Below are 113,017 nucleotides of genomic sequence, written 5' to 3'. Positions count from 1 at the left end.
CCGCCGTTCCGCAGACCCCGGTCAGGAGGCCGGCGCAGAGGACGGAGGTGGCGATACGCCGTACGGGCAGACGCATGAGCGATCCCTTCGGTGGGTCCGGACGATCTCGTGCCCACCGTGGGAGCGGCCCCGGTGCCCCGCAACCGTGCGGGCCCCGCCCGCACCCGGCCGGCTCCGTGCCCCGTGCCTGGTCGCGTCGCGCGTCGCGTCCGACACGCCGGGCCGCCCACCGCGCCCGCCATTCGGGGCAGCAGCCCGGCGCACACGCGAACCGGCCGCCCGTTCGCGGAGGAACCGCGGTACGGACGGCCGGCGCACGGCGTCGAGCGACGTCAGTCGTTCACGCACACGTTGCCGAACGCCGGGTTCAGCAGGCCGATGACGTCGATGGTGTTGCCGCAGACGTTGACCGGGACGTGGACCGGAACCTGCAGCACGTTGCCCGACAGGACGCCCGGGGAGTGGGCGGCGGCGGCCTGCGCGCCGCTGTCGGCAGCGGCGACACCGGCGGTGCCCGCCACCGCGGCGGCGGCGACGGAGGTCAGGGCCAGGCCCTTCGCGATACGCGACATGGAGAGGTGCTCCTTGGGGTTGACACAAACATCCGGGCGGGTGCCCGGCACGGTGTCAACGCGCCGCGGCGCCCGGAGTTCTGCCGCCAAAGGAGTGATCTGCCGGAACCCGGCGTTCACCAATCCAACACACTTGCCTGCTTTCAACCGTTTCATACGGATACCGGATAGAGTCCCTCAGCAGTCGACGGGGCACCGCACCCTTGTGGGCCACCGGCCGAGGGCGCTGTCGCACCCGCGAACCCACCGTCCCCGCGCGCCCGGCCGCGCCCCGCCGCCTCGCCTCCCCCCTCGCTTCTCCTCACCCCCCGCACGCTCAGCAGCTCCGAAGGTCACGGACGCTCCGCACGTTCCGAAAGGGCATCCGTATGCGCCTGTCACCGCCCGCCTGCCGTGCGAGAGTCCTCCACGTCACCCAGCCGGTGGACGGCGGGGTCGCCCGGGTCGTGGCGGACCTGGCGCGTGATCAGGTCGCCCGCGGGATGCGGGTCGAGGTCGCCTGTCCGGAGAGCCGCCTGGCCGCCGAACTCCGGTCGCTGGGCGCCCGGGTGCACCCCTGGCCGGCGACCCGCTCGCCCGGCCCCGCCCTGGCCGGGGAGGTGCGCCGGCTCGCCCGGATCGTCGCGGAGGCCCGGCCCGACCTGGTGCACGCGCACAGCGCCAAGGCCGGACTCGCCGGGCGGCTCGCGGTGCGCGGGCGCGTGCCGACCGTGTTCCAGCCGCACGCCTGGTCGTTCGAGGCCGTCGACGGCCGGACGGCGACCCTGGCACGGGACTGGGAGCGGTGGGCGGCGCGCTGGACGGCGCGGACGGTGTGCGTGAGCGAGGCGGAGCGGCGGCGCGGAGAGCGGGCCGGTGTCCGCGGCCCCTGGTCCGTGGTGCCGAACGGCGTCGACACCGACCGCTTCCGTCCCGTCCCCGCGACCGGCGCCGACGCCGACGCCGAGACCCCGGCCGGCCCCTCCCCCGCCCGCCCCGCGCCGGGCGGCCCGCTGGTGGTCTGCGTGGGGCGGCTGTGCCGGCAGAAGGGCCAGGACGTGCTGCTGGCCGCCTGGCGGCGGGTGAGCGCCCGGCTGCCCGGGGCCCGGCTGGCGCTGGTCGGCGACGGACCGGACCGCGCCCGGCTCGCCGGGGCCGCCCCGGCCTCCGTGCTCTTCGCCGGGAACGCCCCCGACCCCCTGCCCTGGTACCGGGCCGCCGACCTGGTCGTCCTGCCCTCGCGGTGGGAGGGGATGGCGCTGGCCCCACTGGAGGCGCTGGCCTGCGCCCGGCCCGTGGTCGTCACCGACGTGGACGGCGCCCGCGAGTCGCTGCCCGCCGCCCTCGCCCCGTACGGCCTGGTGCCCGCCGGCGACCCCTTCGCGCTGGCCCGCGCGATGACCACGCTGCTCGCCAACGCCCCGCTGCTCGCCGCGCTGGGCCGCGAGGGACGGGAGCACGTCCTGTCCACCCACGACGTACGGCACACCGCGCGGTCCGTCGCCGCGGTGTACCGCGAGGTCCTGGACGGCCCGGCCCCCCGGGGGCGTGTCCCGTCCGGCGGGACCGCGCACGGGCCGTCCGTGTCCACCGACTCCAGGGAGGCCGTCTCCTCGTGACCGCGGAAAGCACCGTCCCCACGCCCGCGGGGCAACCGCGCGACACCGGCTCCGTCGCGGTGCTGGCGCCGCGCGCCGCCACCGGTGTCCCGTCGCCCGCCCGCCGGCCGGCGCCGCGCCCCGCCTCCCGGATGCCGCTGCTCGTCGTGGACGGCGCGGCGGCGCTGACGGGCACCCTGGTGCTCGGCGGCGTCCCGCACCGCCCGCTGCTCACCGGGCTGCTGGCCGCCGCCGCGCTGCTGCCCGGCCGCCGGCCGCACCGCCGGCTGCCCGGGGTGCTGGACGAACTGCCCGCGCTGGGCGGCCGGATCGCGGTGCTGTGGCTGACGCTGGCGGCGCTGGTGGCGGCGTGCGCCCCGCCGCACGCGCTGTCCGCCGGGACGCTGCTCGGCGGGTTCCTGCTGCACACGGCGGCGGTCTGCGCCGGGCGCGGTGCCGTGCACCGGCGGCGGCGCGCGGCGGCGCTGAACCGGCCGCGGGCCGCCCTGGTGGCGGGGCCGGCCGCGACGGCGCAGCGGGTGGCCGCCGCCGTGCTGCGCCATCCGGCGTGCGGGGTACGGCCGGTGGGGGTGGTCGCCGAGGAGGCGGACGGCACCGCCGGGCTGCCGGTGCTGACCACGGGCGAGGAGGTGCGGCGGGCGGTCGTGCAGAACGGCGTGCGCGACGTGCTGGCCGTGCGCCCGCCCGCCGGGGCCGCGGCCGGCCCGCTGCTGCGGGTGCTCGCCGAGTCGGGGTGCGCGGTGTGGGAACTGGACGTGGACGGGCCCGTGCCCGCGCCGGGCGGCGACCGGCTCGCCGGCTTCCCCTGCCGCGCCCCCGCTCCGGAGCCCCGGCAGCCGGGCGGCGCCGGCAAGCGGGCGCTGGACGTGGGCGTGTCCGGGGCCCTGTTGCTGCTGCTGAGCCCGCTGCTGCTGGTCTGCGCGGCGGTGCTGCGGGGCACCGGCGGGCCGGGCGTGGTCTTCCGCCAGGAGCGCGTCGGCCAGTACGGAAAACCGTTCACTCTGCTGAAGTTCCGCACCCACCGCCCCGTCGACGAACACGAGGCGGCGACCCGGTGGAGCGTGGCGGACGAGCGGCGGATGCCGTGGTTCTGCCGTTTCCTGCGCCGCACCTCCCTGGACGAGCTGCCGCAACTGTGGAACGTGCTGCGCGGCGACATGAGCCTGGTCGGCCCGCGCCCCGAACGCCCCTACTTCGTGGCCCAGTTCAGCAGCACGCACCCCGGCTACGCGGCCCGGCACCGGATGCCGGGCGGCATCACCGGACTCGCCCAGGTGCAGGGACTGCGCGGCGACACCTCGATCGAGGACCGGGCCCGCTTCGACAACGCGTACATCGACGACTGGTCGCTGTGGCAGGACGTGTGCATCCTGCTGCGCACGGCCGTCGCGCTGCTGCGCCCGACGGGGAGCTGACCCGGTGAGCCAGGCCCTCGCCGCGTGGCCGGCCGCGCGGGTGCGGCGGCTGCCCCCCGTGCTGGCCGCGGTCGCGGTCGTCGTCCTGCTCGCGCTGCCCGTCCCCCCGGACGGGCGGGGCGGCCCGCACCCGGCCGACGCGGCGTCGGCGGTGCTGGTGGCCGGCTGCGTCGTCGCCCTGCTGCGCGGGCGGCGGCGTCCCCTGCCGCGCACGGCGGCCGTGGTGCTCGGGCTGCCGGTGGCGGGCCTGGCCGTCGCCGCGCTCGGCGCGTCCTCGCCGGGAGCCGGGCTCCTCGGCCTCGGCCGCTACCTCCAGGTCTTCGTGCTGGTCCCGGCGGCTGTGCTGCTGCTGGTGCGGGGCCGTTCCGACGTACGGCTGCTGGCCTGGTCGGCGGTGGGGCTCGCGCTGTGGCAGGGCGCGGTCGGGGTGTACCAGTACGCCACCGGGACGGGCGCCTCCTACCAGGGCGAACAGGTGCGCGCGGTGGGCACCTTCGGGCCGCAGGACGTGATGGGCATGGCGACCGTCGTCTCCCTGGGGCTGGTCTGCGCGGTCGGCCTGGCGCTGGGCCCGGGGCCCGTGCGGCGGCGGGCGGTGGCCGCGGGGTGCGCGCTGGCGCTGCTGCTGCCGCTCGCGCTGTCCTTCAGCCGCGGGGCGTGGATCGCCACGGCGCTGACCTGCGCGGCGCAGTTGCTGCTGTCCGGGGCGCGCCGGGCGGCGGCGGTGGGTGCGGCGGCCGTCGCGGCGGGCGTGGTGCTGGTCGGCGGGTTCGGGGTGGGGACGGCCATGCTCCAGGAGCGGGTCGACAGCATCACCCGGATCACCGACGCCCCCGACCGCTCGGTGACCGACCGGTACACGATGTGGGCGGCGGCGGCCGGCATGTGGCGGGAGGCGCCACTGACCGGCGTCGGCCTGAAGGGCTTCCCGGAGCACCGGGACGGCCACGCCTCGCTCGCCCTGTCCTCCGGCAGCGAGACCGAGGGCGCCGGTTCCGGCTACTACCGGCAGCCGCTGCTCTCCCCGCACAACATGTACCTGCTCATCCTGGCGGAGCAGGGGCTGATCGGGCTGGTCGCGCTGGCGGGCGGTTGGCTGGCGCTGCTCGTCCTCGGCCTGCGCCGCCTCCTCGCGCACCGGCGCCGTCCCGGGGGCGGGGCGGGCACGGACTGCGGGCTGATCGCCTGCGGGCTGCTGGTGTGGCAGCTCACCGACTTCGCCTACGCCGACATCGGCGGGCCCTCGACGGTGCTGACCGCCCTCTGCCTCGGGCTCGCCGCCTGGTGGGCGTGGGGCGCGCGGGAGGCCCCGGCCCCATGACGGTGACCCCTCCCCCGGCCGCCCCGGCCACGGCACCGGCACCCGCCCCGGCGCCCGCGCCCGCCCCGGTCCGGAAGGCGGCCGGTGCGGTCCGTCCCCCGCGGGGCTTCCTCGCGCGGGCCGCGCTGGTCACGGCCGCCCTGTCGGTCGCCGGGTCGGTGCTCGGGCTGGCCCGGGACCAGGCGCTGGCGCGGCTCTTCGGGGCGGGCGGCGCGACCGACGCCTTCCTGGTGGCGTGGACCGTGCCGGAGTTCGCGGCGACGCTGCTCATCGAGGACGGGCTGGCCTTCGCGCTGGTCCCGATGTTCAGCCTGGCCCTGGCCCGCCGTGCCCGGGGCGTGCCCGGGGACCCGGTCCGGGCGCTGGTCGCCGCGACCCTGCCCCGGCTGGCGCTCGCCTTCGCGGCGGCCGGCGCCGTGGTCGCCGCCGGTGCCCCGCTGCTGGTCCGCGCGCTGGCGCCGGGCCTCGCCGACCACGCCCTGGCGGTGGACTGCACCCGGCTCACCGCGACCTGCCTGCTCAGCTTCGGGCTGGCCGGCTACTGCAGCGCCGCGCTGCGGGCGCACGGCCGCTTCCTGGCACCGGCGGCGATCTACGTCGCGTACAACACCGGCATCATCGCGACGATGGTCGCGCTGGGCGGGCGCCTCGGGGTGCGCTCGGCGGCGGCGGGGGTCGCGGTGGGCGGGGTGCTGATGGTGGCGGCCCAGGCGCCGTCGCTGCTGGGGCGGCTGCGGGCCGGGGACACCGCCCGGAGCGCGGCGGGCCCGGCCGGCTCCGCCACCGGCACCACGACCGGCCGTACGGACCTCCCCCCGCCCGGCCCCGGGCACGTACCCGCCACCGGCCGTGCGGACGGCCCCCCGGCCGGGCGCGCGGACAGCGCCGCCACCACGGCCACCGGCCCCGCCGCCGCCACCGGCCCCGAGCCCACGGCCGACGCCGCGCGGCCGCTCGCGCTCGCCCTCTTCGCCACCGTCCTGCTCTTCGCGCTGTGCCGCCAGTCCCAGGTGCTCATCGAGCGCTTCCTCGCCTCGGGCCTCCCCGCCGGGGCGATCTCGCACCTCAACTACGCGCAGAAGGTCGCGCAGATCCCGATGACGCTGTCGCTGATGCTGTGCACGGTCACCTTCCCGGTGGTGGCGCGGGCGCTGGCGGACGGCGACACGGTCCGGGCCCGCGACCGCGTCGAGCGGGACGTGGCGCTCGCCGCGTGCCTGGTGCTGCTGGGCACGGCGGTGATCGTCGCCTGCGCGCCCCGGATCGTCACCGTCCTCTTCGAGCGCGGCGCCTTCGGCGCGGCCGACACGGCGGCGACCGCCGGGGTGATGCGCGTGTACGCGCTCGGGCTGCTCGGCCAGACCGTGGTGGGCGCGCTGGCCCGCTCCTACTTCTCGGCGGGCCGCGGCAGTTGGTACCCGTTCGGCGCGATGGCGGCCGGTGTCGCCGCGACCGCGGCCGTCGGCGCCCTCGCGGTGGGTCCCTGGGGCGTGGCGGGCATCGCCGCCGGCAACGCCGCCGGGATCACCCTGACCGCCGCCCTGCTGCTGGCCGGCATGGGCCCGCGCAGCGTCCCGGTCCGCCCCGGCCGGACGCTGGGCGAACTGGCCCGGCTGGTCCCGGCGGCGGCGGTGGCGACGGCGGCGGGCGCGGCCGTCGCGGACCGCGCCGCCTCCCCGGCGGCCGGGGTCGCCGCCGGCGCCGGGACCGTCCTCGCCGTCTTCGCCCTGCTCGGCCTCGCCCTGGGCGTCCAGGGCGCCTCCACCGCCGTCCGCTGCGCGCGCGGTGCCCCGCCCCTGCTCCGCCCGGTCCTCCGCACCGTCCTCCGTCCCGTCACACGAAGGCTTCCGCATGGCCGTTTCCGCAGATTCCGTTGAGCTCCGCCCCCGGGCCCGCACCGTGCCGTGGGTGGCGATGTACCACTCGGTCGGCGACGTGAGCGACGACCCGTACCGCATCACCGTCACCCCCGAGCGGCTGGACGCGCAGCTCGGCTGGCTGCGCCGGCGCGGGCTGCGCGGGGTGTCCGTGGCCACGCTGCTGGCCGCCCGCGCCCGCGGCGAGGAGCGCGGCCTGGTCGGGCTGACCTTCGACGACGGGTACGCCGACTTCGTCGAGCACGCGCTGCCCCGGCTGCGCCGCTGGGGCTGCGGGGCGACCCTGTTCGTCCTGCCGGGACGGCTCGGCGGCGACAACGCCTGGGACCCGCTCGGCCCGCGCAAACGCCTGCTGACCAGCGAGGGCATCCGGCGGGCCGCCGCCGAGGGCGTCGAGATCGGCTCGCACGGGCTCGTCCACGCCGACCTCACCACGGCCGGGGCGACCACGCTGGCCTCCGAGACCGCCGGCAGCCGCGTGCTGCTGACCGAGCTGACCGGCACCGCGCCCGCCGGTTTCTGCTACCCGTACGGAGCCGTCGACCGACGGGCCGCCGACGCCGTGCGCGAGGCCGGGTACGCCTACGCCTGCGCCATCGACCCCGGCCCGCTGACCGGCCCGTACGCACTGCCCCGGGTGCACGTCGGCCAGCGGGACACGGCCGTGCGGCTGCTGCTGAAGACCCGGCTGCACCGGCTGCGCCGCCGTCCCGCGCAGGGGGTGTGAGATGCGCCCGGAGCCCGGCCCCGCCAGGGTCCTGCACATCATCACCGGCCTCGGCGTGGGCGGCGCCGAGCAGCAACTGCGGCTGCTGCTGCGCCACCTGCCGGTCGACAGCGAGGTCGTCACGCTCACCCACCCGGGCCCGGTCGCCGACGGCCTCGCCGCCGACGGGGTGCGCGTCACGCACCTCGGCATGGGCGGCAACCGGGACCTGGCGGCGCTGCCCCGGCTGGCCCGGACGATCCGCGCCGGCCGCTACGACCTCGTCCACACCCACCTGTACCGCGCCTGCCTCTACGGCCGGATCGCGGCCCGGCTGGCCGGGGTGCGGGCTGTCGTCGCCACCGAACACTCCCTGGGCGACACGCAGATGGAGGGCCGGCCGCTCACCGCGGGGGTACGCGCCCTGTACCTGGCCGGGGAGCGGCTGGGCCGTGCCACCGTCGCCGTCTCCCCCACCGTCGCCGGCCGGCTGCGCCGCTGGGGGGTGCCCGCGCCCCGCATCGCGGTCGTCCCCAACGGCATCGACCTGGACCGCCTGCGCTTCGATCCGGCGTCCCGGCTCCGCGCCCGGCGCCTGCTGGGCCTGCCCGAGGACGCGTACGTCGTCGGCGGCCTGGGCCGGCTCGTCCCGGGCAAGCGGTTCGACGTCCTGGTCGGGGCCCTGGCCCGGCTGCCCGGCGACGTCCGGCTGCTGCTGGTCGGCGGCGGCCCCGAGGAGCCCGCGCTGCGCGAGGCCGCCCGGCGGGCCGGGGTCGCGGACCGGGTCGTGCTGGCCGGGGAGCGGCCGGGGGTGCCCGGCGGCTCGCCCGGACCGGACCTGCCCGCCCTGCTCGGCGCGATGGACGTCCTGGCCTCGCCGTCCCCGGAGGAGGCGTTCGGGCTGGCCGCGGTGGAGGCGCTGGCCTCGGGGCTGCCGGTGCTCTACGCCTCCTGCCCGGCGATCGAGGACCTCCCCCCGTCGGCCGCGCCCGCCGCCCGGCGCGTCACCGGCGGGCCGGCCGCGTTCGCCCGCGCCCTCGCCGAGGCCCGCGCCGCCCCGCCCGGTGAGCGCGCCGCGCCCGAGGCCGCCCGCCACTACTGCGTCACCCGCAGCGCCGCCCGGCTGATGGACGTGTACGCCACCGCCCTCACCCGCCCCTCGTCCCCGGCCCTCCAGGGAGTTGGTTCCGCATGACCGAGTCCACCGTCCAGTCCGCGCCCGCCGACGCCGACGCGCCGCCCGCCGAACCGGCCCCGGAGCCCGCGCGGGGGCGCCGCCCGCGCCTCGGCCGGCGCGCGGACGCCCCGCGCCGGCCGCGCCGGGCCCTGCCCGCCTGGTCGCTGCTCGCGGCCGGTGTGCTCGCCGGCGGGCTGCTCGGCGGCGGCTACGGCCTGCTGCGCACCCCGCAGTACACGGCCACGAGCTATGTCGTCGCCGTCCCCACCGAGAAGTCCGACCCGGCCGCCGCCCTCGGTTTCGCCCAGGCCTACGGGCGGGTCGCCACGCAGCTCGCGGTGCTCGGGGACGCCCAGAAGACGGCGGGCGTGCCGGTGGCCACCCTGCGGTCGAGCGTGCGGGCGCAGACCTCGCCGGACGCGCCGATGGTCTCCATCACGGCCACCTCCTCCCGCCCGGCCGAGGCCGCGGGCATGGCCGACGCCGTCTCCCGGGCCCTCACCCGGCACGCCGAGGCCGCCGGGGACGACACCCACGTGGTGCTGCGGTCCTTCGCGCGGGCCACCCGGCCGACCGAGGCGTCCTCGGCCTCCGCCCCGCTGACCGGGCTGGTCGGCGCGAGCGCGGGCGGACTGCTGGGCGGGCTGGCGCTGCTGGTCCGGCCGCGCCGCGACCCGGCGCCGACCCCGGTCCCGGGCCCCGGCTCCCCCGCCGACGACGCGCGCGGGCTGCTGTGAGGTACACGAGCGAACTCGTCACCGACGAGCGCCGGTTCGCCGAGCTGGGCCCGCGGTGGACGCGGCTGTACCGGCGGTGCGCCGCCGCGACCCCGTTCCAGAGCCACGCCTGGCTGCACTCCTGGTGGCGTTCCTACGGGCGTCCGGGCCGGCTGCGGCTGCTGCTCGTGCGCGACGGCGCCGAACTGGTGGGCGCCGCCCCGCTGATGCGGGTGGCCCGCCCGGTGCCGTCACTGGTGCCGCTGGGCGGGGCGCTGCGCGACTACGGGGACGTGCTGCTGGACGACGGGCACGGCACCGCGGCGGCGGACGCCCTCGCGGGGGCCCTGGCGCGGGCGGCCCGCACCGCCCTCGTCGACCTGCGCGAGGTCCGGCCGGGTGCCGCCGCCGAGGCCGTCTACGACCGCTGGCGCGGGCCCCGGCACCGGCTCGCGGACTCCCTCTGCCTGGAACTGCCCGCCGCCCCGGTGGACGACCTGGTGGCCCGGCTGCCCTCGGCCAAGGCGCGGCAGCGGATCCGTGCCCAGCTGCGCAGGCTGGACGCGCTCGGCGTCAAGGCGCGCGCCGTCCTGCCCGAGGAGACGGAGGCCGCGCTGGGGCGGCTGCTGGAGCTGCACCGGCTCCAGTGGCAGGGGCGGAAGGTGACCGGCGAGCACCTGCGGCCCCGGTTCCGCGAGCACCTGGTGCGGGCCGCGGAGCCGATGGTCCGGTCCGGGGACGCGGTGGTCACCGAGTTCCGGCTGGACGAGGAGGTGGTGGCGGTGGACCTGACGCTGCTGTCGCCCCGGCTGGCCGGCGGCTACCTGTACGGCGCCCACCCGAGGCTGCGCGAGCTGAAGGCCGACGTGGCGGTGATGCTGCTGGAGGCGTGCGCGGGGCGCGCGCGTGACGGCGGGCACGGCACGCTGAGCCTGCTGCGCGGCAACGAGCCGTACAAGCACCACTGGCGCCCCCTGCCGGTGGTCAACGGGCGGCTGCTGCTCGCCCGCCGGCACACGGCGCCGCTGCTGGCGGCGGCCGTCGCGGACGCCGCCGTCCGCCGGCGCGGCAGGGAGGCGCTGCGCGCCCGCGCGGAGCGGAGGGAGCGCGGTGGCGGCCGGACCTGAGCGGCCCGGCCGCCGGGGCGTCCGGCTACCGGTCGCGCGACCACCAGTCCAGGCGCAGGCAGAGCCGTCCGCCGAGCCAGTGCTCGACCCAGTCGCCCAGTTCCAGCGGGGAGCAGCCGGCCGGCGGCCGGGCCGGTTCGGGCGCGGTGGGCGTGGCGGCCGGTTCGGGCGCGGTGGCCGGCTCCTCGGCGCGGCCGGAGAGGACGGACCGGTAGACGGCGGTGGACTCGGGGTTCTGCCCGCACTGCCACACGCCGTGCGGGCAGTAGTCGGTGACGGTGTTGTACAGCGGCCGGTGCTCGTCCATCCAGGCGAGCATCCGCCGCATGTACTCCGGGTTGTCGCCGTTGCGGAAGAGCCCCCACTCCGGGTACGAGACGGGCTTGCCGTGGGCCTTCGCGAAGTCGACGTGCGCCTGGAGGCCGTAGGGCTCGCTCACCTGCTCGTCGAAGGGCATGCCGCGCGGCTGGTCGTAGGAGTCCATGCCGATGACGTCGACGGTGTCGTCGCCCGGGTAGCACTCGGTCCACGGCACGGCGTCCCGGCCGCGGCTCGGCGCGAAGTCGAAGCGGAACTCCTGGCCGGGCACCGACCGCATGGTGGTGACGATCCGGTTCCAGTACGTCTTCCACGCCTCGGGGTCGGGGCCGCAGCGGTGGGTGTAGGTGGTGCCGTTCATCTCCCAGCCGAGGACCAGCACCGTGTCGGGCACGCGGAGGGCGACCAGCCGCTCGGCGAGGGCCCGGTAGTGGTGGTCGAAGCGGCCGGCGGCGCCCTGGCGCAGCAGGGTGCGGACCTCCGCGTCGCCGACGCCGTCCTCGTTGCGCTCCATCATGGGCACGTTGAGGACGAGCATCCGGTCGGGGCGGGCGGTGCGCCACCGCGCCCAGGAGGTGAGGAAGCCGGGGGCGCCCTCGATGTTGCTCCAGCGGTCGCCGGGCAGGTAGGTGTGGCCGACGCGCAGGTCGGCGCCGCCGAGCCACTCGCCGAGTTCGGCCATGCGGGTGACGCCGTCGGGCCCGTAGTCCAGGTACGCGCCGAAGGCGGGCGTGTGCCCTGTCGCGGGCGCGGCGGGGCCCGGGGCCGGGACGGCGGACGGGGCGGCGGACGGGACGGCGGACGGGGCGGCGGACGGGGCGGCGGGGGCCGGCACGGGCCCCGCCGGGTCCTCGGCGGCGGCCTGGGGGCCGGCCGCCAGGACGGCCGTCGCCGCCACCGCCGCCACGACCGCCACCGCCGCACGGGCGGGCCCGCGGCTCCGGCGCGGCGGCTGTTGCGAGGTCATACCGGCTCCTCTCTCGGCTCTGCGTCCTGCGCTGTGCTGCCCTGCTGCACGTATCGCTCCCTGCTCCGTCGCGCGTCCCCCCGCGTGACCGGCCGGGGACACATAGTGACACCCAGTCACATGACGCGCCCTCACGCCACCGCCACTACGGCTTTCGGGTGTCCCGATCGCCCGCTGTGGTGATCCGGACCGACTGAGAAGGAACCCCTCCGTGCCGCTGTTCGACACCCGTGTCCCCGCCGTAGTGCTGCGGACCGACCGGAATCCCTTCCACCACGGCACCCTCGGCGCCGTGCGCTCGCTCGGCCGGGCCGGGGTGGACGTGCACCTGGTCGCCGACTGCGCGGGCGGCCCCGTCGGCTCCTCCCGCTTCGTCACCGCCCGGCACACGCCCCCGCCGCCCGGCGCCCCGGCGGCCGAGGTCGCGGCGGTGCTGCGCCGGATCGCCGCCCGGATCGCCCGGCCGGCGGTGCTGATCCCGATGGACGACGCCTGCGCGGTCGCGGTGGGCCGGGCGCGGGCCGAGCTGGCGCCCGCCTTCCTCCTGCCCGACCTGCCCGGGGACCTGCCGGCGCGGGTCGCCGACAAGGCGGAGCTGGCCGGGCTGTGCGCGGCGCTCGGCGTGCCGCATCCGGAGACGCTGGTGCCGGAGGACCCCGGGGAGGCGGCCCGCGCCGCGTGGCGGCTGGGGCTGCCGGTGGTGGCGAAGTGGAGCCGGCCGTGGCTGGTGCCGGCCGGCAGCGGGCTGCGCAGCACGGTGCTGCTGCGCTCGGCGCGGGAGGCCCGGGAGCTGTTCCTGCGGGCCGGGGAGGCGGGCAGCAGGCTGCTGCTCCAGGCGTACCTGGAGCCGGGGGCGGGCCGGGACTGGTTCGTCCACGGGTACGCCGACCACACGGGCGCGGTGCGGGCGGGCGGGCCGGGGCGCAAGACGCGGGCCCGGCCGCGCGGCGCGGGCCTGACCGCGGTGGGCCGCTGGGAGCCGAACCCGTCGGTGGCGGCGGTCGCCGGGCGGGTGGTGGGCGAGCTGGGCTACCGGGGCGTGTTCGACCTCGACTTCCGGCGCTGCGGCACGACCGGCGCGTACCACCTGCTGGACTTCAACCCGCGGCCCGGCGCCCAGTTCCGGCTCTTCGAGGATTCGGCGGGGCTGGACGTGGTGCGGGCCCTGCACCTGGACCTGACCCACCGTCCGCTGCCCGAGGGGGAGCCGCGGCCGGGGCGGACGTTCGTGGTGGAGAACTACGCGCCGCTCAGCGCCCTGCGCCGGGCGGCCGGGGGACGCGAGCTGGCCTGGCACGCGCGGGACGACCGGGCGCCGGGGCGGGCGCTGTGGACGCGGTGGGGCCGGCACGCGGCGGTCCGGCTGCTGCGGCGCCGGGTGTCCGGTACGGGCGGCACGCCGCCGGCCGGGCCGGCTCCGGCGCGGGTGGTGCGGCAGGCGGGCGCTCCCGGGTCCGGGCGTCCGGGGCGCGCCGACGAGGAGCGGGCGGCGCGGCGCTGACCCGGGGCCGCGGGGGCCGTGGCGTCCCGGGCACGACAACGCCCCCGGCGGACGCTGCGGTGTCCGGCGGGGGCGGCGCGGTGGGGGGAGTGAGGAACCCTTGTTCAGCGCTGGGCCGCGGTGCGGCCCCTGCGGTAGAGGATGGCACCGCCCGCGAGGAGCGCGGCAGCGGCGGCGGCCGATCCCACGGTGCCCGCGGCGCCGGTCTCGGCCAGCGGCGGAGGCGTCCCCGGCGTGGTGGGGGGCGTCGTCGGCGGCGTGGTGGGAGGCGTCGTCGGCGGCGTCGTGGGGGGCGTCGTCGGCGGCGTGGTGGGAGGCGTCGTCGGCGGCGTCGTCGGCGGCGTGGTGGGGGGAGTCGTCGGCGGCGTGGTGGGCGGCGGCTCCTCCTCGCCGTAGCCGTAGCCGCCGTTCTCGCAGTGGTTGCCGAAGACCGGGTTGAGGACGGAGAGCACGTCGACGGTGTTCCCGCAGAGGTTGACCGGCACCTCGACCGGGACCTGGGCGTGGTTGCCGGAGCCGACGCCGGGCGAGCCCTCGGTGCCGCCGCCCGCGTAGGCGCCGGAGGAGTGGTCGTCGCCGTACCCGCCGCCGTGGCCGTATCCGCCGCCGTCGGAGCCGTGGCCGGACCCGCCGTCGCCGTAGCCGGACCCTTCGTCGCCGTAGCCGGACTCCTCCGAGCCCTGGCCGCGGTCGTCGGAGCCGTGGCCCGGACCGTTCTGGTGGGCGCCGGAGTGCTGCTCCCCGCCGCGGTTCTCGCAGTGGTTGCCGAACGCCGGGTTCAGCAGACCGACGAGGTCGACGCTGTTGCCGCAGATGTTCACCGGTACGTCGACCGGCACCTGGACGGTGTTGCCGGACAGGACGCCCGGCGAGTTGACGGCTGCCCCGTCGGCCTGCGCGTCGGCGAAGGCGGGGCTGCCACACAGGGACAGGACGCTCGTCGCGGCGGCCGCCGCGACCATTCCCCTGCTCAGGGTCTGTCGCACTCTAGTTGTCTTCCTGCCTGGAGCGGTGGGCTCGTAAAAGGGGCGAAGCCGGCCCTGAACCAAGCGAGTTGGACAAGGCCGGCCGTAACGCAGCCGGTCGGCTGGTGCCGAACGACGTCAGTCGTTCACGCACGTGTTGCCGAACGCCGGGTTCAGCAGACCGATCACGTTGATGCTGTTGCCGCACACGTTGACGGGAACGTGCACGGGGACCTGGACGACGTTGCCGGACAGGACGCCCGGCGAACCGAAGGCGGCACCTTCGGCACCGGCGTCGGCGAAGGCCGGGGCGGCGATGCCCATGGCCATGATGGCGCCCGCGACGACAGCAGCGCTCTTCTTCATGAACTTTCCCTTCTCTGCGGTCATGCCTGATTGACGGCCGAAACCGCGCGAGCACAGCTTGGATGGCTCGCACCATGACCAGCAGCCTGCGAACGAGGAATTGACGGCCGGAGAAAAATCGGAACGTGGAACCCCGGGAAATTCACCCGAAAGCCTTACCGCATCGTGCGGCCGTACCGCCGGAGGGGTGAAATTCCCTTGCCCGGCGGCATCCCCGTCCGTGTGCCGACCGGGTGGCCCGCACGTCTGTCGGCGGGCCACTCCGGTCTAGCGCGATACGGCTCAGCGCTGGACGTTCGCCGACAGGACCGACAGGTCCTCCAGGATGTGCGACAGGGCACCGTCGCGCTTGGCCTGGGTGGAGTTGTCGGAGCACTGCTGGTTCAGGTCGTCCGACAGCAGCGCCACGTCCTGGACCGGGACCAGGTTGACGACGGCGGCGTTGACGTCCTCGACACCGAGGCACGGCTTGTTCAGCGAACCCTCGACCAGCGAGAGCTGCGGGCTCATGTCGCCCTTGGTGGACGAGTTGCCGAAGGACGACACGGCACCGTTGCCGTTGGCCACGGCCGGCCCGTTGTCGTCTCCGATGGCAAGCGCCTGGGGAGCCGCAGCCGCCGTCATACCGATCACAGAAGCGGCGGCCGCCGCGGCGACCATTGCCTTCTTGAGCACTTCGCGTTCCTTTCCTCGTAGCGACGCACTGTCCTACGGCCTCATCAACAGGAGGCGGGATGATTGGTTGCGGGCGTTCACCCGGTTGGCCCCGTGCGGAACGGCGAAATGGACGCAAACCCGCTGGAATACGGGGCGCCCGCGGTATCCGCACACACTTCCCGTTGTCGGCCGACGGAGTGAACCGGAGAAACCCGTTTGCAGTCGCGGAGTTGACCAGGGCGCTCCGGTGGACGGGGTTTCCTCAGAAAGGACCGAGTCAGTGATCAAGAAGGTTGTTGCCTACGCGGCGATCGCCGCCTCCGTCATGGGTGCCTCCGCTGCCGCGGCCCCGCAGGCCATGGCGCTCGGCGACGACAGCGGACCGCTCGTCGCCAACGGGAACGGTGCCTCGCAGTACTTCGGCAACTCCGCGACGTACGGCAACATGAGCCCGCAGATGGCGCTCATCCAGGGCTCCTTCAACAAGCCCTGCATCGCGGTCAGCGACATCCCGGTGAGCGTGGTGGGCCTGGTGCCGATCCAGGACATCCCGCTGCTCTCGGACGACCTGAACCAGCAGTGCACCGAGAACTCGACGCAGACCAAGCGCGACGGCGCGCTGGCGCACCTCCTGGAGGACGTGTCGATCCTGTCCGCCAGCGGCCAGGGCTGATCGGAGGGAGGGGCGGGCGGCCGGTCTCACCGGCGGCCCGCCCCTCTCGCGTGTCCGACGTCATACGCGGGGGGTCAGGAGACGATGTCCTTGCGGGCGAAGCCCCGGAAGGCGAGGGCGGTCAGCACCAGGGCGCAGGTCAGGGAGAGCGAGGCCCCCTGGAGCATGCGGGCCGTCTCCAGACGGGGCGCGAGGGCGTCGAGCCACGCGTACTGCCAGTGGGCGGGGAGCAGTTCGCGCCAGTCGCCGAGGGCGGTGACCTCGTCGAGGACGTTGCCGATGATGGTCAGCCCGACGGCGCCGCCGACCGCCTCGGGCCGTTCGGCGAGCCGGTCGAGGAGCCAGTCGAGGAGCCGGGAGACGTCGGCGACCTCGCCGTCGGGGGCATTCAGCCCGATCCGGCCGGTGGACTCGCCGAAGCCGCGCGCCGACCAGGTGAGCACCGCGTACCCGTCGCGGGCCGGCCGCTCGGCCTGTGCGCGCACGTCGGCCTTGCTGCCGCCGAAGCCGTGCGCGAGCAGGACGGCCGGACGGCGGCCGGTCCCCCCGGCGGTGAAGTACGAGGTGTCCAGGCGGACTCCGCCACCCGTGGCGACCACCTGGTCGGCGCGGCGCACCGGGACCGGCTCGTCTCCGGCCAGGGCCGTCCAGGTCCCGGCGCCGGCCAGCACCGCGAGGGCCGCCGCCGCGGCGGCCACGCGCCGGGCCGGCCCCCGAACAGCCGCCGCGGGGCGGGCAGTCGGAGATCCATGCGCCCACCGTACGGGGTGCGCGCCGCGCCGGCGGCGGCGCGGGCGCCCCCGTCCCGGGCGGGACGGGGGCGCGGGCCTGCGGGGCCGAGGGGGCGTCAGTGGTTGCGGGGGAAGCCCAGGTCGACGCCGGTCGGGGCCTCGGAGGGGTCGGGCCAGCGGGTGGTGACGACCTTGCCGCGGGTGTAGAAGTGCGTGCCGTCGTTGCCGTAGATGTGGTGGTCGCCGAAGAGCGAGTCCTTCCAGCCGCCGAAGGAGTGGTAGCCGACCGGGACCGGGATCGGCACGTTCACGCCGACCATGCCGGCCTCGACCTCCAGTTGGTAGCGGCGGGCGGCGCCGCCGTCCCGGGTGAAGATCGCGGTGCCGTTGCCGAACGGCGAGGCGTTGACGAGCGCCACGCCCTCCTCGTAGGTCTCCACGCGCAGCACGCACAGCACCGGGCCGAAGATCTCGTCCTGGTACGCCTTGGCCGTGGTCGGCACGCGGTCCAGCAGGGAGATGCCGATCCAGTGGCCGTCCTCGTGGCCGGCGACGGTGTGGCCGGTGCCGTCCAGGACGACCTCGGCGCCCTCGGCGGCGGCGCCGGAGACGTAGGAGGCGACCTTGTCGCGGTGGGCCTTGGTGATCAGCGGGCCCATCTCGGAGGCCGGGTCGTCGCCGGGGCCGATGACGATCTTCTCGGCGCGCTCGCGGATCTTCTCCACCAGGGCGTCGCCGACGGCGCCGACCGCGACGACCGCGGAGATCGCCATGCAGCGCTCGCCGGCCGAGCCGTAGGCCGCGGAGACGGCCGCGTCGGCCGCCGCGTCCAGGTCGGCGTCGGGCAGTACCAGCATGTGGTTCTTGGCGCCGCCGAGCGCCTGGACGCGCTTGCCGTGGGCGGAGGCGGTGGTGTGGATGTGGCGGGCGATCGGGGTGGAGCCGACGAAGGAGACCGCCTTGACGTCCGGGTGCTCCAGGAGCCGGTCGACGGCGGTCTTGTCGCCGTGGACGACGTTGAAGACGCCGTCGGGCAGTCCGGCCTCGGCGAGCAGTTCGGCGAGCCGGTTGGCGGCGGAGGGGTCCTTCTCGCTCGGCTTGAGCACGAAGGTGTTGCCGCAGGCGATGGCCAGCGGGAACATCCACATCGGCACCATCGCGGGGAAGTTGAACGGCGTGATGCCGGCGACGACGCCGAGCGGCTGCCGGAGAGAGGCCACGTCGACGCGGGTGGCGACCTGCGTCGACAGCTCGCCCTTGAGCTGTACGGCGATGCCGCAGGCCAGGTCGACGACCTCCAGGCCGCGGGCGACCTCGCCGAGGGCGTCGGAGTGCACCTTGCCGTGCTCGGCGGTGATCAGGGCGGCGATCTCGTCGCGGTGCTCGTCCAGCAGGGCGCGGAAGCGGAAGAGGATCGAGGTGCGCTGCGCCAGCGAGGACTGGCCCCAGGCCGTGAACGCCTCCTGGGCAGCGGCGACCGCGGCGTCCACCTCCTCCACGGAGGCGAAGGCGACCCGGGTGGTGACCTCGCCGGTGGCCGGGTTCGTCACCGGACCGTGGTTGCCCGAGGCGCCTTCGACGGGCTTGCCGCCGATCCAGTGGTTGACGATCTTCGTCATGACCGAGAACTCCTTCGCAGAATGGCGGCGACGGGTCGAGACGTGCCGTGGGTCCAGCTCACGAACCGTGTTCCGCGGCGTCGGGCCGCGGCCCAGGCCGTGGGTCCATCCCAGCAGCCGCGTCGTCCCGCGCGCGCCCGACACAGTGTCGGGGGTTCGGGCTCGCGCGTAGACAGATGTGGGGGTCCGGGCGTGGCGTGCCCCGGCGGGCGGCGGGTCGGACCGGGGACCACCGGGGACCTCCGGCGCGGGCGGCCGGGCGGGCGGGGAGTCGGCGCTCGCGCTTCGCTCCTGCCAGGGCGAAGCGGCCTCCCGCGCCGGAGGCGTTCGGTGGCCGGGCGTCCCGCGCGCCGGGCTCCGGCGGGGCCGCCGTCGTCCGTCGCGGGAGCCCGGGACGGGGATCGGCGGGGACACGGCCGACGGCGGCACCGCGCCGCGCCTCGGCGGCGGCCCGGTCGTGCGCCATCGCGTCCCCTTCGAGCCCGTCCTTGGGTCCTGATCGGGTTTCTAGCCGTGCGGATGAGGTCTGTCAATCCTTTGTCCGGACATACGGACGAAATGACTCCGGCCGGCCGCTCCCCGACATCCGCGGGCCCCCGCCGGTCCCGCTGTCAACACACCACGCCCCGGACCCGGTCCGCCGCTTTGCGGCACTCCCGTCACAAACGTCCCCTTCCTGTCACACATGTCTCGTGTACGCGGGATTTCCGTCACACCCGGGAACGGCGGCCGACCGGCCCGGACAGGGCCTCGCCGGCCCGGCGAGGCTAGGTGATCGCCAGCGCTGCGCCCGGCTCCCCCCGGCGGCCGTCCCCGGCCGCCGCCGCGGCGCGCGCGGGGAGGTGCGCATCGTGACCGACCGAAGGCTCTGGTCCTACAAGGACATCGCGGCTCACATCCGGGTGCAGCCGGACACCGTGCGGTCGTACCGCAAGCACGGGCTGCTGCCGCCGCCCGACCACGTGGAGGGCGGCAAGCCCTACTGGTACGCGGACACGGTCCGCGCCTGGGTGGCCTCCCGCCCCGGCAACCGCGCCCGCCGGGACTGACCCGGGCCGGCTCCCCGGCCGCCACCCCCGGCCGGGGCCCGCGCGCCGGCGTGACCGGCCGGCGCGCGGCCGCCGGGGCGCGTCGGCGGCGGGGCGCGGCCGGTCCCGGCCCTACGGCGTGATGACGGTGACGCCCGGCCCCGGGGCGGAGTCCAGCGCGGCGAGGGCGGCCGGGGCCTCCTCCAGGGTGATGGCGGACGTCACCAGCAGGTCGGGGCGGAGCAGGCCGGATACGACCAGGTCCAGCATCGGCGGGTAGGCGTGGGCGGCCATGCCGTGGCTGCCGAGCAGGTCCAGTTCCAGGGCCACGGCGCGGGCCACCGGGACCGGCGTGGTGCCGTCCGCCGAGGGCAGCAGGCCCACCTGGACGTGGCGGCCCCGGCGGCGCAGGCCGTTCACGGAGGCCGCGCAGGTGGCGGGCGAGCCGAGCGCGTCCAGGGAGAGGTGCGCGCCGCCGCCGGTGAGGTCCCGTACCGCCGCCGCCGTGTCCGCCGCCACCCTCGCGTCCACGCACTCGGCCGCGCCGAGGGACCGGGCCATCTCCAGCGCCCGGGGCGAGACGTCGACGGCGACGACCCGCGCGCCCGAGGCCGCCGCGATCATCACCGCCGACAGGCCGACGCCGCCGCAGCCGTGCACCGCGACCCACTCCCCCGCCCGGACCGCGCCCCGCTGCACCACCGCGCGGAACGCGGTGGCGAACCGGCAGCCGAGGGAGGCGGCGGTCGCGTACGACATGCCGTCGGGGAGGGCGACCAGGTTGACGTCGGCGTGGTCGAGGGCGACGTACTCGGCGAAGGAGCCCCAGTGGGTGAAGCCGGGCTGCGTCTGGCGCTCGCACACCTGCCCGTCGCCCGCCGCGCACGCCGGGCAGCTCCCGCAGGCGCACACGAAGGGGACGGTGACCCGGTCCCCGGGCCGCCACCCGGTCACCCGGTCGCCCACCGCCTCGACGGTTCCGGCGAGTTCGTGGCCGGGCACGTGCGGCAGGACGATGTCCGGATCGTGCCCCTGCCAGCCGTGCCAGTCACTGCGGCACAGGCCCGTCGCCCCGACCCGGACGACCACGCCGTGCGGCGCCGGCGCCGGGTCGGGCACCTCCCGCACCCCGGCCGGCTCCCCGAACCTCTCGAACACCACCGCGCGCATCCCGCGCCCCCTCTCCGTCCCGGCACACCCCGCCCCCGCATTCTGCGCCGACGCCCGGCGGGGCGGGGGGCCGGGTCACGCGCCCACATACCCCCTAGGGGTACAGTGGGAGACGTGGTCCCCCACCGGATCACGGGTACTCGACCCTGCACACCTCTCGACCAGGAGTAACGACATGACCTCTCCGACCGACACCCAGGGCTCCGTCACCACCGTCACCACCCTCTACAAGGTGAGCGGGATGAGCTGCGGCCACTGCGAGGGCGCCGTCTCCGGCGAGATCTCCGAGATCCCCGGCGTCGTCTCGGTGAAGGCCGTCGCCCCCGCCGGCGAGGTCACCGTCGTCTCCGCCGCCCCGCTCGACGAGGCCGCCGTCCGCGCCGCGGTCGACGAGGCCGGCTTCGAGCTGACCGGCACCGTCTGACCCACCCGCCCAGCCCCGCCCGCAGCCTTCCGGCCGGGCCGGGGCGACCGGCTCGCGACAACCGGCCGCCCCCGGTCCGGCGGACCTCCTGGAGTCACCGGACCAATGACCAGCACCACCGAGGCAACGCCCACCGCCACCGCACCGGACCTCGCCGAGGTCGAACTGCTCATCGGCGGGATGACCTGCGCCTCCTGCGCGGCCCGCGTCGAGAAGAAGCTCAACCGCATGGACGGCGTCACCGCCACGGTGAACTACGCGACGGAGAAGGCGCGGATCACCCACCCCGTGTCCACCGACGTCGCCGACCTCATCGCCACGGTCGTCAGGACCGGCTACACGGCCGAGCGGCCGGCACCCCCGAAGCCGCCCGCCGACGAGAACCCCGCCCCGCCGGAGGGCGCGGGGGACGACCCCGAACTCGCCGGCCTGTGGCAGCGGCTCGTCGTCTCGCTGCTCCTGGCCGGCCCCGTGGTGCTGCTCGCGATGGTGCCGGCGCTCCAGTTCGACAACTGGCAGTGGCTCTCCCTCACCCTGGCCGCGCCCGTCGTGGTCTGGGGCGGGCTGCCCTTCCACCGCGCCGCCTGGTCCAACGCCCGGCACGGCGCCGCCACCATGGACACGCTGGTCTCGCTGGGCACGCTGGCGGCGTTCGGCTGGTCCCTGTGGGCGCTGTTCTTCGGCGACGCGGGCATGCCGGGCATGCGGCACGGCTTCGACCTGACCGTCTCCCGCGCCGACGGCGCCTCCGCGATCTACCTGGAGGCCGCCGCCGGCGTCACCGCCTTCCTGCTCCTCGGCCGCTGGCTGGAGGCCCGCTCCAAGCGCCGCGCCGGGGCCGCGCTGCGGGCCCTGATGGAGCTGGGCGCCAAGGAGGTGGCCGTGCTCCGCGACGGGCGCGAGGTACGGGTGCCCGTGGCGCGGCTCGCCGTCGGCGACCGCTTCGTGGTCCGGCCCGGGGAGAAGATCGCCACCGACGGCACCGTCGTCGAGGGCGCCTCCGCCGTGGACGCCTCGCTGCTGACCGGGGAGTCGGTACCGGTCGACGTGGCCGTCGGCGACCCCGTCACGGGCGCCACCGTCAACGCCGGGGGCCGGCTGGTCGTGGAGGCCACCCGGATCGGCTCGGACACCCAGCTCGCCCGGATGGCGAAGCTGGTCGAGGACGCGCAGAACGGCAAGGCCGAGGTGCAGCGCCTCGCCGACCGGGTCTCGGCGGTCTTCGTCCCCGTCGTCCTGGTGATCGCCGCCGCCACCTTCGGCGGCTGGATGGCCGCCTCCGGCGACACCGTCGCCGCGTTCACCGCCGCCGTCGCCGTGCTGATCATCGCCTGCCCGTGCGCGCTCGGCCTCGCCACGCCGACCGCCCTGCTCGTCGGCACCGGGCGCGGCGCCCAGCTCGGCATCCTCATCAAGGGGCCGGAGGTGCTGGAGTCCACCCGGCGCGTGGACACCGTCGTGCTGGACAAGACCGGCACCGTCACCACGGGCCGCATGAGCCTCCAGGAGGTCGTCGCCGCCGAGGGCACCGACCCCGGGGAGCTGCTGCGCGTCGCCGGTGCCGTCGAGCACGCCTCGGAGCACCCGGTGGCCCGCGCCGTCGCGGCCGGCGCCGAGGAGCGGACCGGCACGCTGCCGCCGGTGACGGAGTTCGTGAACGTGCCGGGCCGGGGCGTGCGCGGGCGCGTCGAGGGCCGCGAGGTGGCCGTGGGGCGCCTGTACGACACGCTGCCGGACGAGGTGGCCCGCGCCCGGGACGAGGCCGAGGGCGCCGGGCGCACGGCCGTCGTGGTCGGCTGGGACGGCACGGCGCGCGGGGTGGTCGCGGTGGCCGACGCGGTGAAGGAGACCAGCGCCGAGGCGGTGGCCGAACTGCGCCGCCTCGGGCTCACGCCGGTGCTGCTGACCGGCGACAACCGGCGGGTCACGGAGTCCGTCGCCCACGCGGTCGGCATCGACGAGGTGATCGCGGAGGTGCTGCCCGAGGAGAAGGTCGACGTGGTCCGGCGGCTGATGGCCGAGGGCCGTACCGTCGCCATGGTCGGCGACGGGGTCAACGACGCCGCCGCGCTCGCCACGGCCGATCTGGGCCTCGCCATGGGCACGGGGGCGGACGCGGCGATCGAGGCGGGCGACCTGACGCTGGTCCGCGGTGACCTGCGGGTGGCCGCGGACGCGATCCGGCTGTCCCGGCGCACCCTCTCCACCATCAAGGGCAACCTGGTGTGGGCCTTCGGCTACAACGTGGCCGCGCTGCCGCTGGCCGCGGCGGGGCTGCTCAACCCGATGATCGCCGGGGCGGCGATGGCCTTCTCCTCGGTGTTCGTCGTGACCAACAGTCTCAGGCTTCGCGCGTTTCACTGAGGTTCACCGAGGTTCGAGGGCAAATGCCTCTGGAGTCCGGCACGCACCTCACATAAGCTCTTCACAAGGCTCGCGCATCTTCCTTACGGTCGAGTCTCGTTCGGCGTATCGGGACCCTCGGCCAGGTGACGGACAGATTCGAGAGACGCAGATCACAGTGATGTGAACGTAACCATCGAAGGGGCTCGAAGGTCTAAGTTGGCGATGTCGGGGAGCGTCTTGGGGGGCGCGAACCGACATCTGGGGATGTCTTGGGGGACTTTCCCAGAGATGCGTTGCCGGGACACGTACACCGGGAAGCTTTGAGCGGCCCTCCCGGGTGCGCGTCCCGGCAGACCGCACACAGCAGGAGTACGGCGAGTTTCGCTCGTTGTGCTCACACAGCGATTCAGGCGCTGTTCTCACAGACGCCCGGCCGGATCCCGTGGGGGGAATCCGCACCGGGACATGGGAAGGCGCCCTGGTCGTCGGCCCGTGGGGGGACCGACGCACCGGGGCGCCTTCTCCCTTGCGGGGGCGGGGCGGTGCCTGGTGACGCTTGAGGGGCCAGGCCCTTCGGTGACGACCGGCATCCCCGGCGCTCTCCGGTGACAACCGGCGCCCCGGCCCTCCCCGGTGACAACCGACGTTCGCCGACTTCCCGGTGACAACCGGGATTTCCCGACTTCCCGGTGACAACCCGGTTCACAGGCGGCCACCGTGCGCCCACGGGCCCGTGGCGCGGGACGGGCGCGGGACGGGCGCGGGACGGGCGCGGGACGGGCGCCGTACGACCGAGTCCCCGCGATCCGGGACAGGGCCGGCCGGGAGAACGGCCAGGGCCCCGCGACCCGCCGGAGCGGGGCACGGGGCCCTGGAAGCCTCGTCGCGGCGCCTGGGTCAGCGCTGCTCGACCGGCACGAAGTCGCGCTCGACGACGCCCGTGTAGATCTGCCGCGGACGGCCGATGCGGGAGCCCGGCTCCTTGATCATCTCGTGCCACTGGGCGATCCAGCCCGGCAGCCGGCCGAGGGCGAACAGGACCGTGAACATCTCGGTCGGGAAGCCCATGGCCCGGTAGATCAGGCCGGTGTAGAAGTCGACGTTCGGGTAGAGCTTGCGCTCGGTGAAGTAGTCGTCGGAGAGCGCGTGCTCCTCCAGCTTCAGGGCGATGTCCAGCAGTTCGTCGGACTTGCCCAGGGCGGAGAGCACATCGTGCGCCGCCGCCTTGATGATCTTCGCGCGCGGGTCGAAGTTCTTGTAGACCCGGTGGCCGAAGCCCATCAGGCGGACGCCGTCCTCCTTGTTCTTCACCTTGCGGATGAAGGAGTCGACGTCGCCGCCCTCGGCCTGGATGCCTTCCAGCATCTCCAGCACCGACTGGTTGGCACCGCCGTGCAGCGGACCCCACAGGGCCGAGATGCCGGCGGAGATCGAGGCGAACATGTTCGCCTGGGAGGAGCCGACCAGGCGCACGGTGGAGGTCGAGCAGTTCTGCTCGTGGTCGGCGTGCAGGATGAGGAGCTTGTCCAGGGCCGCGACGACGACCGGGTCCAGCTCGTACTCCTGGGCGGGGACCGAGAAGGTCATGCGCAGGAAGTTCTCGACGTAGCCGAGGTCGTTGCGCGGGTAGACGAACGGGTGACCGATCGACTTCTTGTACGCGTAGGCCGCGATCGTCGGGAGCTTGGCGAGCAGCCGGATCGTGGAGAGGTTGCGCTGGCGCTCGTCGAACGGGTTGTGGCTGTCCTGGTAGAACGTGGACAGCGCCGAGACCACCGAGGAGAGCATGGCCATCGGGTGGGCGTCGCGCGGGAAGCCCGTGAAGAAGTTCTTGACGTCCTCGTGGAGCAGCGTGTGCTGCGTGACGCGGTGCTTGAACGCGCTCAGCTCGTCGACGGTCGGCAGTTCGCCGTTGATGAGCAGGTACGCCACCTCCAGGAAGGTGGAGCGCTCCGCGAGCTGCTCGATGGGGTAGCCGCGGTACCGGAGGATGCCGCTCTCGCCGTCCAGGTACGTGATCGCGGATTTGTAGGCGGCGGTGTTGCCGTATCCGCTGTCCAGCGTCACCAGACCGGTCTGGGCGCGGAGCTTTCCGATGTCGAAGCCCTTGTCGCCGACGGTGCTGTCGATCACCGGGTAGGTGTACTCGCCGTCGCCGTACCGAAGTACTACAGAGTTGTCGCTCACGTCTTCCCTCACCGACCTAGTGCCTCATCTTCGAGGTGCCCTGACTGTCTCTACCATCCCCCACTTGGCCCATGTGAGTGCACTCGGGGTCGACCATCGGGCCTATTGGCGGCACTGAGTGCCGCCAACTTTCTCATCCTGCCCGTTCCCCGGCGCTTCGGGAAGGGCTCTGTGACCTTCATGACTCATTTGATCGATCATTCTTCCTCCGGCGGTGGCGGGCGGCCCGGTACGGGGCCTTCCGCACGCCCGGGGCGGGGTCCTCCGCACGGGTCCCCGGAGCGGGGCCGGTCAGGCGTCGGCGCCCGTGAGCCGGAAGTCGAGGGCCGTGCAGCGCCGCCCGGCCGAGACCGTGCGCACCGCCTGCCCGATCGCCTTGCGGGAGCCGACGAGGACGACCAGCTTCTTCGCCCGGGTGACCGCCGTGTAGAGCAGGTTGCGCTGGAGCATCATCCAGGCGCCGGTGGTGACCGGGATGACGACCGCCGGGTACTCGCTGCCCTGGGAACGGTGGATGGTGACGGCGTAGGCGTGGGCCAGTTCGTCGAGTTCGTCGAAGTCGTAGGCGACTTCCTCGTCCTCGTCGGTGCGGACGGTCAGGCGCTGGTCCACCGGGTCGAGCGCGGTGACGACGCCGACGGTGCCGTTGAAGACGCCGTTCTCGCCCTTCTCGTAGTTGTTGCGGATCTGGGTGACCTTGTCGCCGACGCGGAAGACCCGGCCGCCGAACCGCTTCTCCGGCAGGTCCGGCCGGCCCGGGGTGACGGCCTGCTGGAGGAGTCCGTTGAGCGTGCCCGCGCCGGCCGGGCCCCGGTGCATCGGGGCGAGGACCTGCACGTCGCGGCGCGGGTCCAGGCCGAAACGGGCCGGGATGCGGCGGGCGGCGACGTCCACGGTGAGCCGGCCGGTCTCCTCCGTGTCGTCCTCGACGAAGAGGAAGAAGTCCTTCAGACCGTCGGTGAGCGGGGGCCGTCCCGCGTTGATGCGGTGCGCGTTGGTCACCACACCGGACTCCTGGGCCTGGCGGAAGACGCGGGTGAGCCGGACGGCGGGGACGGGGCCGCCCTCGGCCAGCAGGTCCCGCAGCACCTCCCCGGCGCCGACGCTGGGCAACTGGTCGACGTCCCCGACGAAGAGCAGGTGCGCGCCGGGCGGCACGGCCTTGACCAGCTTGTTGGCGAGGAGCAGGTCGAGCATGGACGCCTCGTCCACCACCACGAGGTCGGCGTCGAGCGGCCGGTCCCGGTCGTAGGCGGCGTCGCCACCGGGCTTCAGCTCCAGCAGCCGGTGCACGGTGGACGCCTCGGCGCCGGTCAGTTCGGCCAGGCGCTTGGCGGCCCGGCCCGTCGGGGCGGCCAGGACGACCTTCGCCTTGCGCGCGCGGGCCAGTTCGACGACCGAGCGGACCGTGAAGGACTTGCCGCAGCCGGGGCCGCCGGTGAGCACGGCGACCTTCTCGGTCAGCGCGAGGCGGACGGCCGCCTCCTGCTCGGGCGCGAGGTCGGTGCCCGTGCGCCCCTTCAGCCATCCGAGCGCCTTCGTCCAGTCCACGTCCCGGAAGCCGGCCATCCGGTCCTCCCCGGTGCGCAGCAGGCGCAGCACCTGGGCGGCGAGGGAGAGTTCGGCGCGGTGGAAGGGGACCAGGTAGACGGCGGTGACCGGCCCGTCGCCGTCCGGGCCGGGCACCTTCTCCCGGACGACGCCGGGGTCCCGGCCCTCCTCCGGTACGGCGGCCAGGTCGGCCAGGCACTCGATGACGAGGCCGGTGTCGACCTGGAGCAGCTTCACCGCGTCGGCGATGAGCCGTTCCTCGGGGAGGTAGCAGTGGCCCTGGTCGGTGGCCTGCGACAGGGCGTACTGGAGGCCCGCCTTGACCCGCTCCGGACTGTCGTGCGGGATGCCGACCGACTGGGCGATGCGGTCGGCGGTGAGGAAGCCGATGCCCCACACGTCGGCGGCGAGGCGGTAGGGCTGGTTCCGCACCACGGAGATCGAGGCGTCGCCGTACTTCTTGTAGATGCGCACGGCGATGGAGGTGGACACCTCGACGGTCTGGAGGAACAGCATGACCTCCTTGATCGCCTTCTGCTCCTCCCAGGCGTCGGCGATCTTCTTGGTCCGCTTGGGGCCGAGGCCGGGCACCTCGATCAGCCGCTTGGGCTCCTCCTCGATGACGGTCAGGGTGTCGAGGCCGAAGTGCTGGGTGATGCGGTCGGCGAAGACCGGCCCGATGCCCTTGACCAGGCCGGAACCGAGGTAGCGCCGGATGCCCTGGACGGTGGCGGGCAGGAGCGTCGTGTAGTTCTCGACGTGGAACTGCTTCCCGTACTGGGGGTGCGACCCCCAGCGGCCCTCCATCCGCAGCGACTCGCCGACCTGGGCGCCGAGCAGCGCGCCGACGACGGTGAGCAGGTCGCCGGCGCCCCGCCCGGTGTCGACCCGGGCGACCGTGTACCCGTTCTCCTCGTTGGCGTAGGTGATCCGCTCCAGCACCCCTTCGAGCACCGCGAGCCGCCGCTCCCCCGGGGAATCCCCGACCTGCTTGCCCATGCGCCCGACGGTACCGGTGGGGACGGACAGGGGGCTTCGGTGGGGCCCGTCCCGGTGGGCTGCCGCGGCCCGTGGGGGGGGGCTCAGGCGAGGCGGTGTTCCCAGCGCAGCTCCGGGCTGCCTTCGATCCGGTAGTGGTGCGATCGCCCGGTGACGCGCAGCCGTACCGCCTCGATACCCGGACCGCCCGCGTCACGCCAGGCGAGGAGGGCGTGTTCGACGACGTCCCACAGGGCCACCGGGCCGCCCTGGCGGACGCTCCATCCCCCGCCGCGGGGGCGGAACTCGGCGAACGACTCGCGTTCGGGGTCGAAGAGGTACCGCAGTGGCGCCCCGTCACCGTCGGTGGCCCGCACCAACTGGGCGCCCGGCGCGGCGAGCTGCGCGAGGAAGGCGGGCATCCACTCCTCCAGGACGAGCGGCGGCACCCGCGCGGGCCGGACGCTGTCCGCGTGGGCGGCGCGGGCGGAGAGGTCGCCGGCCAGGGGTGTGACGGCCTGGGCCCGCGCCTGCATGAAGGAGGAGGGGCCGGTGATCGCGCCCTCGGCGGTGCCGTCCTCACCGACGGTGACCCTGGCCAGGCCGGTGCCCCAGGGCCAGGAGCCGACCGTGGCGAGGACGACGCCGCCGGGCCGGGTCTGGCGGATCCACGCGTACGGGATGCGGCGGACCGCGCAGGTGGCGATGACCCGGTCGTACGGCGCCCGGTACGGATGGCCGAGGAGTCCGTCGCCCGTCACCGTCCACGTGGAGTGGCCGGCGGATTCCAGCGCGGCGTCGGCGCGGGCCGCCACCTGCGGATCGACCTCGACGGTGGCGACGTCGTCCTCGCCGACGCGGTGGCACAGCAGGGCCGTGGAGTAGCCGGTGCCCGTGCCGATCTCCAGGACGCGGTGGTCCGCGCCGAGGTCCAGCGCCTCGATCATGCCGACGACGGTGGCCGGATCGGTCGAGGACGAGGTGGGCACCCCCGGGACGGGTCCGTCGGCCCGGTCGGCGGTGAGATGGCCGTCGAGCTGGGTGGTGAGCGTGTCGAGGCGGTGGGCGAGGCTCAGCCACGCGTCCGGGCCGGCGCCGGACGGGGTGACGGGCCGCCAGGCCCTCCCTTCGTCGAGGAAGACACCGGGCCGCAGGAACCGCTCGCGCGGCACGGCCTCCACCGCTTCCCGCAGCCAGGGGGACGTCAGGACCCCCTTCTCCACGAGAAGCTCCGCCATACGGCGCCGCTCGGATGCGGGGTCGGTCATCGGCTGTCTCCCCGGGCGAGAAGGCCGGCGAAGGCCGCGGACATCGGAAGGCCGGTCTCCCCCTCCAGCCATCCCCACTGGCCGTTGGGATTCAACTCCAGCCACCAGTGGTCTCCGGCCCGGTCGACCGCGAGATCGAAGCTCCCTGACACCAGCCCCAGCCGCCTCAGACAGGCCCGCAGCGCTCTGTCCAGCCGGGCGGGGAGACGCTCGACGGTGTAGGTCAGAGCGCTGTAGTCCCTGCGCCAGTCGAGCAGTCCGGAGTCGATGCGCACGGCGAACGTGTGGCTGCCGACGATCAGGACGCGGAGGTCGGCGACCTTGTCCACGCGGGCCTGGAAGAGGTGGGGAGCCACGCGAACGCTGTCGTCGATCTCTTCGGCGGTGACGGGGTCGGCCCATCCGGTCATCGGCACACCGTCTCGCGCGTAGGGGGTCCACCGCAGCGTCTTGAAGATGGTGTCACCCTGTAGGCGGATGAACTCCCGTGCCTCGTCGGGATCGTTGGTGACCAGGGTGGGCGGAACCCGGAAACCGAGCCGCTGGGCGAGGACCAGTTGGGCGGGCTTGTAGTCGGCCGCCGCCATCCGTAGCGGGTGGTTGACCCAGAGGGGGCCCTCCACCGCGAAGAGGACTCCGCCGAGTCCGTGGCGGACCTGCGCGGCCGCGAACCGGGCGTCGTCCGTCGGCAGGTGGGGGTACGAGGGCCACTCCGGGCGGCGCCAGTACACAGCCCGGACGCCTGGCAGGCCCGCCGTTCTCGACCGGGTGCGCACCTGCCCGGCCAGACGGGCCGGGCGGACGCCGAACCGAGCCGAGACCGTGAGGCCCTCTGCGATGTCGGCCGGGTTGAAGCGGACCACCGGCACATCGCGCCGGTTGAGTTCGGCGATCACCATGTCGGCGGTGATGTCGTCGGTCTCGGTGGCCACGAGGACCGGCCCCGTCTCGGTCATCGTCATCAGTCCTGGTTGCTGTCCTGGTCGTGTCCCTGGTCGTTCCGGGAGTCCGAGTTCGTCAACGTGGAGGTCTCGGTGCCGGAACTGGTGCCGTGCTTGCCCATCTCCACCACCTGGCCGGCCGGGTCGCGGTACACCCCGAGCTGTGTGGCGGGATCGATGACGACCGTGGCGTGCGGGCGCCGGACGGTGACCGGGTAGGGCGCGAGCCGACCCGCGCCCCAAGGTCGCGCGAGGCTGGGGGATACCACGGAAGTGTCCATACGGGCTCCTTGAGGGGGAATCGGTCCGAAACGCGGTGTGACCAGTGAAGGGCAATCCGTTACCGTCTCCCAGAGCGAACCCCGCGCATTGACCGGGCGTTTTCCGCGCACCGGGTGCCGCGTCCGGGAACGCGCCCTTCGTGAGGGAGACCCATGGCATCGAGGCGCAGGTGTTCAGCCGAACGGCGGGCGGCACAGGGTTACTCCCAGGAGGAATTCGCCGAAGCGCTCGCGGTGGCCACCTCCACCGTGATCCGCTGGGAGGGCGGACGTGCCACGCCAAGGCCGCATCAACGCCCTCAGATGGCCGCCCTGTTGGGAGTCACCCTCATCGAACTGGACGGGCTCCTCGCCGAGGGACCGTCGGCGCGAGGGGCCGTTCCCCGGGACCTCCCTCCCCTACCCCACGGTGATGATGACGATATGAAGCGTCGCGAAGTCCTGAGCCTGCTGGCCGTCACGGGCACGCTCGTCACCCTGCCCGGCTCGGAGAAGGCGCCCCGGGACAGCACCGTGGGGGCGATCCTGGAGACGGGGGAGGAACTGCACCGCAGCCTGTGGCGCGTCTTCGCCCTCGCCGACTCCAAGCAGACCGTCTTCCCCGCCGTCCGCGAGCAGCTCGGCGTCCTGACGCTGGGGCTGACCGAAGCGCGCGCCGAAGCCGATCGCGCCCGGCTGTGCACGATGACGGCCGACCTCTACCAGCTCGCCGGCGAGCTGTTCTTCGACACCAACCGGTACACCGACGCCGCGCAGTGCTACACGCTCGCCGCTGGAGCCGCCCGCGCCGGTGGTGCGCACGACCTGTGGGCCTGCGCCCTGACCCGTCACGCCTATGTCGAGCTGTACGCGCGTCGCGCGTCGGCCGCGCATCCCGTGCTGGCGGCGGCCTCCCGCGTCGCCGGGCGGGGCGACAGCGCCCTGTCCACCCGCCACTGGGTGGCCGCCGTCCAGGCCGAGGCGTACGCGCTCACGGGTGACGTCGACGCCTGCGCCCGCGCTCTCGACGAGGCGGAGGCGGTCCACCGCCTGGACGGCCGGCCCCACAACGGCGGCTGGCTGCGCTTCGACGGTTCACGCCTCTCGGAGGAACGAGGTGCCTGCTACGTCCAGCTCGGCCGCCCCGACCTCGCGGAGGAGACGCTCACCGCGGCCCTCGCCCAACCCCTGTCGCTGCGCCGCCGTGTCGCCGTCCTGAGCGACCTCGCCGCGGTCGGCGTCCACCGGCGCGACGCGGACCAGGTCGTGCACTACGCGGAGTCGGCGATCAGTCTGGCCGACCGGTCGGACTCGGGATTCGTCGGCAGGAAGCTGGACGGACTGCGAGACCGTCTTGCCCCTCTCCTGTCCGATGAACGAGTCTCACGCCTGGACCGGCACATCGCGGCGCTTTCACGCACCGCCCGACGAGAGGGACACGCTCATGAGTGACGGTCGGATCTTCCGCGAGGCGTGGATCGCCGGGGTGGCCAGGCACTACCCCGGTGAGCCGAAGCCCAGCTACGTCACCCCCTGGGACGAGACGCCCGAGTGGGAGCGCGAGGCGGCGGCTGCCGTGTGCAGGCAGGTGCGAGACTTCCTCAGGGCCAGCGACGGGCACGCCACACGGCTCACCCGCGAGCAGAAGGGCCGTTTCGTCGCGCTCTGCTGGACCGCCCAGATGCTCAAGCACTTCGAGGACCCGAAGCCCGGATACGTCGCAGACTGGGCCGACCTCCCGTCCTGGCAGCGGGAGACGGATGCGGACATCTTCGAACACATCGAACGGACCGTGTGAGGAAGCCGGTCCCCCGGACCGTCGATAACGAGGCGGTGAGCCACCGATGGGGCCGGGGGCAGGGCGGCGGCGACCTCAGCGCCGGGGGCGCTCCTTGAGGGCCTCGACGAAGCCGGCGAACGCCTCCGGCGGGAAGGTGAGGGTGGCCCGGGTGGGGGCCTTGCTGTCGCGAACGGCGACTCGCGTGGCCGACGCGGCTATCTCCACGCAGTTGTTGCCGTCGCCGCCACCCGAGTGGGTCGACCTGCGCCAGTTGTCAGGGGTCACGGAGCCTCACAGTTCCCGAGCCAGTCTCTGGATGAGGTCACGCGACCGGCCTGGGTCGAGCGACACCTCCTCCACTCTACGGAAAACCGTTCGAAAGACGGCCAGTTGAGCCTCGGAATCGAGGAAGCCAGTGCCATGAGGCGCATCACGGACGGCTGTATCGAGCCTGGGCACACGGCCGCCCGCCAGCATCATGGGACTCCAGGCACCGCCGAAGCCGTCCAGATCGAAGGGGATGATCCGCACGGTGATGTGTTCCGACTCGGAGAGTTCCAGAACACGTGCCAGTTGGGCTCGCGCCGTCTCTCGGTCCCCCACCCTGATACGCAGCGCCGCCTCGTGGACAACGGCGTCGTACGGAACCGGGTCCGCGCCTTCCAGGATCGCCCTGCGCTGCATTCGATGGCGGACACGCAGTTCCAGTTCCTCCCGCGGCAGTTCGGGCACGCGCGACGCGAAGGCGGCGCGAGCGTACGCCTCCGTCTGCAACAAACCGGGGATGAAAAGGAACTCCACATCGCGTCGGTGATCGGCGTGATGCTCCAACTCCGCCAAGTCGAGGAACGGCGTGGGCAGGAGCCCGCGGTACTCTTCCCACCAACCGCGTGTTCGATCCGTGGCCATGGCGACGAGAGCATCCACGAAGGCACCGTCCGTGCAGGAGTAGTGAGCCGCAAGACGGCGTAGCCGGTCCCCGCTCACCCCCGCGAGTCCCGATTCGATGTGGCTGATCTGAACCCGACTGGTTCCGAGCAGAGCCGCCGCGTCTGCGGCGGTGAGACCTGCGGCATCGCGCAGCCTGCGCAATTCCACTCCCAGTCGCAACTGCCGCGCGGTGGGTTCCCGTCTCAGGACCATCACGTCTCCTCGATTCCAACCCGCCTGTCGGTTCGCCTCGTTCGGCGTCACATGAGGCGATCCACTTGCTCCGTATGACATGTTAGCCCTACCGTCAGTGACGCGACGCACACCGTGCGGCACCGGGCCACCGGAAGCGCACCGCTCCGTCCTGCTGCGACGGCTGCGGCAATGACACCGGCCCCGCCCCCTTCCCTCTCCTCGCGGAAACGGAGTCCCGCATGCCCGAAAACGAGTCCTGGGAGTACTCCCTCTCCATCCCCAACGACCTTCGCGCCGTGACCATCAGCCGCCGCACCCTGCGCCTGATCCTGACCATGCACGGACTGATCCGGCTCGTGGACGTCGCGGAACTGCTCGCGGCGGAGTTGATCTCCAACGCCGTACGGCACACCAAGGGCCCCGCGGCCCTGCGTGTCCGCTGGTCGCCGCCGGGCACGCTGCGCATCGGGGCGTGGGACACCGACCCCGAACCGCCGAAGCCCAGGATTCCGCCGCGACCGACGGAGGAGCCGGAGGAGGGGCGGGGGATGGCCCTGGTGGTGGCCTGCGCCGACGGATGGGGCTGGCATCCGCTGGTGGGGCAGGGCAACCGGGGCAAGTACGTGTGGTGCGAGCTGGCGGCGGCCTGAAGGCTGCCGAAACACGCGGCCAACCGGCTGGCCGTGATCACCCACCAGCGGGGCGGCTCGTACGAGGTGGGGGCGTTCGCCGCGGCGCTCGGCCGAGCCGGGCCCCCGCCTCCGGCACGCGACCGCGCCGGGCGCCGCCGGGGCACCGGTGCCGGGCCTGGCCGTGGCAGCGGCGGAGGCCTGGCGGACCGCTCCGCGCACAAGGAAGACTGACCGCATGACAGACGACGTCACGCGGCAGGTGGTGGAGCGGTTCGCCGAGGGGCTCCGGGGGGTGCCGGCGGTGGTGGCCGTGTGGGCGCACGGCTCGTGGGCCGGCGGCGACCACCGGCCGGGCGTCAGCGACCTCGACCTGGTCGCCGCGACCGAACGGCCCCTCACCGGCGCCGTGGAGGAACGGGTCGTCGCGGTGCACCGGGGGATCGCCGAGGAGTTCCCGTCGGCGTCCGCGGTGCACTGCGCCTACGTGGCGGCCGGCACCTGGGACGATCTCGGGCGGGAGCATCCCACCTGGGCGCACGGGGAGTTGCTGCGCCGGCCGGTGACCGCGGTGACCCGCGTCGAGCTGCACCGGTTCGGCCGGGTGCTGTACGGGCCACCGCCCTCGGCGTTCGTACCGCCCGTGGACGACCGGCGGCTCGCCGAGTTCGTCGTCGAGGACCTGTGCTCCTTCTGGCGGCCCGCCCTCGGCCGTCCGGAGCGGTGGCTGCGGGACGTGTGGGTGGACCTCGGGCTGCTCACCCTGGCGCGGGCGAGCGTGACCCTGGAGAGCGGGCGGCTGATCACCAAGGCCGAGGCGCTCGGCGTGCTGACCACAATGGGCGCCCCCGGCGAGGTGGTCGACGACATCCGGCGGCGCCGCTACGGGCACCCCGCGCCCTCCGGTGCCCCGGCGCTCCGGCCGGACCGGCGGGCCGAGCTGACCCGGGCCTTCCTCGCGCCCGCGATCGACGAGGTGGTGGCCCGCCACCGCCACCGGTGAGGACACGGGGGTCGAGGAACGCCCGCCGGGCGGCAGTGCTCGGCAGTGCTCTCCTGGCCGGGCTGGTGCGCGGAGTACGGCTACGACGGCCCGCAGGTTCCGGTCCGGACGAAGCGGCTGTCGGTGCCGGACTCCGGGAGGGCGGTGGCGCGGGGCGGAAGAGGCCGCGCGGCCCGCCTGCGCCGCCCGGGCGACGCGGCCGAGGGCCTCCGCACCGCGCCGCTTCGTAAGCCGTACGGGGGGCCGTCGGTCCGGCCCGCCCGGCCCGGCGCCGGTCAGGGACGCCGGGGCACCACGGAGCCCGCTGCGTCGCACCGGACGATCCATGGATCGTCGGTCCCGGGCTCGTAGACGCGGACATCCACCTCGGTCGGCCGTCCGCCGCCGGGTACGTCGGCGTTGGCCACTGTGCAGATGATCTGGGTGAGGCCGAGGCCCCCCAGGCCTTGCATCGTGGCCACGGACTCGGCCAGGCGCAGTTCGACCGCGCCTTCAGCCGCCTCGGCGGCGAGGCGGTCCTCGTCCGCGGTCACCTCGGTCGTCAGCCCGCGGGCCCGCTCCGCCTCGTCCGGGCCGCGCGCCAGAAGGTCCAGGGCGGCCTGAGGGCCGGGGGCGGTGGCGGCGGGCCGGGAGGCGGCCTGCACGCCGTCCCTGCCGACGAAGTAGAGGCGGACCGACGTACCGTCCCGTTCCCCCTGGAACCCGGAAGCGGGGACGCCGGCCGGGACGGGCCCGGTGGAGCCGAGCCCGCACCCCGCGGCTCCCCAACCCGTCAGCACGGCCAACAGAAGAGGCGTCAGGAGGCCCCGGACCCTGGTCACGACACGTCTCCGTCCGGTCGCGCATGCGGGAGGATCACGGTGAACACCGCTCCGCCGCCGGGGAGGTTGACGGCGGTGAGGGAACCGTCGTGCAGGCGCACGTTCTCCGACGCGATCGCCAGCCCCAGGCCACTGCCCGTGGACCGGACCCGGGCCGGATCGCCCTTGTGGAAGCGGTCGAACACGTGGGGGAGGAGGTCGGGCGGGATGCCTGGGCCGTGGTCGCCCACCTCTATCGTCAGCGCCCGCCCGGAGACGGTGGCCCGCACGGTGACGGGCGGGGCGCCGTGCCGCAGGCCGTTGCCGACGAGGTTGGCGAGGACCACGTCGAAACGACGCGGGTCGACACGGACCCGGACATCGCTCTGCGGTAGCTCGCAGACGACCTGGGAGGAGTCCTCCCAGCCGCGTAGCTGGAGCGTTTTGCCGACGAGGGTCCGCAGATCGGTGTCGTCCGTCGTGAGCGTGGCCGCCCCCGCGTCGAAGCGGGAGACCTCCATCAGGTCCTCTACGGTGGCGGCCAGTCTCCTGGTCTCGTCGCTCACCAGGCGCAGCGCCTCGGCCGCGTCTGCGGGCAGGCCCCCGGACTCGGCCTCGGTGTCCAGTACGCCGGTCACCGCGACCATGGCCGCCAGCGGCGTCCGCAGTTCGTGGGAGAGATCGGCGGCGAAGCGCCGGGCATGGGTTTCCAGTTGCCGGAGCTCCGCCGCGTCCCTCTCCAGGGTGGCCGCCATCGTGTTGAACGTGACGGCGAGATCGGCCAGTTCGTCGCCCCCGACGACCGCGGAGCGGGTCTCCAGCGCCCCGGACGTGAGTTTCTCCGCCGCGACGCGGAGCCTGCGCACCGGGCGCAGCACTTGGCGGGCCGACAACAGGGCGGGGAGCAGGGCGATCAGCAGGGCCGGTGCCGCACCCGCCCAGGCCGCGGTGATGAGCGCGGACACGTCGGCCTGCTCGCCGTCCAGCGGCATGACGGCGTACACGATGAGCTCCGGTGGCACGTCCGGGTCCTCGCCCCGGCCCTGGTCGGGCGTGGTGTGGCCGACGGGCATGGCGATATGGAGCCGGGGGCTTCGGGAGTCGGTGCGTTCGACGTAGGCGCGCGACCCGTCCCGCGTCGCCCGGCGCAGCGACGCGGTGGCGGCGTCGGGGGCCCCCACCGCGGCAGCGCCCGCGAAGGTGGCGGCCGTCCGCCAGCGCCGTGGGCCGCCCGCCTGGTCCAGTTGGCGGACGAAGGAGCGCAGATCGTCTCCGCCGGGTTCGGACGGCAGGTTCGGCGCCAGGGAGCTGACGTGCCGGCGCAGGTCGCGCACCGCGTCGTCCTGCGCCCGTTCCACGATCGTGCCGCGCGCCTGGCGGAAGGTGAGGGTGGCGGTGAGCAGCGAGCTGAGCGCCGCGACGAGGATGAACGCGATGATCAGGCGCGTCCGCAGCCCCTGGGGGAAGCCGAGCCTCACGATGGCAGCGGCCCGAACCGGTAGCCGAAGCCCCGTACGGTCTGCACGTAGACCGGCTGCCGGGCGCTCTTCTCGATCCTGGCGCGCAGCCGCATCACGCAGGCGTCGACGAGACGGACGTCGCCGTAATAGGAGTGTTCCCAGACGTCCTCCAGCAACTGCTGGCGGCTGAACGTCTGCTCGGGCGACGCGCTCAGGAACAGCAGCAGTTTCAGCTCCGAGGGCGCCAGGGACAGCTCTGTTCCTTCCTTGCGGACGATCAGCGCCTGCCGGTCGATCTCCAGGTCGCCGAAGACACTCGCTCCGGTGGGGGCGTCGGCCTGGCGCGGGGCGACCCGGCGCAGCACGGCGCGCATCCGCGCCTCGATCAGCGCCGTGCCGGCGGGCTTGATGATGTAGTCGTCCGCCCCCGCCTCCAAGCCGACGACGACGTCGATGTCGTCGCCGCGTGCGGACAGGATGATGACCGGGATCCGCCCGGCCGCCCGGATGCGGGCGCAGACCTCCAGCCCGTTCATCCCCGGCAACATGAGATCCAGCAGCACGAGGTCGGGCCGGAAGTGCGCCAGGGCTTCCAGGCCGTCCTCTCCCGTGCCCGCGCCCTCCGTCTCGTGACCGTTGCGGGACAGGCCGAGGACGATACCCCGGCGTACGGCGGGATCGTCCTCGATCAGCAGGACACGGGTCATGGGCAGCACTTTCTCCAGCGGTGCGGCGGTCGCCCACCGTACCTGTCGGCTCAGGTCAACTGTGTGACGTCCACGGTGGCCTCTCCCGGGACCGGCTCCGGAAGGAGCGCCCACAGCGTGATCGCCCCGACCGCCAGAGCGGCCACCGCCACGGGCCCGCGCCGGCCGCGGGCCCACCCGGAGCGGAACCGCACCGGGGCCTCCACGAATCGGCGCGAGGCCTCGGCGAGCACCAGGGACACCGCGATCGCCACCGCCGCGCCGCCCCACTCGCCCAGGACGGTGAGACGGGGGAGCAGCAGGAGGTAGACGGGCCAGTGCCACAGGTACAGACTGTAGGAGACCTCGCCTAGCCACACCGGAACGCGGTTTCCGGCCAGTGCCGCAACCCGGCCCGGTGGGGCCTGTGCCAGCAGCACGATCAGCGCGGTGGCGGCCAGGGAGTGGACGAAGAGACCGCCCTGGAACAGCGAAGGCGCCTCCTCCCCCTTGGTGAGCGCCCAGGAGACGCCCAGTCCCAGCAGCAGCGCTGCGCAGACCGCGTCAGCCACCCGGCCGGGCACCCGGCGTGCCCGGCGTCGTACGGGCTCGGTGGCCGCCGCGGCTCCCAGCAGCAGCGCCGCCGCCCGGGTGTCCGTGCCCTCATAGGCGCGGGTGGTGTCCACGGCCGCGCCGAGTTGGAGCATCAGGGCGAGCGAGACGAGGGCACCGGCTCCCGCCACCGCCAGCACGATGTGCTGCGCGTTGCGGAACCTGGCGGCCGCCGCCACCACCAACGGCCACACCAGGTAGAACTGCCACTCCACCCCGATGCTCCACAGATGGGCGAAGACGCGGCTGCCGGACGCCTGCCAGTAGCCGACCTGCTCGGCGACGTAGTGCCAGTTCACCGCCTGGATGGCCACCCAGGGCGCGTCCTGGGAGGCGAACCGCGACTGGGCCGTGGTCCCCCACGCCCAGATCGCCGGCAGCACGACCGCCACCAGGCAGACCAGGGCAGGCAGCAGCCGCCGCGCGCGGCGCGTCCAGAACCGCACCAGCGGGACGCGCCCTTCGCCCTGTGCGGTGCCGAGCAGGATTGCGGTGATGAGGAACCCGGACAGAGCGAAGAACAGGTCGACGCCGAGGAACCCGCCGTCGAGGAGACCGGCGTGGAAGAGCAGGACGGCGGCGACGGCGGCCCCGCGCAGCCCGTCCAGGGCGTCGACGTGCGGCCGGCGCCCGCCGGCCACCTGAGCCGCCCGGCCCGGCGAGACCGGTGCCGCGTGCGCCATCTCAGCTCTCGCAGCCGAGCTGAGCGAACCGCTTGTCATCGGTCCATTCGCCGGTCGCCCAGGCGCCCGGCTCCGCCGGGGTGAAGCCCTCCTCGTCCCCCAGTATCCTGACGAACCAGTTCGCGAAGGCGGCCGCGCCCTGCTGGCAGTTGTGGATGCCGTCGGCCGCCCGTTGGGCCTTCGGTGCTGAGGCGTCCTCGCCCCACAAGGGCCCGGAGTCCACGAACAGGGCCTTGTCCGCGTGGGCTTCGGCGGTCTCGGCGGCCGACTCGGGGGCGGTCTTCATCTGCTTCTCGTGGGGGCGGTAGAAGTCGTCGATCTCGACCGGGGGAGCCGAGACGAACACGGCCTTGGCTCCGGTCTCCTCGGCGGTGCTCACGAGTGTGCCGTAGGCCTCGCGCTGCTGCTCCGCCGTGCCCCAGTCGTAGGTGGTGATCTGGTAGGCGATCACGGTGGGTTTGAACGACTCGATCTGCTTCCGCAGAGTCTTCCACGTGTCGCCGGAGATCTTCTTGGTGATCTCGTCGCCGCCCGCGACGATCGTGCCGCCGCCGTCGGAGGCGGCGTTCCGGAACTTCACCCCGGCGGCTTCCAAAGCGGCGCCGAGGGCCGGGGCCTGGGCGCCGGCGATGGAGTCCCCCGCCCACAGAAGCCTGACCTCGCCGCCGCTCCCGGCGGGCTCGCTCGCGGCCGTCCTGTCTGCCTGACCCTCTGAGCGGGTGTCCTCGCCTTCCCCGCCGCCGCAGGCGAGGAGGGTCGCCCCGAGGAGGACCGCGGCCGTCGCGGCGGTCAGCGTCCGGCGGGGAGAGGGGAATCGGCGGTGGGTGGTGAAGGTCTTCCGTTCGTTGTCCATGACCGCATTAGAGCAACGGGTTCGGCCCCCGCCGGCGGCTGTCATCATCTGCTCATACGGCGGGAGAAGAATGCTCACAGGGGCGCCGAGAACCCGAGCCGACCGCCACCGCCCACGAAGGACCCGTCACCGTCCGCGACGGCCCCACCGCCCTCCGTGACGCCTCCGCCACCGCCCGGCGCGCCCCCACCCTCCCCGTATCACGATTCGGTCTCGGGGCCCTCCAAGGTCTTGCCCCGCACTCGTGTAATCGTTTCCAATCCCTCGTGTAATCGATTCCACGAGGAGGTGGAACGGCGATGGCGAGCATCAAGGACGTCGCCGCCGAGGCCGGCGTGTCCGTCGCGACGGTCTCGCGCGCGCTCAACGGCCACCCGTCCGTCAGCGCCGCCGCGCGCGCCCGCGTGCTCGCCGCCGTCGAGGCGCTCGGCTACCGCCCCAACGCCGTCGCCCGCTCGCTGCGCACCCACCAGACCCGCACCCTCGGCCTGGTCATCAGCGACGTGCTGAACCCGTACTTCGCCGAACTGGCCCGTTCCGTCGAGGAGGAGGCCCGCGCCCTCGGGTACAGCGTGATCATCGGCAACGCCGACGAGCGGCCCGACCTCCAGGACCACCACGTGGCGACCCTGCTCGACCGCCGCATCGACGGGCTGCTGGTCTCCCCCACCGACGGCGGCTCCCCCGGCATGCTCGACGCCGTGCGCGCGGGCACGCCGATGGTCTTCGTCGACCGCTGGCTGCCCGGCGTGGACGTGCCCGTGGTCCGCTCGGACGGGCGGGCGGCCGTGCGGGACCTCGTGACCCACCTGCACGCGCTCGGCCACCGCCGCCTCGCCATCATCGCCGGGCCCGCCGCGACCACCACCGGCCGCGAACGCGTGGACGCCTTCCGGGAGGCGCTCGGCGCCCACGGGCTCCCGCTGCCCGGGGCGTACATCGGCCAGGGCGACTTCCAGGCGGGCAGCGGGCGGCGGGTCACCGAGGGCTTCCTCGCCCTGCCCGAGCCGCCCGAGGTGGTCTTCGCCGCCGACAACCTGATGGCGCTCGGCGCGCTGGACGCGATCCGGGCCCGCGGGCTGCGGGTGCCGGACGACATCGCGCTGGCCGCGTTCGACGACATCCGCTGGTTCGTGCACACCGACCCGCCGATCACCGCCATCGCCCAGCCCACCGGCGAACTGGGCCGGGCCGCGGTGCGCGCGCTGGTCGACCGCATCGAGGGCCGGCCCGGGGCGTCCGTGACCCTGCCGGCCCGGCTGGTCCCCCGCCGCTCCTGCGGCGAGCCGGACCCCGCACAGTCCCCGTCCCCCGTACGAAGGAGTACGCCGTGAGCAGCCCGGACGAGTTGCTGCGCATCGAGGGCATCCGCAAGACGTTCCCCGGCGTGGTCGCGCTCGACAGCGTCGACTTCGACCTGCGCCGGGGCGAGGTGCACGTGCTCCTCGGCGAGAACGGCGCCGGCAAGAGCACGCTCATCAAGATGCTCTCCGGCGCCTACACGCCCGACGCGGGCCGCATCCTGGCCGGCGGCGAGGAGGTGCGCGTCCAGGGCGCCCAGGACGCCGAACGCCTCGGGATCGCCACCATCTACCAGGAGTTCAACCTCGTCCCCGACCTGACGGTCGCCGAGAACATCTTCCTGGGCCGCCAGCCGCGCCGCCTCGGCATGATCGACCGCAAGCGGATGGAGGCCGACGCGGCCGTCCTGCTGGAACGCGTCGGAGTGAACGTTTCCCCGCGGGCCCGGGTGCGGGAACTGGGCATCGCCCGGCTCCAGATGGTGGAGATCGCCAAGGCGCTCAGCCTGGACGCGCGGGTGCTCATCATGGACGAGCCGACCGCCGTGCTCACCTCCGAGGAGGTCGAACGGCTCTTCGCCATCGTGCGGCGGCTGCGCGAGGACGGCGTCGGCATCGTCTTCATCACCCACCACCTGGAGGAGATCGCCGCGCTCGGCGACCGGGTCACGGTGATCCGCGACGGCCGCAGCGTCGGCCAGGTCCCGGCCGACACGCCCGAGGACGAACTTGTCCGGCTGATGGTCGGCCGCTCCATCGCGCAGCAGTACCCGCGCGAGCGGCCGGAGACCGGCGAGGCGCTGCTGCGGGTCGAGGGCCTGACCCGCGACGGCGTCTTCCACGACGTCGGCTTCGAGGTGCGCGCCGGCGAGGTCGTCGGCATCGCCGGGCTGGTCGGCGCCGGGCGCACGGAGGTGGTCCGGGCGGTCTTCGGCGCGGACCCCTACGACCGGGGCGCGGTGAGCGTCGCCGGCACCCGGCTGCGCGGGCACGACGTGACCGCCGCCATGGCCGCCGGCATCGGCCTGGTCCCCGAGGACCGCAAGGGCCAGGGCCTGGTGCTGGACGCCTCCGTGGCGGAGAACCTCGGCCTGGTCACGCTCCGCTCGGCCTCCCGGGCCGGCGTCGTGGACCTGCGGGGCCAGCACGAGGCGGCGGCCCGGATCGCCGGGCAGCTCGGCGTGCGGATGGCGGGCCTCGGCCAGCACGTGCGCACCCTGTCCGGCGGCAACCAGCAGAAGGTCGTCATCGGCAAGTGGCTCCTCGCCGACACCCGCGTGCTGATCCTCGACGAGCCGACGCGCGGGATCGACGTCGGCGCCAAGGTCGAGATCTACCAGTTGGTCAACGAGCTGACCGCCCAGGGCGCCGCCGTCCTGATGATCTCCAGCGACCTGCCCGAGGTGCTCGGCATGAGCGACCGGGTGCTGGTGATGGCCCAGGGCCGGATCGCGGGCGAACTGCCCGCCGGCCAGGCCACCCAGGACGCCGTGATGGCGCTCGCCGTATCCACCCCCACCACCGGAACGGAGGCCGACCGTGGCCACTGACACGCTCACGGGCAAGCCGGGCGCGCGGGGCGCCTCGGGCCTGCGCCGCCTGCTGCTCGACAACGGCGCGCTGACCGCGCTGATCGTCCTGGTCGTCGCCATGTCGGCGCTGTCCGGGGACTTCCTGACCGCCGACAACCTGCTCAACGTCGGCGTGCAGGCGGCCGTGACCGCGATCCTCGCCTTCGGCGTCACCTTCGTCATCGTCTCGGCCGGCATCGACCTGTCGGTCGGCTCGGTCGCCGCGCTGTCGGCGACCGTCCTGGCCTGGAGCGCCACCGAGGCCGGGGTGCCGGTCGCGCTCGCGGTGGTGCTGGCCGTCCTGACGGGCGTCGGGTGCGGCCTGGTCAACGGTTTCCTGATCTCGTACGGGAAGCTGCCGCCGTTCATCGCGACGCTCGCCATGCTGTCGGTGGGCCGCGGCCTGTCCCTGGTGATCTCGCAGGGGTCGCCGATCGCCTTCCCCGACTCGGTCTCCCACCTGGGCGACACGCTCGGCGGCTGGCTCCCGGTGCCCGTGCTGGTGATGGTCGTCATGGGCCTGCTCACCGCCTTCGTGCTCGGCCGCACCTACATCGGCCGCTCGATGTACGCGATCGGCGGCAACGAGGAGGCCGCGCGCCTGTCCGGCCTGCGGGTCAACCGGCAGAAGCTCGCCGTCTACGCCTTCTCCGGGCTGTTCGCCGCCGCCGCGGGCATCGTGCTCGCGGCCCGGCTCTCCTCCGCGCAGCCGCAGGCCGCGCAGGGCTACGAGCTGGACGCCATCGCCGCCGTCGTCATCGGCGGCGCCTCCCTGGCCGGCGGCACCGGCAAGGCGTCGGGCACGCTGGTCGGCGCGCTGATCCTCGCGGTGCTGCGCAACGGCCTCAACCTGCTCTCGGTCTCCGCCTTCTGGCAGCAGGTCGTCATCGGCGTGGTGATCGCGCTGGCGGTGCTGCTGGACACGCTGCGGCGCAAGGCGGGGGCGACCGTCCCCGCGGCCGGGGCCTCCGGCGGGGGCGGCAGGGGCAGGCAGGCGGTCACCTATCTGATCGCGGCGGTCGTCGCCGTGGCGGTGGTCGGCGCGACCTCGCTGCTGCACGGCGGTTCGCCCGCGGCCTCCTCGCAGCGCGTGGGCCTGTCCCTGTCGACGCTCAACAACCCGTTCTTCGTCCAGATCCGGGCGGGGGCGCAGGAGGAGGCGAAGAAGCTGGGCGTGGACCTGACGGTCACGGACGCGCAGAACGACGCCTCGCAACAGGCCAACCAGGTGCAGAACTTCACCAGCGGCAGCCTCTCCTCGATCATCGTGAACCCGGTCGACTCCGACGCGGCCGGCCCGGCCGTGCGCGGCGCCAACAAGGCGGGCATCCCGGTCATCGCCGTCGACCGCGGCGTGGACAAGGCCGACACGGCCGCCCTGGTCGCCTCCGACAACGTCGAGGGCGGCGCGCTCGGCGCAAGGGCCCTCGCCGAGAAGCTCGGCGGCAAGGGCACGATCGTCATCCTGCAGGGCCAGCCGGGCACCTCGGCGAGCCGGGAGCGCGGGGCGGGCTTCGCCCAGGGGCTGAAGGACTACCCGGGCATCCGGGTCGTCGCCAAGCAGCCCGCGGACTTCGACCGCACCAAGGGCCTGGACGTGATGACGAACCTGTTGCAGGCCCACCCCGACGTGCGGGGCGTCTTCGCGGAGAACGACGAGATGGCGCTCGGCGCGATCAAGGCGCTCGGCGCGAAGGCCGGGACGTCGGTGCAGGTCGTCGGCTTCGACGGCACGCCGGACGGGCTGAAGGCGGTCGAGTCGGGGACCCTGTTCGCGTCGGTCGCCCAGCAGCCGAAGGAACTCGGCAGGATCGCCGTGCGCAACGCGCTGCGCGCCGCCGAGGGCAGGGACACCGAGGCGACGGTGAAGGTGCCGGTGAAGGTGGTCACCCGCGAGAACGTGGCCGGTTTCGACGGCTGACCGGGCGCGGCGGACGACGACAGGACGGTACGGGCCGGTACGCGACGGCGGAGCGGCCCGTACCGGTCCGGGACATCAGGAAAGCACGGCCGGTACGCGGGTACGGGCGGAGATGCGGGAGAGAACGATGCACGACTACGACCTGCTGGTCGTCGGCTCGGCCAACGCCGACCTGGTGATCGGCGTCCGGCGGCGGCCGGGCGCCGGCGAGACGGTGCTCGGCACCGACCTCGTCGTCCACCCGGGCGGCAAGGGCGCCAACCAGGCGGTGGCCGCCGCCCGCCTCGGCGCCCGTACGGCGCTGCTGGCCCGGGTCGGCGACGACGACCACGGCCGGCTGCTGCTGGACTCGCAGCGGGCGGCCGGGGTGGACACCTCCGGGGTGCTGGTCGGCGGGGCGCCGACCGGCGTGGCCCTGATCACCGTCGACCCGTCCGGCGACAACAGCATCGTCGTCTCGCCGGGCGCCAACGGCCGGCTGACCCCCGGGGACGTGCGCGCGGCCCGGCACCTCGTGCACGGCGCGCGGGTGGTCTCGACCCAGTTGGAGATCCCGCTGGAGACCGTCGTCGAGGTGGCCCGGTGCCTCGGGCCCGGCAGCCGCCTCGTCCTCAACCCGTCCCCGCCGCAGCCGCTTCCGCCGGAGGTGCTGGCCGTCTGCGACCCGCTGATCGTCAACGAGCACGAGGCCAGGGTCATCCTGGGCGACCGGGAGGCCGGCGAGCGGCCCGAGGACTGGGCGCGGGCGCTGCTGGCGACCGGGCCGCGCTCCGTCGTCGTCACGCTCGGCGCCGAAGGGGCCCTGGTGGCCTCGGCCGAGGGCGAGGCCCGGGTGCCGTCGGTGCGGGTGGAGGCGGTCGACACGACCGGGGCCGGGGACGCCTTCACCGCGGCGCTCGGCTGGCGGCTGGGCACGGGCGCCTCCCTCGCCGAGGCGGCGGCCTACGCGGCCCGGGTCGGCGCGGCGGCCGTCACCCGGCCCGGCGCGCAGGTGTCGTACCCGACGGCGGCCGAGGTCGACGCGCTGTGAAGCGCGGCGGGGTGCTCAACCGCCGGCTGAGCGGCGCGCTGGCCGCGCTGGGCCACGGGGACCGGGTGCTGGTGTGCGACGCCGGGATGCCGGTGCCGGACGGCCCGTACCTGGTCGACCTGGCCTTCCGCCCGGGGGTGCCGTCCTTCGCCGAGGTGCTCGACGGGCTGCTGGCGGAGCTGGTGGTGGAGGGCGGGACCGCGGCGGCCGAGGCCCGGGAGGCCAACCCGGAGGTCGCCGCCCTGCTCGACGCCCGCCTCCCCGCCCTCGGCCTGGTCCCGCACGCGCGGCTGAAGGAGCTGTCGGCGGGGGCGCGGCTGGTGGTGCGCACCGGCGAGGCCCGGCCGTACGCGAACGTGCTGCTGCGGTGCGGGGTGTTCTTCTGAGGGTGCCCGGGACCGGTGCGGCTCGGGCACCGGGCGGGCCCTCGGGGGCCGGACCTCGTCCGGCGCCCGCGCGGGCCGTGCGGGCGCCGCGGGACCGCGGGCCGGCCGCCTCGGCGCGTCCGCCCCGCCGGCCTCGAGGGCGGCGGGCCGCGCCCGGCGCGGGAACCCTTCGGGGCGCGGGCCCGTCACAGGCACGGGCCGCCGGAGGAGTGAGCGGCGCGGTGCCGGCCGCCGGTCGCGGCCTCCCTCTCCACCGCCCGCGCCCGGCGGGCCCGCCGCCGTCGACGCGCGCCCCTCCCCGCGCCGGCGGCGGCCCTCCCGTACACCGGCCTGCGGGAGCAACGCCCGGGTCCCGGGCCGCTCGTGGACCCGCCCGTCGGCGTGTGCGTTCCCTTGACTGGCAGAAACTTCCCGGATACTGCTGTTTTCTCGGAAGTTTCCTTCACCCCGTCCCCGGGGACTCCAGCGGATCACTCCGGAAGGAGCGCACGTGCCTCGAAGCAGCACGTCACGCACCGCACAGCCGTCCCGCCGCACCCTCCTCGCCGCCACCGCGGGCGCCGGCGCGGCCCTCGCCGCCGGTGGCACCGCGCGGGCCGAGGGCCGGGCACCCGACGACCGCCGGCTGCGCGCCCTCGTCGCCCGCATGACGCCGGAGGAGAAGGTCGGCCAGCTCTTCGTCATGCGGGTCTACGGCCACTCCGCCACCGACCCCGACCAGGCCGACGTCGAGGCCAACCTGCGGGAGATCGGCGTCCGTTCCGCCGCCGAACTGCTCGCCCGCTACCGGGTCGGCGGCATCATCTACTTCACCTGGGCGCACAACACCCGTGACCCGCACCAGATCGCCGAGCTGTCCAACGGCATCCAGCGGGCCTCCCTCTCCCTGCCGCGCGGGCTGCCGGTGCTCGTCTCCACCGACCAGGAGCACGGCATCGTGGCCCGGGTCGGCGCCCCGGCCACCCTGCTGCCGGGCGCGATGGCCGTCGGCGCCGGCGGCTCCCGTTCCGACGCGCGCGAGGCGGGCCGGATCGCCGGGGCCGAACTGCGCGCGCTGGGCATCCGGCAGGACTACGCCCCGGTCGCCGACGTGAACGTGAACCCGGCCAACCCGGTGATCGGCGTACGGTCCTTCGGCTCCGAGCCCGGTCCGGTGGCGGAGCTGGTGGCCGCCGAGGTGACGGGCTACCAGCGGTCCGGGGTCGCCGCCTGCGCCAAGCACTTCCCCGGGCACGGCGACACGGCCACCGACAGCCACACCGGCCTGCCCGTCATCACGCACAGCCGCGCCGAGTGGGAGGCGCTGGACGCGCCGCCGTTCCGCGCGGCGATCGAGGCGGGCATCGACTCCCTGATGACCGCCCACCTGATGGTCCCGGCGCTGGACGCCTCCGGCGACCCGGCGACCCTCTCCCGCCCCATCGTCACCGGCATCCTGCGCGAGGAGCTGGGCTACGACGGGGTCGTGGTCACCGACTCGCTCGCCATGGAGGGCGTGCGCACCAAGTACGGCGACGAGCGGGTGCCGGTGCTGGCGCTGAAGGCCGGGGTCGACCAGCTCCTCAACCCGCCCGACCTGGACCTCGCCTGGAACGCGGTGCTGGCGGCCGTGCGGGGCGGCGAGCTGACGGAGTCCCGGCTCGACGAATCGGTCCTGCGGGTGCTGCGGCTGAAGGCGAGGCTGGGTCTGTTCGAGGACGCGTACACCACCCGGAAGGACGTCGACCGCACCGTCGGCACCCGGGGGCACCTGGCCGCGGCCGACCGGATCGCCGAGCGGACCACCACCCTGCTCGTCAACGAGGACGGGCTGCTGCCGCTCTCCCGGCGGCGTACCCCGCGGCTGCTGGTCGCCGGCGCCGACCCCGCCTCGCCCTCCGGCACCACGGGCCCGCCCACCGCGGTCCTCGCGCGGGCGCTGACGGAGCTGGGCTTCACCGCCACCGCCCTGTCCACCGGCACCGCCCCCTCCGCCGCGCTGACCGAGCGGGCGGTGGCGGCGGCCGGGGAGGCCGACGCGGTGGTGGTCCTCACCTACAACGTCACCGCCGGCAGCGCCCAGCAGACCCTGGTCCGGCGGCTCCTGGCCACGGGCACCCCGGTGGTCGCCGTCGCCGTCCGCGATCCGTACGACGCGGCCCACCTCGACGGCGTCCCCGCGGTCCTCGCCACCTACTCCTGGACGGACGTCGAGGTGCGGGCCGCGGCCCGGGTCCTCGCCGGACGGACCGGGCCGCGCGGGCGGCTGCCGGTGCCGGTGGCGCGGGCGGACGACCCGACGGCGGTGCTCCTCCCCGTCGGGCACGGGCTGCGCTACCGGGCGTAGCGCGGCCGGCGCCGTGCGCCCCGGGCGCCTCCACCGCCCCGCGCGAAGCCTCCCGCGCCACTGGCGCGCGCCCTCGGCCGCGGGTCACGCTGGTCGGGGAACCGGGGGCGGCGATGCGTGGACGAGGGTCGGTGGCGGCGCTGGGCGCGCTGGCGGCGCTGGGCGGCGCCCTGCTGACGGGGTGCCAGTCCCCGGCGGGCGGGGCCGGGCGGCCGGCGCCGGCCGGGGCGTCCGTCGCCCCGTCCGGGTTCGGGGCGGTGTTCCTCGCGGTCGGCGAGTGCGGTTCCTTCGGGACGGTCGGCGTGCGCGAGGTGTCGTGCGCCGGCGAGCGGGCGGCGGCGCGGGTGGTGGCCCGGTACGACACGGCGGCCGGGGACGGCCCCCTGTGCCCGGCCACCACCGATTTCGTGCTGCACGTGAGCGAGGACGGGCCGGCGCGGGGCTACGCGTGCATGCGGTCGCTCCAGCCGCCGCACCCGGGCGACCCGGGCCGCGGGGGCGGTCCGCGCACCATCGTCGGGGACTGCGTGTACGAGGCCGCCGCGGGCACGGCCCGCGAGACCGCCTGCGACGGCGGCGCCGAGCACGCGCCGCGCTACCGGGTGAGCGACGCGGTCGCCGCGCGCGACGACTGCCCGGCGGGGACCGCGCTCTTCGTCCACCTGGGCGGCGACCGCCCGGTGGGGTGCGCCCGGCCGCTGTGAGGCGGTCACCGGCGGCCGGGCGCGGCAGGCGCCCCGCGCCCCGCGAGGGGGCCGGGGCGCCCGGGGGTCACGGCCGCAGCATCGGCTCGCGCTCCACGTCCCGCCGGTCGAGCGTGGCGTCGAACGCGGCGAGCGGCTTGGCCGCGGCCGGGTTCTCCTGGACGGCGGCGGGGGCGACGCCCGCCCAGTCGAGGATGCGCGCGGTGGCGAGGGCCTTCTGCGCCGGCACCAGCCCGGCGACGTTGGCGCCGTGGTTCATGCCGGGGGCGGTGAAGACGTAGGAGTCGCGCGCCCCGGCGCCGAGGCGGAAGGGTTCGGCGCCCCACGGGTCGTTCTCGCCGTAGACGAAGAGCATCTGGCGGGCGTTGTGCCGGACCCAGGTGTCCACGTCCCGCATGGCCCAGGGCTGGAAGGTCATCGGGATCGAGCGGGGCACGAAGTTGCGCGGCGGCTGGTAGCCGTAGCGCACGTACTTCCTCTCGATGTGCGGGAACTGGATCGTGGGGGCGCCGAGCTGGGTGCCCGCCTGGTAGTAGTACGGCGTGTACGGCTCCAGGCCCTGGTCGGTGTAGAAGGAGAAGCCGGAGATCGTGTCGACCGAGGTCCAGATCTCGTCGTCGGTGGCGGTGCGGGCGTCGGCCGGGATGGTGGCGCATTCGGCGAGGGTGCCGTACTGCCAGAAGCCCCACACGTAGTCGAGGACGACGGCCTCGTAGGCCCGGTCCAGGCTGCCGATGGTGGTGAAGGTGTAGCCGTTGGCGGCGGCCTCGGCGGCGTAGCGCTTCGCCAGCGGGGCCCTGCGCACCAGCGCCTCGCGCTGGACGGCGTTCAGCCGGTCGCGGCACTCCTTGGTGCCGACGCGGGCGAAGAAGCGGTCGTAGGCGGAGTCCTCCTTGTTCACCACGTCGTTGGGGGCGACGTAGGCGACCACGCCGTCCATGTCACGGGGGTAGAACCGCTCGTAGTACGTGGCGGTCATGCCGCCCTTGGAGCCGCCCGTGGCGATCCAGTTCTTGGTGTAGAGCGGCTTGAGGGCGGTGAAGATGCGGTGCTGGTCGCTGGCGGCCTGCCAGATGTCCAGCTTCGACCAGTCGGCCGGCGAGGGCCGGGACGGGGTGAAGAAGCGGTACTCCATGGAGACCTGGTTGCCGTCGACGATCTGCGTCGGCTCCCGGCGGCCGGGCGAGGTGGAGACGCCGTAGCCGCCGGTGTAGAAGACCGTCGGACGGCTCACGTCCTTGTGCAGCACGGTGATCCGCTGCTGGAACGTGCCCTTGGCCGGGTGCCGGTGGTCGACCGGCTGGGTGTAGTTCAGGACGAAGAAGCGGTAGCCGGTGTACGGCTTCTCCTCGATCAGGCTCATGCCCGGGATGGACAGGAGCCGGTCCTTGATGTCGGTGCCGGTGGCCTCCGGCGGGGCGGCGGTGGCCGTCCCGGCCGTGCCGACGGTGCCGATGAGCACCACCAGCGCCAGCAGCCATCTGAGCGCCTTGCGCATGCGTTCTCCCCTGGGTAACGGACGTCCGGCGGAACGTATCCGAGCAACTCACCCGCGCACCAGGGGACATGGGGAATTGCCCGGAAGAAGTCGGCGGCGCCCGCCGGACGGGGGGTCAGCGGCGGAACCAGCCGGATGCGGCCGATCCGCGGTCCACGGCGCCCCACACCCGCACCCAGCGCCGCCCGGCGTACACCGTCACCGGGCCCGCCCGGCGGGCGGTGTGGCGGGTCGCCACCACCGGCCGGCCGCCGCGGGCCTGCACGCCGACGGTGACGGTCCCCGCGGGGCCGCGCCCGTACGGGACGGTGACCGCGCACAGGTGGCGGCCGTGCTGGTGGACCCGGACCGAGCCGGTGGCGAAGGACAGCGTGCGCACCCGCCGGCCGGGGCAGTCCCCGGCGGCCCCCGCCGGATGCGGCAGCCCCGCCACGAGCAGCCCGGCCACGAGCAGTCCGGCCGCCGGCAGCACCGCCGCGGCGCGCACCGGACGCCCGCGCGCCCCCTCGCCCTCACCCACCGGGCACCACCCCTCCGCACGACGGCACACCGCCGGACGGCACTCCCCGGCGTACGGAGGTACGGACGCCGGCGCGGGTCGTACGGTTGCGCGAATCCGTGCGGGAGGCCGGCGGGCGGTCAGCGGACGGCGCCCACCGGCTCCTCGGGTCCGGCCGCGCCGGTGAACGTGCGCCACAGCCGCGCGTACCGGCCGTCGAGCGCGAGGAGTTCGTCGTGCGTGCCGTCCTCCGCGACCCGGCCCCGGTCCATGACCACGACCCGGTCGGCGCGGGCGGCGGTGGTGAGCCGGTGGGCCACCACCAGCGTGGTCCGGCGGCCGGCGAGACGGTCGGTGGCCAGGTTGACCTGCGCCTCGGTGGCCAGGTCCAGGGCGGCGGTGGCCTCGTCGAGCAACAGCACGTCGGGGTCGACCAGTTCGGCGCGGGCCAGCGCGATGAGCTGGCGCTGCCCGGCGGAGAGGTTGCGGCCCCGTTCGGCGACCTCGTGGAGGTAGCCGCCGGTGAGCCCGGCGATCATCTCGTGGGCGCCGACCGCGCGCGCCGCCGCCTCGACCTCGGCGTCGGTGGCCCCGGGGCGCCCGTAGGCGATGGCGTCCCGGACGGTGCCGGGGAAGAGGTACGTCTCCTGCGGGACGACGCCCAGCCGGTGCCGGTACCCGGTCAGGTCGAGGTCGCGCAGGTCCCGCCCGTCGGCGGTGACCCGGCCGCCGGTCGGGTCGTAGAAGCGGGCGACCAGCTTGACCAGGGTGGACTTGCCGGCGCCGGTCTCGCCGACGAAGGCGACGGTCTGCCCGGCCGGGATGCGCAGGTCGATCCCGGTGAGTGCCTCCTCCCCGTCGCCGTAGGCGAAGCTGACGTCCTCGAAGGCGATCTCGCCGCGCAGCGCGCCGACCTCGACGGGCCGCTCCGGCGGCCGGGTGGAGGCGGGCTCGCGCAGCAGTTCCTGGATGCGGCGCAGCGAGACGGACGCCTGCTGGTAGCCGTCGAAGACCTGGGAGAGCTGCTGTACCGGCGCGAAGAACAGGTCGATGTAGAGCAGGTACGCCACCAGCGCGCCGGTGGTCAGGGTCGCCGCCTCGACCCGGCCGCCGCCCACGATCAGCACGGCCGCCGCGGCGCCCGAGGAGAGGAGCTGCACGAACGGGAAGTACACCGAGATCAGCCACTGGCCGCGGATGCGGGCCCGCCGGTAGCCGTCGCTGCGCTCGGCGAAGCGCCGCCGCCCCTCGTCCTCGCGGCGGAACGCCTGCACGATGCGCAGCCCCGCCACGGACTCCTGGAGGTCGGCGTTGACCCCGGAGACCCGCTCCCGGGCGAGTTCGTACGCCTTCACGCTGGCCCGGCGGAAGAAGTAGGTGGCGACGATCAGCGGCGGCAGCGTGGCGAAGACGACCAGCGCGAGCTGCACGTCGATCACGAGCAGGGCGACCATGATGCCGAAGAAGGTGACGACCGAGACGAAGGCGGTGACCAGGCCCGTCTGGAGGAACGTCGACAGCGCGTCCACGTCCGTCGTCATCCGGGTCATGATCCGGCCGGTCAGCTCGCGCTCGTAGTAGTCGAGGCCGAGCCGTTGGAGCTGGGCGAAGATCTTCAGGCGCAGCGAGTACAGGACGCGTTCACCGGTCCGGCCGGTCATCCGGATCTCGCCGGTCTGCGCGGCCCACTGGGCGAGCACGGCGAGCAGCCCGAGCAGGGCCGCCGCCCACACCGCGCCGAGCGCGAGCCGGCTGACGCCCTGGTCGATGCCGTGCCGGATCAGCACCGGCAGCAGCAGGCCCATCCCCGCGTCGACGGCGACCAGCGCGAGGCAGAACAGCAGCGGGGTGCGGAAGCCGCGCAGCAGCCTGCGCAGCCCGTACGACTCCTCCGCGCGCATCGCCCGTTCCTCGTCGACGTCCGGGGTGTCGGCCGCCGGGGGCAGGGCCGCCACCTGGGCGAGGAGTTCGGGGGTGGCCGGGGTGCCGTCGAGGGCGGGGTCGCGCGGCTCCCGGTCGCCGGTCCACAGCCGGGGGGTGATCCCGCGCTCGGCGTCGTACCCGGCGTCCGCCGCGCCGCTCCCCCACTCCTCGACGCGGGCGAGCGGGGGCGCCTCCGTGCGGGCGTCCTCGCGGGCCGCGGCGGGCGGGACGTGGCCCGGGGAGACGCCGCCGAGTTCGTCGGGGTCGGTGAGCAGGCTCCGGTAGAGGGCGCAGCGCTCCTGAAGCTCCTCGTGGGTGCCGAGGTCGGCGAGGCGGCCGTGGTCGAGGACGGCGATGCGGTCGGCAAGGTTCAGGGTGGAGCGGCGGTGCGCGATGAGCAGCGTGGTGCGGCCCCGCATGACCTGGCGCAGCGCCTCGTGGATCTCGTGCTCGACGCGGGCGTCGACGGCGGAGGTGGCGTCGTCGAGGACGAGCAGGCGGGGGTCGGTGAGGAGGGCGCGGGCGAGCGCGACGCGCTGGCGCTGCCCGCCGGAGAGGGTGAGGCCGTGTTCGCCGACGGTGGTGGCGTAGCCCTCGGGCAGGCCGGTGATGAAGTCGTGCGCCTGGGCGGCGCGGGCGGCGGCCTCGACCTCCTCGTCGCTCGCTCCGGGGCGGCCGTAGGCGATGTTGGCGCGCACGGTGTCGGAGAAGAGGAAGGAGTCCTCCGGGACGAGGCCGATGGCGGCGCGCAGCGAGTCCAGGGTCAGTTCGCGCACGTCGTGGCCGCCGACCAGGACGGCGCCGTGGGTGGCGTCGTAGAAGCGCGGCAGGAGCAGGGAGAGGGTGGACTTGCCGGAGCCGGAGGCGCCGACGACGGCGAGGGTCTCGCCCGCCCGGATCTCGAAGGAGAGGCCGTCGACGACGGGCCGGCCGGGGTCGTAGCCGAAGGAGACGTCGTCGAACTCGACGGTGGCGGGCGCGTCGGCGGGCAGGTCCCGGGCGCCGTCGGCCAGGGTCGGCTCGGTGTCGATCAGTTCCAGGACGCGTTCGGTGCTCGCGCGGGCCTGCTGGCCGACGGTGAGGACCATGGCGAGCATCCGGACCGGGCCGACGAGCTGGGCGAGGTAGGTGGAGAAGGCGACGAAGGTGCCGAGGGTGATGTGGCCGCGCACGGCCAGCCAGCCGCCGAGGGCGAGCATGGCGACCTGGCCGAGGGCGGGCACGGCCTGGAGGGCGGGGGTGTAGGCGGAGTTCAGGCGGATGGTGCGCAGCCGTCCCGCGAAGAGCCGCCGGCCGACCGCGCGGAGCTTGCCGGTCTCCTGCTCCTCCTGGCCGAAGCCCTTGACCACCCGCACGCCGCTGACCGAGCCGTCGACCACGCCGGCGACGGCGGCTGCCTGGGCCTGGGCGTACCAGGTGGCGGGGTGCAGGCGGGAGCGGCTGCGGCGGGCGATGAACCACAGGGCGGGGGCGACGCCGAGGGCGACGAGGGTGAGCGGCGGGGAGAGCCACGCCATGATCACCAGGGAGATGAGGAACAGCAGGACGTTCCCGATGGTCATCGGGAGCATGAAGAGCAGGCCCTGGATGAGCTGGAGGTCGCTGGTGGCCCGCCCGACGACCTGCCCGGTGGACAGCTCGTCCTGCCGCCGTCCGTCGAGCCGGGTGATCGTCCCGTACATGTCGGTGCGCAGGTCGTGCTGGACGTCGAGGGCGAGCCGGCCGCCGTAGTAGCGGCGGATGTACGTGAGGACGTAGACGGCCGCGGCGGCGGCGCCGAGCAGTCCGGCCCAGACGGCCATGGAGCGGTCGCCGCCGATCACGTCGTCGATGATCACCTTGGTGATCAGGGGGACCAGGGCCATGACGGCCATGCCGGCCAGGGAGGCGCCGAGGGCGAGGACGACGTCCTTGGGGTTTCGCCAGGCGTAGCCCGCCAGCCGCCGTACCCATCCCGGTTGCGCTACCACGCCGGTGCCCTCCGATCGTCCCTGATCTTCCGGTTGCCCCAACACGGACGCGGCGGCTTTTCATCCCGCCGTCACCCTCGGTGGCGACACCTCACCGGACCGGACGTACGCAGGAGGCCGGCGCAGCCGCCCGGACCGGTCCACGCCCCGCCCGGCGCCGACGGCAGGGGGCCTGCCGGGGGCCGCGGGGGCCGGGCCCGGCGGCGGATGTCCCGGGGCCGGTGAGCGGGAGCGGGCGGGCGCGCCGGGCCGGGCTTCCGGGGAACGGGTGACCGGTCCGGTCACCCTCCTGGACCCGAGGAGCCGGGTCCCGGCGCACCGGTCCCCGGCCGCCTCCCGGGGCTCGGCCGCCTCCCCCGCCCCGGCGGCCCGACGTCCCCTCCGTTCACCGGGCCTGGCGTTTTGTCACGTCATCGTCACGCGGTGTCCACCTGACGCACCGCATGTGCATGCCACGATCGACGCACTGTCAACCCGCGTAGATCGGACACCCCACATGCTCGCGATACGCATCCGGCGCCGGAGGGCGGTGGCCCTCGCCACGGCCGCCGTCCTGGCGGGCCTCGCCGCCCCCTCCCTGACCGCGGCCCCGGCCACCGCCACACCGGCACCACCGACACCACCCGCCGCACCGGCCGTGGCGGCCCCGCAGGCGCCGAAGGCCCCCGCGGCCACGCCGATCACGGCGGCCCCACCCGTCACGACGGACTACGACGCGACGTACTACAAGGACGCCGTCGGCAAGACCGGCGACGACCTGAAGGCCGCCCTCCACACGATCATCAGCGACCAGACCAAGCTCTCCTACGCCGCCGTCTGGGACGCGCTCAAGGACACCGACCAGGACCCCGGCAACAGCGCCAACGTGATCCTGCTGTACTCCGGCGACTCGCGCGCCAAATCGCGCAACGGCGGCAACACCGGCGACTGGAACCGCGAGCACGTGTGGGCCAAGTCCCACGGCGACTTCGGCACCGCCACCGGCCCCGGCACCGACCTGCACCACCTGCGGCCCGCGGACGTCCAGGTCAACAGCTCGCGCGGCAACAAGGACTTCGACAACGGCGGCACCCCCGTCCCGGGCGGCGGCGGCAGCCTCGGCGACTCCGACTCCTTCGAACCCCGCGACGCCGTCAAGGGGGACGTGGCCCGCATGATCTTCTACATGGCGGTCCGCTACGAGGGCGACGACGGCTGGCCCGACCTGGAGGTCAACGGCAGCGTCGGCAACGGCAGCAAGCCCTTCATCGGCAAGCTGGACGTGCTGAAGAAGTGGAGCGCCGAGGACCCGCCGGACGCCTTCGAGCAGCGCCGCAACCAGGTCATCCACGACTCCTACCAGCACAACCGCAACCCGTTCGTCGACCACCCGGAGTGGGTCACGGCGATCTGGTAGGCACTACTGCGGCCGGGCTCCCTCCCGCGCGGAGGGAGCCCGGCCCCGCCTGGCGGACATCGCCCGTCCAGAGCCGCCGCCCCGGCTCGTCGCGGCCCGCCCGCCGCTCCACACACCCGGGCGGTGCCCTCCGCGGCAGCCGCCGGAAGCGCGCGCTCCCGGTACCCGGACACCCTCACGTGGGCCGGTTCGTGGGCGATGGTCTCCCGTCGGTACAGCCGCCCGCTCGGGAGCGGAGGCGGGCGGGTCAGACGCCGGAGCCCTCTTGCGGGACGGAGTCGCGGCTCCTCCCCTCGCCGTGAGGCTGGGGAAGACGCGCTCCCCTGCTGCGGGCGATGCGGTGCACGTCGTGCAGCGCCTCGACCAGGCATGCGGCGAGGTAGCGGAGTTGGGGTGCGGTGGACTTGCCGTCGCCCAGGAGGTCGACGGCGTGTCCGAGAAGGTCGTCGGCCATGCCGAGCTGGACGGCCTCGACGTCGTCGGCGAGGCGCGAGAGACGGCCGGTACCGGTGTCGTCGGTGACGAGGTGGCAGGGGTTGCCGTCGAGGTTGGACCAGGGGAGGAGGCGGGGCCGGCCGGCCGTGGGGGCGGCGGCGTCGTGGCTCTCGTAGATCACGCGGCAGCCACCTCGTTCCCCCGGGGCCGGCGCGAGCCGACATCGACACCGTGGAGGTGCCGCGGCCCTACGTCGATGCCGTGCACGGCGAGCCAGAGGGTCCGGCGGCGGGCGGGCCGCTGCCCAGCCCGCACACGTCGTTCGTGGGCGAGGAGGTAGGGGCGGACGAGCCGGGAGTCCTCGCCGTCGAGGAGGGCCTCGTGCGGGGAGGGGCGGCGACCGGGTGTGACGGGGGCGGGCGGCGCGGGGGTGGGCCGCGCCGCTCCCCCGGCGCGGTGCCGGTTCCGGTGCCGATGGCGCCCGGAGGCGGGCCACAGGAGCCGCAGCAGCGGCTCGACGAGGCGGGCGGTACGGTGCAACACGTCTTCGACTCCAGTGAGGTTGAGGGCCATGCCCCCGGACCGTCGGTAGCGGTCGCGGGGGTCTTCCGTGCCCGAGGGCAGGTCGACACGCAGGGACGTCGCTGTGTAGCGATCCACTCACAGGGTGAGACGGGCCGGACTAGGCTCGCCAGAGGGTCGGATGTGACAACGCATCTGTCACACGGGAGTTGACGATGAGCAACATCTATGGGGAGTGGTTGAAGGCGCAGCGCGAGGCGGCCGGGCTGACGCAGCAGGAGCTGGCGACCGCAACCGTCATGACGCGTTCGCACATCGCGCACATCGAGGCGGGCCGGCGCACCCCGTCCAAGGAGGACGCGAGACGCCTCGACAGGGCGCTGAACACGGGTGATGTGCTCAGCAGCTTCCTGCCGGACGACGACGCCGCTGTCGCGGGGTACTTCGAGGCGGCCCTTCAGCTCGAACAGCAGGCGACGATGATCAGAGAGTTCGCCCTGTCGTTCGTCCCCGGCATCCTCCAGACGGAGAGATACGCACGCGCGGTCCTGAGCACCTCGTTCCCTCCAGTGGGTGAAGCGGAATGTGACAGGCTCGTCGTCACACGCCTTGAGCGGGCGAAGATCCTGAAGGACCCGGTGACGCCCGTAGTGTGGGCACTGCTCGACGAGGCTGTGCTGCGGCGGGTGGTGGGCGGGCTGGAGGTGATGGCGGAACAACTCCGCCACATCGTGAAGCTGGTGGAATCAGGACGCGTACGCGTCCACGTGTTGCCCTTCGGCCTGGGGGTCCACCCCCTCATGCAGAGCATGCTCACCCTGCTCAAGTTCGAGGATCAGCCGCCGGTGGCGTACTCCGAAGGCATTCAGGTGGGCAAGATTCACGACTCCCCCGCCATGGTCGACCGCCTTGAAGGCACCTACGATCTCGCGCTAGGTGATGCAATGCCGCTCAAGGAGTCACTGACCCTGATGAGGGCGACAGCAAAGGACTACGAGCATCGTGAATGAACCCACCACCCCCAACGCCTCCTCCCTGCACGGTTGGCGCAAGTCGACGTACAGCGGCAACGAAGGCGGCAGCTGCATAGAGGTCCTGGACGCCTACCCGACCGGCGTCCCGGTCCGCGACTCAAAGGTCCCTCAGGGACCCGCACTGGTCTTCCCCTCTGCCGGCTGGGCATCGTTCGTCACAGCGGTCAAGGACGGCCACCTGTCCGCCTGACCGGTCACCGCCCAGGGCGGCGTCAGGTTCCCGGCGGGAGCGGGCTGTCGGTGGTGCCCCGGATCGCTCGGGTGGTCTCGGCGTTGTCGTCCTCCTGGCGGCGCCGGTGGACGCGCGGGGCCGGCCGCGCGTGCGGGAAGGCGATCCTGCCTGGGGTCGCCGCGATGGCTGCGGTCTTGGCCAAGCGGGACTCCCGCCGCCCGGCTCCGGCCTTCGGAGACGGCGCGCTACGGGCACCTGCTCCCACCGCAGGGCCTCGGCCTGTGCCGACGCGGACGGCTGGTTGCCCTTGATCGCCGCGATGCCGTTCGCCGCCCTCTCCTTCACCGGCCGACGCACCTGGCCCTGGACGCTGTGCGGATGACGGCGTCGTGAGCCTTCCGAGGTGACGGATCGCCGGATGTGCACGTCGCTGACCAGTGGGCCCTTGCTCCGCGTGAAGAGTGGGTGGCCGAGGTCCACCCGCAGGTGCCGGCCGTAACGGGCCAAGCGGAAAAACCCGATGTGCTCCCAGGAAGCCGGGAGCACATCGGGGAGGCCGGACCCCGGCGCGCGGTTCGTGTCCACCGCGATCGCGGTGGACACGAACCCTCGTCACGCCGAGGAGCCGGCAGGTCAGCAGGTCGGGATGCCCGGGATCTTCCCGTTGTCGACCCCGCCGCTCACGTAGACCGCGGTGACCCAGCCGCCGTTCTTCTTGCCCGGCGACGTCTCGGTCAGCCAGACCCACCAGGTGTTGGTGTAACCCTCGGCGGTCACCCGGTCACCCGTCCGCTGGCAGTTCGCCTTGTGGTAACCCTTGTCGACCCTCCGCACGATCTTGCTCTTGGTGGAGTCGGTGCTCCTGGCCGTGCGGACAGCGACCTGGTTCTGCCAGATGTGCACCTGGTTGGCCTGGACTCGGACCTCCTGTCCCGACACGCCCGACTGCCCCGCCGCGGCACTCGGCGCCGCGAACGCCGCCACCAGGGCGGTGGACGCGACGAGTATGGTCCCCAACTTCTTTCCCAGCATGGGATGTCCCCTCCCGCACCGCCCGGCAGCCCCTCCCCGGGACTTCCCACCGTGCCGTGCAACCCCGAGTACAGCGCCCCGCGAAGGCCGGCGGAAGGACGGGCAACTGTGCACACCGCTCGGTTCCCCGGCCCGGCCTGTGCACGGTGCGCACCCGGCCCCCTCGACCGTGCGCCGTGCACAGGCCCTACGGCGGACGGCTGGTCACGGTGCCCCGTCGAGCCGGATCTCCCCGCAGTGGTGGAAGGCGTACAACAGCTCGTGCACGCCGGACTCGGCCGCCAACAGGTCGCGGTCCAGCAGGCGTTCGGCGGCCCGCAGCCGAGCGGTGACCGTGGTACGGCTGTTGCCGAGCCGGCGGGCGGCGTGCCGCGCGTCGGCGCCCGCCTCCAACCAGGCGCGCACGGTGGAACGGAGCTGAGGCCGGGCCGGGTCGTCGAGCGGCTGGAGCGCGGACGCGGCCCAGGACGCCACGGACGGGCTCTCGAAGAGATCGTCCAGCGTGGCGGCCGGCAGGGGCCGCGCCGGCACGGTGTCCCGGTGGCGTCCCAGGATGGCCAGCGCCAGCGCCACCACCGCCCGGGTACGGATGTCCCCCAGGTCCACGCCGAGCGCGCTCTCCACCCGGCGCAGGTGCGCGGCGACGGTGTTGCGGCTGATCCCGAGCAGCCGGGCCACCCCGGCCCGGGGGAAGCGCATGGCCAGCCGGGTGATCTCCACCGTCATCGCCGGTGCCGAGTCGATCGGCCGCAGGAAGGCGTCGGCCCACCCCATCGCCACATCGGGCGGCAGCAGGCGGTCCAGCGGTTCCCGGCCCTGGTAACCGGCCACCCGGTCGGGGGCGTTGCGGGCCACCGCCAGGGCATGGCGGGCCTGTTCGTACGCCTCGGCGGTGGCGGCGGGCGGCAGCGGAGCGCTGATCCCCAGCGCGTACCTCCGGTTCTCGCCGACCAGGCCGCGCAGTTCGCCGGCCAGTCCCTCACCCTCCGGGATGAGGCAGATCAGATGCTCGTCGTATACGGGGCAGCGCACCATGAGGCCCCGCCCGTGGAAGCCGGAGGCGTCCCGGTAGGCCCGGAGCAGCCGGTCCTGGTCGTCCGGCACACACCGCAGCAGATGAACGCGCAGCCGCTCGCAGTCCAGCAGCGGTGGCGGGGCGCCCCCCGACATCCTCCGGGCCAGCATGGCGTCCCCCGCCATCAGGGCCATGAACAGCCCGAGCCCCACCTGCCGGGCCTTGCGTTCGTACTCCCGGCGTGCGACGTCCGTCTCCCCGGCCCGCCGCAGCAGATCCAGCAGCGCGCACACGCCGGAGGCGGCGACGGCCTCCTCCTTCACCAGCGCGCGGTGGCCGGCCACCACCAGCACCCGGTACGGCGGCCGGCCACCGATCCGCTCCAGCCGCACCGACCAGGCCCCGCCGACGGTGACGGCGGAGGCCACCCGCCCGGCGGCCACCCGGCGAGCGAGCGCCGTCACGTCGTCCCCGAGCACCTCGTCCGGAAAGGCGGCGGTGCCGCACTCCACGCCCGCGTCGGCCCCGAGCACGGCGACTTCGCCCCCGACCCGCTTCCCCAGCCAGCCGAGCACCTCGTCCACGGCAACGGCCGGGCGCGCGACGACCCGTAACAAATCCTCCACGGCAGTTCCTTTCCCCCTCCAGGGCTCACCGTGCGGTCTCTCACCTTCGGGTCGGTACGCGACCTGCGCGTACACCGCCCGGTGGCAGTACCGGCCCCCTGACCTCGCACCTCACGACAGCGGCGACACCTGCGGCAGGACCGGTCCCCTCCGCACGCGGGGGGACCTCGGCCACTGACATATAAGCAGACCAAGAACATGCAGGTCAGAGTGTTGCGGGTGGCGAGTCAAGCACCGGCTGGTGGGACGTGTCGTGGTCGATGTCCCCGATGGTCGCCGGTCTCGTGCCCGTGTGCCGTCGCCGCGTCAGCTCCCGCTGACGCGGGCCGTCCACAGGACCCCGCAACGTGCGAACGCTCTCGGTGGCGGTCACCAGAGACAGTCGACCGGGTGATCAGCCCGAGCCCAGGCCCGAGCCCAGGTGGGTCGGCGCGAACATCCGCAGGACGGCCGGGAGGACGACCACGGAGGGCCCCGGTGCCGCAAGGGCCCGCGCGAGGTCGTCCTCCAGCGCCTGCGGGGTGGTCCGCACGCCCGGCACCCCGAAGGACTCGGCGAGCGCCACGAAGTCGGGGCGGGCCAGCTCCGTCGCCGTGGCCTCCCCGAAGGTGTCGGTCATGTACTCGCGCAGGATGCCGTAGCCGCCGTCGTCGACGATGAGCCAGGTGACGTTCAGGTCGTACTGGCGGGCGGTGGCGAGTTCGGCGAGGGAGTAGAGGGCGCCGCCGTCGCCGGAGACCGCCAGCACCGGGCGGGTGGGGTCGGCGACGGCCGCGCCGAGGGCCGCCGGGAAGCCGTAGCCGAGGCCGCCCGCGCCCTGCGCCGAGTGCATGGTGTTGGGCGCCTTGGGATCGAAGGCCGACCAGGCCCAGTAGGCGAGGATCGTCATGTCCCAGAAGGACGGGGAGCCGTCCGGCAGGGCGCGGCGGACGGCGGCCAGAACCTCGCGTTCCAGGGTGAGTTCCTGGGCGTCGATGCGGGCGCGGACCCGCTCCAGCAGGGCCCGGACGCGGTCGGGGGCGGTCGGGTCGGTGCGCTCGGGCACCGTCTCCAGCAGGGCCTGGAGGGCGAGGCGGGCGTCCGCGTGGATGCCGAGCGCGGGGTGGTTGGACTCCAGCTTGCCGAGGTCGGCCTCGATCTGGACGACCCGGCCGCGGGGCCGGAACGTGTGGTAGTTCGAGGAGAGTTCGCCGAGGCCCGAGCCGACGACGAGCAGGACGTCGGCGTCCTCCAGGAAGTCGGTGGTGTGCCGGTCCTCCAGCCAGGACTGGAGCGAGAGCGGGTGCTCCCAGGGGAAGGCGCCCTTGCCGCCGAAGGTCGTGACGACGGGCGCCTGGAGGCGTTCCGCGAGCTGCCGGAGCTTCTTCGACGCGTCCGCCCGTACGACTCCGCCGCCCGCGATGATCGCGGGGCACTCGGCGCGCGTCAGCAGGTCGGCGGCGAGCGCCGTCAGTTCGGGGCGCGGGGGCAGTTCCCCGGGGAGGACGTCGCCGCCGGTCACCACGGGGACCGGGGTCTCGGCCAGGAGGACGTCCTGCGGGATCTCCACCCACACGGGGCCGTGCGGGACGGTCAGCGCCGACGTCCACGCCTCGGCGATGGCGGAGGGGATCTGGGACTGGGTGCGGACCGTGTGGACGGACTTGACCACGCCGCGGAAGGACGCGGCCTGGTCGGGGAGTTCGTGCAGGTAGCCGTGGCGTCCGCCGCCGAGGCCCGCCGTCGGGACCTGGCTGCTGATCGCCAGGACGGGGGCGGAGGCCGCCCGTGCCTCCTGCAGCGCGGCCAGCGAGGTCAGCGCCCCGGGGCCGGTCGACAGCAGCAGGGGGGCGGCCTCGCCGGTGACCCGGCCGTAGGCGTCGGCGGCGAAACCGGCGTTGTTCTCGACGCGCAGGCCGACGTACCGCAGGTCGGAACGGCGCAGCGCGTCGAACATGCCGAGGGCGTGCTGGCCGGGCAGTCCGAAGACCGTGGTCGCGCCGAGCCCGGCCAGACTCTCCACGACGAGGTCTCCGCCGTTGCGGCCGGGGGGAGGGTTCAGCGCGGCCTCCGTCTGGGCGGCGGTGGGACGGAGTACCAGGTCGTGGTCGTGGGTCACTTCGCGCGGGCCTCGGCAATCTGGCGGGACATGATGGTGGTCAGTTCGTAGGCGGTGTGGGAGGCCGCCACCGCGGTGATCTCGGCGTGGTCGTAGGCGGGGGCGACCTCGACGACGTCGGCGGAGACGAGGTTGCAGGAGGACAGTCCGCGCAGGATCTCCAGCAGTTCCCGGGAGGTCATGCCGCCGGCCTCGGGGGTGCCGGTGCCCGGCGCGTGGGCCGGGTCGAGGCAGTCGATGTCGATGGAGATGTAGAGCGGCCGGTCCCCGATGCGCTGGCGCAACTGGTCGGCGACCTCGTCGGCGCCGCGCCGGTAGACGTCCGCGGAGGTGACGATGCCGAAGCCCATCTTCGCGTCGTCGGTGAGGTCCTTCTTCCCGTACAGCGGGCCGCGGATGCCCACGTGGGAGAGGGCCTCGGTGTCGAGGATGCCCTCCTCCACCGCCCGCCGGAAGGGGGTGCCGTGGGTGTACTCCGCCCCGAAGTAGGTGTCCCAGGTGTCGAGGTGCGCGTCGAAGTGGAGCAGCGCGACCGGGCCGTGCCGCCGGGCGACCGAGCGCAGCAGCGGCAGGGCGATGGTGTGGTCACCGCCCAGGGTCATCAGGCGGGCGCCGGTGCCGAGGAGATCGTCGGCGGCGGCCTCGATCCCCTCGACGGCCTCGTGGATGTTGAAGGGGTTGACGGCGATGTCGCCGCCGTCGGCGACCTGGGCGAGGGCGAAGGGGGAGGCGTCCTGAGCCGGGTTGTAGGGGCGCAGCAGCCGGGACGCCTCGCGGATGGCGTTGCCGCCGAAGCGGGCGCCGGGACGGTAGGAGACGCCCGAGTCGAAGGGGACGCCGACCACGGCCACGTCGGCGCGGTCCACCTCGTCCAGGCGGGGCAGCCGGGCGAAGGTCGCGGGGCCGGCGTAGCGCGGTATGCGGGAGGAGTCGACCGGACCGCGCGGCGTCTCGTTGCTGCTGCTCATGTACTGCCTTCTTTCGGGCGCTTCGTCACGTATGTACTGCCGGCCGGTACGACTCTACTGTCGCGCCGGCGCGGGCTCGGGGGCGGTTTCGGGGGCGGACGGGGGCACGTCACGGCCCGCGAGGCGGTCGCGCCAGGCGGCCAGGACGGCGGGGTCGGTCGGCGGGGTCGCCAGGGAGACGGCGACGTAGACGGCGAGGGAGGCCGGGAGTCCGTAGGCGACGGGCTCGGTGGCGAGGATGCCGTAGCCGGCCATGAGGCCGAGGGCGGCCAGTCCGCCGACGACGACGGCGGCGAGGGCGCCCTGCGCGGTGCCGCGCCGCCAGAGCAGTCCGCCGAGGATGGGCACGAGGAGGCCGCCGACGAGGAGGTTGTAGGCGACGGTGAGCGCCTCGACCACGTCGTTGAGGGCGATGGCGGTGGCGATCACGGCGAGGCCCATGGCGAGGATGAAGGCGCGGTTGCCGCGGACCTCGTCGTGGTCCGTGTCGGCCGCGCCGGGCCGCACGACGCCGCGCAGCCGCGACCATATGTCGTTGTTGGCGACCGTGGCGCAGGCGATGAGGGCGCCGGAGGAGGTCGACATCACGGCGGCGAGGGCGGCGGCGAGCACCAGTCCGCGTACGCCGACGGGCAGTTCGTGCTTGACGATGGTGGCGAAGGCGTCGTCGGCGTTGGCGAGGTTCGGGTAGAGCACCTTGGCGGCGGTGCCGATGACGGCGCCGGCCACGGCGTAGGCGAGGCAGTAGGTGCCGGCGACGGTGCCGCCCCACTTGGCGGTGGAGTCGCCGCGCGCGGTGAACACCCGCTGCCAGATGTCCTGCCCGATCAGCATGCCGAAGGTGTAGATCATCACGTAGGTGAAGATGGCCTCGCCGCCGATGCCCAGCGGGTCGAAGTACGAGGCGGGGAGCTGGTCTCTCATGGCGCCGAAGCCGCCGGCCTTGACGACCGCGATGGGCAGCAGGAGGAGGAGCACGCCGATGGTCTTCACCACGAACTGCACCATGTCGGTGAGGGTGATGGACCACATGCCGCCGAGCGTGGAGTAGGCGACGACGATGGAGCCGCCGAGGACGATCGCCAGGGTGCGGTTCACGTCGAAGAGGACGTCGAAGATGGTGGCGTAGGCGATGGTGGAGGTCACCGCGAGCATCAGGGTGTACGCCCACATGACGATGCCGGAGATGACGCCGGCCCTGCCGCCGTAGCGCAGGTCGAGCATCTCGGAGACGGTGTAGACCTTGAGCCGGGCGATGCGGGCGGAGAAGAAGACGGAGAGGGCGAGCAGTCCGAGGCCGATGGTGAGGACCATCCAGGCGCCGGATATGCCGTGCTTGTAGCCGAGGCCGACGCCGCCGATGGTGGAGGCGCCGCCGAGGACGATCGCGGCCATGGTGCCGGAGTACATGGCGGGGCCGAGCCGGCGGCCGGCGACGAGGAACTCGCTCTTGGAGCGGGCGCGGCGCATGCCCCACCAGCCCATGACCAGCATCCCGGCGAGATAGACGACGATCACGAGGTAGTCGACGGCCATGGGGCCTCCTTCGCGCGCTTCGGTGACGTGTCGTGCTGCGGGGGATGTCCGGGGACGCGGCGCGGGGACATCCGCCCGTACCCGCTGTCGCGTCCGCACCGACACTAGGTGGCCGAAAAGCGGCTGCGAAGTGTACGTTTCCTCTATTCACGGATACCGGAGTGGAGGAAACGTCCATCATGCGGGAGGCGACCCCCCCGAACCCCCTGCCGGACGGGCCCGCCCCTGGCGCGGCGGTGCCGGGCGCGTGCGTGCCGCCCGCTCCCCCGGTGCCGGCCGCGCCGCCGGTGCCGCCCACTCCCCCGGTGCCGCTCGCCGCGCTGCTGGCCCGCGAGGACCTCGGGCTGCGGCAGCTCACCGGCCCGCCGGCCACCGACGTGACGGTCCACTGGGTGCACACCTCGGAGATGGCCGACCCGCTGCCGTACCTGCTCGGCGGGGAACTGCTGCTGACGGCGGGTGTCCACGCCCCGGAGGCGGCGGCGGTCCCGGACGGCTACTTCGACGACTACGCGGCCCGGATCGTCGCCGCGGGCGGGGCGGCCCTCGGCTTCGGGCTGGCGCCGGTGCACGACACCGTGCCGGAGGCGCTGCGCGCGGCCTGCGAGGCGCGGGGGCTGGCGCTGGTGGAGGTGCCGCCGCGGACGACGTTCTCGGCGGTGGCCCGCGCGGTGTGGCAGCTCATGGCCCAGGCACGGCTGGCCGAACTGCGCCGGGTCTCCGAGGCGCAGCGCGGTCTGGCCGCCGCCGCGGCCCGGCCGGACCCGGTGCCCGCGGTGCTGCGCCGGCTCGCCGCCCGGCTCGACGGATGGGCGGTGCTCCACGGGCCCGGGGGGACGCCGGTCGCGTCCGCGGGCCGCGAGCCCGCGGCCCCGGTGCGGCGCGGGCTGGCGGACCTGGCCCGCCACGTCACCGGCCGGGCGTCCGCCACGGCCAGCGACACGGTGGCCGGCACCCGGCTCGCCGCGTACGCCCTGGGCACGGGGCGGGGTTTCGCGCTCGGGATCGCCGCGGAGCGGCGGGAGCCCGGGGACCAGACGATCACCTCCCTCGCCGCGGTGCTGCTCTCCCTGCTCACCGGCGAGCACCACAGCCGTTCGGGGGCCGGCCGCTCCTCGGCCCTGGTCCGGCTGCTGCTGGGGGCCGGCCCGGAGGAGGTCGCCCCGCTGCTGCTCCCCGAGCCCGCCGAGGGCGCGGACGGCACGGCCGGGGGCCGCTGGTACGTGGTCCACGCCCGTGCCGACGGGCGCGCGGTCCCCGACGCCACGACGGTCGCCGCCCTCGGCACGGCGCTCGGCTCCCCCCTGATCGACCGCGCGGACGACGTCGTACGGCTCCTGATCCCGGCGGGAGCGGCCCCGGGGACGGGCCCCGGGACGGTACCGGCGTCCCCGGAGCCGGGTCCGCCGGCCGGTCCGGGACGGGCGACGCGCACCGCACCGGACCCGGGCGCGGAAACCGGGCCCGGCACCCACGAGGGGACGGGCGCGGGCGGCGGCACGGCCGGGACCGGCGCGGCGCCCGGGGAGGGAGGTGACGCGGTGGGCACGGGGACGGCTTGCCGCCGGGGCCCGGCCGAGGGGGCCGGCCCGGGGCCGCGCATCCCCCCGGAACCGATCCCGCGCCCCGCCCGCGGCCCGCGCCCGGCCCCCGACCCCGCCCGCGGCCCGCGCCCCGGCCCCGACCCGGCGCGCGGCCCCCGCCCGCCCGAGCCGCGCGCCCCCGGCACCGGCACGGACACCGGCCCCCGCCCCCAGCCCGGCTGGACGCTCGGCGTCAGCGCCGCCGTCACCCCGGACGAGTGGCCCGCAGCCGACGCCCAGGCGGCGCGCGCGCTGGCCCGCGCCCGCGCCACCCGCGTCCCCCTGGTCCGGCACGGCGCCCGGCCCGCCCTCGCCGACCTGGTGCCGGACGGCGACGCCGACGCGCACGCCCGCGCGCTGCTCGCGCCGCTCGCCGGGGCACCGGCGCTCACCGAGACGCTGCGGACCTGGCTGTCGCTGCACGGCAGTTGGGAGGGGACGGCCGTCGCCCTGTCCGTGCACCGCAACACGGTCCGTCAGCGGATCGCCCGCTGCGCGGCGCTGCTCGACGCCGACCTGGACGACCCCGACGTCCGCATGGAGTTGTGGTTCGCGCTGCGCCGCCGGTGACCACCCGCCGCGCGCCCCGCCCCGCGCGGCCGGGGGCGGGGCGGGGCGGCGGGCGGCGCCGCGAGACGCCCGCCGTCCGCTGCCCCACAATGGAGCCATGCCGATACCCGGGACACCCAGCCGCGCCGAACTGGCCGGACACCTCGTCAGAACGCGCATCGCGGGCGACGTCGCCACCCCCCGCGAGAACAACCTCTCCCACTACCGGAAGCTGGCCAACGGCGACCGCCACTTCTGGCTCGGCCTGGAGCTGGGCGACCGCTGGACCGACGAGCAGGACGTGCTCGCGGTGATGGCCGAGCGGGTCGGCGTCAACGACGACCCGGAGTACCGGTACGGGCAGGACACCATCGACCCGGAACTGACCCTGGACGCCCTGGAGCGCATGGCCGCCCGGCTGCGCAAGGCGGCCGACGGCGAGCAGCGGGTGCTCTTCGCCACCGGCCACCCGGGGGGCCTGCTGGACGTGCACCGGGCCACGGCCGCCGCGCTGCGCGCCGCCGGCTGCGAGATCGTGGTGATCCCCGAGGGGCTGACCACGGACGAGGGGTACGTCATGCAGTTCGCGGACGTGGCCGTGTTGGAGCACGGCGCCTCCCTGTGGCACACGCACTCCGGGGAGCCGATGAGGGCCATCCTCACCGGGCTGGAGCGGGCGGGCCGGCCGCTGCCGGACCTGGTCGTCGCCGACCACGGCTGGGCGGGGTACGCCGGCCGGCACGGTGTCGACGCGGTCGGGTACGCCGACTGCAACGACCCGGCGCTCTTCCTCGCCGAGGCCGAGGGGACCGTGCAGGTGACGGTGCCGCTGGACGACCACGTGGTCAGCCCCCGCTACTACGACCCGATGACGGCGTACCTGCTGGCCCAGGCGGGCCTGGGCACGTAGCGCCCCGGGCCCCCGCGACGGGCGCGACGCCGGGCCCGGTGTCGGGTCCAGGTCGCCCCGGCGCACCACGGGGAACCGTTCCCGCGACGCCGCTGGTCCCGCCCGCCCGGTCTCCGCCCCGGTCGCCCTGTCCCGGAAGCCGGCCCCGGCGGCGAGCGGCGCCCGGAGGTACCGCTCGGGGCCGTGGCCGAGGGGGGGCCTCGTCGGCGGGGGCGGCGCGGGGAGGTGAGCGGCGGGGCCTCGGTGACGGTGTCGGCGACCGGGTGCGCGGCCCGGCGGCAGGGCGCCGGAGCCGCCGGCGGTGCCCGCGACGCCCTTGGTGACGCCGGGGCGGGCCGGGGCCGGCGACGGTCACCGTCGGTGGTGCCGGTATGCCGTCCGGGCCGCCGCCCGCCGCTCCGCCCGGCCGCGCCCACCGCTGTCACCGGGGGACGCGGACCACGCCTTCCTGGACGACCGAGACGGCCAGGCGCCCGTCGCGGGTGTGGATGCGGGCCTGGCCGAGGCCCCGGCCGCCGGAGGCGGAGGGCGACTCCTGGTCGTAGAGGAGCCATTCGTCGGCGCGGAAGGGCCGGTGGAACCACATGGCGTGGTCCAGGGAGGCGCCGACGACGTCGCCGACGGCCCAGCCGCCGCGGCCGTGCGCGAGCAGGACGGAGTCGAGCAGGGTCATGTCGGAGACGTAGGTGGCGAGGACGACGTGGAGGAGGTGCCGGTCGAGGGCGCCCTCCAGCTTGCCGTTGGTGCGGAACCAGACCTGGGAGCGGGGCTCGCGGGGGGTGCCGTAGTCGCCGAAGGGGGGTGCGTCGACGTAGCGCAGGTCGACGGCGGCGCGGGCCTCGGCGATGCGCGCGGCCACGCCGGGGTCGAGGTGCGGGTACTCGCGCAGCCGTTCCTCGAAGGTGGGCAGCGTCGCCGGGTCGGGGGCGTCGGGCATGGACGCCTGGTGGTCCAGGCCCTCCTCGGGGGTCTGGAAGGAGGCCGACAGTCCGAAAACGGGCTTGCCGTGCTGGACGGCGACCACCCGGCGGGTGGTGAAGGAGCGCCCGTCGCGGATGCGGTCGACGTCGTACACGATGGGCGCCTCGGGGTCGCCGGGGCGCAGGAAGTAGGCGTGCAGGGAGTGGGCGTGGCGGTCCTCTGGGACCGTGCGCCCGGCGGCGACCAGGGCCTGGGCCGCCACCTGTCCCCCGAAGACCCGGGGGATGACGGCGGCCCGGGAACGGCCGCGGAAGAGGTCCTCCTCGATCCGCTCCAGGTCGAGCAGGTCGAGGAGGGCGTGGAGTGCCTCGCTCATGGGCTGTGTCGTCTCCGGCGTTCTGCGTCGCGCCCGGGCCGCCGCGTCCCTACAGGCCCATGTCCTTGGCGATGATCATCTTCATGACCTCGCTGGTGCCGCCGTAGATGCGGTTGACCCGGTTGTCGGCGTACAGACGGGCGATGGGGTACTCGTTCATGTAGCCGTAGCCGCCGTGGAGCTGGAGGCAGCGGTCGATGACGCGGTGGGCGACCTCGGTGCAGAACAGCTTGGCGCTGGCGGCCTCGGCGGCGGTCAGCTCGCCGGCGTCCAGGGCCTCCAGGGCGCGGTCGGCGACCGCCTCGGCGGCGTCGACCTCGGCCTGGCAGGCGGCGAGTTCGAACTTGGTGTTCTGGAAGGCGGCGACGGGCTTGCCGAAGACGGTGCGTTCCTGCACGTACTGCTGGGCGAAGCGGACGGCGGCCTTGGCCTGGGCGTAGGCGCCGAAGGCGATGCCCCAGCGCTCGGAGGGCAGGTTGGCGCCGAGGTAGGAGAAGCCCTTGTTCTCCTCGCCGAGCAGGTCCTCGACGGGGACCTTGACGTCGACGAAGGCGAGTTCGGCGGTGTCGGAGGTGCGCAGGCCGAGCTTGTCGAGCTTGCGGCCGACCGAGTAACCCTCGGACTTCGTGTCGACGGCGAACAGGGAGATGCCGTGGCGGCGGTCCTCGGGGGTCGCGGCGGCGGTGCGGGCGCAGACGATGACCTTGTCGGCGTGCACGCCGCCGGTGATGAAGGTCTTGGCGCCGTTGAGGACGTAGTGGGTGCCGTCCTCGGAGAGCCTGGCGGTGGACTTCATGCCCGCGAGGTCGGAGCCGGTGCCCGGCTCGGTCATGGCGATGGCCCACATCTCCTCGCCGGAGACGAACTTCGGCAGGAAGCGCTTCTTCTGCTCCTCGGTGGCGAGCATCTTGAGGTAGGGCAGGGCGAGCAGGACGTGCACGCCGGAGCCGCCGAAGCTGACGCCCGCGCGGGCGGTCTCCTCGTACTGGATCGCCTCGAACTTGTGCGACTCCAGTCCGGCGCCGCCGTACTCCTCGGGGACGTTGATGCCGAAGAGGCCCAGGTCGGCGAGCTTGTAGTAGAAGTCGCGCGGCGCCTGGCCGGCGGCGAACCACTCGTCGTGGACGGGGACGACCTCGGCCTCGATGAAGGCCCGGAGGGTCTCGCGGAACGCCTCGTGGTCCTCGTTGAACACCGTACGGCGCACGGCGCCACCTCCAGAGTACGTGTCTAAGCGCTTGCTCAGACTCCACCGTACCGGTGGGTAGTGAAAGGCGTCCAGAGCACACCGCGGGTAACCCCGGTCACTCGGCGGCCACCGCCGCGAAGGCGCCCCGGGCCATCCGGTGCAGCAGCCCGGCGGTCACCGCCCGGCCGGGCAGCGAGCCGGGGCGGCCCAGGTGCGGGGTGGAGTTCAGCAGACCGAAGACCGAGTGGACGGCGGAGCGGGCGCTCGGCTCGGCCACGCCGGGGTAGACCTCGCGGAGCACCCCGACCCACAGCTCCACGTACTGGCGCTGGAGCTGGCGCACCAGCTTGCGGTCGCTGTCCCGGAGGCGGTCCAGCTCCCGGTCGTGCAGGGTGATGAGCGGGCGGTCGTCGAGCGCGAAGTCGATGTGCCCCTCGATCAGCGAGTCGAGGACCGCCCCGGGACCGGCCGGTCCGTCCGCCTCCGCCAGCCGCCGCTTCGCGCCGGTCAGCAGCCGGCCGCTGATGCCGACGAGCAGTTCGGCGAGCATCGCGTCCTTGCCGGGGAAGTGCCGGTAGAGACCGGGGCCGCTGATGCCGACCGCGGCGCCTATCTCGTCGACGCCCACCCCGTGGAAGCCGCGCTCGGCGAAGAGGCGGGCGGCCTCCTTCAGGATCTGCTCGCGGCGGGTGAGGGCGTCGGTTCTGGTGGTCATGCGACCGATTGTAGACAGGGAGGTTAGCGGTCGTTAACCTGAAGGCACATGCGTTAACGGTCATTAACCGGCCGACCACTGGGTGAGGGGACCGCACGATGCACGAGGCACCGGAGCTGACGACGGCGGCCGATCCCGCCTCGGAGTCCTTTCGGGCCAACGAGGAGGCGCACCGCGCCCTCGTGGAGGAGCTGCGCGGCAAGCTGGCCGCGGCCCGGCTCGGCGGCGGCGAGCGGGCCCGCGCGCGGCACACCGCGCGCGGCAAGCTGCTGCCGCGCGACCGCGTGGACACGCTGCTGGACGCCGGCTCGCCCTTCCTGGAGCTGGCGCCGCTCGCCGCCGACGGCCTCTACGACGGGCAGGCCCCGGCCGCCGGGGTGATCGCCGGGATCGGCCGGGTCGGCGGCCGGGAGTGCGTGATCGTCGCCAACGACGCCACGGTCAAGGGCGGCACCTACTACCCGATGACGGTGAAGAAGCACCTGCGCGCCCAGGAGGTGGCCCTGGAGAACCGGCTGCCCTGCCTGTACCTGGTGGACTCCGGCGGCGCCTTCCTGCCGATGCAGGACGAGGTCTTCCCCGACCGCGAGCACTTCGGGCGGATCTTCTACAACCAGGCCCGGATGTCGGGCGCCGGCATCCCGCAGATCGCCGCCGTCCTCGGCTCCTGCACGGCGGGCGGGGCGTACGTCCCGGCGATGAGCGACGAGGCGGTGATCGTCCGGAACCAGGGGACGATCTTCCTGGGCGGTCCGCCACTGGTGAAGGCGGCCACCGGCGAGGTGGTGACGGCCGAGGAGCTGGGCGGCGGCGACGTGCACGCGCGCGTGTCGGGCGTGACCGACCACCTGGCCGAGGACGACGCGCACGCCCTGCGGATCGTGCGCACCATCGTCTCCACGCTCCCCCGCCGGGGCGCGGCACCCTGGGAGGTGCTGCCCTCGGTGGAGCCCAAGGCCGACCCCCTCGGGCTGTACGGGGTGGTGCCGGCCGACTCGCGCACCCCGTACGACGTGCGGGAGGTCATCGCGCGGGTGGTGGACGGCTCCCGGTTCGCCGAGTTCAAGCAGGAGTTCGGGCAGACCCTGGTCACCGGCTTCGCCCGCGTCCACGGCCACCCGGTGGGGATCGTCGCCAACAACGGCATCCTCTTCTCCGAGTCCGCGCAGAAGGGCGCCCACTTCATCGAGCTGTGCGACCAGCGCGGCATCCCGCTGGTCTTCCTGCAGAACATCTCGGGCTTCATGGTCGGCCGGGACTACGAGGCGGGCGGTATCGCCAAGCACGGCGCCAAGATGGTGACCGCGGTGGCCTCCACGCGCGTGCCGAAGCTGACGGTCGTCGTCGGCGGCTCCTACGGCGCGGGCAACTACTCGATGTGCGGGCGGGCCTACTCGCCGCGGTTCCTGTGGATGTGGCCGAACGCCAAGATCTCCGTGATGGGCGGGGAGCAGGCGGCCTCCGTGCTGGCCACCGTCCGGCGGGACCAGATGCAGGCGCGCGGCGAGGAGTGGCCCGCCGAGGAGGAAGAGGCGTTCAAGGCCCCGGTCCGCGCCCAGTACGAGCGCCAGGGCAACGCCTACTACGCGACGGCCCGCCTCTGGGACGACGGGATCATCGACCCCCTCGACACCCGCCGGGTGCTCGGCCTCGCCCTGACCGCGTGCGCCGGAGCGCCGCTGGGCGAGCCCCGGTTCGGCATCTTCCGGATGTGAGGAGGGGACCCATGGAACAGACAGGGAGCACGGGACGCATGTTCGACACGGTGCTGGTCGCCAACCGGGGCGAGATCGCCGTCCGCGTCATCCGGACGCTGCGCGCGCTGGGGGTGCGCTCGGTGGCCGTCCACTCGGACGCCGACGCCGGCGCCCGGCACGTCCGGGAGGCCGACACGGCGGTACGGATCGGCCCGGCGCCGGCCGCGGAGAGCTATCTGTCGGCCGGTCGGCTGCTGGAGGCCGCCCGCGCGACGGGGGCCCAGGCGGTGCACCCCGGGTACGGCTTCCTCGCCGAGAACGCCGAGTTCGCGCGGGCCTGCGCGGAGGCGGGGCTGGTCTTCATCGGCCCGCCGGCGGACGCCATCGCCCTGATGGGCGACAAGATCCGCGCCAAGGAGACGGTCCGGGCGGCCGGGGTGCCGGTGGTGCCCGGCTCCAGCGGCGGCGGGCTGAGCGACGCGCAGCTCGCCGAGGCCGCCCGGGAGATCGGCATGCCGGTGCTGCTGAAGCCCTCGGCGGGCGGCGGCGGCAAGGGCATGCGGCTGGTGCGGGACGCCGCGGCGCTGGGCGAGGAGATCGCCGCCGCCCGCCGCGAGGCCCGCGCCTCCTTCGGCGACGACACGCTCCTGGTCGAGCGGTGGGTCGACCGGCCCCGGCACATCGAGATCCAGGTGCTGGCCGACGGCCACGGGAACGTGCTGCACCTGGGCGAGCGCGAGTGCTCGCTCCAGCGCCGGCACCAGAAGATCGTCGAGGAGGCGCCGAGCGTCCTCCTGGACGAGGCGACCCGGGCCGCGATGGGCGAGGCGGCCGTGCAGGCGGCCCGCTCCTGCGGCTACCGGGGCGCGGGCACCGTCGAGTTCATCGTCCCCGGTGGCGACCCGTCCGCGTACTACTTCATGGAGATGAACACCCGGCTCCAGGTGGAGCACCCGGTGACCGAGCTGGTGACCGGCGTGGACCTGGTCGAGTGGCAGCTCCGGGTCGCGGCGGGCGAACGGCTGGGCCTCGCGCAGGAGGACGTCCGGCTGAGCGGCCACGCGGTCGAGGCGCGGCTGTGCGCGGAGGACCCGGCGCGCGGTTTCCTGCCCTCGGGCGGCACGGTGCTGCGGCTGCACGAGCCGCACGGCGAGGGGGTGCGCACCGACTCCGGACTCGACGAGGGCACCGAGGTCGGCAGCCTCTACGACCCGATGCTGGCCAAGGTGATCGCCCACGGGCCCGACCGGGCCACGGCCCTGCGCCGGCTGCGGGCGGCGCTGGCGGAGACGGTGACGCTGGGCGTGCAGACCAACGCCGGGTTCCTGCGCCGGCTGCTCGCCCACCCGGCGGTCCTCGCCGGCGAGCTGGACACGGGCCTGGTGGAGCGGGACGTGGAGACGCTCGTCACCGACGAGGTGCCGGACGAGGTGTACGCGGTGGCGGCGCTGCTGCGGCAGGCGGCCCTGGCCGGCGACGACGGCGGCGCGGGCGGTCCGTTCGCGGCGGCCGACGGCTGGCGCCTCGGCGGCGAACGGGCCTGGACACGGCACCACCTGAGGGTGCCGGGCCGGGAGGCGGTCACGGTGCGGGTGCGGGAGACGGCGGACGGCGGGTACGAACTGCTCGCGGACGGCGCGGAGCGGCCCTCGCGGGCCTCGGCGCTCACCGCGGTGCGCACGGGCGGCGGCCCGCGGTACACGGTCCGGCTCGACGGGGTGGCCCACACCCTCGCCGCGCTGCCGGACGGCTCCTGGATCGGCCGTGACGGCGACGCCTGGCAGGTGCGCGACCACGATCCGGTCGCCGCCTCGCTGAACCGCGCCGCCCACGCGGGCGCCGACTCCCTGACCGCGCCCATGCCGGGCACGGTGACGGTGGTGAAGGCCGCCGTCGGCGACGAGGTGAGCGCCGGGCAGAGCCTCCTGGTCGTCGAGGCGATGAAGATGGAGCACGTCATCTGCGCCCCGCACGCCGGCACCGTCGCCGAACTGGACGTCACGCCCGGCACGACGGTCGCCATGGACCAGGTCCTGGCCGTCATCGCTCCGCTCGGGGACGAGGAGGCGGGCGCATGAGCACCGACGCGCTGCCCATGGCCGTACCGGCGCCGGGCCTGCCCGCCCGGGTCCGCGTCCACGAGGTCGGCCCCCGCGACGGGCTGCAGAACGAGGCGGCGACCGTCCCGACCGAGGTGAAGGCGGAGTTCATCCGCCGGCTCGCCGGGGCGGGGCTGACCACGGTGGAGGCGACCAGCTTCGTCCACCCCCGCTGGGTGCCCCAACTGGCCGACGCCGAGGCCCTGTTCCCGCTGCTCGCGGACGTGCCGGCCGAACTGCCGGTGCTGGTGCCGAACGAACGGGGGCTGGAGAGGGCGCTGGCGCTCGGCGCCCGCCGCGTGGCCGTCTTCGCCAGCGCCACCGAGTCCTTCGCGCGGGCCAACCTCAACCGCTCGGTGGACGAGGCGCTGGCCATGTTCGAGCCGGTCGTGGCCCGCGCCAAGGAGGCCGGCGGGCACGTGCGGGGCTACCTGTCGATGTGCTTCGGCGACCCCTGGGAGGGCCCGGTGCCCCTCGCCCGGGTGGTCCGGGTCTGCCGGGCCCTGGTGGACCTCGGCTGCGACGAGCTGAGCCTCGGCGACACCATCGGCGTGGCCACCCCGGGTCACGTCCGCGCCCTGCTGGCCGCGCTGGACGAGGCGGGGATCGCCACCGGCGTCCTCGGCGTGCACTTCCACGACACCTACGGACAGGCGCTGGCCAACACCCTGGCCGCGCTGGAGCACGGCGTCACCACCGTGGACGCCTCGGCCGGCGGACTGGGCGGCTGCCCGTACGCGAAGTCCGCCACCGGCAACCTCGCCACCGAAGACCTCGTGTGGATGCTGCGCGGGCTCGGCATCGACACGGGCGTCGACCTCGGCCGCCTCGTCGCCACCAGCGTGTGGATGGCCGACCGGCTGGGACGGCCCAGCCCGTCCCGCACCGTACGAGCCCTCTCCGGCTCCGCCGCCGACTCCCACAAGGAGCAGTGACCGATGGACCACAAGCTCTCCCCCGAACTGGAGGAACTCCGCCGCACCGTGGAGGAGTTCGCCCACGACGTCGTGGCGCCCAAGATCGGCGACTTCTACGAGCGGCACGAGTTCCCGTACGAGATCGTGCGCGAGATGGGCCGCATGGGGCTGTTCGGCCTGCCCTTCCCCGAGGAGTACGGCGGGATGGGCGGCGACTACCTCGCCCTCGGCCTCGCCCTGGAGGAACTGGCCCGGGTCGACTCCTCGGTGGCGATCACGCTGGAGGCCGGCGTCTCGCTCGGCGCGATGCCCATCCACCTCTTCGGCACCGAGGAGCAGAAGCGGACCTGGCTGCCGCGGCTCTGCTCCGGCGAGATGCTGGGCGCCTTCGGGCTGACCGAGCCGGACGGCGGCTCGGACGCGGGCGCGACCCGCACCACGGCCCGGCTGGACGAGTCGGCCGGCGAGTGGGTGATCAACGGCACCAAGTGCTTCATCACCAACTCCGGTACGGACATCACCGGCCTGGTCACGGTCACCGCGGTCACCGGCCGCAAGCCCGACGGCCGCCCGCGGATCTCGGCGATCATCGTGCCGTCGGGCACACCCGGCTTCACGGTGGCCGCCCCGTACTCCAAGGTCGGCTGGAACGCCTCGGACACCCGCGAGCTGTCCTTCTCCGACGTGCGGGTCCCGGCCGCCAACCTGCTGGGCGAGGAGGGCCGCGGCTACGCCCAGTTCCTGCGCATCCTGGACGAGGGCCGCATCGCCATCGCGGCGCTCGGCACCGGTCTGGCGCAGGGCTGCGTGGACGAGTCGGTGAAGTACGCCAGGGAGCGGCACGCCTTCGGCCGGCCGATCGGGGCCAACCAGGCGATCCAGTTCAAGATCGCCGACATGGAGATGAAGGCCCACACGTCGCGTCTGGCCTGGCGGGACGCGGCCTCGCGGCTGGTGGCGGGCGAGCCGTTCAAGAAGGAGGCCGCCCTCGCCAAGCTGTACTCGTCCACCGTCGCGGTGGACAACGCCCGGGACGCCACCCAGGTGCACGGCGGCTACGGCTTCATGAACGAGTACCCGGTGGCCCGGATGTGGCGGGACTCGAAGATCCTGGAGATCGGCGAGGGCACCAGCGAGGTGCAGCGGATGCTGATCGCCCGCGAGCTGGGGCTGACGGGCTGACACTGCGGGGCCCGGGGGCCTCGCGAGCCGGCGGTCGGTGGCGGGGCGGCCCCGGACACTGAGGGAAGTAAGGTTAGGCTAACCTCACTCCCCTCAGTGTCCGGTGGAACGTTCCGCCCTGTTCGAAGGCAGTCGCGCCATGCCCCACGCCCGCCCCACCCGTCGCACCCTCCTCGCCGCCGGCGGCGCCCTCGGCCTCGGTGCCGTCCTCCCCGCCTGCGGGACCGGCGGGGAGGGCGCGGCCGGCCCGGGTGCGAGCGGGGCGGCAACGGGCCCCTGGTCCTTCACGGACGACCGCGGCACCACCGTGAGGCTGGACGCGAGGCCGGCGTCACTCGTCGCCTTCACCGGCGTCGCCGCCGCCCTCCACGACTACGGGGTGCGCGTGAAGGGCGTGTTCGGCCCCACCACCACCAGGGACGGCACGCCCGACGTCCAGGCCGGCGACCTCGACGTCACCGAGGTCACCGTGCTCGGCAACGAGTGGGGCAGACTCAACGTCGAGAGGTACGCCGCCCTCGCCCCCGACCTGCTCCTCACCGTCACCTACGACACCGCCGGCACCCTGTGGTCCGTACCCGAGGAGTCCAAGGACAAGATCGCCGAACTGGCGCCGAGCCTCGCCGTCTCGGTCTACGACCGGCAGCTCACCGAACCGCTGCGCCGCGTGTGGGAGCTGGCCGGGGCCCTCGGCGCCGACCTGGAGGCGCCGGCGGCGACGGCCGCGAGGAAGCGCTTCGAGGACGCGGCGGCCCGGCTGCGCGCCGCCGCCAGGGCCCGGCCGGAGATCCGGGTGCTGGCCGGCTCGGCGAGTCCCGAGCTGTTCTACGTCTCCGGCAGCGACCTCTCGGTGGACCTGGAGTACTTCAAGGCCCTCGGGGTGAACCTCGTCGAGCCGCCCGCGGCGGCCAAGAAGGCGACCGGCGGCTGGTTCGAGAGCCTGAGCTGGGAGAACGTCGACACCTACCCGGCGGACGTCATCATCATGGACGACCGCTCCTCCGCCATCCAGCCCGCCGACATCACCGAGGCCACCTGGAAGCGGCTCCCCGCCGTCCGGGCCGGCCAGGTCATCCCCCGCTCCGCCGAGCCGATCCTGTCCTACGCCAAGTGCGCGCCGCTGCTGGAGGGGCTGGCCGAGGCGATCGAGAAGGCCGAGAAGGTCGGCTGACCGCGCCACCGGAGCACACCCGGAGGCCGGCCCGGGGCCGCCCCGCCCGCCGGGCGCGCGCGCCACGCGGCCCTCGGCTCCGTGCCCGCGAGCGGGAGGACGGGGACGGGCGCCGCCGCGCCCGGGCGCCCGGGAACGCTCCCCGGAGGCGGTGTCCGCGGAGGCCGGACCCCGCGCGCGGGGCGGGCGCCGGGCCGCGTACGTGTGGCACATCACCCTGCCCGCACCGGACCGGCGGGCACCCCGGAGACGGTCCTCCGGGGTGCCCGTCCACCGCGCCGGGGCCGGTTTCCCCGCAGCGGTGCCCGGAGGCCGGGTTCGCGCACCACGCCCTCCCCGGCGGCGGTGGAACAATGCCCGCATGACGGAAATCATCCAGCGCGACGGCACCTGGGTCTTCGACGGCGACGCCCTGCGACTGACGCCCGGACGGGACAAGTCCGTCGGGCTGCTCCGCCGGGAGCTGGGTGAAGTACTGGTCCCGCTGCGGGCGTTGGCGGGCATCTCGTTCGAACAGGGCCGGCGGTCCGGGCGGTTGCGGCTGCGGCTGCGCGACGGCGCGGACCCGCTGCTGCACGTGGCGGGCGGCCGGCTGGCCGAACCGCACGACCCGTACCAGCTCACGGTGGACTCCGACCGGTACGGCGTCGCGGAGTACCTGGTGGCGGAGGTGCGCAACGCGCTGCTGCTGGAGGAGGTGCCCTCCGGGCCGGTGGACGCCTTCCTGCTGGCGGGCCCGGCGGTGCCGCTGTCGGTGTCGGCCGGGGACGGCACCGCGGGCTTCGACGGCGAGCGCGTGCGGCTGGAGTGGCGGTGGCAGGCGGAGAGCGCCAAGTCCGCCACGGGACCGCGCACCCTGCCCCTGGAGGACATCGTCGGCGTGGAGTGGCAGCCGACGTCGGGGTTGGAGAACGGCTACCTGCGCTTCACCGTGCGGGCGGCGCCGGACAAGATGCCGCCGAAGTACGACCCCAACGCGGTGGAGCTGTGGGGGTTCAAGAAGGACCCGCTGATGGCGCTGGTGGCCGCGGCCGTGCAGGCCCGGCTGCCGCACCCGTCGGCGGCGCCCGCCGGGCGGTCCCGGCCGCGGGAGATCACGGCGGCGACGCCGCCGGCCGCCGGCCCGGGGGGCGACGGTGGCACCGCGTCCGGCACCGGTCCGGGCGCCGGCCCCGGCCCCGGCCCCGGCCCCGCCCCGGGCGCCGGCGCCGGGGACGACCACGACGCGCTGCTGCGGCGACTGCGGGAACTGGGCGAGCTGCACCGCGCGGGGGTGCTGACCGACGAGGAGTTCACCCAGGCCAAGCAGGCGGTCCTGCGCCGCATGTGAGCGCCGTCACGTGGCATTGGACGGAGCCTTCGCGATGTTCCTGCCCGATATCGGGCAGGCTTCTTGCGGATCCCCCCTCCCTGCCCTCAGGATCTACCGGGTGCACGACGAACTCGTTGACCACCTGACGCGGTCCACCCCGCTGAGCCGGGGCGAGGCGCTGCGCGTGGTCCAGGACGTGCTCGCCTACTTCGACGAGACGACCGAGGAGTACGTCCGTCGCCGCCACCGCGAACTCCAGGCCCAGGGCCTGGTGAACGCGACGATCTTCGAGCGGATCGCGGCGGATCTGAAGTACCGCGCGGTGGCACCGCCGGAGCTGACGCTCCGTCAGTTGCGCCGCATCGTCTACGGCTGAGGAAAGAACCGGTACATGTGCGGAATCGTCGGATACATCGGCAAGCGTGACGTGGCCCCGCTGCTGCTGGAGGGCCTGCAGCGGCTGGAGTACCGCGGCTACGACTCGGCGGGCATCGTCGTCACGTCGCCGAAGGCGGCCGGCCTGAGGATGGTCAAGGCCAAGGGCCGGGTCCGGGACCTGGAGGCCAAGGTCCCCGCCCGCTTCAAGGGCACCACCGGCATCGCCCACACCCGCTGGGCCACCCACGGCGCCCCCTCCGACGTCAACGCCCACCCGCACCTGTCGGCCGACGAGAAGGTCGCCGTCGTCCACAACGGCATCATCGACAACGCCGCCGACCTGCGCCGCAAGCTGGAGGCGGACGGCGTCGAGTTCCTCTCCGAGACCGACACCGAGGTCCTCGTCCACCTCATCGCCCGCTCCGAGGCGGCGCGGCTGGAGGACAAGGTCCGCGACACGCTCCGGCTCGTCGAGGGCACCTACGGCATCGCGGTCATGCACGCCGGCTTCCCCGAGCGCATCGTCGTCGCCCGCAACGGCTCGCCGGTCGTCCTCGGCATCGGCGAGAAGGAGATGTTCGTCGCCTCCGACATCGCCGCGCTGGTCACCCACACCCGGCAGATAGTCACCCTGGGCGACGGCGAGATGGCCACGCTCAAGGCCGACGACTTCCGTACGTACACCACCGAGGGCACCCGTACGACCGCCGAGCCGACCACCGTGGAGTGGGAGGCGGCCTCGTACGACATGGGCGGCCACGACACCTACATGCACAAGGAGATCCACGAGCAGGCGGAGGCCGTGGACCGGGTGCTGCGCGGCCGGATCGACGACCGCTTCTCCACCGTGCACCTCGGCGGCCTGAACCTGGGCGCCCGCGAGGCGCGCGCGGTGCGCCGGGTGAAGATCCTCGGCTGCGGCACCTCGTACCACGCCGGGATGATCGGCGCCCAGATGATCGAGGAGCTGGCCCGTATCCCCGCGGACGCCGAGCCCGCCTCGGAGTTCCGCTACCGCGACCCGGTCGTCGACCCGGACACGCTGTACGTCGCCGTCTCCCAGTCCGGGGAGACCTACGACGTGCTCGCCGCGGTGCAGGAGCTGAAGCGCAAGGGCGCCCGGGTGCTCGGCATCGTCAACGTGGTCGGCTCGGCCATCGCCCGCGAGGCCGACGGGGGCATGTACGTGCACGCCGGTCCCGAGGTGTGCGTGGTCTCCACCAAGTGCTTCACCAACACGACCGTCGCCTTCGCGCTGCTCGCCCTGCACCTGGGCCGCACCCGCGACCTGTCGGTGCGCGACGGGCGCCGGATCATCGAGGGGCTGCGCCGGCTGCCGGAGCAGATCTCCGGGATCCTGGCGCGCGAGGACGAGATCGAGAAGCTGGCCGCGCGCTGCGCCGAGGCCCGCTCGATGCTCTTCATCGGCCGCGTCCGGGGCTACCCGGTGGCCCGCGAGGCGTCCCTGAAGCTCAAGGAGGTCTCCTACATCCACGCCGAGGCGTACCCGGCCTCCGAGCTGAAGCACGGTCCGCTCGCCCTGATCGAACCGGCGCTGCCGACGGTGGCGATCGTGCCCGACGACGACCTGCTGGAGAAGAACCGGGCGGCGATGGAGGAGATCAAGGCCCGCAGCGGCCCGATCCTCGCCGTGGCGCACCGGAAGCAGGAGCAGGCCGACCACACCATCGTGGTCCCGAAGAACGAGGACGAGCTGGACCCGATCCTGCTCGGCATCCCGCTGCAACTCCTCGCCTACCACACGGCGCTGGCGCTCGGCCGGGACATCGACAAGCCCCGCAACCTCGCCAAGTCGGTGACGGTCGAGTAACCCCCGGCCCGCCGGGGCCCGTACGGACCCCGCCCGGGCGCGCCGCGCAGGACGCCGGGCGGGGGGACGGGTGCCCGCTACGGGATGACCACCACGGGGCGGCGGGCCCGCTTGGCGAGGCGCCCGGCCACGGAGCCGAAGAGGCGGCCCACGACGCCGTGGCTGGAACCGACGACGATCGCGTCCGCCTCGTACTCGCGGCCGACCTCCTCCAGTTCGTGACAGATGTCGCCGCCGCGCTCGACCAGGATCCAGGGCACCTCGGAGAGGTGGTCCGCACAGGCCAGCTCCAGCCCGAGCACCTCGGTGCGGTGGTCCGGGACGTCGACGAAGACGGGGGGCTCGCACCCCGCCCACACCGTGGTGGGCAGGCGGTTGGCGACGTGCACGATGACCAGTCCGGCCCCCAGCCGGCGGGCCATGCCGATGGCATAGGCCAGCGCGCGCTCGCTGGAGGTGGAGCCGTCGAATCCGACGACGACGCCGTGCTTGAAGGCTGGGTCGCACAACTGGCGTGGGTCTTCGGCCGCCAGGGGCTCGGCCGCCGTCGGTTCGGCGACGGGCCGCTTACGGTCCGCGGGTTCGAAGAATTCGTGACCGGCCATGACTGTCTCGGCGTTTTTGTCCTTTATGGGTGGGACCACGGTGTGCGGCGGAGCTGTGTCCGGGAATCGTCTTCCCAAGCCCATACCCCCAAGGGTACGGCGGCACTCCTCCTTCGCCCAGATCCCGCCCGGCGTCCGCCGCGGGTTCCCCGGAGCATGCACGAGGGGGCGCCCGTAACGCAATGGCCCCCGCGTCCCGGAAGCACGCCGGGCGGTGTCCGGCCGCACGCGCGCCCTCCGGCCCGCCCCGCGCCCCCGGGCGCCTCCCGGCGCCGCCCGCTCGCGGCCCGGCGCGCGGGCGGACGTGACCGAGGGGCGGGCGGACGTGACCGAGGGCGCGGGCCCGCGTTGATCCCCGTGAACCACCGCCCCAGGGAGCCGCCATGTCCGGACCGCCGCCGCCCGCCGCGCCCCCGCCCGGGGGCCCCGAGCCGGACCCGCCGCCCCGGGACGCCGGCCCGGGACCGCTGCGCTGGGCGGCGTTCTGCGGCGTCCTCGTCCCCGTCGCCCTGCTCTGGTGCGGCGCCTCCCTCGCGGGCGCCGCCGGCACCGCCCTGGGCCTCGCCGCCGTGACCTTCGCCTGCCGGTTCCTGCTGCGCCGCGCCGAGCGGCACGCGACCCGGCCGGGCGGGGAGGGCGGACCGGGCGACGCCGGGGACGGCGGGCCGGCCGGGCCCATACCGGGGGCGCGCGGGGGCGTACCGCACACCGGGGAGAGCACACCGGTCGCTTGACCGGTTTCCGCGCACGCGCCCGTATCTTTTCAGCCAACTTCTGACGTGGCCTCACCCCCCGTCCGGACCACCCCTCAACCCCCGTTCCACCTGCACGGAAAGGGTCTCGGGGGCCCCACGCACCCTATGGGGATTGGCCACTGCCACGAGGCGCACTTCCCTGTGGCGCCCGGGAGTGCAACGCTTCGTGATCGACTGCTTCACGCCAAGTTGCCATGTCGACAATGTCCCCCGTGCCGAACCGGCCACCTCGGCGCGACGGGACGCAGTAGATTCGATCTTGACTGTCTACGGCGGGGGACTCGTGCAGGACCGAGGGGAAACGTGTTGGAGCGACAGACCCGAAGGGATCAGGGCACCGCGACCACCGAGGGGGGCTTAGCAGTATGAGCCACGACTCCGCTGCCGCGCCGGAAACCGCGACCCGGAAGCTCTCCGGGCGACGCCGCAAGGAGATCGTCGCGGTGCTGCTGTTCAGCGGCGGCCCCATCTTCGAGAGTTCCATACCGCTGTCGGTGTTCGGCATAGACCGTCAGGACGCCGGCGTGCCGCGCTACCGCCTGCTGGTGTGCGCCGGCGAGGACGGCCCGCTGCGGACCACGGGGGGCCTGGAACTCACCGCGCCACAGGGACTGGAGGCGATCGCGCGGGCCGGCACGGTGGTGGTGCCCGCCTGGCGGTCGATCACCTCGCCGCCACCCGACGACGCGCTCGACGCGCTGCGGCGGGCGCACGAGGAGGGCGCGCGCATCGTCGGACTGTGCACCGGCGCCTTCGTGCTGGCGGCGGCGGGCCTGCTGGACGGCCGCCCGGCCACCACGCACTGGATGTACGCGCCGACGCTGGCCAAGCGCTATCCGTCGGTGCACGTCGATCCGCGCGAACTCTTCGTGGACGACGGGGACGTCCTCACCTCCGCGGGGACGGCCGCCGGGATCGACCTGTGCCTGCACATCGTGCGCACGGACCACGGCAACGAGGCGGCCGGCGCGCTGGCCCGCCGACTGGTCGTGCCCCCGCGCCGCAGCGGCGGCCAGGAGCGCTACCTCGACCGGTCTTTACCCGAGGAGATCGGCGCCGACCCGCTCGCCGAGGTCGTCGCCTGGGCGCTGGAGCACCTCCACGAGCAGTTCGACGTGGAGACGCTGGCGGCCCGCGCCTACATGAGCCGGCGCACCTTCGACCGGCGCTTCCGCTCGCTCACCGGCAGCGCGCCGCTCCAGTGGCTGATCACCCAGCGGGTGCTCCAGGCACAGCGGCTGCTGGAGACGTCCGACTACTCGGTGGACGAGGTCGCCGGCCGCTGCGGCTTCCGCTCGCCGGTGGCGCTGCGCGGCCACTTCCGCCGCCAGCTCGGCTCGTCCCCGGCCGCCTACCGGGCGGCCTACCGGGCCCGGCGTCCGCAGGCCGAGCGGCCGGTGGACCCGGAGGCCGCCCTGGGCATGTCCCGCGGCGGCGGCCCGCACGACGGACCGCCGCAGTCCCTCGCCGCCGAGGGCACGGTGCCGTACCAGACGCGGCGCACCGCCGCGCCGGTGCCGGTGGCCGGCCTGCCGGGCCAGCGCGGCCTGTCCTGACCCACGGGGCGCCGGACGGGCCCCGCCCGTCCGGCGCCCCCCGGGGAAGCGCCCGCGCCGGCCCGGCGCGCGTCGCCGCGGGCGCCCTCCCGGCGGCCCGCGTCCCGCCGCCGAAGCTCACGGAAGCCTCGCGGCCGGGCCGCGCCACCCTCACCGCCCTCCGGGCCGGGGCGGGTCGCCGTACGGGCCCTCCCGGGGCCGGGAGACGCCTCCCGCCCGTCCCCGCCCCGGGGCCGCGGCGTCCCCGGCGGCCGGGACCACGCCGTCGCCGCCCCGCCGGGGCACGTCCCCGCGTACGGGCCGGTCCCACCGCCGCACCCGCGCCGTAGGGTGTTCGCATGAACGATCGCATGGTGTGGATCGACTGCGAGATGACCGGCCTCTCGCTGTCCGACGACGCGCTCATCGAGGTGGCCGCCCTCGTCACCGACTCCGAACTGAACGTCCTCGGGGAGGGCGTCGACATCGTCGTCCGCCCGCCGGACCGGGCCCTGGAGACGATGCCGGACGTGGTGCGCGAGATGCACACCGCCTCCGGGCTGCTGGCCGAGCTGGCGGGCGGCACGACCCTCGCGGACGCCGAGGAACAGGTGCTGGCCTACGTACGGGAGCACGTCAAGGAGCCCGGCAGGGCCCCGCTGTGCGGCAACTCCGTCGGCACCGACCGCGGCTTCCTGCTGCGGGACATGCCGGCGCTGGAGGGGTACCTCCACTACCGGATCGTCGACGTGTCCTCGGTCAAGGAGCTGGCCCGCCGCTGGTACCCGCGGGCGTACTTCAACAGCCCCGAGAAGAACGGCAACCACCGCGCCCTCGCCGACATCCGCGAGTCCATCGCCGAGCTGCGCTACTACCGCGAGGCCGTCTTCGTGCCGCAGCCCGGCCCCGACTCCGAGACGGCCAAGGCGATCGCCGCGAAGCACGTCGTCACCGCGGGCTAGGCACGGCTCCGCGCCCCTGGCGGGGCGCGGCGGAAGGTGGGCGCGAGCACCCCCGCGGACCCTGTACACTTTTCTCAGCCGGTCGGGGAAATCCACCACGGGTTCTGACGACCGGCCATGGTGGGTGTAGCTCAGCTGGTAGAGCACCTGGTTGTGGTCCAGGATGCCGCGGGTTCAAGTCCCGTCACTCACCCTGTGTCATCGGCCGGTGACCTCCCCGCGGAGGTCACCGGCCGATCGCGTGCGCACGGGGCCCCGGGCACGCCCCGGCGCCGCCCCTCAGGAGGAGCTGCGCTCCACCAGTTCCGTGGCGAGCACCACGTGCTGCCGCTCCAGCCCCCGCGAGGCCGCCGGACGGCGGTCCGCGATCTCCGCCAGCAGCAGGTCGATCATGGCGCGGCCCATCTCCTCGATCGGCTGGCGGACGCTGGTCAGCGGCGGGTCCAGGTGGCGGGCGATCGCCGAGTCGTCGTACCCCACCAGTGCCACGTCCTCCGGGATGCGCCGGCCCGCCTCGATCAGCGCCCGGCGGGCACCGGCCGCCGTCACGTCCGAGCCGGCGAACACCGCGTCCAGCCGCGGACCGCGCCGCAGCAGCTCCGCCATGGCCCGGCGGCCCCCCTCCTCGGTGAAGTCGCCCGCCTCGATCAGCAGCTCGTCCGCGTCGTGCCCCGCGTCGCGCAGGGCGTCCCGGTAGCCGTCGACGCGCCGCTGGGCGCCGTACACGTCCAGCCGGCCGGTGATGTGCGCGATGCGTCCGCGCCCGCGTGCGAGCAGGTGCTCGACGGCCGAGCGGGCCCCGCCGTAGTTGTCCGAGTCGACCGAGGCGAGGGTCTCCCCCGCCGAGCGCGGGCCGCTGATCACCGCCGGGATCTCCAGTTGGGCCAGCAGGTCGGGCAGCGGGTCGTCGGCGTGCACCGAGACCAGCAGCACGCCGTCCACCCGGTGCGCCGCGAGGTACTGGGCGAGCCGCTGCCGCCTGCGGTCGCTGCCCGCGAAGATCAGCAGGAGCTGCATCTCCGTCTCGGACAGCTCCGCCCCGACCCCCTTGAGCATGTCCGAGAAGTAGGGCTCGGCGAAGAACCGGGTCTCCGGTTCCGGCACCACCAGGGCGATGGCGTCGGTGCGGTTGGCGGCGAGGGCGCGGGCGGCGGTGTTCGGGACGTAGCCGAGTTCCGCCACCGCGGCCTCGACGGCGGCCCGGGTCGCGTCGCTCACCCGGGGCGAGCCGTTGATCACCCGCGAGACGGTGCCGCGGCCGACGCCCGCCCGTGCCGCCACCTCTTCGAGGGTGGGCCGGCCACCGCTCCGCCCCCGCGCTCCGTGGCTTGCCATCGGCCCTGCCTTCCCGTCGATGCCCCGCACTCTGCGGCTGGCCTGGAATTTAACAGGCCGGTCCGCTGCGACGACCGCCCCGGACCGTCGCGCGGTGCCCATCGGAGCGCCGGGCGGACGAACCACCCGTCAGTTAACAGGCCGATAACCGAAGGCATTTCGTCGCGTCCGCTCCCTTGACACCCCCGTCCGGACCGACGACTCTTCAACACATCACTTGTGGGAGCGCTCCCACACTACCTGGCACATACACATCCCGCACGTTCCCCGCCCGAGCCGCAGCGATGAACGAACATGAACCATCGGGCCCAGCACAGCAGTTGGCCGGGGGGTCGGCACGTCAGGGCAACAGGAGGACGTAATGCGAGCAGCACGTACCCGAACCGCCCGCAAGGCGATGGTCCTCGCGGCCGTCGTGTCGCTGGGCGCAGGGCTGCTGGCCGGTTGTGCCGACGACGGCGACGACTCCGGCTCGTCGGGCGGCGACAGTGGCGGCAAGACGAAGATCACCCTCGGTCTCTTCGGCACCATGGGCTTCAAGGAAGCCGGACTCTACACCGAGTACGAGAAGCTCCACCCCGACATCAAGATCGAAGAGAACGTCATCGAGCGGAACGAGAACTACTACCCCGCTCTCGTCAACCACCTCACCACCAACAGCGGCCTGCTGGACGTCCAGGCCATCGAGGTCGGCAACATCGCCGAGGTGGTCGAGACCCAGGCGGACAAGTTCACGGACCTGTCCAAGGCCGAGGGCGTGAAGCCGGGGGCCTGGCTGGACTGGAAGTGGCAGCAGGCCACCACCAAGGACGGCGCCACCATCGGACTCGGCACCGACATCGGCCCGATGGCCGTCTGCTACCGCAAGGACCTCTTCGAGAAGGCCGGGCTGCCCACCGACCGCGAGGAGGTCGGCAAGCTCTGGGCCGGCGACTGGGGCAAGCTCGTCGAGACCGGCGAGAAGTACAAGAAGGCCGCCGGCAAGGACACCTACTTCATGGACTCCCCGGGCGGGCTGCTCAACGCCATCCTCAGTTCCGAGGAGCAGAGGTTCTACGACGCCTCCGGCAAGGTCGTCTACAAGGACAACCCCGCCGTCAAGGCCGCCTTCGACCTCACCGCGAAGGCCGCCAAGGAGGGCCTGGTGCAGTCGCAGACCCAGTTCCAGCCGGCCTGGGACCAGACCATCTCCAACAGCAAGTTCGCCACCGTGGCCTGTCCGCCGTGGATGCTCGGCACCATCAAGGGCAAGTCGCAGCCCGACGCGGCCGGCAAGTGGGACGTGGCCGCGCCGCCCAAGGCGGGCAACTGGGGCGGCACCTTCCTCGGCGTGCCCAAGAGCGGCAAGCACGTGAAGGAGGCCGAGGCGCTGGTGACCTGGCTGACCGCGCCCGAGCAGCAGGCCAAGCTCTTCGCCGTGCAGGGCAGCTTCCCGAGCGCGCCCGGCGCGTACGGCATGTCGCAGGTGACGGGCGCGAAGAACGAGATGACCGGTGACGCGCCGATCGGCGAGATCTTCGCCAAGGCCGCCTCGTCCATCCCGACGCAGGTCATCGGCCCGAAGGACCAGATCGTGCAGCAGGGTCTGTCGGACAACGGCGTCATCCTCGTCACCCAGGGCAAGTCGGCGAAGGACGCCTGGGAGACGGCAGTGAAGACCATCGACAACAACCTGGAGAAGTGACCGGAATGACCTCCCGGCACGACACCGCCGCGCCCCCCGCGAAGGGGGGCGCGGCCCCGGGCCGCCCGCCGGCCGGGGACACGGCGCAGGCGGAGCGCAAACGGGCCCGGCTCTCCCGGCGCTGGCAGCGGGACATGCGCTGGAGCCCGTACGCGTTCATCTCACCGTTCTTCCTGCTCTTCCTCGCCTTCGGCCTGTTCCCGCTGATCTACACCGGCTGGGCCTCGCTGCACACGGTGGAGCTGACCGCGCCGACCGACATGACCTGGGTCGGGCTGCGCAACTACACGCGGATCTTCGACGACGAGTTCTTCTGGAACGCCGCCCGCAACACGCTGACCATCGGCGTCATCTCGACAGTGCCCCAGTTGCTGATGGCGATGGGCATCGCGCACATCCTCAACTACAAGCTGCGCGGCTCCACGTTCTACCGCGTCGTCATGCTGGCGCCGTACGCGACCTCCATCGCCGCCGCCTCGCTCGTCTTCGTGCTCCTCTTCGGCCGCGACTACGGGATGATCAACTGGGTGCTGAACCTGGTCGGCATCGACAACGTCGACTGGCAGAACGGGCACTGGTCCTCCCAGTTCGCCGTCTCCTCGATCATCATCTGGCGCTGGACCGGCTACAACGCGCTGATCTACCTGGCCGCGATGCAGGCGATCCCGCAGGACCTGTACGAGTCGGCGGCGCTGGACGGCGCCAGCCGCTGGCGGCAGTTCGTGCACGTCACCCTGCCGTCGCTGCGCCCGACGATCCTGTTCACGGTGGTCGTGTCGACCATCGGCGCCTCCCAGGTCTTCGGTGAGCCGCTGCTGTTCGACGCCAACAAGGGTGCCTCCGGCGGCTCCCAGCACCAGTTCCAGACGCTCGGGCTGTACCTGTACGAGCAGGGCTGGATCAACCAGCACCTGGGCCGCGCCTCCGCGATCGCGTGGACGATGTTCCTGATCCTCATCGTGATCGGACTCGTCAACTCGCTGATCTCGCGCCGGCTGCGGGCCAGTAGTTAAGGAGAACCGGCCGTGACCTCGACCCTGACGAAACCCCCGGCCGACCCGGTGCCCACCCCGCCCCGGCGGGCGCGCCGGGCCAAGGCCGGCCGGGCCGGCGGCCAGTTGCACGCCGGGCCCCTCGCCTACGGCATCCTCGCCCTGCTCACCGTCGTCTCGCTGTTCCCACTGGTGTGGACGGCGATCGCCGCCTCGCGCGACAACCAGCGCCTGGCGCAGACGCCGCCGCCGTTCTGGTTCGGCGCCAACCTCTTCGACAAGCTCCAGATCGCCTGGGTGGACGCCAATCTGGGCGAGGCGTTCCTCAACACCACGCTGGTGGCGGGGACGTCGGCGCTCACCATCGTCTTCCTGTCCACGATCGCCGGCTTCGCCTTCGCCAAGCTGCGGTTCAAGGGCCGCAACGCGCTGCTGCTGATCGTGATCGGCACGATGACGGTGCCGCCGCAGCTCAGCATCATCCCGCTGTACATGATGGTGGCCAAACTCGACTGGTCCGACCAGCTCCAGGCGGTGATCCTGCCGTCACTGGTCAACGCCTTCGGGGTGTTCTTCATGCGGCAGTACCTGCTCCAGGCGCTGCCGGACGAGATCATCGAGGCCGCCCGCGTCGACGGCGCGAGCAGTTGGCGCGTGGTGTGGCACGTGGTGTTCCCGGTGGCGCGGCCCGCGATGGCCGTCCTGGGCATGCTGATGTTCGTGCAGGCGTGGAACGACTTCCTGTGGCCGTTCCTCGTACTGACGCAGAACGGCAGCCCGACCGTGCAGGTCGCGCTGGCCGGCCTGGGCCGCGGCTACACCCCCGACCAGGCCCTGATCATGGCGGGCGCGCTGCTCGGCACGCTGCCGCTGCTGCTGGTCTTCGCGGTCTTCGGCAAGCAGATCGTGGGGGGCATCATGCAGGGCGCGGTGAAGGGCTGACGCCCGGCCGCCCCTCGTACCGGGGGCCGGGCCCTGGCCGCCCCGCCCCCGTTTCCTTCGTCCTTACTACGCGTCGGTCGTTCACGACCCGCTATGGGAGCGCTTCCATGCCTGAGTCCGCAACGCCGGTGACCCCGGCGACCTTCCCCTCCTCCTTCCTGTGGGGCGCCGCCACCTCGGCGTACCAGATCGAGGGCGCGGTGCGGGAGGACGGCCGCACCCCGTCGATCTGGGACACCTTCAGCCACACGCCGGGGAAGACGGCCGGCGGCGACACCGGCGACATCGCTGTCGACCACTACCACCGCTACCGCGATGACGTGGCGCTGATGGCGGAACTGGGCCTGGGCGCCTACCGCTTCTCCGTCTCCTGGCCCCGGGTGCAGCCGACCGGCCGGGGCCCCGCCGTCCAGCGCGGCCTGGACTTCTACCGCCGGCTGGTCGACGAACTGCTGGCCGCCGGGATCAAACCCGCGGTCACCCTCTACCACTGGGACCTGCCGCAGGAGCTGGAGGACGCGGGCGGCTGGCCGGCCCGGGACACGGCCTACCGGTTCGCCGAGTACGCGGGGATCGTCGGCGAGGCGCTCGGCGACCGGGTGGAACAGTGGATCACCCTGAACGAGCCCTGGTGCGCCGCCTTCCTCGGGTACGCCTCCGGGGTGCACGCCCCCGGCCGCACCGACCCGGCGGCGGCCCTGCGGGCGGCCCACCACCTCAACCTGGCGCACGGGCTGGGCTCGGTGGCGCTGCGTTCGGTGATGCCCGCCCGCAACTCGGTGGCGCTCAGCCTCAACACCTCCGTCGTCCGGCCGCTGACGCAGAGCCCGGCGGACCGGGCGGCGGCCACGAAGATCGACGACCTGTCGGGCGGCATCTTCCACGGCCCGATCCTGCGCGGCGCCTACCCGGCGACCCTGCTGGAGGCCACGGCGCGGATCACCGACTGGTCCTGCGTCCGGGACGGCGACCTGGACGCGATCCGCCAGCCGCTGGACGCGCTCTGCCTCAACTACTACACGCCGACCGTGGTCTCGGCGGCCGACCCCGACGCGGCCGGTCCGCGCGCCGACGGGCACGGGGCGAGCACGCACTCGCCGTGGCCGGCCGCCGACGACGTCGCCTTCCACCAGCCGCCCGGCGAACGCACCGAGATGGGCTGGAGCGTGGACCCGACCGGCCTGTACGACCTGATCACCCGGTACACGCGGGAGGCGCCCGGACTGCCGCTGTACATCAGCGAGAACGGCGCCGCCTACGACGACAAGCCCGAGCCCGACGGCACCGTCCAGGACCCGGAGCGCGTCGCCTACCTGCACGGACACCTCTCGGCGGTGCGGCGGGCCATCGCCGACGGCGCGGACGTGCGCGGCTACTACCTGTGGTCGCTGCTGGACAACTTCGAGTGGGCCTACGGCTACGAGAAGCGGTTCGGCGCCGTGTACGTCGACTACGCCACCCAGGAGCGCACCCCGAAGGCGAGCGCCCTGTGGTACGCGCGGGCGGCCCGCACCGGCACGCTGCCGCCGGCCGGCCCGGCCGCGTAGGCGCCCACCGGGGGGCGGGAGGCGGGGCGCGGCACACCACGGGGGGTGCCGCGCCCCGCGCGTGGGGCGGCCCGGCGCAGGGGCCAGCCGTCCTCGACCACGCAGCGAGCCAGGCGCAGCCGTCCGGTCTCGGTCAGGGGTGCATTACGGTGGGGCACGAGGGCCTTTCGGTCAGGTGTAGACGTCGCAATCCACACCGAACCGGAAGGCCCTCACCTGTTCAAGATCCCACAGCCGAGACCTGACTCACCCGTCCACAACCTCCCGGGACAGAACAGCTAGCGGGATCCGGCCGGCCGAACCGGCCGTTCCGGAGGGCGGGTGGTGCTCTCGGGGCGGCCTTGCGGAAGGGACCGGGGCCGGTGGGAGAAGGCGGCGGCGGGAAGCCACCGCCGGCGGCGCACCGCGCCCCGGTGACCGCGCCGCACCGGGGCGGCCCGGCCGTCGAGCTGGAGCCGCACGCGTATCTCGGTGCCGCCGAGCACGGAGCGGCCGACCCGTACGTCGCCGCCGGTGGACTCGGCGAGCCGGCGCACGATGTCCAGGCCGAGCCCGGTCGACCCGTCGGTGCCCGAGCCCCGGCCGCGGGCCAGGGCGGCCTCGGGGTCGGATATGCCGGGCCCGGCGTCGGAGACGAGGACGATGACCGCGTCGTCGCCGTTGTGGACGTCGACGGCGAAGGCGGTGCCCTCGTCGGTGTGGCGGAAGACGTTGCCGAGGAGGGCGTCGAGGGCCGCGGCCAGATCGGCGCGGGCCACGGGGATGCGCACCGGGGACTCGGCACCCGCCACCCGCCACCGGCGGCCCTCGTCCTCGGCGAGCGCGGACCAGAAGCCCATGCGTTCGCGGACCACCTCGGCGGCGTCGCAGCCGGCGCCGGGTCCGGCCGCGGCGGTGCGCGGCCGGGCGTCGCGGGCGGTACGGATGATGGTGTCGACCTCCCGCTCCAACTGGGCGACGGCGGCCCGGGTCTGCTCGGCGGCCGGCCCCTCGCCGAGCGAGGCCGCGTTGAGCCGGAGCACGGTCAGCGGGGTGCGCAGCCGGTGGGAGAGGTCGGCCGCCAGCTCCCGTTCGTTGGCGAGGAGCTGGACGACCTGGTCGGCCATGGAGTTGAACGAGACGGCGGCCAGGCGCAGTTCCCTCGGCCCTTCCTCGGGCACGCGGGCGCCGAGCTTGCCCTCCCCCAGCTCCCGGGCGCCCTCGACCAGGCGGCGGGCGGGGCGCACCATGCGCACGCCGAGCCGGTCGGCGACGGCGACCGAGCCGACGATCAGCGCGGCGCCGACGGCGGCGAGCACGGCCCAGGCCGTGCCGACCCCGTTGGTGACGGCGGCCTCGGGGACGAACACCTCGACGACGGCGATCTCGCCGGAGCTGAGGGCGACCGGCTGGAGCAGGGCCGAGCCGCCCTCGACCTCGGTGGTGGAGGCGCGTCCCATCTCCCGTACGGCGTCGATGTCCCGGTCGCGGGCACGGCGGGGGCCGATGGCGGCCGGGGCCTCGTCGGTGACGGACGGGGGCAGGTGGACGGCCATCGCCGATCCGGTGCCGGCCGAGGCGACGACCCGTTCCAGTGCGTCGCGGTCGGTGGTGATGGAGAGGGCGGGGGCGACGGCGGCGGCCTCCCGTTCGGCGTTGGAGAAGGCGCGGTCGCGGGCCATCTCGCGGACGACGAGTCCGAGCGGGACCGCGAAGGCGACGACGACCATCGCGGTGACCGCCAGGGAGACCTTGACCAGGGCCCACCTCATGGCGTGGGCTCCGTCCCGGGCGGCTCCAGCTTGACGCCGACGCCGCGCAGGGTGTGCAGGTAGCGGGGACGGGCCGCGGTCTCGCCCAGCTTGCGGCGGAGCCAGGAGAGGTGGACGTCGATGGTCTGGTCGTCGCCGTAGGACTGCTGCCAGACCTCGGCGAGCAGTTCCCGGCGGGCGACGACGACTCCGGGGCGCCCGGCGAGGAAGGCGAGCAGGTCGAACTCACGCCGGGTCAGGTCGAGGCGCACGCCGTCCAGTTCGGCCTGGCGGCGCTGGGGGTCGACGGTGAGGCCGCCGACGCTGAGCACGGTGGAGGGCGCCGTCCGGGCGGTGCCGGTGCGGGCCCGGCGCAGCACGGCGGCCATGCGGGCCGACAGGTGCTCGACGGAGAAGGGCTTGGTGAGGTAGTCGTCCGCGCCCGCGTTCAGCAGCCGGACGATCTCGGTCTCGTCGTCCCGGGCGGTGGCGACGATCACGGGGACGTCGGTGATGCCGCGGAGCATCTTCAGCGCCTCCGAGCCGTCGAGGTCGGGGAGGCCCAGGTCGAGGACGACCACGTCGAAACGCAGATGCGCGACCTCGCGCAGCGCCTCCAGCGCCGTGCCGACGCTGCGCACGGTGTGCGAGGCGTCGGACAGATGCCGGATCAGCGCCGAGCGTACGAACTGATCGTCCTCGACCACGAGCACACGTGCCATGGACGGCACCGTACGCCAACGCGGCCCGGCCGGCGGGGGCCTGTGGACAACTCCCGTGGGGCGACACGGGAGTGACGGATGGGGCAGGATGGCCGCGATGCGCAGGGGTCTCGTCCACGTCCTGGCGTGGCTGCTCGCCACCGGAGCGGCGGTCACGCTGTCGTGGTGGGGTGTCCGCACGGTCCTGGCGGGCACGGTCTACGACCCGCCGCGGGCGCTGCCGATCACGGCCGCCGACCGGGGCGCGGGGCTGCGGGACGCGACCTCGTCGACGGCGCTGCCCTCGCCCCCGTCGCCTCCCCCGCCGTCCCCGTCGTCTTCGCCGCCGCCCCCGCCCGGCGGTTCCCCGGCGGCGCCGGCCCCCGAGCCGCCGCCGGCCGCGCCGGCCGCGTCCCCGGCACCCGACGACCTGGCCGGCCCCGGCCCGGCGGACGGTGCCGCGGGTCGCGTCGAGGGGTACGACACCGCCGGCGGGCGGGCGGTCTTCGACCTGGGGCCCGAGTCCGCGTCGCTGGTGTCGGCGGCGCCGGGGCCGGGCTGGTCGATGCAGGTGTGGAAGACGGAGTCGTGGATCCGGGTGGAGTTCACCTCGGACGCGGACCGCGTGTCGGTGTTCTGCACCTGGCACGACGGCCCGCCCCGGGTGGAGGTCGGCTCGTACTGAACCGCCGGGGTCCGTGCGGAGCGCACGGCCCGCCCGGACGGCGTGACCGCCCCGGTGACCAGGGTCTTTCGTGTGGATCACGCCGGGCTCGCGGGGCCCGCCCTGATCGAAACGAAAGAAGACCCTAGGTGAAGACGTGTGGCGGCGGGGCCGGGGAGGCCACGGCGGAGGCGTCGGTGACCGGGCGGGCGCCGCCGGCGAAGTCGGTCAGCGCCCGGCCGTGTTCGACCCGCCCGGGGTGGGGGTCCCCGGCGGCGCGCCGGGTCAGTTCTGCCACGGGCAGCGGCCCGTCGGAGGCGACGAGGACGGCGTTGCCGAAGCGCTTGCCGCGCAGCACGGCGGGGTCGGCGACGAGCGCGAGTTCCCCGAACCGGTCGGCGGCGGTGGCGATCTGGCCGCGCAGATGGGCCAGCGGCGGCCCGTCGGCGATGTTGGCGGCGAGGACGCCTCCGGGGGCGAGGACCCGCCGTACCTCGTCGAGGAATTCGGCTGAGGTCAGGTGGGCGGGGGTGCGGGCGCCGTCGAACACGTCGGTGAGGACGATCCCGGCCCGGCCGTCGGGCACCTTGGCGAGCCCGGCGCGGGCGTCGGCGGTCCGGACGCGGATGCGGGCCCCCGGGTCCAGGGGCAGGGATCGGCGCACGAACTCGACGAGGCGGGCGTCCCGTTCGACGACCTGCTGGGTGGAGCGGGGCCGGGTGGCGGCGACGTAGCGGGCGAGGGTGAGGGCGCCGCCGCCGAGGTGCACGGCGTGCAGCGGCTTCCCGGGCGGGGCGGCCAGGTCGATGACGTGTCCGAGCCGGCGCTGGTACTCGAAGGACAGGTACGCCGGGTCGTCGAGGTCGACGTGCGACTGCGGCGCCCCGTCCACCAGCAGCGTCCAGGCGCGGCGGCGGTCGCGGTCCGGCACCAGCTCGGCCCGGCCTCCGTCGACGTCCTCGACGAGGTTCTCCGCACCACCACGACCGCGCCGGCGGGCGGCGCTCCCGGACTTTCCCATCGGCCCATTATCGGCGACCGGTGGCGCCCGGCCCGCCGGCGGCCACCGCGGGGCCGGGCCGGGTGGGCGCGGCCGTGCCGGGGGGCGGTCTCAGCAGCAGCCGTCCGCCGCCTCGATGAGGCGGGCGGCCTCGCCGAGGGCGGCGCGCAGGACGGCGGGGTCGGTGGCCGGGTCGCCCTGGCCGGGCGGCAGGAGCCAGTCGGAGTCCTCGGTGGGCGGGTGCGGCGCGAAGGTCAGGCGCAGTCCGCGGCCGTGGGTGTGCATGCAGGAGCTGCCGGGCAGGTCCCAGGCGGCGGCGGTGCCCGGCGGCACCACGAAGCCCAGGGTGTCGCAGCAGTCGACGTGGACGACGGGGCCCACCGCGTCGCCGGCACCGCGTCTGAGGATGTCGACCGCCTCCAGCCCCTGACGGGTCGGCACGGTCACGACGTCGCAGACGGTGTCGCAGCCGCCCTCCGCGTCGGTGCTCCCGCTGGTCTGCATCCCGGCCTCCACCACGGAACTCCCTCCTCGCGCGAACGGGATCGGGGCCGGGGGACTCCCGGTCCGTCGTGTCCAACGCGCGAGGGCCCCGGGGGCTACGGCACGACGCGGCGGCAAAGGATGGCACTTCATGGCAGATCGCGGCGGGGATATCCACTTTGCCGCCAAACACCGCGTGGCGGACCGGTCACGGACGGTACCGTCGGGGTCGCCGGAAGCGGGGGCCACCGGGACGTTCCCGTCGACCCGCCGTCCCTCCGGCAGGGGTTCGACGGTTCGTACGAGAGGGCCCGGCCATGGCGTCGTCGACGGTGGACTCTGCCCGGCCCGACCGGCCGGCGCAGCCGAATCTCGCCTTCCGCCGGTTGCGGGGGCAGCGCTCCCCCGCCGAGTTCGCGGCGGCGGTGCGCCGGGCCGCCCGCGAGATCGGCGAGCGGGTGAGCTGCGACGCCCGCTACATCGGCCGGGTCGAGGCGGGCGAGATCCGCTGCCCGAACTACGCCTACGAGCGGGTGTTCCTGCACATGTTCCCCGGCCGCGCCCTCACCGACCTCGGCTTCGCGCCCCGTTCCTCCGTCCGGGGACGCGGGGCGCGCACCGCCGGCGCCGGGCCCCCGGCCCCCGCCGGCGGACCGGCGGACCCGCACCACCCGCACGACGACCCTGAGGAGAGCGACGTGCTGCGTCGCGTATTCATGACGGGCGGCGCCACCGTGGCCGCCGCCTCGCTGGGCCCGCTGGGGCCCGCTCTCGACGCCGCCGCGGCCGGGCGCCCGCCGCGCCGGGCCGGCGCCGGCCACGCCGGCGCCCTGGAGGAGGCCGTCCGCCGGATCCGGCTGCTGGACGACCGGCACGGCGCCGACGGCCTCTACCGGCGCGCGGCGGCCCCGTTGCGCGCCGCCTACGCGCTGCTGGACGCGGGCGCGACCCGGCAGGCGACGGCGGACCGGCTCTCCGCGGGCGCCGGGGAACTGGCGCTCTCCGTGGGCTGGCTGGCCCACGACTCGGGCCGGTTCGACGACGCCCGCTCCCACTACGCGGAGGCGCTCGCCACCGCCCGGATGACCGGCGACGCCGCCCTGGAGGCGCACGCCTTCTGCAACACGGCGTTCCTGGCGCGGGACGCCGGCCGGCCCCGCGAGGCGGTGCGGGCGGCCCAGGCCGCGCAGCGCGCCGCCCGCCCGCTGGGCTCGCACCGGCTGCTGTCGCTGCTGGCGCTGCGGGAGGCGGGCGGCTGGGCGGGGCTCGCCGACCGCGTCGCCTGCGAACAGGCGCTCGCCCGCGCGCGGACCCTCCACGACCGGGGCCCGGCCGACGCCGACCCGGAATGGATGAGCTTCTACGGGGAGGCCGAGCTGGAGGGGCTGGAGGCGCAGTGCTGGTCGGCGCTGGGCGACTGGCCGCGGGCCGCCCGGCACGCGCGCGAAGCGGCGGAGCTGCAGGAGCCGCACTTCGCCCGGAACCTCGCGCTGTACCGGGCGGAGCTGGCCGACGACCTCGCCCGCGGCGGGCGGCCGGACGAGGCCGCCGCCGCCGGGACGCGGGTGCTGGACCTGCTGGACGAGGTCCAGTCCTCGCGGGTGCACACGATGCTGGCGGGGACGACCCGGGTGCTGCTGCCGCACCGGCGGGCCTCGGGCGTATCGGCGTTCCTGGAGCGTCACGCGGCGCTGTCGCGCACCTCCTGACCGGCGGCGGGCACGTCCCCCGTCCCCCACCGGGCCGGCGGGTCCGTGGCCCGGCACCCGACCGGCCGGGCCGCGGCCCCGCCTTCCCCGGTGTCCGGGCCCTGGTGTCCCGGCTCCGGGCGCCGGGCGCCGGGCGCCGGGCGCCGGGCGGGGAACTCGACGACTTCTCCGCGCGTTGCGGAAAAGGATCTGACCGTTTCCGCGCGAGTCACGGCGGCGTGCCGTCGTCGGGGGAAGTGAGCGAACGATGGCCATGGTGGGCCTGTTCTGGATCGTCGAGGGCGATGTGTACGTGGGCGCCAAACCGTCCGGTCCGGGCCCCGGCGTGCGCCTGACGCCGGAGGGCGTGACGGCGCTCGGCGACGGGCGGGAGGACCTCCTGCCGTGGGCGGACGTGACGTCCCTGACCGTGTCGGACGTGCCCGTGCGGACGCTGCCGCGCCGGATCGGCGCGGCAGTCGGCCTGGCCCTTCAGACGATGCGGGAGATGGCCCTCCCGAACGGCCACGGCCGGGTGGCCGAGGCCCCCGGCCTCATGACGGTGCGGGTGACGACGGCCGGCGGCGCTCACGCGCTGGAGGCGTACGTCGCCGCGGCGGGCGGTTACCCGGCGACGGAGGCCGACCTCTCCCGCGCCCTGCTGGCCCGCCTGGCGGACGGTTCCGGGGCGACGGCGACGACGCTGGCCGCGATGGCGCGCTGGGGCCGCGCCGCGGCGGACGGCACCCCGCGCGGCGGGGAGCGCGAGCGACTGCTGCGGGAGTGGCTGGGCTGAGCCGACGGGAGGTGCCGGACCGGCGGCCCGTGCCCCGGCCCCGGACCTTGGCCACCGGCGCCCGGCCACGGCATCCGGCCCCGGCTGCGTACCGGCGGCCCCCGGGCCCGGCGCCGCACCAGGCCCCCGGCCCTACTCCGTCCCGGCGAGCCACTCCGGAAGCGTGTCCTCGTCCCCGGGGTCGACGCCGGCCAGTGCGTACGGCTCGCCCAGCGCCCGCGCGCGGGCGCCCGTTCCCGCCACCGCGCGGACGGTGAACCGCTCCCCCGGGAAGAGCGCGAACAGAGCCACCCGCGAGACGGGCCCCCCGTGGTCCGCCCACCGGGCGGGGCCGGTCCCCGGCGTGTCGTCCCGGACGTCCAGGCGGTCCGCCTCGGGGGTCACCAGCAGCGCGTGGAAGCGCACCGTCTCGTACCCCTCGTCGCTGCCGGGCCGCCCGGTGTACAGGCTCGCCTCCGACCCGCCCCACGGCACCAGCGCCCGCCCGCCCAGGACCCGCGCGACCTCCCCCGCGTCGTCGGGGTCGATCCCCCCGGCGTCCCCCGAGAGGTGGTCCGGGTCGCTCCAGGCCCCGTCGTCCCGGCGGACCGCGGCGTACAGTTCCTCGGCGACGAGCCCGTCCTTGCGCCGGTGCCGCAGCAGCGCGAAGCCGAGGTCCCCGCGGACGCAGGTGCCGGCGACGGAACGCCCGCCGCCGGGGGAGGGTGTGGGGCCGGCGCCGGACGCGGCCGTCAGGGCGGCGTGGGCAAGCTCGGCCAGGTTCCGCTGCATGTCTCTCCTCGGGGGGGCCGTGGGGCTCTGGGGCCGTGGGGGCTCTGGGGCCGTGGGGGCTCTGGGGTGTGGCGGAGGCGCGTGCCGGAACCGGCGGTCCGCGGCGGCTTCGCGACAAGTCCTAACCCGCCAGGTGCCCCTGGTCGTTCCAGCTCTCGACGGCCGGCTCTCCGTAGGCCCACCCGAGGACGGACAGGGAGGTCGGGTTCAGACGGATGCGGGCCGCGAACTCCAGGGAGAGGCCGAGCCAGCGGGCGCCGATGGAGCGCAGGATGTGCCCGTGGGCGAAGACCAGCACGTCGCGGTCGGCCTCGCGGGCCCACGCCACCACCTCGTCGGCGCGTGCCGTGACCTCGGCGAGGCTCTCCCCGCCCGGCACGCCGTCCCGCCAGATCAGCCAGCCCGGCCGCGTGTCCCGGATCTGCCGGGGCGTCAGCCCCTCGTAGGCCCCGTAGTCCCACTCCATGAGCGTGTCCCAGGTGCGGGCGCGGTCGCCGAAGCCGGCGAGTTCGCACGTCTCCCGCGCGCGGGAGAGCGGGCTGGTGCGCACCTCGGCGGCCGGGAGCCCGTCCAGCGGGGGCCGGTGCAGGCGCTCGCCGAGCAGCTTGGCCCCGCGGCGGCCCTCCTCGAGGAGCGGGACGTCGGTCCTGCCGGTGTGTCTGCCGGACAGCGACCACTCCGTCTGTCCGTGCCGGGCCAGCAGGATGCGGGGTGCCATGGAGCGGCCTTTCCGGGGGAGGTGCGAAAGGGGGGGGACCCCTCCATCATCGCCCACGCCCCGGACGGGCAACCCGGGGGGCTTTCCCGGCGTCTTCCCCGGCCGGGGGCGCTCCGCGGGAGGGTCCCGCGAAGGCCGTAGAGTGACACGCCGGCTCCGACCGGGGCGCGAGGACGAAGGGGGAGGGCGATCGGATTGCCGCACACCGAGACACCGGGCACCGAGGCGGCCCCGCAGACTCGGCTGCGCTGGTGGACCGAGCTGCCGCTGATCCTCCTGGTGTACGCGTGCTACTCGGCGGGCCGTCTGCTGGTGCGCGGCGACGTGTCCGACGCGGTCGACCACGGCCTGGCGATCCTCCGCCTGGAGCAGGCCCTGTTCCTCAACGCCGAGCACCCGCTGAACCGGGTCTTCACCCGGGAGCCGTGGCTCGGCGTGCCGGCCGACTTCTGGTACGCCTCCCTGCACTACGTGGTGACGCCCGCCGTCCTCGTGTGGATCTTCCGTTCGCGCACGGTGCGCTACCGGGCGGCCCGCACCTGGCTGATGACCTCCACGTTCATCGGCCTGATCGGCTTCACGCTGCTCCCGACCTGCCCGCCCCGGCTGCTGGACGCGCGCCACGGCTTCGTCGACACGATGGCCCACTACAGCTCGTACGGCTGGTGGGGCGGCGAGGCGAGCGCGCCGCGCGGACTGGGCGGGATGACCAACCAGTACGCGGCCATGCCGAGTCTGCACGTGGGCTGGGCGCTGTGGTGCGGGGTGATGCTGTGGCGGCTCGGCGGCACCCGTGCCACCAGGGCGGCGGCCGTGCTCTACCCGCTGATCACCACGATCGTGGTGATGGGCACCGCCAACCACTACTTCCTCGACGCGGTGGCGGGCGCGGCGGTGATGGGCCTGGGCCTGCTGCTGACCCCGTACGTGCTGCGCGCGGTGGACCGGTCGCGGGCGCTGTTCGCGGCGTACGCGACGGGCCACGGGGCCGCGCGTTCCCCGATTGTCGGTGACGGATGCCAGACTTCCGCGGGTGAGCGATTTCCACGGCAGCGCGAGCAGCGGACCCCGGCGGAAGCCGGACCGGACACCTCCCCCGCGGACGCGGGCGACGGGGCTGCGGCACCGGCTCGCTGAGCTGCGCGGTCCCGGTGTCCCCGCCAAGGCGCTGGACGCCCGCGCCCTGGCCGCCCTCGCCGCCAACCCGGGGTGCGGTCGGCGGGCGCTGCTGGACGGCGCCGGGGTGGACAAGGCGTCGCTGGCGGAGCGGCTGGGGGCGCCGGCGCCCTTCGGGCAGTCGCAGTTCGCCCTCACCCGGGGCAACGCCTTCGAGGCCCGGGTCAAGGCCGACGGCGGTGCCGAGCTGCTGCGGCTCGCGCACGAGGCGCTGGACCGGGGCGCGGAGCCGCCCGCCCGCGCGCGGGTGCCCGATCTGACGGCGACCGGCCCCGAGGGCCGTGCGGCGCGCACCGCGCTGGCCCTGCGGGAGGCCACCGCCGAGACGGGTGCCTGGACCCTGCTGGACCATCCGATGCTCGCCCTGGAGGTCGCCGGGTCGCCCGCGTTCCTGGAGCCGGACGCGGTGATCGTGCATCCGGACGGCCGCTGGACCGTCGTGGAGATCAAGTCGTTCCCGATGCTGGACGGCGCCGCCGACCCGGCGAAGGTCGGCGCCGCCGCCCGGCAGGCCGCGGTGTACGTCCTCGCGCTGGAGCGGGTCGCCGCGCACCAGGCCGCTCCGCCGCAGGGGCCGGCCGGGGCACCGCGGGTGGGGCACCGGGTGCTCCTGGTCTGCCCGAAGGACTTCTCCAACCTGCCCGCCGCCTCCGCCGTCGACGTGCGCCGCCAGCGCGCGGTCACCGCCCGGCAACTGGCCCGGCTGACCCGCGTCGAGGACATCGCCGCGGCCCTGCCGGAGGGCGTGTGCTTCTCGCCCGAGCTGCCGCCGGAGGAGCTGACGGCCGCCGTGGAGGCGGTCCCGGCGGCGTACGCGCCCGAGTGCCTGGCCACGTGCGAGCTGGCCTTCCACTGCCGGGAGCGGTCCCGGACGGCGGGCGCGGTGACGCCGCTGGGCCGCCCCGTCCGCGCCGAGCTGGGCGGCCTGTCCACGGTGGACGACGTGCTGGCGGCGGCCCGTGGGGAGGCCGGTGATCCGGACGACCCGGTGGTGGCGGCGCTGCGCCGGGCCGCGGCCCTGCGCGCGCGGGCGCTGCGGGAGGCCGCGGAGGTGGCCGCGTGTCGCTGATCACCACCCTGGCCCGGCTGGAGGCGGTGCGCGCCGGCCGCGCCCAGCCGGCCGCCACCGTCCGGCACCGGCACCTGTCCGCCACCCCCCTGGTCTTCGTGCCGCTCACCACGGCCGGCGAGGCCGGCGCCCCGCTCGGCGCGCTGGTCGGCACCGACCGGGACGCCCCGCACCTGCTGGTTGTCCCGCAGCCCCGCGACCGCGACCTGCGGTTCGGTTTCCTAGCCGAACTGGCGGACGTCGTGCTGCCGTACGTGGAGGCGTACGCCGGCGCGGTGGAGCCCGCCGAGCGCACCGAGCGGGACCCGGGCACCGGTGCCCGCGTCAAGGTCGAGGTCGAGCTGTGCGCGGACGCGGCGCAGATCGTCGTGCCGAGCCGCGCCGGCCTGGAGTACGTGCGGCTGCTGGGCCGGTCGACGCGGTTCCGGCGGACGGCGGAGCAGGATCCGCAGGCGCCGCACCCCGCGCCGCCCCGGGTGCCGCTGCTGGGCCGCTGGCTCACCCACTACGGGGAGCGGGCGCGGGTGCCCGGCTCCTCGCTGCTGCTCGCGATGACCGATCTGCTGGGCCGGCACTGGGCGACCGGCCAGTCCACCCTGGAGGACCAGCACCTGGGGGCGCTGCTCGCCTGGATCGACCCGCCCGCCGGGAGCAGCGGCGCCGAGGCCGCGCGCCGGGCCGAGCTGGCCCGCGAGGACGGGCAGTTGGTGTGCCCGCCGGCGGGCCCGGCGACCGACCCGGCCTTCGACAACCGGCTCCTCGCCCCGGCCATCGAGCGCTACGACCGGGCCCGGGACGCGCTCGCCGCCGCCGAGGACGGCCTCGCGGCCGACCGCCTGCTGGGCGCGCTGACCGCGGCCGAACGGGAGATCCGCGATCTGGTGGAGAGCCGTACGCGCCCCACCTGGGACGCGGTGTGGCGCGGGCTGGAACTGCTGCGGCGGCTGCCCGAGGGGGCGCACGTCGAGGAACGGTGGACGCGGGACCGCTGGTCGTTCACCGGGCACCGGGACCGGATCACCTCCGGGGAGCCGCCGCAGCCGCGCCGCGACGACGCGGTGACGGCGGCGAACAAGCTGGCCGGCCGGGAGCGCGACCAGGCCCGGCTGGACGCCCAGGAGGCGCTGGACGATCCGCTGGTGATGGCCGGGCGGCGGCTGTCCGGGGAGGCGTTCGCCGGGGAGGTCGTGGACGTGGTGATGACGTACAGCGAGGGCCGCCGGCCCGGTCCGCGCCCGCTGGTCACGGTGCGCACGGACGACCGGCCGCACCTGGACGAGCGGGTCAGGGTGTACCGGTCGCTGGGCGGCCGGGCACAGACCGCGGAGTTCGTGGAACAGGTGGAGGAGGGGGCCCTGGTGCTGCGGATCGTCGACAAGATGGGCCGCGGCAAGGAGCCGGAGGCCGGGTCGGTGCCGGAGAAGGGCGACGCGGTCTGCTTCACCCTGTTCGAGCACGAGCAGCGGGGCGGGGCGAGGCTGCCCGAACCGGAGGAGACGCCGTGGACGCACGGCGGACCGCCCGGCGCGGAGGACCCCGTCGCCGAGGCCCCCGACGTGCCCACCGAGGAGGACGTGCTGTGACCGCCGAGACGGTGCCGGCGCCCGCCCGCCCGGAGTTCGACCCGGGCGCGGAGGCCGGCCGCGCGACCGAGGCGATCCTCGCCGACACGCTGCACGGCACCGCGCGCGGCGTCGTCGTCGACTCGCCGCCGGGCGCCGGGAAGTCGACGCTCGTGGTGCGGGCCGCGCTGGAGCTGGCGCGGGCCGGGCGCCCGCTGATGGTGGTCGCGCAGACCAACGCCCAGGTCGACGACCTGGTGCTGCGGCTCGCCGAGAAGGAGCCGGAGCTGGCGGTGGGCCGGCTGCACAGCAGCGACGCCGACGCCTACGACCCGGCGCTGGAGGAGCTGGCGAACGTACGCACCTCGGCGAAGGCCAAGGACCTGGCCGGGCTGCCCGTCGTCCTGTCGACGGCGGCGAAGTGGGCGCACGTCTCGGTGGACGAGCCGTGGCGGCACGCGATCGTCGACGAGGCGTACCAGATGCGGTCGGACGCGCTGCTGGCCGTGGCCGGGCTCTTCGAACGGGCGCTGTTCGTGGGCGACCCGGGGCAGCTCGACCCGTTCTCGACGGTGGGCGGCGAGCAGTGGGCGGGCCTGTCGTACGACCCGTCGGCCGCCGCCGTGACGACGCTGCTGGCGCACAATCCGACGCTGCCCCAGCACCGGCTCCCGGTGTCGTGGCGGCTGCCGGCGTCGGCGGCGCGGCTGGTGTCCGACGCGTTCTACCCGTTCACTCCGTTCCGCAGCGGCACCGGGCCCGGGGAGCGGCGGCTCGCGCTCGCCGTCGCGTCCGACGGTTCGGGCCCGGACCGGGTGATCGACGCGGCGGCCGAGTCCGGCTGGGGGCTGCTGGAGCTGCCGGCCCGGCACACGCCGCGCACCGATCCGGAGGCGGTGCGGGCGGTGGCGCGGGTGGTCCGGCGGCTGCTGGACCGGGGCGGGGCGGCGGTCTCGGAGCGTTCCCCGGAGCCGGTGCCGCTGACCGCGTCGCGGATCGCGGTGGGCACGGCGCACCGGGACCAGGCGGCGGCGGTGCGCGCGGCGCTGGCCACGCTGGGGGTGAGCGGGGTGACCGTGGACACGGCCAACCGGCTCCAGGGCCGCGAGTACGACGTGACGGTCGTGCTGCACCCGCTCTCGGGCCGGCCGGACGCCACCGCGTTCCACCTGGAGACGGGCCGCCTGTGCGTCCTGGCCTCCCGTCACCGGCACGCGTGCATCGTCGTCTGCCGGGCGGGGGTGGACGCGCTGCTCGACGACTACCCGTCGACGGAACCGGTCCAGCTCGGCACCCTGGTCAAGTTCCCCGACGGCTGGGAAGCCAACCACGCGGTCCTCGCCCACCTCACCGAACACCGGGTGCCCTGGCGACCCTGACCACACGGACCCCAGAACCTCTGACCGGCGTCCAAGCGCCGGTTGGTTCAGTAAGTTCGGTTGATTCACGCAGGCTTGGCGTCGCTGGCGGCTGGCCTCCGGAAGGCCATCAGGTCGCCGAGCCCCTGGGCCACGGGCCCTGTTTATGCAAAGACGCGCATAGTCGTGTTCGTGCATAGACGGCCCGCCCGCCCCGCTCGTACCGTCGTGACGACCGGCCCGCAAGGGGCCAGTAGTAGGGGGTTCGTAGCTATGGCTCGTGAGGAACTGACCCGGCTTACCGGCAACGGGAACGGGAACTGCAACAACGACGACTGCCCGAACGTCTACCGAGCCTCTGACGGCTCCATCGTGGTCCAGGGGGACACTGACGCCACCTTCCAGCCTCCGGCCGGGGAAGGTCTCGTTCGCATCCCTGAGAACGTCCTGAGGGAGGCTGTTCGTGCTCTTGGATGGTGACGACTGGACCGCCAAGGTTCAGGGCTTCAAGCAGGAAGCGTGGCGACTTGAAACGCTTCCCTGGTACAGGGTGCCGGGCGAAGACGGAGATATCCGGGACTTCCTGGCAGGGCAGCGAATCGACCCTCATCACTACTCTTCCGGCTACACAGAAGGCTTGAAGAAGATCAGGGCAGAAGGACGTTCCAAGGGGCGCGTACATATCGTCAGGCAGCCACTCACGGACTATCTCCGCTTCGAGTTCATGTACTACGAGGTTCACTCGCAGGCCGGGGATGATATCCGAATCCTGGACGTGACCGATCGCCCCAACCCCCTTGAAGGGGTTCAGGACTTCTGGCTATTTGATAAGTCGGAAGTGGTCCTCATGAACTATGCGGAGGACGGCACCCAGACCAGCCGGGAACTGTACGACGGCGACCCGGCACCGTACATCGAATACCAGAGGATCGCCCTCGCGGAATCCGTGCCGTTCAGGGAGTACGTCAGCGGTGGCTATCGAGCCTGACGAGCTGGACCAGTCGGGGCGTGAACTCGCGGCCATGCTCAAGCACCTACGCAAGCAAGCCGGACTCTCAGGGGTCCGGCTTGCTGCGCGTTGCAACATGTCTCAATCCAAGATCAGTCGGATTGAGAGAAATAAGGGACGCCCATCCCTCCTTGATGTCGAACAGATCCTTCGGGGCCTCGATGCTCCCCCAGCGGTCTCAGCCGAAGTGATGGCCATAGCCCGTATTGCACAGACAGAATGGCAGGACGGAAGGACACTCCGCAGGAAGGGCCTGGACAAGAAGCAGCTACAGCTAGCCGGGCTTGAGTCGTCCTCCAAGACGTTCCGCTTCTTTCTTCTCTCCATGGTTACCGGGCTCCTGGCCACCCCCGAATACGTCCGCGCCAGTCTGGCTCAGGCACCCCCAGAGCAGCAAGCCAAAGCCGTGGCCATGAAACTGGACCGACAAAAGGTCCTGTTTGACCGCTCCAAACAGTTCACATTCATTCTGACTGAGCAGGCCGTTAGATATCCACTCGTTCCGCCTCACGAGTTGGCCATACAGATTGACCGGCTTGCCTCCTTCACTCGCCAGCCAAATATCCGGCTCGGGGTGATCCCTATGGGAGTCCACTATACTTCCGGGGTTTTGAATACTTTCACCGTATATGACGACACTTTGGCGACGGCCGAACTGGATCTCGGCGCGATCGCGTTTCGCGACAACCGGGATATCCAAGACCTGATTAGCCGGTTCACCTCATACGAGGAACACACCCTATTCGGGGACGACGCCAGGGAACACCTGGAAGCCTGGGCCGAAGACTGCCGCAGGTGATCTTTACTCAACAACGTGAATAACGTGCCGTATCGCTCCGTAACTCGGGGATCATCTTTCCCGCCACGAACTACGGGAGGCGCGACGGCATGGCAACAGGACAGCAGCAAGAGACATCGTGCAGGCCCGGTACGGCCGTGTTCGACAACACCAGTCACATGGTCGGCGTCATCCAGGGTCAGCGCGGGTCCATGCTCACCCTGATCCGCCCCTCTGGCCTGAACTGGCGAACTCACGCTGATGCCGTACGTCCCGTCAACGACAGGGAACGCATTCAGCTTGCCGCCTTGGCACGACACCACCAGCAGGCCCAGACATTGGCGAAGCTGCGACGCGCGCACCCCTGAGCCCCGCCCTGGTCACCCAGGTACGTACGAGTGGCCGGGGCGGGTTCCATCACCCGAGCACGACCACGTGAAGGGAACCACTGATGGCAACAGCGGTACAGGTCCGAGACCCCCGGTCCTGCGTCCCCACCCAGGTGTGGGATCGGGAAGTCCGACTCATCATGCGGGACCACGCCCTGGGGCGTGACCTGGCAGAGCGCATCTTCGGTCAGGCCGTCGCCTACCTGGTGACCTCCGCCGAGTGCCCCGAGGTCCGCATGGGGCCCTCTCAGGCCGTGGACCTGGGCGTCCACTCGTTCGTGCTCGACTCGATCACCTACATGGCGTTCTGCGACCAGCACGCGGGCCGCTACATCCACCACGTCCCGCACTTGCCCGGAGCGGGAGCCGGGGAGCCCCCCGCCTTGCGAGACACGGTCAAGGCCATCCAGGCTTCCGGCTTCGAGATCGACCCGGAGCTGTGGGTCATGAAGGACGCGGCCGACTGCTCCCAGTGCCACGCCGGGTGCACCGACAGCCCCAACAGCGGGAAGAAATAGCACAACGCCGACAGTGGCGACTCCCCCTCTGCGACGGGGGGAGTCGTCCCCACGAGGAGATGTTCCGTATGGAGGTCGTTACTGCCTGGGAGCGATACGCCCAGGGTCGGACACCACGGCGAGAGGTGAACTCCGCTGGTGCTCGTACGTGGTTGAACTGGACCCAGTACCCCGACCACGGCCCCGATGAATCGATCCTCGGAGACCTCCAGGGCCGTACCGTTCTGGAACTGGGCTGCGGTACAGGCTGCAATCTGGCCCACCTGTCCACCCTCGGCGCGATGTGCACCGGGGTCGATATCGCTCCGAGTCAGCAGGGGAAGGCCGTAGCCCGATGGGGGAGCCTTCCGGGCCTCGCGTTCCACACGGCAGAGGTGACCGACTACCTGAGCCACACAGAAGGCTCCTTCGATGTGGTCCTGTCCATCTTCGGGCCTGTCTGGTTCACGGCCCCTGAACGGCTTCTCCCCCTGGTCCGCGGGAGGCTTTCCCCTGGTGGAGTGCTGGCCTTCTCCCACAGGCCCCCAACGGCCGGCACTCAGCCCGTGGGGCGGCCAGGAGAGGCCAAGGCAGTGACCAGGTGGGACTACACCCCCGAGGAGTGGTCGGCCTTTCTGGCCTCTTCGGGGTACTCGGACATCAAAGCCGAGGTCGTTCCTCCCCCGGAAGGGAAGGACGTAGGAACCCTCTTGGTAAGGGCCTATGCGTGAGGGCTTTACCTCGGAAGGTTTACCCCTACTTTCCCGGCAGGGGTTCCTTTATGGCCGCTTACTGGCTGTAGAGACCCGCCGCAGCGCGGTGATCAGCTTGTCGAACTGCCCCCTGGGCCCACTCCGTGTGGTGATCCTGTTTTCCCAGGGCCGGGAAGCCAACCACGCCATCCTCGCCCACCTCACCGAACACCGGGTGCCCTGGCGGGGGTGAGCGGCGACCGGCTCCGCCCCCGTTCCGCCGGACGCTCCGGAGAGGACCGCCTCGGCGCGGGCTGAAGCCCCGGCGGACGGGTCGGCCGGACGGACCTCGGTCTTCCGGCCTGGGCGCCCTCGGCGTCGCGAGGTACGCCGTCAACCACCCGGACGACTGGACCCCCGGCACTTGGCGGGCGGCCATGGACCGGGCCCGGGCAGGGTACGGATGCCGGGGTACGCGGGTGGCCCGTGTGCGCTCGACGCCCCCTTGCACCGGCGCGGGACAATGGACGGTGGCCCACTCCCCGGCGGGTCGAGACGTACCAGTGAGGAGAAGACATGGCGGAGCCCACGCCGCGTCGGAACGAACCGCGGCTACGCCCCGCGCCCCTGCTCTTCGAGCCCGCGGCGGCGGGCGCCGATCCCGAGCACTTCTTCGACCTCGAATCCATCGACGACCCCCGTGCCCTGCTGGACCGGGCGACCGAACTGACACAGGCGTTCCGGGCCGCGGCGGACCGGGCGGTCGAGTTCCAGGCCATGGCGGCGGCCCAACTGGCCGACCCGCGGCGGTTCGACCGGCTGACGGCGGCGGACCTGGCCGAGCGGGCCCAGTGGACCGAGGACTACGCGAAGAAGATGGTGGAGTTCGGCCGGGACCTGCTGCGCGGCGGCGAGGGACGGACCGGGCACGCGGATCCGGTGTGAGGCGCGGCGTGACGCCGGGGTGACGCCGACCATGACGCCTGGGTGCCGGCCGCGACAGGCGGGTGACGGCCGCGACAGGCGGGTGACGGCCGCGACAGGCGGGGCATATGCCAGATGGGCGCGGCACGATACCCCCTCGGGCATGCCCGTGTCCCGGTTTCCCGGAACTCAGCGCGATACCACCCTCACGGAGGGTAGATGTATGCGCCATGAGCAGTGCACGCAACGTCTCCACCGTCACCTCGGACGGAGCCGCCTGGCTGGCATCGGCGGCCGTCTATCCGCGCTCCGCGCTCGCCTTCTGGGAGGAACGGCCGCAGGCCCCCGTGGCGCTGCCCTGCGGTTCCGCCTTCGACGTGGTGAGCGCCCCCACGATCTTCGGCCGCCGCATGCTGGACCGGATGTGGGACGAGGGCCCGGGGTCCGGCCCGGTGGCCGAGTACCGGGGCCGGATGCTGCTCTTCACCGCGCCTGGCACGGCCCAGCGGCTACCCTCGCTGCTGGAGTGGGAGGAGTGGGACGGGCGCGACCGGGCGACGAGCCGTGCGGGCGCCGTCCCGCCGCTGCTGTGCCACGGCGCCGGGGACACGGTGACCGTGCCGGCGCCCACCGGCTCCTGCGCCCGCTCGGGCTCCCGCTGGCTGGTCGCCCCGGACACCCGCCGGCCCTGGCTGCCGGGGCCGGAGGTGCTGCTGTGGGCGGCGGTGCGGGCGGCCCGCGCGGCGGTGCGGATATCGATTTTTCCTCCCGCCGACCAGGATGCTAAAGTCTACGACGTCAGCAGGCGCCGCTAGCTCAGTTGGTTAGAGCAGCTGACTCTTAATCAGCGGGTCCGGGGTTCGAGTCCCTGGCGGCGCACATGGCCGATGGCGAGGCGATTTCACGGAAACGTGAATGATGCCTCGCCTTCGTCGTTCCCCCAGGTCAGCGGCGTCTCGCTCGGTGACCCCGATCACGCACTCCCGCCGCGCCCGCACCCCCGCGAGCCCCGTGCCCTCGGACGCGCCCCGTGGCCCGGCACCTCAGCCGGGCGTGATGTTCACCGTCCAGGAGCCGGACGGCGTGCGCCCCTCCACCTCCACCCGGACCCCCTCCCCCGGCACCGTGAAGCTCTCGCCGAGGGCCACCGGCGCGTCCGCGAGCGGCGGGTACACCGAGTCCGTCCAGCACGCCGCCGTGTCCGGATGCGCGTCGACCACCTCGACCGGACCGCTCCCGGACCGCGCCCCCGCCCGCACCCGGTACACCAGCACCCCCGAGCGGCAGGCCGCCGCGTCGCTGCCCACCGGACCCCGCGCCTCGAAGGCCAGCGCGCTGTCCTCGCCGGTGCGCACCACCGCCAGCTTCGTGCCCCGGCCGAGACCGAACGCGGGCGCCCCCGCGGCCCCCGCCACCTCGACTCCGGGCCCCGCGCCCAGCGGCTCCAGCGTCAGCCGCACCGGGCCGCTTCCGCGCACGCAGGCCACCTGGCGCGGCTCCAGCCAGCCCAGCTTCCACTTGTGCCAGCCGAACAGGTCGGGTGCCAGACCGAACTGACTGCCCATCAGATCCCAGTCGCCGACGTGCGTGTCCCAGTCGCCCTTGCCGTCGGCCGGGCGGTGGTAGAGGTCGGGCAGGTCGAAGACGTGCCCGGTCTCGTGGGCCAGCACCAGCCGGTCGGGGGGATGCTTCTCGAAGACCGTGACCACCCGGCGGATGTCGGTGCCGTCGGCGTGCAGCGGGACGTCCAGGTTGACGACCTTGGTGGCGTC

General features: G+C 74.3%; 102 protein-coding genes, 2 tRNA genes and 6 pseudogenes (2 of these 110 cut by a window edge). 64 read left to right on the top strand and 46 right to left on the bottom strand.

The features are described 5' to 3' along the window. Together VM636_RS20155 and chpG are read right to left on the bottom strand one after the other, a co-directional pair. Nucleotides 1–76: the beginning of a hypothetical protein gene (locus tag VM636_RS20155; protein WP_338485266.1), read on the bottom strand. It extends 764 nt beyond the left edge of the window; 76 of the gene's 840 nt are visible here — the first part of the coding sequence; the start codon lies at nt 74–76; its stop codon lies beyond the left edge, outside the window. A gap of 256 nt (nt 77–332) precedes the next feature. After that, nucleotides 333–572, bottom strand: a complete 240-nt coding sequence (chpG, locus tag VM636_RS20150; RefSeq protein ID WP_030418214.1) for a chaplin ChpG — start codon at nt 570–572, stop codon at nt 333–335. A gap of 368 nt (nt 573–940) precedes the next feature. Here chpG and VM636_RS20145 point away from each other — a divergent pair, with 368 nt between their 5' ends. From VM636_RS20145 to VM636_RS20110, 8 genes are read left to right on the top strand one after another with little or no spacing between them, the layout of a single operon-like run. Continuing rightward, complete coding sequence (locus VM636_RS20145) at nt 941–2,170, top strand: glycosyltransferase (protein WP_338485265.1); 1,230 nt, start codon at nt 941–943, stop codon at nt 2,168–2,170. Next, entirely contained in the window at nt 2,167–3,585 is a 1,419-nt protein-coding gene (locus tag VM636_RS20140; protein WP_338485264.1) for an exopolysaccharide biosynthesis polyprenyl glycosylphosphotransferase, read from the top strand. Before VM636_RS20145 ends, VM636_RS20140 begins: the two co-directional genes overlap by 4 nt. A gap of 4 nt (nt 3,586–3,589) precedes the next feature. Then, a complete protein-coding gene (locus tag VM636_RS20135) occupies nt 3,590–4,906 on the top strand; it encodes an O-antigen ligase family protein (RefSeq protein ID WP_051821161.1) in 1,317 nt (438 codons plus the stop codon). Then, nucleotides 4,903–6,783 (top strand): lipid II flippase MurJ, encoded by a 1,881-nt coding sequence (locus tag VM636_RS20130; RefSeq protein WP_338485263.1) that lies wholly within the window; start codon nt 4,903–4,905, stop codon nt 6,781–6,783. Before VM636_RS20135 ends, VM636_RS20130 begins: the two co-directional genes overlap by 4 nt. Then, nucleotides 6,758–7,510 carry a polysaccharide deacetylase family protein gene (locus VM636_RS20125; RefSeq protein ID WP_234312501.1) on the top strand — a complete coding sequence of 251 codons (753 nt, stop codon included), beginning with the start codon at nt 6,758–6,760 and terminating at the stop codon, nt 7,508–7,510. The genes VM636_RS20130 and VM636_RS20125 overlap by 26 nt, the downstream gene beginning before the upstream one ends. 1 nt (nt 7,511) lies before the next feature. After that, nucleotides 7,512–8,684 (top strand): glycosyltransferase, encoded by a 1,173-nt coding sequence (locus VM636_RS20120; RefSeq protein ID WP_030418208.1) that lies wholly within the window; start codon nt 7,512–7,514, stop codon nt 8,682–8,684. Further along, nucleotides 8,681–9,403: a hypothetical protein gene (locus VM636_RS20115; protein WP_030418207.1), complete on the top strand. Its 723-nt coding sequence runs from the start codon at nt 8,681–8,683 to the stop codon at nt 9,401–9,403. The genes VM636_RS20120 and VM636_RS20115 overlap by 4 nt, the downstream gene beginning before the upstream one ends. Then, nucleotides 9,400–10,509, top strand: coding sequence for a GNAT family N-acetyltransferase (locus VM636_RS20110; protein WP_030418206.1), 1,110 nt, complete (start codon nt 9,400–9,402; stop codon nt 10,507–10,509). Before VM636_RS20115 ends, VM636_RS20110 begins: the two co-directional genes overlap by 4 nt. A 25-nt stretch (nt 10,510–10,534) precedes the next feature. Here the strand turns inward: VM636_RS20110 and VM636_RS20105 are convergent, their stop codons facing one another. Beyond that, nucleotides 10,535–11,794, bottom strand: a complete 1,260-nt coding sequence (locus VM636_RS20105; RefSeq protein ID WP_338485261.1) for a glycosyl hydrolase — start codon at nt 11,792–11,794, stop codon at nt 10,535–10,537. 211 nt (nt 11,795–12,005) lie between these two features. On the opposite strand from VM636_RS20105, the gene VM636_RS20100 reads away from it, so the two are divergent. Continuing rightward, on the top strand, nt 12,006–13,295 hold the full coding sequence (locus VM636_RS20100) for an ATP-grasp domain-containing protein (RefSeq protein ID WP_338485260.1): 1,290 nt from the start codon (nt 12,006–12,008) through the stop codon (nt 13,293–13,295). A gap of 104 nt (nt 13,296–13,399) precedes the next feature. Here VM636_RS20100 and VM636_RS20095 read toward each other — a convergent pair whose 3' ends face one another. The 3 genes from VM636_RS20095 to rdlA form a co-directional block, all read right to left on the bottom strand. Further along, on the bottom strand, nt 13,400–14,281 hold the full coding sequence (locus VM636_RS20095) for a chaplin (protein ID WP_107091378.1): 882 nt from the start codon (nt 14,279–14,281) through the stop codon (nt 13,400–13,402). A gap of 117 nt (nt 14,282–14,398) precedes the next feature. Beyond that, complete coding sequence (gene chpD, locus VM636_RS20090; protein WP_030418202.1) at nt 14,399–14,626, bottom strand: chaplin ChpD; 228 nt, start codon at nt 14,624–14,626, stop codon at nt 14,399–14,401. A gap of 282 nt (nt 14,627–14,908) precedes the next feature. Beyond that, nucleotides 14,909–15,301, bottom strand: a complete 393-nt coding sequence (rdlA, locus tag VM636_RS20085) for a rodlin RdlA (RefSeq protein ID WP_030418201.1) — start codon at nt 15,299–15,301, stop codon at nt 14,909–14,911. 262 nt (nt 15,302–15,563) lie between these two features. Between rdlA and rdlB the strand changes: the two genes are divergently transcribed. Then, entirely contained in the window at nt 15,564–15,956 is a 393-nt protein-coding gene (rdlB, locus tag VM636_RS20080) for a rodlin RdlB (RefSeq protein WP_030418200.1), read from the top strand. 338 nt (nt 15,957–16,294) lie between these two features. Here rdlB and VM636_RS20075 read toward each other — a convergent pair. From VM636_RS20075 to VM636_RS20065, 3 genes and pseudogenes are all read right to left on the bottom strand, one after another. Next, nucleotides 16,295–16,707 (bottom strand): annotated as a pseudogene (locus VM636_RS20075) (alpha/beta fold hydrolase); the annotation flags it as partial. Nucleotides 16,708–16,803: 96 nt separating this feature from the next. Next, nucleotides 16,804–18,306, bottom strand: coding sequence for a CoA-acylating methylmalonate-semialdehyde dehydrogenase (gene mmsA, locus VM636_RS20070; RefSeq protein ID WP_030418198.1), 1,503 nt, complete (start codon nt 18,304–18,306; stop codon nt 16,804–16,806). A gap of 259 nt (nt 18,307–18,565) precedes the next feature. Beyond that, a pseudogene (locus VM636_RS20065) lies at nt 18,566–18,652 on the bottom strand (5-deoxy-glucuronate isomerase); the annotation flags it as partial. Between the two features lie 505 nt (nt 18,653–19,157). Between VM636_RS20065 and VM636_RS20060 the strand changes: the two are divergent. Then, nucleotides 19,158–19,355, top strand: a complete 198-nt coding sequence (locus VM636_RS20060) for a MerR family transcriptional regulator (RefSeq protein ID WP_030418197.1) — start codon at nt 19,158–19,160, stop codon at nt 19,353–19,355. A 111-nt stretch (nt 19,356–19,466) separates the two neighbouring features. On the opposite strand, the gene VM636_RS20055 is transcribed toward VM636_RS20060, so the two are convergent. Further along, the gene (locus tag VM636_RS20055; protein ID WP_030418196.1) at nt 19,467–20,504 is read right to left on the bottom strand and encodes a zinc-dependent alcohol dehydrogenase family protein; all 1,038 of its coding nucleotides are present in this window, start codon (nt 20,502–20,504) and stop codon (nt 19,467–19,469) included. Between the two features lie 175 nt (nt 20,505–20,679). Between VM636_RS20055 and VM636_RS20050 the strand changes: the two genes are divergently transcribed. Together VM636_RS20050 and VM636_RS20045 are read left to right on the top strand one after the other, a co-directional pair. Further along, the gene (locus VM636_RS20050; RefSeq protein WP_030418195.1) at nt 20,680–20,928 is read left to right on the top strand and encodes a heavy-metal-associated domain-containing protein; all 249 of its coding nucleotides are present in this window, start codon (nt 20,680–20,682) and stop codon (nt 20,926–20,928) included. A gap of 105 nt (nt 20,929–21,033) precedes the next feature. Beyond that, nucleotides 21,034–23,292 (top strand): heavy metal translocating P-type ATPase, encoded by a 2,259-nt coding sequence (locus VM636_RS20045; RefSeq protein WP_338485259.1) that lies wholly within the window; start codon nt 21,034–21,036, stop codon nt 23,290–23,292. Between the two features lie 879 nt (nt 23,293–24,171). Here VM636_RS20045 and VM636_RS20040 read toward each other — a convergent pair. From VM636_RS20040 to tgmA, 5 genes are all read right to left on the bottom strand, one after another. Next, a complete protein-coding gene (locus tag VM636_RS20040) occupies nt 24,172–25,461 on the bottom strand; it encodes a citrate synthase (RefSeq protein ID WP_030418193.1) in 1,290 nt (429 codons plus the stop codon). A gap of 291 nt (nt 25,462–25,752) precedes the next feature. Next, a complete protein-coding gene (locus VM636_RS20035) occupies nt 25,753–28,011 on the bottom strand; it encodes an ATP-dependent RecD-like DNA helicase (protein WP_030418192.1) in 2,259 nt (752 codons plus the stop codon). Between the two features lie 83 nt (nt 28,012–28,094). After that, a complete protein-coding gene (gene tgmC, locus VM636_RS20030) occupies nt 28,095–29,258 on the bottom strand; it encodes an ATP-grasp peptide maturase system methyltransferase (RefSeq protein WP_338485258.1) in 1,164 nt (387 codons plus the stop codon). Further along, complete coding sequence (gene tgmB, locus VM636_RS20025) at nt 29,255–30,214, bottom strand: ATP-grasp ribosomal peptide maturase (RefSeq protein ID WP_030418190.1); 960 nt, start codon at nt 30,212–30,214, stop codon at nt 29,255–29,257. The genes tgmC and tgmB overlap by 4 nt, the downstream gene beginning before the upstream one ends. Before the next feature lie 5 nt (nt 30,215–30,219). Beyond that, nucleotides 30,220–30,480: a putative ATP-grasp-modified RiPP gene (gene tgmA / locus VM636_RS20020; protein ID WP_053913983.1), complete on the bottom strand. Its 261-nt coding sequence runs from the start codon at nt 30,478–30,480 to the stop codon at nt 30,220–30,222. Between the two features lie 153 nt (nt 30,481–30,633). On the opposite strand from tgmA, the pseudogene VM636_RS20015 reads away from it, so the two are divergent. The 3 genes and pseudogenes from VM636_RS20015 to VM636_RS20005 all read left to right on the top strand — a co-directional run. Then, nucleotides 30,634–30,807 (top strand): annotated as a pseudogene (locus VM636_RS20015) (helix-turn-helix transcriptional regulator); the annotation flags it as partial. Nucleotides 30,808–30,903: 96 nt separating this feature from the next. Beyond that, entirely contained in the window at nt 30,904–31,911 is a 1,008-nt protein-coding gene (locus VM636_RS20010) for a transcriptional regulator (protein WP_324616638.1), read from the top strand. Continuing rightward, nucleotides 31,904–32,257 carry a hypothetical protein gene (locus VM636_RS20005; RefSeq protein ID WP_030418187.1) on the top strand — a complete coding sequence of 118 codons (354 nt, stop codon included), beginning with the start codon at nt 31,904–31,906 and terminating at the stop codon, nt 32,255–32,257. Before VM636_RS20010 ends, VM636_RS20005 begins: the two co-directional genes overlap by 8 nt. Before the next feature lie 75 nt (nt 32,258–32,332). Here VM636_RS20005 and VM636_RS20000 read toward each other — a convergent pair whose 3' ends face one another. Next, nucleotides 32,333–32,524 (bottom strand): DUF397 domain-containing protein, encoded by a 192-nt coding sequence (locus VM636_RS20000; RefSeq protein WP_030418186.1) that lies wholly within the window; start codon nt 32,522–32,524, stop codon nt 32,333–32,335. A 6-nt stretch (nt 32,525–32,530) separates the two neighbouring features. Then, nucleotides 32,531–33,382 carry a DUF5753 domain-containing protein gene (locus tag VM636_RS19995; RefSeq protein ID WP_030418185.1) on the bottom strand — a complete coding sequence of 284 codons (852 nt, stop codon included), beginning with the start codon at nt 33,380–33,382 and terminating at the stop codon, nt 32,531–32,533. A gap of 221 nt (nt 33,383–33,603) precedes the next feature. Here VM636_RS19995 and VM636_RS19990 point away from each other — a divergent pair, with 221 nt between their 5' ends. The 4 genes and pseudogenes from VM636_RS19990 to VM636_RS19975 form a co-directional block, all read left to right on the top strand. Beyond that, nucleotides 33,604–34,014, top strand: coding sequence for an ATP-binding protein (locus tag VM636_RS19990; protein ID WP_338485255.1), 411 nt, complete (start codon nt 33,604–33,606; stop codon nt 34,012–34,014). 12 nt (nt 34,015–34,026) lie between these two features. After that, nucleotides 34,027–34,104 (top strand): annotated as a pseudogene (locus tag VM636_RS19985) (carboxymuconolactone decarboxylase family protein); the annotation flags it as partial. Between the two features lie 127 nt (nt 34,105–34,231). After that, nucleotides 34,232–34,996, top strand: a complete 765-nt coding sequence (locus tag VM636_RS19980) for a nucleotidyltransferase domain-containing protein (protein WP_078962710.1) — start codon at nt 34,232–34,234, stop codon at nt 34,994–34,996. A 30-nt stretch (nt 34,997–35,026) separates the two neighbouring features. After that, nucleotides 35,027–35,131 (top strand): annotated as a pseudogene (locus tag VM636_RS19975) (integrase/recombinase); the annotation flags it as partial. Between the two features lie 140 nt (nt 35,132–35,271). Here the strand turns inward: VM636_RS19975 and VM636_RS19970 are convergent. From VM636_RS19970 to VM636_RS19950, 5 genes are read right to left on the bottom strand one after another with little or no spacing between them, the layout of a single operon-like run. Then, nucleotides 35,272–35,817, bottom strand: a complete 546-nt coding sequence (locus VM636_RS19970) for a hypothetical protein (protein WP_338485254.1) — start codon at nt 35,815–35,817, stop codon at nt 35,272–35,274. Beyond that, entirely contained in the window at nt 35,814–37,274 is a 1,461-nt protein-coding gene (locus VM636_RS19965) for a HAMP domain-containing sensor histidine kinase (protein ID WP_030418181.1), read from the bottom strand. Before VM636_RS19965 ends, VM636_RS19970 begins: the two co-directional genes overlap by 4 nt. Continuing rightward, complete coding sequence (locus VM636_RS19960) at nt 37,271–37,963, bottom strand: response regulator transcription factor (protein WP_030418180.1); 693 nt, start codon at nt 37,961–37,963, stop codon at nt 37,271–37,273. The genes VM636_RS19965 and VM636_RS19960 overlap by 4 nt, the downstream gene beginning before the upstream one ends. 50 nt (nt 37,964–38,013) lie before the next feature. Then, nucleotides 38,014–39,237, bottom strand: a complete 1,224-nt coding sequence (locus VM636_RS19955) for an acyltransferase (protein WP_338485253.1) — start codon at nt 39,235–39,237, stop codon at nt 38,014–38,016. A gap of 1 nt (nt 39,238) precedes the next feature. Beyond that, complete coding sequence (locus VM636_RS19950; RefSeq protein WP_338485252.1) at nt 39,239–40,090, bottom strand: SGNH hydrolase domain-containing protein; 852 nt, start codon at nt 40,088–40,090, stop codon at nt 39,239–39,241. A 299-nt stretch (nt 40,091–40,389) separates the two neighbouring features. On the opposite strand from VM636_RS19950, the gene VM636_RS19945 reads away from it, so the two are divergent. From VM636_RS19945 to VM636_RS19915, 7 genes are all read left to right on the top strand, one after another. After that, complete coding sequence (locus VM636_RS19945; RefSeq protein WP_030418177.1) at nt 40,390–41,424, top strand: LacI family DNA-binding transcriptional regulator; 1,035 nt, start codon at nt 40,390–40,392, stop codon at nt 41,422–41,424. Next, nucleotides 41,421–42,941, top strand: a complete 1,521-nt coding sequence (locus VM636_RS19940; protein ID WP_030418176.1) for a sugar ABC transporter ATP-binding protein — start codon at nt 41,421–41,423, stop codon at nt 42,939–42,941. Before VM636_RS19945 ends, VM636_RS19940 begins: the two co-directional genes overlap by 4 nt. After that, complete coding sequence (locus tag VM636_RS19935; RefSeq protein ID WP_338485251.1) at nt 42,931–44,883, top strand: substrate-binding domain-containing protein; 1,953 nt, start codon at nt 42,931–42,933, stop codon at nt 44,881–44,883. Before VM636_RS19940 ends, VM636_RS19935 begins: the two co-directional genes overlap by 11 nt. Nucleotides 44,884–45,010: 127 nt before the next feature. Continuing rightward, on the top strand, nt 45,011–45,913 hold the full coding sequence (locus VM636_RS19930; RefSeq protein WP_030418174.1) for a ribokinase: 903 nt from the start codon (nt 45,011–45,013) through the stop codon (nt 45,911–45,913). Then, nucleotides 45,910–46,299: a D-ribose pyranase gene (gene rbsD, locus VM636_RS19925; RefSeq protein WP_030418173.1), complete on the top strand. Its 390-nt coding sequence runs from the start codon at nt 45,910–45,912 to the stop codon at nt 46,297–46,299. Before VM636_RS19930 ends, rbsD begins: the two co-directional genes overlap by 4 nt. Before the next feature lie 490 nt (nt 46,300–46,789). Continuing rightward, nucleotides 46,790–48,625 carry a glycoside hydrolase family 3 protein gene (locus VM636_RS19920; RefSeq protein WP_030418172.1) on the top strand — a complete coding sequence of 612 codons (1,836 nt, stop codon included), beginning with the start codon at nt 46,790–46,792 and terminating at the stop codon, nt 48,623–48,625. 113 nt (nt 48,626–48,738) lie between these two features. Next, complete coding sequence (locus VM636_RS19915) at nt 48,739–49,329, top strand: hypothetical protein (RefSeq protein ID WP_051821160.1); 591 nt, start codon at nt 48,739–48,741, stop codon at nt 49,327–49,329. Nucleotides 49,330–49,396: 67 nt separating this feature from the next. Here VM636_RS19915 and VM636_RS19910 read toward each other — a convergent pair whose 3' ends face one another. The 3 genes from VM636_RS19910 to VM636_RS19900 all read right to left on the bottom strand — a co-directional run bounded on the left by VM636_RS19910 (nt 49,397) and on the right by VM636_RS19900 (nt 55,219). Beyond that, nucleotides 49,397–50,827, bottom strand: a complete 1,431-nt coding sequence (locus VM636_RS19910; protein WP_030418170.1) for a S28 family serine protease — start codon at nt 50,825–50,827, stop codon at nt 49,397–49,399. 115 nt (nt 50,828–50,942) lie between these two features. Next, nucleotides 50,943–51,347: a hypothetical protein gene (locus VM636_RS19905; protein ID WP_234312500.1), complete on the bottom strand. Its 405-nt coding sequence runs from the start codon at nt 51,345–51,347 to the stop codon at nt 50,943–50,945. 119 nt (nt 51,348–51,466) lie between these two features. Next, nucleotides 51,467–55,219, bottom strand: coding sequence for an ABC transporter ATP-binding protein (locus tag VM636_RS19900; protein WP_030418168.1), 3,753 nt, complete (start codon nt 55,217–55,219; stop codon nt 51,467–51,469). A 496-nt stretch (nt 55,220–55,715) separates the two neighbouring features. On the opposite strand from VM636_RS19900, the gene VM636_RS19895 reads away from it, so the two are divergent. Continuing rightward, the gene (locus tag VM636_RS19895; protein ID WP_030418167.1) at nt 55,716–56,615 is read left to right on the top strand and encodes an endonuclease; all 900 of its coding nucleotides are present in this window, start codon (nt 55,716–55,718) and stop codon (nt 56,613–56,615) included. A gap of 247 nt (nt 56,616–56,862) precedes the next feature. Here VM636_RS19895 and VM636_RS19890 read toward each other — a convergent pair whose 3' ends face one another. Together VM636_RS19890 and VM636_RS19885 are read right to left on the bottom strand one after the other, a co-directional pair. After that, nucleotides 56,863–57,231 (bottom strand): hypothetical protein, encoded by a 369-nt coding sequence (locus VM636_RS19890; protein ID WP_030418166.1) that lies wholly within the window; start codon nt 57,229–57,231, stop codon nt 56,863–56,865. Beyond that, complete coding sequence (locus VM636_RS19885) at nt 57,228–57,593, bottom strand: hypothetical protein (protein WP_051821166.1); 366 nt, start codon at nt 57,591–57,593, stop codon at nt 57,228–57,230. Before VM636_RS19885 ends, VM636_RS19890 begins: the two co-directional genes overlap by 4 nt. Before the next feature lie 194 nt (nt 57,594–57,787). Here VM636_RS19885 and VM636_RS19880 point away from each other — a divergent pair, with 194 nt between their 5' ends. Together VM636_RS19880 and VM636_RS19875 are read left to right on the top strand one after the other, a co-directional pair. Beyond that, nucleotides 57,788–58,582, top strand: coding sequence for a helix-turn-helix transcriptional regulator (locus tag VM636_RS19880; protein ID WP_053914000.1), 795 nt, complete (start codon nt 57,788–57,790; stop codon nt 58,580–58,582). Beyond that, the gene (locus VM636_RS19875; protein ID WP_053913975.1) at nt 58,575–58,796 is read left to right on the top strand and encodes a DUF397 domain-containing protein; all 222 of its coding nucleotides are present in this window, start codon (nt 58,575–58,577) and stop codon (nt 58,794–58,796) included. Before VM636_RS19880 ends, VM636_RS19875 begins: the two co-directional genes overlap by 8 nt. A 22-nt stretch (nt 58,797–58,818) precedes the next feature. Here VM636_RS19875 and VM636_RS19870 read toward each other — a convergent pair whose 3' ends face one another. The 6 genes from VM636_RS19870 to VM636_RS19845 form a co-directional block, all read right to left on the bottom strand. Continuing rightward, nucleotides 58,819–58,980 (bottom strand): hypothetical protein, encoded by a 162-nt coding sequence (locus VM636_RS19870; RefSeq protein WP_158786365.1) that lies wholly within the window; start codon nt 58,978–58,980, stop codon nt 58,819–58,821. A 431-nt stretch (nt 58,981–59,411) separates the two neighbouring features. Beyond that, on the bottom strand, nt 59,412–59,810 hold the full coding sequence (locus tag VM636_RS19865; RefSeq protein WP_030418162.1) for a hypothetical protein: 399 nt from the start codon (nt 59,808–59,810) through the stop codon (nt 59,412–59,414). Nucleotides 59,811–60,014: 204 nt separating this feature from the next. Further along, a complete protein-coding gene (locus tag VM636_RS19860) occupies nt 60,015–61,451 on the bottom strand; it encodes a helix-turn-helix domain-containing protein (RefSeq protein ID WP_338485250.1) in 1,437 nt (478 codons plus the stop codon). Between the two features lie 394 nt (nt 61,452–61,845). Further along, nucleotides 61,846–63,549: a thiamine pyrophosphate-binding protein gene (locus VM636_RS19855; RefSeq protein ID WP_338485249.1), complete on the bottom strand. Its 1,704-nt coding sequence runs from the start codon at nt 63,547–63,549 to the stop codon at nt 61,846–61,848. Next, nucleotides 63,546–64,517: an agmatinase gene (gene speB, locus VM636_RS19850; RefSeq protein WP_030418159.1), complete on the bottom strand. Its 972-nt coding sequence runs from the start codon at nt 64,515–64,517 to the stop codon at nt 63,546–63,548. The genes VM636_RS19855 and speB overlap by 4 nt, the downstream gene beginning before the upstream one ends. 54 nt (nt 64,518–64,571) lie before the next feature. Beyond that, nucleotides 64,572–66,053, bottom strand: a complete 1,482-nt coding sequence (locus VM636_RS19845) for a sodium:solute symporter (RefSeq protein WP_053913973.1) — start codon at nt 66,051–66,053, stop codon at nt 64,572–64,574. Between the two features lie 179 nt (nt 66,054–66,232). Between VM636_RS19845 and VM636_RS19840 the strand changes: the two genes are divergently transcribed. Next, nucleotides 66,233–68,206 carry a helix-turn-helix domain-containing protein gene (locus tag VM636_RS19840; protein ID WP_338485248.1) on the top strand — a complete coding sequence of 658 codons (1,974 nt, stop codon included), beginning with the start codon at nt 66,233–66,235 and terminating at the stop codon, nt 68,204–68,206. Between the two features lie 97 nt (nt 68,207–68,303). Further along, nucleotides 68,304–69,095, top strand: coding sequence for a phosphatase (locus VM636_RS19835; RefSeq protein WP_030418328.1), 792 nt, complete (start codon nt 68,304–68,306; stop codon nt 69,093–69,095). A 421-nt stretch (nt 69,096–69,516) separates the two neighbouring features. On the opposite strand, the gene VM636_RS19830 is transcribed toward VM636_RS19835, so the two are convergent. The 3 genes from VM636_RS19830 to VM636_RS19820 form a co-directional block, all read right to left on the bottom strand. Continuing rightward, the gene (locus VM636_RS19830; protein WP_030418329.1) at nt 69,517–70,392 is read right to left on the bottom strand and encodes an acyl-CoA thioesterase II; all 876 of its coding nucleotides are present in this window, start codon (nt 70,390–70,392) and stop codon (nt 69,517–69,519) included. Nucleotides 70,393–70,441: 49 nt separating this feature from the next. Further along, nucleotides 70,442–71,599 carry an acyl-CoA dehydrogenase family protein gene (locus tag VM636_RS19825; protein WP_030418330.1) on the bottom strand — a complete coding sequence of 386 codons (1,158 nt, stop codon included), beginning with the start codon at nt 71,597–71,599 and terminating at the stop codon, nt 70,442–70,444. 97 nt (nt 71,600–71,696) lie between these two features. Then, a complete protein-coding gene (locus VM636_RS19820) occupies nt 71,697–72,296 on the bottom strand; it encodes a TetR/AcrR family transcriptional regulator (RefSeq protein WP_030418331.1) in 600 nt (199 codons plus the stop codon). A 98-nt stretch (nt 72,297–72,394) separates the two neighbouring features. On the opposite strand from VM636_RS19820, the gene VM636_RS19815 reads away from it, so the two are divergent. The 8 genes from VM636_RS19815 (at nt 72,395) to glmS (ending at nt 82,883) form a co-directional block, all read left to right on the top strand. Next, nucleotides 72,395–74,011 carry a carboxyl transferase domain-containing protein gene (locus VM636_RS19815; RefSeq protein ID WP_338485247.1) on the top strand — a complete coding sequence of 539 codons (1,617 nt, stop codon included), beginning with the start codon at nt 72,395–72,397 and terminating at the stop codon, nt 74,009–74,011. 38 nt (nt 74,012–74,049) lie between these two features. Next, on the top strand, nt 74,050–76,071 hold the full coding sequence (locus VM636_RS19810; RefSeq protein WP_053913972.1) for an acetyl-CoA carboxylase biotin carboxylase subunit: 2,022 nt from the start codon (nt 74,050–74,052) through the stop codon (nt 76,069–76,071). Beyond that, nucleotides 76,068–77,027: a hydroxymethylglutaryl-CoA lyase gene (locus VM636_RS19805; RefSeq protein ID WP_030418334.1), complete on the top strand. Its 960-nt coding sequence runs from the start codon at nt 76,068–76,070 to the stop codon at nt 77,025–77,027. Before VM636_RS19810 ends, VM636_RS19805 begins: the two co-directional genes overlap by 4 nt. 3 nt (nt 77,028–77,030) lie before the next feature. Then, complete coding sequence (locus VM636_RS19800) at nt 77,031–78,191, top strand: acyl-CoA dehydrogenase family protein (RefSeq protein ID WP_030418335.1); 1,161 nt, start codon at nt 77,031–77,033, stop codon at nt 78,189–78,191. 139 nt (nt 78,192–78,330) lie between these two features. Continuing rightward, nucleotides 78,331–79,362: an ABC transporter substrate-binding protein gene (locus VM636_RS19795; RefSeq protein WP_338485246.1), complete on the top strand. Its 1,032-nt coding sequence runs from the start codon at nt 78,331–78,333 to the stop codon at nt 79,360–79,362. A 361-nt stretch (nt 79,363–79,723) separates the two neighbouring features. After that, nucleotides 79,724–80,692: a DUF4429 domain-containing protein gene (locus tag VM636_RS19790; protein ID WP_053913970.1), complete on the top strand. Its 969-nt coding sequence runs from the start codon at nt 79,724–79,726 to the stop codon at nt 80,690–80,692. A 100-nt stretch (nt 80,693–80,792) separates the two neighbouring features. After that, the gene (locus VM636_RS19785; protein ID WP_030418338.1) at nt 80,793–81,050 is read left to right on the top strand and encodes a hypothetical protein; all 258 of its coding nucleotides are present in this window, start codon (nt 80,793–80,795) and stop codon (nt 81,048–81,050) included. Between the two features lie 15 nt (nt 81,051–81,065). Then, nucleotides 81,066–82,883, top strand: coding sequence for a glutamine--fructose-6-phosphate transaminase (isomerizing) (gene glmS / locus VM636_RS19780; protein ID WP_030418339.1), 1,818 nt, complete (start codon nt 81,066–81,068; stop codon nt 82,881–82,883). 77 nt (nt 82,884–82,960) lie between these two features. Here glmS and VM636_RS19775 read toward each other — a convergent pair whose 3' ends face one another. After that, entirely contained in the window at nt 82,961–83,488 is a 528-nt protein-coding gene (locus VM636_RS19775) for a universal stress protein (protein ID WP_030418340.1), read from the bottom strand. Nucleotides 83,489–83,871: 383 nt separating this feature from the next. Between VM636_RS19775 and VM636_RS19770 the strand changes: the two genes are divergently transcribed. The 4 genes from VM636_RS19770 to VM636_RS19755 all read left to right on the top strand — a co-directional run bounded on the left by VM636_RS19770 (nt 83,872) and on the right by VM636_RS19755 (nt 86,933). After that, nucleotides 83,872–84,222 (top strand): hypothetical protein, encoded by a 351-nt coding sequence (locus tag VM636_RS19770; RefSeq protein ID WP_078855692.1) that lies wholly within the window; start codon nt 83,872–83,874, stop codon nt 84,220–84,222. Between the two features lie 386 nt (nt 84,223–84,608). Next, the gene (locus VM636_RS19765) at nt 84,609–85,799 is read left to right on the top strand and encodes a helix-turn-helix domain-containing protein (RefSeq protein WP_030418342.1); all 1,191 of its coding nucleotides are present in this window, start codon (nt 84,609–84,611) and stop codon (nt 85,797–85,799) included. A 338-nt stretch (nt 85,800–86,137) separates the two neighbouring features. Continuing rightward, a complete protein-coding gene (gene orn, locus VM636_RS19760) occupies nt 86,138–86,740 on the top strand; it encodes an oligoribonuclease (protein WP_030418343.1) in 603 nt (200 codons plus the stop codon). Nucleotides 86,741–86,860: 120 nt separating this feature from the next. Next, nucleotides 86,861–86,933: transfer RNA gene (locus VM636_RS19755), tRNA-His, on the top strand. A gap of 86 nt (nt 86,934–87,019) precedes the next feature. Here the strand turns inward: VM636_RS19755 and VM636_RS19750 are convergent. Continuing rightward, nucleotides 87,020–88,075 (bottom strand): LacI family DNA-binding transcriptional regulator, encoded by a 1,056-nt coding sequence (locus VM636_RS19750; RefSeq protein ID WP_030418344.1) that lies wholly within the window; start codon nt 88,073–88,075, stop codon nt 87,020–87,022. Nucleotides 88,076–88,436: 361 nt separating this feature from the next. Here VM636_RS19750 and VM636_RS19745 point away from each other — a divergent pair, with 361 nt between their 5' ends. The 4 genes from VM636_RS19745 (at nt 88,437) to VM636_RS19730 (ending at nt 93,240) form a co-directional block, all read left to right on the top strand. Further along, nucleotides 88,437–89,759, top strand: coding sequence for an extracellular solute-binding protein (locus tag VM636_RS19745; protein ID WP_030418345.1), 1,323 nt, complete (start codon nt 88,437–88,439; stop codon nt 89,757–89,759). 5 nt (nt 89,760–89,764) lie between these two features. Further along, on the top strand, nt 89,765–90,772 hold the full coding sequence (locus VM636_RS19740) for a sugar ABC transporter permease (protein ID WP_030418346.1): 1,008 nt from the start codon (nt 89,765–89,767) through the stop codon (nt 90,770–90,772). A 12-nt stretch (nt 90,773–90,784) separates the two neighbouring features. Then, complete coding sequence (locus tag VM636_RS19735; protein WP_053913969.1) at nt 90,785–91,693, top strand: carbohydrate ABC transporter permease; 909 nt, start codon at nt 90,785–90,787, stop codon at nt 91,691–91,693. Nucleotides 91,694–91,800: 107 nt separating this feature from the next. Beyond that, nucleotides 91,801–93,240, top strand: coding sequence for a GH1 family beta-glucosidase (locus VM636_RS19730; protein WP_030418348.1), 1,440 nt, complete (start codon nt 91,801–91,803; stop codon nt 93,238–93,240). A 59-nt stretch (nt 93,241–93,299) separates the two neighbouring features. On the opposite strand, the pseudogene VM636_RS19725 reads toward VM636_RS19730, so the two are convergent. The 3 genes and pseudogenes from VM636_RS19725 to VM636_RS19715 form a co-directional block, all read right to left on the bottom strand. Then, nucleotides 93,300–93,398, bottom strand: a pseudogene (locus VM636_RS19725) (leucine zipper domain-containing protein); the annotation flags it as partial. Between the two features lie 120 nt (nt 93,399–93,518). Continuing rightward, complete coding sequence (locus VM636_RS19720) at nt 93,519–94,991, bottom strand: HAMP domain-containing sensor histidine kinase (protein ID WP_338485245.1); 1,473 nt, start codon at nt 94,989–94,991, stop codon at nt 93,519–93,521. Continuing rightward, nucleotides 94,988–95,692: a response regulator transcription factor gene (locus VM636_RS19715; protein WP_030418350.1), complete on the bottom strand. Its 705-nt coding sequence runs from the start codon at nt 95,690–95,692 to the stop codon at nt 94,988–94,990. The genes VM636_RS19720 and VM636_RS19715 overlap by 4 nt, the downstream gene beginning before the upstream one ends. Nucleotides 95,693–95,789: 97 nt before the next feature. Here VM636_RS19715 and VM636_RS19710 point away from each other — a divergent pair, with 97 nt between their 5' ends. Further along, on the top strand, nt 95,790–96,356 hold the full coding sequence (locus VM636_RS19710) for a hypothetical protein (protein WP_338485244.1): 567 nt from the start codon (nt 95,790–95,792) through the stop codon (nt 96,354–96,356). 124 nt (nt 96,357–96,480) lie between these two features. Here the strand turns inward: VM636_RS19710 and VM636_RS19705 are convergent, their stop codons facing one another. Further along, nucleotides 96,481–97,356 carry a fused MFS/spermidine synthase gene (locus VM636_RS19705; protein WP_030418352.1) on the bottom strand — a complete coding sequence of 292 codons (876 nt, stop codon included), beginning with the start codon at nt 97,354–97,356 and terminating at the stop codon, nt 96,481–96,483. A 90-nt stretch (nt 97,357–97,446) separates the two neighbouring features. Further along, nucleotides 97,447–97,854: a hypothetical protein gene (locus VM636_RS19700; protein ID WP_030418353.1), complete on the bottom strand. Its 408-nt coding sequence runs from the start codon at nt 97,852–97,854 to the stop codon at nt 97,447–97,449. 281 nt (nt 97,855–98,135) lie between these two features. On the opposite strand from VM636_RS19700, the gene VM636_RS19695 reads away from it, so the two are divergent. Together VM636_RS19695 and VM636_RS19690 are read left to right on the top strand one after the other, a co-directional pair. Continuing rightward, nucleotides 98,136–99,527 carry a hypothetical protein gene (locus VM636_RS19695; protein ID WP_030418354.1) on the top strand — a complete coding sequence of 464 codons (1,392 nt, stop codon included), beginning with the start codon at nt 98,136–98,138 and terminating at the stop codon, nt 99,525–99,527. Nucleotides 99,528–99,774: 247 nt separating this feature from the next. Continuing rightward, nucleotides 99,775–100,302, top strand: a complete 528-nt coding sequence (locus tag VM636_RS19690) for a hypothetical protein (protein ID WP_338485243.1) — start codon at nt 99,775–99,777, stop codon at nt 100,300–100,302. A 132-nt stretch (nt 100,303–100,434) separates the two neighbouring features. On the opposite strand, the gene VM636_RS19685 is transcribed toward VM636_RS19690, so the two are convergent. Together VM636_RS19685 and VM636_RS19680 are read right to left on the bottom strand one after the other, a co-directional pair. Beyond that, nucleotides 100,435–101,073 carry a hypothetical protein gene (locus VM636_RS19685; protein ID WP_051821174.1) on the bottom strand — a complete coding sequence of 213 codons (639 nt, stop codon included), beginning with the start codon at nt 101,071–101,073 and terminating at the stop codon, nt 100,435–100,437. Nucleotides 101,074–101,194: 121 nt separating this feature from the next. Next, nucleotides 101,195–101,791 carry a histidine phosphatase family protein gene (locus VM636_RS19680; RefSeq protein ID WP_053913968.1) on the bottom strand — a complete coding sequence of 199 codons (597 nt, stop codon included), beginning with the start codon at nt 101,789–101,791 and terminating at the stop codon, nt 101,195–101,197. A 195-nt stretch (nt 101,792–101,986) separates the two neighbouring features. On the opposite strand from VM636_RS19680, the gene VM636_RS19675 reads away from it, so the two are divergent. The 13 genes from VM636_RS19675 (at nt 101,987) to VM636_RS19615 (ending at nt 112,124) form a co-directional block, all read left to right on the top strand. Next, a complete protein-coding gene (locus VM636_RS19675) occupies nt 101,987–102,928 on the top strand; it encodes a phosphatase PAP2 family protein (protein ID WP_053913967.1) in 942 nt (313 codons plus the stop codon). Then, nucleotides 102,825–104,036, top strand: coding sequence for a hypothetical protein (locus tag VM636_RS19670; protein WP_338485242.1), 1,212 nt, complete (start codon nt 102,825–102,827; stop codon nt 104,034–104,036). Before VM636_RS19675 ends, VM636_RS19670 begins: the two co-directional genes overlap by 104 nt. Continuing rightward, complete coding sequence (locus tag VM636_RS19665) at nt 104,027–105,619, top strand: hypothetical protein (protein ID WP_338485241.1); 1,593 nt, start codon at nt 104,027–104,029, stop codon at nt 105,617–105,619. Before VM636_RS19670 ends, VM636_RS19665 begins: the two co-directional genes overlap by 10 nt. Further along, a complete protein-coding gene (locus VM636_RS19660; protein WP_053913965.1) occupies nt 105,616–106,977 on the top strand; it encodes an AAA domain-containing protein in 1,362 nt (453 codons plus the stop codon). The genes VM636_RS19665 and VM636_RS19660 overlap by 4 nt, the downstream gene beginning before the upstream one ends. A gap of 252 nt (nt 106,978–107,229) precedes the next feature. Beyond that, the gene (locus VM636_RS19655; RefSeq protein ID WP_078962706.1) at nt 107,230–107,436 is read left to right on the top strand and encodes a hypothetical protein; all 207 of its coding nucleotides are present in this window, start codon (nt 107,230–107,232) and stop codon (nt 107,434–107,436) included. Beyond that, nucleotides 107,420–107,944 carry a DUF6879 family protein gene (locus tag VM636_RS19650; RefSeq protein WP_053913964.1) on the top strand — a complete coding sequence of 175 codons (525 nt, stop codon included), beginning with the start codon at nt 107,420–107,422 and terminating at the stop codon, nt 107,942–107,944. The genes VM636_RS19655 and VM636_RS19650 overlap by 17 nt, the downstream gene beginning before the upstream one ends. Beyond that, nucleotides 107,928–108,764 (top strand): Scr1 family TA system antitoxin-like transcriptional regulator, encoded by an 837-nt coding sequence (locus VM636_RS19645; protein WP_338485240.1) that lies wholly within the window; start codon nt 107,928–107,930, stop codon nt 108,762–108,764. Before VM636_RS19650 ends, VM636_RS19645 begins: the two co-directional genes overlap by 17 nt. A gap of 137 nt (nt 108,765–108,901) precedes the next feature. Beyond that, nucleotides 108,902–109,111: a hypothetical protein gene (locus VM636_RS19640; protein WP_159042128.1), complete on the top strand. Its 210-nt coding sequence runs from the start codon at nt 108,902–108,904 to the stop codon at nt 109,109–109,111. Nucleotides 109,112–109,272: 161 nt separating this feature from the next. Next, complete coding sequence (locus VM636_RS19635; protein ID WP_234340436.1) at nt 109,273–109,650, top strand: hypothetical protein; 378 nt, start codon at nt 109,273–109,275, stop codon at nt 109,648–109,650. 152 nt (nt 109,651–109,802) lie between these two features. Then, nucleotides 109,803–110,360 carry a class I SAM-dependent methyltransferase gene (locus VM636_RS19630; protein WP_338485239.1) on the top strand — a complete coding sequence of 186 codons (558 nt, stop codon included), beginning with the start codon at nt 109,803–109,805 and terminating at the stop codon, nt 110,358–110,360. A gap of 537 nt (nt 110,361–110,897) precedes the next feature. Beyond that, entirely contained in the window at nt 110,898–111,266 is a 369-nt protein-coding gene (locus tag VM636_RS19625) for a hypothetical protein (protein ID WP_030418362.1), read from the top strand. Between the two features lie 209 nt (nt 111,267–111,475). Further along, entirely contained in the window at nt 111,476–112,060 is a 585-nt protein-coding gene (locus VM636_RS19620; RefSeq protein WP_030418363.1) for a bifunctional DNA primase/polymerase, read from the top strand. Continuing rightward, a tRNA-Lys gene (locus VM636_RS19615) sits at nt 112,051–112,124 on the top strand. Before VM636_RS19620 ends, VM636_RS19615 begins: the two co-directional genes overlap by 10 nt. Nucleotides 112,125–112,288: 164 nt before the next feature. Here the strand turns inward: VM636_RS19615 and VM636_RS19610 are convergent. Further along, nucleotides 112,289–113,017 carry the 3' portion of a M6 family metalloprotease domain-containing protein gene (locus tag VM636_RS19610; RefSeq protein ID WP_051821183.1) on the bottom strand. It continues 477 nt past the right edge of the window, so 729 of the gene's 1,206 nt are visible here — the last part of the coding sequence; the start codon falls outside the window, past its right edge; its stop codon occupies nt 112,289–112,291.

Origin of the sequence: Streptomyces sp. SCSIO 75703, assembly GCF_036607905.1 — a bacterium.
Classification (GTDB): Bacteria; Actinomycetota; Actinomycetes; order Streptomycetales; family Streptomycetaceae; genus Streptomyces.
This window is presented reverse-complemented; position numbering and strand designations above follow the sequence as displayed.

Excerpts from the sequence above, each read along its gene's own strand:
- VM636_RS19745 (WP_030418345.1), top strand. The coding sequence starts at position 88,437 with ATGCGAGCAGCACGTACCCGAACCGCCCGCAAGGCGATGGTCCTCGCG.
- VM636_RS19795 (WP_338485246.1), top strand. The coding sequence starts at position 78,331 with ATGCCCCACGCCCGCCCCACCCGTCGCACCCTCCTCGCCGCCGGCGGC.
- VM636_RS19990 (WP_338485255.1), top strand. The coding sequence starts at position 33,604 with ATGCCCGAAAACGAGTCCTGGGAGTACTCCCTCTCCATCCCCAACGAC.
- glmS (WP_030418339.1), top strand. The coding sequence starts at position 81,066 with ATGTGCGGAATCGTCGGATACATCGGCAAGCGTGACGTGGCCCCGCTG.
- VM636_RS20115 (WP_030418207.1), top strand. The coding sequence starts at position 8,681 with ATGACCGAGTCCACCGTCCAGTCCGCGCCCGCCGACGCCGACGCGCCG.
- VM636_RS19655 (WP_078962706.1), top strand. The coding sequence starts at position 107,230 with ATGGCTCGTGAGGAACTGACCCGGCTTACCGGCAACGGGAACGGGAAC.
- VM636_RS20010 (WP_324616638.1), top strand. The coding sequence starts at position 30,904 with ATGAAGCGTCGCGAAGTCCTGAGCCTGCTGGCCGTCACGGGCACGCTC.
- VM636_RS19915 (WP_051821160.1), top strand. The coding sequence starts at position 48,739 with ATGCGTGGACGAGGGTCGGTGGCGGCGCTGGGCGCGCTGGCGGCGCTG.
- VM636_RS19950 (WP_338485252.1), bottom strand. The coding sequence starts at position 40,090 with ATGGACAACGAACGGAAGACCTTCACCACCCACCGCCGATTCCCCTCT.
- VM636_RS19695 (WP_030418354.1), top strand. The coding sequence starts at position 98,136 with ATGGCGTCGTCGACGGTGGACTCTGCCCGGCCCGACCGGCCGGCGCAG.
- VM636_RS19880 (WP_053914000.1), top strand. The coding sequence starts at position 57,788 with ATGAGCAACATCTATGGGGAGTGGTTGAAGGCGCAGCGCGAGGCGGCC.
- VM636_RS19830 (WP_030418329.1), bottom strand. The coding sequence starts at position 70,392 with ATGAGCGAGGCACTCCACGCCCTCCTCGACCTGCTCGACCTGGAGCGG.
- VM636_RS19740 (WP_030418346.1), top strand. The coding sequence starts at position 89,765 with ATGACCTCCCGGCACGACACCGCCGCGCCCCCCGCGAAGGGGGGCGCG.
- VM636_RS19625 (WP_030418362.1), top strand. The coding sequence starts at position 110,898 with ATGGCGGAGCCCACGCCGCGTCGGAACGAACCGCGGCTACGCCCCGCG.
- VM636_RS19690 (WP_338485243.1), top strand. The coding sequence starts at position 99,775 with ATGGCCATGGTGGGCCTGTTCTGGATCGTCGAGGGCGATGTGTACGTG.
- VM636_RS19815 (WP_338485247.1), top strand. The coding sequence starts at position 72,395 with ATGCACGAGGCACCGGAGCTGACGACGGCGGCCGATCCCGCCTCGGAG.
- VM636_RS19620 (WP_030418363.1), top strand. The coding sequence starts at position 111,476 with ATGAGCAGTGCACGCAACGTCTCCACCGTCACCTCGGACGGAGCCGCC.
- VM636_RS19680 (WP_053913968.1), bottom strand. The coding sequence starts at position 101,791 with ATGGCACCCCGCATCCTGCTGGCCCGGCACGGACAGACGGAGTGGTCG.
- speB (WP_030418159.1), bottom strand. The coding sequence starts at position 64,517 with ATGAGCAGCAGCAACGAGACGCCGCGCGGTCCGGTCGACTCCTCCCGC.
- VM636_RS19835 (WP_030418328.1), top strand. The coding sequence starts at position 68,304 with ATGCCGATACCCGGGACACCCAGCCGCGCCGAACTGGCCGGACACCTC.
- tgmC (WP_338485258.1), bottom strand. The coding sequence starts at position 29,258 with ATGACCGACCCCGCATCCGAGCGGCGCCGTATGGCGGAGCTTCTCGTG.
- VM636_RS19865 (WP_030418162.1), bottom strand. The coding sequence starts at position 59,810 with ATGCTGGGAAAGAAGTTGGGGACCATACTCGTCGCGTCCACCGCCCTG.
- VM636_RS19790 (WP_053913970.1), top strand. The coding sequence starts at position 79,724 with ATGACGGAAATCATCCAGCGCGACGGCACCTGGGTCTTCGACGGCGAC.
- VM636_RS20005 (WP_030418187.1), top strand. The coding sequence starts at position 31,904 with ATGAGTGACGGTCGGATCTTCCGCGAGGCGTGGATCGCCGGGGTGGCC.
- VM636_RS19805 (WP_030418334.1), top strand. The coding sequence starts at position 76,068 with ATGAGCACCGACGCGCTGCCCATGGCCGTACCGGCGCCGGGCCTGCCC.
- VM636_RS20125 (WP_234312501.1), top strand. The coding sequence starts at position 6,758 with ATGGCCGTTTCCGCAGATTCCGTTGAGCTCCGCCCCCGGGCCCGCACC.
- VM636_RS19980 (WP_078962710.1), top strand. The coding sequence starts at position 34,232 with ATGACAGACGACGTCACGCGGCAGGTGGTGGAGCGGTTCGCCGAGGGG.
- VM636_RS20130 (WP_338485263.1), top strand. The coding sequence starts at position 4,903 with ATGACGGTGACCCCTCCCCCGGCCGCCCCGGCCACGGCACCGGCACCC.
- VM636_RS19770 (WP_078855692.1), top strand. The coding sequence starts at position 83,872 with ATGTCCGGACCGCCGCCGCCCGCCGCGCCCCCGCCCGGGGGCCCCGAG.
- VM636_RS19945 (WP_030418177.1), top strand. The coding sequence starts at position 40,390 with ATGGCGAGCATCAAGGACGTCGCCGCCGAGGCCGGCGTGTCCGTCGCG.
- VM636_RS19720 (WP_338485245.1), bottom strand. The coding sequence starts at position 94,991 with ATGAGGTGGGCCCTGGTCAAGGTCTCCCTGGCGGTCACCGCGATGGTC.
- chpD (WP_030418202.1), bottom strand. The coding sequence starts at position 14,626 with ATGAAGAAGAGCGCTGCTGTCGTCGCGGGCGCCATCATGGCCATGGGC.
- VM636_RS19930 (WP_030418174.1), top strand. The coding sequence starts at position 45,011 with ATGCACGACTACGACCTGCTGGTCGTCGGCTCGGCCAACGCCGACCTG.
- VM636_RS19895 (WP_030418167.1), top strand. The coding sequence starts at position 55,716 with ATGCTCGCGATACGCATCCGGCGCCGGAGGGCGGTGGCCCTCGCCACG.
- VM636_RS20055 (WP_030418196.1), bottom strand. The coding sequence starts at position 20,504 with ATGCGCGCGGTGGTGTTCGAGAGGTTCGGGGAGCCGGCCGGGGTGCGG.
- VM636_RS20145 (WP_338485265.1), top strand. The coding sequence starts at position 941 with ATGCGCCTGTCACCGCCCGCCTGCCGTGCGAGAGTCCTCCACGTCACC.
- VM636_RS20120 (WP_030418208.1), top strand. The coding sequence starts at position 7,512 with ATGCGCCCGGAGCCCGGCCCCGCCAGGGTCCTGCACATCATCACCGGC.
- VM636_RS19845 (WP_053913973.1), bottom strand. The coding sequence starts at position 66,053 with ATGGCCGTCGACTACCTCGTGATCGTCGTCTATCTCGCCGGGATGCTG.
- VM636_RS19710 (WP_338485244.1), top strand. The coding sequence starts at position 95,790 with ATGCGCAGGGGTCTCGTCCACGTCCTGGCGTGGCTGCTCGCCACCGGA.
- VM636_RS19635 (WP_234340436.1), top strand. The coding sequence starts at position 109,273 with ATGCGGGACCACGCCCTGGGGCGTGACCTGGCAGAGCGCATCTTCGGT.
- VM636_RS20035 (WP_030418192.1), bottom strand. The coding sequence starts at position 28,011 with ATGGGCAAGCAGGTCGGGGATTCCCCGGGGGAGCGGCGGCTCGCGGTG.
- VM636_RS19685 (WP_051821174.1), bottom strand. The coding sequence starts at position 101,073 with ATGCAGCGGAACCTGGCCGAGCTTGCCCACGCCGCCCTGACGGCCGCG.
- chpG (WP_030418214.1), bottom strand. The coding sequence starts at position 572 with ATGTCGCGTATCGCGAAGGGCCTGGCCCTGACCTCCGTCGCCGCCGCC.
- VM636_RS20105 (WP_338485261.1), bottom strand. The coding sequence starts at position 11,794 with ATGACCTCGCAACAGCCGCCGCGCCGGAGCCGCGGGCCCGCCCGTGCG.
- VM636_RS19775 (WP_030418340.1), bottom strand. The coding sequence starts at position 83,488 with ATGGCCGGTCACGAATTCTTCGAACCCGCGGACCGTAAGCGGCCCGTC.
- VM636_RS19960 (WP_030418180.1), bottom strand. The coding sequence starts at position 37,963 with ATGACCCGTGTCCTGCTGATCGAGGACGATCCCGCCGTACGCCGGGGT.
- tgmB (WP_030418190.1), bottom strand. The coding sequence starts at position 30,214 with ATGACCGAGACGGGGCCGGTCCTCGTGGCCACCGAGACCGACGACATC.
- VM636_RS19715 (WP_030418350.1), bottom strand. The coding sequence starts at position 95,692 with ATGGCACGTGTGCTCGTGGTCGAGGACGATCAGTTCGTACGCTCGGCG.
- VM636_RS19750 (WP_030418344.1), bottom strand. The coding sequence starts at position 88,075 with ATGGCAAGCCACGGAGCGCGGGGGCGGAGCGGTGGCCGGCCCACCCTC.
- VM636_RS19765 (WP_030418342.1), top strand. The coding sequence starts at position 84,609 with ATGAGCCACGACTCCGCTGCCGCGCCGGAAACCGCGACCCGGAAGCTC.
- VM636_RS19705 (WP_030418352.1), bottom strand. The coding sequence starts at position 97,356 with ATGGGAAAGTCCGGGAGCGCCGCCCGCCGGCGCGGTCGTGGTGGTGCG.
- mmsA (WP_030418198.1), bottom strand. The coding sequence starts at position 18,306 with ATGACGAAGATCGTCAACCACTGGATCGGCGGCAAGCCCGTCGAAGGC.
- VM636_RS19910 (WP_030418170.1), bottom strand. The coding sequence starts at position 50,827 with ATGCGCAAGGCGCTCAGATGGCTGCTGGCGCTGGTGGTGCTCATCGGC.
- VM636_RS19730 (WP_030418348.1), top strand. The coding sequence starts at position 91,801 with ATGCCTGAGTCCGCAACGCCGGTGACCCCGGCGACCTTCCCCTCCTCC.
- VM636_RS19840 (WP_338485248.1), top strand. The coding sequence starts at position 66,233 with ATGCGGGAGGCGACCCCCCCGAACCCCCTGCCGGACGGGCCCGCCCCT.
- VM636_RS20045 (WP_338485259.1), top strand. The coding sequence starts at position 21,034 with ATGACCAGCACCACCGAGGCAACGCCCACCGCCACCGCACCGGACCTC.
- VM636_RS19955 (WP_338485253.1), bottom strand. The coding sequence starts at position 39,237 with ATGGCGCACGCGGCACCGGTCTCGCCGGGCCGGGCGGCTCAGGTGGCC.
- VM636_RS19800 (WP_030418335.1), top strand. The coding sequence starts at position 77,031 with ATGGACCACAAGCTCTCCCCCGAACTGGAGGAACTCCGCCGCACCGTG.
- VM636_RS19820 (WP_030418331.1), bottom strand. The coding sequence starts at position 72,296 with ATGACCACCAGAACCGACGCCCTCACCCGCCGCGAGCAGATCCTGAAG.
- tgmA (WP_053913983.1), bottom strand. The coding sequence starts at position 30,480 with ATGGACACTTCCGTGGTATCCCCCAGCCTCGCGCGACCTTGGGGCGCG.
- VM636_RS19810 (WP_053913972.1), top strand. The coding sequence starts at position 74,050 with ATGTTCGACACGGTGCTGGTCGCCAACCGGGGCGAGATCGCCGTCCGC.
- VM636_RS19995 (WP_030418185.1), bottom strand. The coding sequence starts at position 33,382 with ATGGTCCTGAGACGGGAACCCACCGCGCGGCAGTTGCGACTGGGAGTG.
- VM636_RS20050 (WP_030418195.1), top strand. The coding sequence starts at position 20,680 with ATGACCTCTCCGACCGACACCCAGGGCTCCGTCACCACCGTCACCACC.
- orn (WP_030418343.1), top strand. The coding sequence starts at position 86,138 with ATGAACGATCGCATGGTGTGGATCGACTGCGAGATGACCGGCCTCTCG.